General features: G+C 67.7%; 103 protein-coding genes, 2 pseudogenes and 1 riboswitch (2 of these 106 only partly in view). Of the genes and pseudogenes, 69 read left to right on the top strand and 36 right to left on the bottom strand.

The genetic code is table 11. The features are described 5' to 3' along the window. The 4 genes in view from RDCOP1_RS03915 to RDCOP1_RS03900 are tightly spaced (at most 43 nt apart) and all read left to right on the top strand, a layout consistent with a single transcriptional unit that may run on beyond the window. Positions 1 to 1,467 carry the 3' portion of an acyl-CoA dehydrogenase family protein gene (locus RDCOP1_RS03915; protein WP_072698699.1) on the top strand. It extends 723 nt beyond the left edge of the window, so 1,467 of the gene's 2,190 nt are visible here — the last part of the coding sequence; the start codon falls outside the window, past its left edge; it ends in the stop codon at positions 1,465 to 1,467. Between the two features lie 42 nt (positions 1,468 to 1,509). Beyond that, positions 1,510 to 2,379, top strand: coding sequence for a MaoC/PaaZ C-terminal domain-containing protein (locus RDCOP1_RS03910; RefSeq protein ID WP_072698698.1), 870 nt, complete (start codon positions 1,510 to 1,512; stop codon positions 2,377 to 2,379). Beyond that, positions 2,376 to 3,032, top strand: a complete 657-nt coding sequence (locus RDCOP1_RS03905; protein ID WP_072698697.1) for a PaaI family thioesterase — start codon at positions 2,376 to 2,378, stop codon at positions 3,030 to 3,032. Before RDCOP1_RS03910 ends, RDCOP1_RS03905 begins: the two co-directional genes overlap by 4 nt. Before the next feature lie 43 nt (positions 3,033 to 3,075). Continuing rightward, positions 3,076 to 3,864, top strand: a complete 789-nt coding sequence (locus tag RDCOP1_RS03900; RefSeq protein ID WP_072698899.1) for an SDR family NAD(P)-dependent oxidoreductase — start codon at positions 3,076 to 3,078, stop codon at positions 3,862 to 3,864. 10 nt (positions 3,865 to 3,874) lie between these two features. Here the strand turns inward: RDCOP1_RS03900 and fdhD are convergent, their stop codons facing one another. Next, complete coding sequence (gene fdhD / locus RDCOP1_RS03895; RefSeq protein WP_072698696.1) at positions 3,875 to 4,705, bottom strand: formate dehydrogenase accessory sulfurtransferase FdhD; 831 nt, start codon at positions 4,703 to 4,705, stop codon at positions 3,875 to 3,877. 372 nt (positions 4,706 to 5,077) lie between these two features. Between fdhD and RDCOP1_RS03890 the strand changes: the two genes are divergently transcribed. Further along, positions 5,078 to 6,415, top strand: a complete 1,338-nt coding sequence (locus RDCOP1_RS03890) for an ammonium transporter (protein ID WP_072698695.1) — start codon at positions 5,078 to 5,080, stop codon at positions 6,413 to 6,415. A gap of 63 nt (positions 6,416 to 6,478) precedes the next feature. Here the strand turns inward: RDCOP1_RS03890 and RDCOP1_RS03885 are convergent, their stop codons facing one another. The 5 genes from RDCOP1_RS03885 to glnT form a co-directional block, all read right to left on the bottom strand. Then, positions 6,479 to 7,126 carry a helix-turn-helix domain-containing protein gene (locus tag RDCOP1_RS03885; protein WP_072698694.1) on the bottom strand — a complete coding sequence of 216 codons (648 nt, stop codon included), beginning with the start codon at positions 7,124 to 7,126 and terminating at the stop codon, positions 6,479 to 6,481. 91 nt (positions 7,127 to 7,217) lie between these two features. Beyond that, positions 7,218 to 8,543 carry an FMN-binding glutamate synthase family protein gene (locus RDCOP1_RS03880; protein WP_072698693.1) on the bottom strand — a complete coding sequence of 442 codons (1,326 nt, stop codon included), beginning with the start codon at positions 8,541 to 8,543 and terminating at the stop codon, positions 7,218 to 7,220. Between the two features lie 31 nt (positions 8,544 to 8,574). Continuing rightward, positions 8,575 to 9,273 (bottom strand): GltB/FmdC/FwdC-like GXGXG domain-containing protein, encoded by a 699-nt coding sequence (locus RDCOP1_RS03875; RefSeq protein WP_072698898.1) that lies wholly within the window; start codon positions 9,271 to 9,273, stop codon positions 8,575 to 8,577. 38 nt (positions 9,274 to 9,311) lie between these two features. Next, positions 9,312 to 10,199 carry a class II glutamine amidotransferase domain-containing protein gene (locus RDCOP1_RS03870; RefSeq protein ID WP_072698692.1) on the bottom strand — a complete coding sequence of 296 codons (888 nt, stop codon included), beginning with the start codon at positions 10,197 to 10,199 and terminating at the stop codon, positions 9,312 to 9,314. A gap of 18 nt (positions 10,200 to 10,217) precedes the next feature. Next, positions 10,218 to 11,597, bottom strand: a complete 1,380-nt coding sequence (glnT, locus tag RDCOP1_RS03865; RefSeq protein ID WP_072698691.1) for a type III glutamate--ammonia ligase — start codon at positions 11,595 to 11,597, stop codon at positions 10,218 to 10,220. Between the two features lie 295 nt (positions 11,598 to 11,892). Between glnT and RDCOP1_RS03860 the strand changes: the two are divergent. From RDCOP1_RS03860 to RDCOP1_RS03845, 4 genes and pseudogenes are all read left to right on the top strand, one after another. Next, a pseudogene (locus RDCOP1_RS03860) lies at positions 11,893 to 11,970 on the top strand (cupin domain-containing protein); the annotation flags it as partial. Positions 11,971 to 11,990: 20 nt separating this feature from the next. After that, positions 11,991 to 12,494, top strand: coding sequence for a dimethylamine monooxygenase subunit DmmA family protein (locus RDCOP1_RS03855; protein WP_072698690.1), 504 nt, complete (start codon positions 11,991 to 11,993; stop codon positions 12,492 to 12,494). Further along, the gene (locus RDCOP1_RS03850; RefSeq protein WP_072698689.1) at positions 12,491 to 13,489 is read left to right on the top strand and encodes a PDR/VanB family oxidoreductase; all 999 of its coding nucleotides are present in this window, start codon (positions 12,491 to 12,493) and stop codon (positions 13,487 to 13,489) included. Before RDCOP1_RS03855 ends, RDCOP1_RS03850 begins: the two co-directional genes overlap by 4 nt. Next, complete coding sequence (locus RDCOP1_RS03845; protein WP_072698688.1) at positions 13,486 to 14,511, top strand: heme-dependent oxidative N-demethylase family protein; 1,026 nt, start codon at positions 13,486 to 13,488, stop codon at positions 14,509 to 14,511. Before RDCOP1_RS03850 ends, RDCOP1_RS03845 begins: the two co-directional genes overlap by 4 nt. 26 nt (positions 14,512 to 14,537) lie before the next feature. Here RDCOP1_RS03845 and RDCOP1_RS03840 read toward each other — a convergent pair whose 3' ends face one another. From RDCOP1_RS03840 to thiD, 7 genes are all read right to left on the bottom strand, one after another. Beyond that, the gene (locus RDCOP1_RS03840) at positions 14,538 to 15,167 is read right to left on the bottom strand and encodes a pentapeptide repeat-containing protein (RefSeq protein WP_231922964.1); all 630 of its coding nucleotides are present in this window, start codon (positions 15,165 to 15,167) and stop codon (positions 14,538 to 14,540) included. 525 nt (positions 15,168 to 15,692) lie between these two features. Next, entirely contained in the window at positions 15,693 to 16,397 is a 705-nt protein-coding gene (locus RDCOP1_RS03835) for a DUF899 domain-containing protein (RefSeq protein ID WP_072698686.1), read from the bottom strand. A gap of 646 nt (positions 16,398 to 17,043) precedes the next feature. Further along, positions 17,044 to 18,234, bottom strand: a complete 1,191-nt coding sequence (locus tag RDCOP1_RS03830) for an NAD(P)/FAD-dependent oxidoreductase (protein ID WP_072698685.1) — start codon at positions 18,232 to 18,234, stop codon at positions 17,044 to 17,046. A 178-nt stretch (positions 18,235 to 18,412) separates the two neighbouring features. Further along, positions 18,413 to 19,063: a hypothetical protein gene (locus RDCOP1_RS03825; protein WP_143152176.1), complete on the bottom strand. Its 651-nt coding sequence runs from the start codon at positions 19,061 to 19,063 to the stop codon at positions 18,413 to 18,415. A 355-nt stretch (positions 19,064 to 19,418) separates the two neighbouring features. Next, entirely contained in the window at positions 19,419 to 20,495 is a 1,077-nt protein-coding gene (locus tag RDCOP1_RS03820; RefSeq protein WP_072698683.1) for a hypothetical protein, read from the bottom strand. A 3-nt stretch (positions 20,496 to 20,498) separates the two neighbouring features. After that, a complete protein-coding gene (locus RDCOP1_RS03815; RefSeq protein ID WP_072698682.1) occupies positions 20,499 to 20,789 on the bottom strand; it encodes a hypothetical protein in 291 nt (96 codons plus the stop codon). Positions 20,790 to 21,025: 236 nt separating this feature from the next. Continuing rightward, positions 21,026 to 21,817, bottom strand: coding sequence for a bifunctional hydroxymethylpyrimidine kinase/phosphomethylpyrimidine kinase (thiD, locus tag RDCOP1_RS03810; RefSeq protein WP_072698897.1), 792 nt, complete (start codon positions 21,815 to 21,817; stop codon positions 21,026 to 21,028). Positions 21,818 to 22,006: 189 nt separating this feature from the next. Here thiD and RDCOP1_RS03805 point away from each other — a divergent pair, with 189 nt between their 5' ends. The 11 genes from RDCOP1_RS03805 to proB all read left to right on the top strand — a co-directional run bounded on the left by RDCOP1_RS03805 (position 22,007) and on the right by proB (position 36,930). After that, the gene (locus RDCOP1_RS03805) at positions 22,007 to 22,447 is read left to right on the top strand and encodes a hypothetical protein (protein WP_072698681.1); all 441 of its coding nucleotides are present in this window, start codon (positions 22,007 to 22,009) and stop codon (positions 22,445 to 22,447) included. A 38-nt stretch (positions 22,448 to 22,485) separates the two neighbouring features. Next, positions 22,486 to 24,474 carry a S9 family peptidase gene (locus tag RDCOP1_RS03800; protein ID WP_072698680.1) on the top strand — a complete coding sequence of 663 codons (1,989 nt, stop codon included), beginning with the start codon at positions 22,486 to 22,488 and terminating at the stop codon, positions 24,472 to 24,474. A gap of 92 nt (positions 24,475 to 24,566) precedes the next feature. Then, positions 24,567 to 27,230, top strand: a complete 2,664-nt coding sequence (locus RDCOP1_RS03795) for a valine--tRNA ligase (RefSeq protein ID WP_174555764.1) — start codon at positions 24,567 to 24,569, stop codon at positions 27,228 to 27,230. Beyond that, a complete protein-coding gene (folC, locus tag RDCOP1_RS03790; RefSeq protein ID WP_072698679.1) occupies positions 27,227 to 28,657 on the top strand; it encodes a bifunctional tetrahydrofolate synthase/dihydrofolate synthase in 1,431 nt (476 codons plus the stop codon). The genes RDCOP1_RS03795 and folC overlap by 4 nt, the downstream gene beginning before the upstream one ends. A gap of 71 nt (positions 28,658 to 28,728) precedes the next feature. After that, on the top strand, positions 28,729 to 29,058 hold the full coding sequence (locus RDCOP1_RS03785; RefSeq protein WP_084722397.1) for a DUF4233 domain-containing protein: 330 nt from the start codon (positions 28,729 to 28,731) through the stop codon (positions 29,056 to 29,058). Between the two features lie 16 nt (positions 29,059 to 29,074). Next, the gene (ndk, locus tag RDCOP1_RS03780) at positions 29,075 to 29,494 is read left to right on the top strand and encodes a nucleoside-diphosphate kinase (protein WP_072698895.1); all 420 of its coding nucleotides are present in this window, start codon (positions 29,075 to 29,077) and stop codon (positions 29,492 to 29,494) included. A gap of 451 nt (positions 29,495 to 29,945) precedes the next feature. Further along, a complete protein-coding gene (locus RDCOP1_RS03775; RefSeq protein WP_072698677.1) occupies positions 29,946 to 33,350 on the top strand; it encodes a translation initiation factor IF-2 N-terminal domain-containing protein in 3,405 nt (1,134 codons plus the stop codon). A gap of 219 nt (positions 33,351 to 33,569) precedes the next feature. Next, positions 33,570 to 33,881 (top strand): 50S ribosomal protein L21, encoded by a 312-nt coding sequence (rplU, locus tag RDCOP1_RS03770; protein WP_072698676.1) that lies wholly within the window; start codon positions 33,570 to 33,572, stop codon positions 33,879 to 33,881. Positions 33,882 to 33,918: 37 nt separating this feature from the next. Then, positions 33,919 to 34,182 carry a 50S ribosomal protein L27 gene (gene rpmA / locus RDCOP1_RS03765; RefSeq protein WP_072698675.1) on the top strand — a complete coding sequence of 88 codons (264 nt, stop codon included), beginning with the start codon at positions 33,919 to 33,921 and terminating at the stop codon, positions 34,180 to 34,182. Positions 34,183 to 34,351: 169 nt separating this feature from the next. Beyond that, positions 34,352 to 35,806 carry a GTPase ObgE gene (gene obgE / locus RDCOP1_RS03760; RefSeq protein ID WP_072698674.1) on the top strand — a complete coding sequence of 485 codons (1,455 nt, stop codon included), beginning with the start codon at positions 34,352 to 34,354 and terminating at the stop codon, positions 35,804 to 35,806. A gap of 23 nt (positions 35,807 to 35,829) precedes the next feature. Further along, positions 35,830 to 36,930, top strand: a complete 1,101-nt coding sequence (proB, locus tag RDCOP1_RS03755) for a glutamate 5-kinase (protein ID WP_072698673.1) — start codon at positions 35,830 to 35,832, stop codon at positions 36,928 to 36,930. Here the strand turns inward: proB and RDCOP1_RS03750 are convergent, their stop codons facing one another. Both RDCOP1_RS03750 and RDCOP1_RS03745 read right to left on the bottom strand, forming a co-directional pair. Next, positions 36,931 to 37,782, bottom strand: a complete 852-nt coding sequence (locus RDCOP1_RS03750) for a Sir2 family NAD-dependent protein deacetylase (protein ID WP_072698672.1) — start codon at positions 37,780 to 37,782, stop codon at positions 36,931 to 36,933. It lies immediately after the preceding gene. 5 nt (positions 37,783 to 37,787) lie between these two features. Further along, positions 37,788 to 39,326: an ATP-dependent DNA ligase gene (locus tag RDCOP1_RS03745; RefSeq protein ID WP_072698671.1), complete on the bottom strand. Its 1,539-nt coding sequence runs from the start codon at positions 39,324 to 39,326 to the stop codon at positions 37,788 to 37,790. A gap of 130 nt (positions 39,327 to 39,456) precedes the next feature. On the opposite strand from RDCOP1_RS03745, the gene ligD (RDCOP1_RS03740) reads away from it, so the two are divergent. Next, positions 39,457 to 40,419, top strand: a complete 963-nt coding sequence (ligD, locus tag RDCOP1_RS03740; protein WP_072698670.1) for a non-homologous end-joining DNA ligase — start codon at positions 39,457 to 39,459, stop codon at positions 40,417 to 40,419. A 4-nt stretch (positions 40,420 to 40,423) separates the two neighbouring features. Here the strand turns inward: ligD (RDCOP1_RS03740) and RDCOP1_RS03735 are convergent, their stop codons facing one another. The 5 genes from RDCOP1_RS03735 to RDCOP1_RS03715 form a co-directional block, all read right to left on the bottom strand. After that, positions 40,424 to 41,359 carry a D-isomer specific 2-hydroxyacid dehydrogenase family protein gene (locus tag RDCOP1_RS03735; RefSeq protein ID WP_072698669.1) on the bottom strand — a complete coding sequence of 312 codons (936 nt, stop codon included), beginning with the start codon at positions 41,357 to 41,359 and terminating at the stop codon, positions 40,424 to 40,426. A 72-nt stretch (positions 41,360 to 41,431) separates the two neighbouring features. Continuing rightward, positions 41,432 to 41,830 (bottom strand): ectoine synthase, encoded by a 399-nt coding sequence (locus tag RDCOP1_RS03730; protein WP_072698668.1) that lies wholly within the window; start codon positions 41,828 to 41,830, stop codon positions 41,432 to 41,434. A gap of 53 nt (positions 41,831 to 41,883) precedes the next feature. Next, positions 41,884 to 43,167 carry a diaminobutyrate--2-oxoglutarate transaminase gene (gene ectB / locus RDCOP1_RS03725; RefSeq protein WP_072698894.1) on the bottom strand — a complete coding sequence of 428 codons (1,284 nt, stop codon included), beginning with the start codon at positions 43,165 to 43,167 and terminating at the stop codon, positions 41,884 to 41,886. A 59-nt stretch (positions 43,168 to 43,226) separates the two neighbouring features. Then, on the bottom strand, positions 43,227 to 43,745 hold the full coding sequence (gene ectA / locus RDCOP1_RS03720; protein WP_072698667.1) for a diaminobutyrate acetyltransferase: 519 nt from the start codon (positions 43,743 to 43,745) through the stop codon (positions 43,227 to 43,229). A 141-nt stretch (positions 43,746 to 43,886) separates the two neighbouring features. Beyond that, a complete protein-coding gene (locus RDCOP1_RS03715; RefSeq protein ID WP_072698666.1) occupies positions 43,887 to 46,022 on the bottom strand; it encodes a RecQ family ATP-dependent DNA helicase in 2,136 nt (711 codons plus the stop codon). Positions 46,023 to 46,387: 365 nt separating this feature from the next. Between RDCOP1_RS03715 and scpC the strand changes: the two genes are divergently transcribed. Next, entirely contained in the window at positions 46,388 to 47,974 is a 1,587-nt protein-coding gene (gene scpC / locus RDCOP1_RS03705; RefSeq protein ID WP_072698893.1) for a succinyl-CoA:acetate CoA-transferase ScpC, read from the top strand. Positions 47,975 to 47,995: 21 nt separating this feature from the next. Here scpC and RDCOP1_RS03700 read toward each other — a convergent pair whose 3' ends face one another. Then, on the bottom strand, positions 47,996 to 48,619 hold the full coding sequence (locus RDCOP1_RS03700; RefSeq protein WP_072698664.1) for a DUF3515 domain-containing protein: 624 nt from the start codon (positions 48,617 to 48,619) through the stop codon (positions 47,996 to 47,998). A gap of 160 nt (positions 48,620 to 48,779) precedes the next feature. On the opposite strand from RDCOP1_RS03700, the gene RDCOP1_RS03695 reads away from it, so the two are divergent. The 3 genes from RDCOP1_RS03695 to RDCOP1_RS03685 all read left to right on the top strand — a co-directional run bounded on the left by RDCOP1_RS03695 (position 48,780) and on the right by RDCOP1_RS03685 (position 51,077). Continuing rightward, complete coding sequence (locus RDCOP1_RS03695; protein ID WP_371836801.1) at positions 48,780 to 49,700, top strand: thiamine-phosphate kinase; 921 nt, start codon at positions 48,780 to 48,782, stop codon at positions 49,698 to 49,700. A gap of 10 nt (positions 49,701 to 49,710) precedes the next feature. Continuing rightward, entirely contained in the window at positions 49,711 to 50,232 is a 522-nt protein-coding gene (locus RDCOP1_RS03690; RefSeq protein WP_072698663.1) for a gamma carbonic anhydrase family protein, read from the top strand. A 149-nt stretch (positions 50,233 to 50,381) separates the two neighbouring features. After that, on the top strand, positions 50,382 to 51,077 hold the full coding sequence (locus RDCOP1_RS03685; protein ID WP_072698662.1) for a uracil-DNA glycosylase: 696 nt from the start codon (positions 50,382 to 50,384) through the stop codon (positions 51,075 to 51,077). Positions 51,078 to 51,099: 22 nt separating this feature from the next. Here the strand turns inward: RDCOP1_RS03685 and RDCOP1_RS03680 are convergent, their stop codons facing one another. Together RDCOP1_RS03680 and rpmB are read right to left on the bottom strand one after the other, a co-directional pair. Next, on the bottom strand, positions 51,100 to 51,894 hold the full coding sequence (locus tag RDCOP1_RS03680; protein WP_072698661.1) for an enoyl-CoA hydratase/isomerase family protein: 795 nt from the start codon (positions 51,892 to 51,894) through the stop codon (positions 51,100 to 51,102). Between the two features lie 87 nt (positions 51,895 to 51,981). Further along, positions 51,982 to 52,170, bottom strand: coding sequence for a 50S ribosomal protein L28 (gene rpmB / locus RDCOP1_RS03675; RefSeq protein ID WP_072698660.1), 189 nt, complete (start codon positions 52,168 to 52,170; stop codon positions 51,982 to 51,984). A gap of 208 nt (positions 52,171 to 52,378) precedes the next feature. Between rpmB and RDCOP1_RS03670 the strand changes: the two genes are divergently transcribed. From RDCOP1_RS03670 to trmD, 23 genes are all read left to right on the top strand, one after another. Further along, positions 52,379 to 54,061 carry a DAK2 domain-containing protein gene (locus tag RDCOP1_RS03670; protein WP_072698659.1) on the top strand — a complete coding sequence of 561 codons (1,683 nt, stop codon included), beginning with the start codon at positions 52,379 to 52,381 and terminating at the stop codon, positions 54,059 to 54,061. A 46-nt stretch (positions 54,062 to 54,107) separates the two neighbouring features. Then, positions 54,108 to 56,411: an ATP-dependent DNA helicase RecG gene (gene recG / locus RDCOP1_RS03665; protein ID WP_072698658.1), complete on the top strand. Its 2,304-nt coding sequence runs from the start codon at positions 54,108 to 54,110 to the stop codon at positions 56,409 to 56,411. 211 nt (positions 56,412 to 56,622) lie between these two features. Continuing rightward, positions 56,623 to 60,024: a pyruvate carboxylase gene (locus tag RDCOP1_RS03660; RefSeq protein WP_072698657.1), complete on the top strand. Its 3,402-nt coding sequence runs from the start codon at positions 56,623 to 56,625 to the stop codon at positions 60,022 to 60,024. Then, entirely contained in the window at positions 60,021 to 60,587 is a 567-nt protein-coding gene (rsmD, locus tag RDCOP1_RS03655) for a 16S rRNA (guanine(966)-N(2))-methyltransferase RsmD (protein WP_072698656.1), read from the top strand. Before RDCOP1_RS03660 ends, rsmD begins: the two co-directional genes overlap by 4 nt. Then, positions 60,584 to 61,087 carry a pantetheine-phosphate adenylyltransferase gene (coaD, locus tag RDCOP1_RS03650; protein ID WP_072698655.1) on the top strand — a complete coding sequence of 168 codons (504 nt, stop codon included), beginning with the start codon at positions 60,584 to 60,586 and terminating at the stop codon, positions 61,085 to 61,087. The genes rsmD and coaD overlap by 4 nt, the downstream gene beginning before the upstream one ends. A 139-nt stretch (positions 61,088 to 61,226) precedes the next feature. Continuing rightward, complete coding sequence (locus tag RDCOP1_RS03645; protein ID WP_072698654.1) at positions 61,227 to 61,985, top strand: DivIVA domain-containing protein; 759 nt, start codon at positions 61,227 to 61,229, stop codon at positions 61,983 to 61,985. Positions 61,986 to 62,167: 182 nt separating this feature from the next. After that, entirely contained in the window at positions 62,168 to 62,692 is a 525-nt protein-coding gene (locus RDCOP1_RS03640) for a YceD family protein (protein WP_239537396.1), read from the top strand. Positions 62,693 to 62,694: 2 nt separating this feature from the next. Further along, the gene (gene rpmF / locus RDCOP1_RS03635) at positions 62,695 to 62,877 is read left to right on the top strand and encodes a 50S ribosomal protein L32 (RefSeq protein WP_006551208.1); all 183 of its coding nucleotides are present in this window, start codon (positions 62,695 to 62,697) and stop codon (positions 62,875 to 62,877) included. Positions 62,878 to 62,890: 13 nt separating this feature from the next. Continuing rightward, positions 62,891 to 63,664, top strand: a complete 774-nt coding sequence (gene rnc / locus RDCOP1_RS03630; protein WP_072698652.1) for a ribonuclease III — start codon at positions 62,891 to 62,893, stop codon at positions 63,662 to 63,664. 4 nt (positions 63,665 to 63,668) lie between these two features. Continuing rightward, positions 63,669 to 64,544 carry a bifunctional DNA-formamidopyrimidine glycosylase/DNA-(apurinic or apyrimidinic site) lyase gene (mutM, locus tag RDCOP1_RS03625; RefSeq protein ID WP_072698651.1) on the top strand — a complete coding sequence of 292 codons (876 nt, stop codon included), beginning with the start codon at positions 63,669 to 63,671 and terminating at the stop codon, positions 64,542 to 64,544. Positions 64,545 to 64,737: 193 nt separating this feature from the next. Further along, on the top strand, positions 64,738 to 65,175 hold the full coding sequence (locus tag RDCOP1_RS03620; protein ID WP_072698650.1) for an OsmC family protein: 438 nt from the start codon (positions 64,738 to 64,740) through the stop codon (positions 65,173 to 65,175). 7 nt (positions 65,176 to 65,182) lie between these two features. After that, positions 65,183 to 65,464 carry an acylphosphatase gene (locus RDCOP1_RS03615; protein WP_072698649.1) on the top strand — a complete coding sequence of 94 codons (282 nt, stop codon included), beginning with the start codon at positions 65,183 to 65,185 and terminating at the stop codon, positions 65,462 to 65,464. Between the two features lie 22 nt (positions 65,465 to 65,486). After that, positions 65,487 to 69,113, top strand: a complete 3,627-nt coding sequence (gene smc / locus RDCOP1_RS03610) for a chromosome segregation protein SMC (protein ID WP_072698648.1) — start codon at positions 65,487 to 65,489, stop codon at positions 69,111 to 69,113. A 12-nt stretch (positions 69,114 to 69,125) separates the two neighbouring features. Next, on the top strand, positions 69,126 to 70,670 hold the full coding sequence (gene ftsY / locus RDCOP1_RS03605) for a signal recognition particle-docking protein FtsY (protein WP_072698647.1): 1,545 nt from the start codon (positions 69,126 to 69,128) through the stop codon (positions 70,668 to 70,670). A gap of 308 nt (positions 70,671 to 70,978) precedes the next feature. Further along, positions 70,979 to 72,286, top strand: coding sequence for an ammonium transporter (locus tag RDCOP1_RS03600; protein WP_084722330.1), 1,308 nt, complete (start codon positions 70,979 to 70,981; stop codon positions 72,284 to 72,286). An 89-nt stretch (positions 72,287 to 72,375) separates the two neighbouring features. Further along, positions 72,376 to 72,714, top strand: coding sequence for a P-II family nitrogen regulator (locus RDCOP1_RS03595; protein ID WP_072698645.1), 339 nt, complete (start codon positions 72,376 to 72,378; stop codon positions 72,712 to 72,714). Further along, positions 72,704 to 75,217, top strand: a complete 2,514-nt coding sequence (locus RDCOP1_RS03590; RefSeq protein WP_072698644.1) for a [protein-PII] uridylyltransferase — start codon at positions 72,704 to 72,706, stop codon at positions 75,215 to 75,217. Before RDCOP1_RS03595 ends, RDCOP1_RS03590 begins: the two co-directional genes overlap by 11 nt. Before the next feature lie 113 nt (positions 75,218 to 75,330). Beyond that, on the top strand, positions 75,331 to 76,899 hold the full coding sequence (gene ffh / locus RDCOP1_RS03585; RefSeq protein WP_072698643.1) for a signal recognition particle protein: 1,569 nt from the start codon (positions 75,331 to 75,333) through the stop codon (positions 76,897 to 76,899). Positions 76,900 to 76,931: 32 nt separating this feature from the next. Continuing rightward, positions 76,932 to 78,026 carry an amidohydrolase family protein gene (locus tag RDCOP1_RS03580; RefSeq protein WP_072698891.1) on the top strand — a complete coding sequence of 365 codons (1,095 nt, stop codon included), beginning with the start codon at positions 76,932 to 76,934 and terminating at the stop codon, positions 78,024 to 78,026. 171 nt (positions 78,027 to 78,197) lie between these two features. Further along, positions 78,198 to 78,632 (top strand): 30S ribosomal protein S16, encoded by a 435-nt coding sequence (rpsP, locus tag RDCOP1_RS03575; protein WP_072698642.1) that lies wholly within the window; start codon positions 78,198 to 78,200, stop codon positions 78,630 to 78,632. Further along, the gene (locus tag RDCOP1_RS03570) at positions 78,632 to 78,874 is read left to right on the top strand and encodes an RNA-binding protein (RefSeq protein WP_072698641.1); all 243 of its coding nucleotides are present in this window, start codon (positions 78,632 to 78,634) and stop codon (positions 78,872 to 78,874) included. Before rpsP ends, RDCOP1_RS03570 begins: the two co-directional genes overlap by 1 nt. 9 nt (positions 78,875 to 78,883) lie before the next feature. Then, complete coding sequence (gene rimM, locus RDCOP1_RS03565; RefSeq protein WP_072698640.1) at positions 78,884 to 79,477, top strand: ribosome maturation factor RimM; 594 nt, start codon at positions 78,884 to 78,886, stop codon at positions 79,475 to 79,477. A 4-nt stretch (positions 79,478 to 79,481) separates the two neighbouring features. Beyond that, entirely contained in the window at positions 79,482 to 80,225 is a 744-nt protein-coding gene (gene trmD / locus RDCOP1_RS03560) for a tRNA (guanosine(37)-N1)-methyltransferase TrmD (protein WP_072698639.1), read from the top strand. A gap of 28 nt (positions 80,226 to 80,253) precedes the next feature. Here the strand turns inward: trmD and RDCOP1_RS03555 are convergent, their stop codons facing one another. Continuing rightward, positions 80,254 to 81,267, bottom strand: coding sequence for a serine hydrolase (locus RDCOP1_RS03555; RefSeq protein WP_072698638.1), 1,014 nt, complete (start codon positions 81,265 to 81,267; stop codon positions 80,254 to 80,256). A 121-nt stretch (positions 81,268 to 81,388) separates the two neighbouring features. On the opposite strand from RDCOP1_RS03555, the gene RDCOP1_RS03550 reads away from it, so the two are divergent. The 9 genes from RDCOP1_RS03550 (at position 81,389) to dprA (ending at position 90,335) form a co-directional block, all read left to right on the top strand. Then, positions 81,389 to 83,767, top strand: a complete 2,379-nt coding sequence (locus RDCOP1_RS03550) for a Tex family protein (protein WP_072698637.1) — start codon at positions 81,389 to 81,391, stop codon at positions 83,765 to 83,767. Positions 83,768 to 83,864: 97 nt separating this feature from the next. After that, a complete protein-coding gene (locus RDCOP1_RS03545; RefSeq protein WP_072698890.1) occupies positions 83,865 to 84,761 on the top strand; it encodes a hypothetical protein in 897 nt (298 codons plus the stop codon). Between the two features lie 96 nt (positions 84,762 to 84,857). Further along, positions 84,858 to 85,199, top strand: coding sequence for a 50S ribosomal protein L19 (gene rplS, locus RDCOP1_RS03540; RefSeq protein WP_072698636.1), 342 nt, complete (start codon positions 84,858 to 84,860; stop codon positions 85,197 to 85,199). A 103-nt stretch (positions 85,200 to 85,302) separates the two neighbouring features. Further along, entirely contained in the window at positions 85,303 to 86,166 is an 864-nt protein-coding gene (lepB, locus tag RDCOP1_RS03535) for a signal peptidase I (protein WP_072698635.1), read from the top strand. Between the two features lie 5 nt (positions 86,167 to 86,171). Further along, positions 86,172 to 86,870 carry a ribonuclease HII gene (locus RDCOP1_RS03530; RefSeq protein ID WP_072698889.1) on the top strand — a complete coding sequence of 233 codons (699 nt, stop codon included), beginning with the start codon at positions 86,172 to 86,174 and terminating at the stop codon, positions 86,868 to 86,870. A gap of 37 nt (positions 86,871 to 86,907) precedes the next feature. Further along, positions 86,908 to 87,222, top strand: a complete 315-nt coding sequence (locus RDCOP1_RS03525) for a DUF2469 domain-containing protein (protein ID WP_072698634.1) — start codon at positions 86,908 to 86,910, stop codon at positions 87,220 to 87,222. 124 nt (positions 87,223 to 87,346) lie between these two features. Next, on the top strand, positions 87,347 to 87,703 hold the full coding sequence (locus RDCOP1_RS03520) for a YraN family protein (RefSeq protein WP_072698633.1): 357 nt from the start codon (positions 87,347 to 87,349) through the stop codon (positions 87,701 to 87,703). Beyond that, complete coding sequence (locus RDCOP1_RS03515; protein ID WP_072698632.1) at positions 87,703 to 89,211, top strand: YifB family Mg chelatase-like AAA ATPase; 1,509 nt, start codon at positions 87,703 to 87,705, stop codon at positions 89,209 to 89,211. The genes RDCOP1_RS03520 and RDCOP1_RS03515 overlap by 1 nt, the downstream gene beginning before the upstream one ends. Next, a complete protein-coding gene (dprA, locus tag RDCOP1_RS03510) occupies positions 89,208 to 90,335 on the top strand; it encodes a DNA-processing protein DprA (RefSeq protein WP_072698631.1) in 1,128 nt (375 codons plus the stop codon). The genes RDCOP1_RS03515 and dprA overlap by 4 nt, the downstream gene beginning before the upstream one ends. Before the next feature lie 743 nt (positions 90,336 to 91,078). On the opposite strand, the gene RDCOP1_RS03500 is transcribed toward dprA, so the two are convergent. From RDCOP1_RS03500 to RDCOP1_RS03485, 4 genes are read right to left on the bottom strand one after another with little or no spacing between them, the layout of a single operon-like run. Beyond that, positions 91,079 to 91,654: a DUF7676 family protein gene (locus RDCOP1_RS03500; RefSeq protein WP_072698629.1), complete on the bottom strand. Its 576-nt coding sequence runs from the start codon at positions 91,652 to 91,654 to the stop codon at positions 91,079 to 91,081. Continuing rightward, positions 91,549 to 93,396, bottom strand: a complete 1,848-nt coding sequence (locus tag RDCOP1_RS03495; protein ID WP_072698628.1) for an ATP-binding cassette domain-containing protein — start codon at positions 93,394 to 93,396, stop codon at positions 91,549 to 91,551. The genes RDCOP1_RS03500 and RDCOP1_RS03495 overlap by 106 nt, the downstream gene beginning before the upstream one ends. Beyond that, entirely contained in the window at positions 93,393 to 94,517 is a 1,125-nt protein-coding gene (locus RDCOP1_RS03490) for an iron chelate uptake ABC transporter family permease subunit (protein WP_084722328.1), read from the bottom strand. The genes RDCOP1_RS03495 and RDCOP1_RS03490 overlap by 4 nt, the downstream gene beginning before the upstream one ends. Further along, entirely contained in the window at positions 94,514 to 95,713 is a 1,200-nt protein-coding gene (locus RDCOP1_RS03485) for an ABC transporter substrate-binding protein (protein WP_072698627.1), read from the bottom strand. The genes RDCOP1_RS03490 and RDCOP1_RS03485 overlap by 4 nt, the downstream gene beginning before the upstream one ends. A gap of 251 nt (positions 95,714 to 95,964) precedes the next feature. Then, positions 95,965 to 96,137: riboswitch (cobalamin riboswitch) on the bottom strand. 679 nt (positions 96,138 to 96,816) lie between these two features. Here RDCOP1_RS03485 and RDCOP1_RS21680 point away from each other — a divergent pair. After that, positions 96,817 to 97,229, top strand: a pseudogene (locus RDCOP1_RS21680) (DNA-processing protein DprA); the annotation flags it as partial. A gap of 19 nt (positions 97,230 to 97,248) precedes the next feature. Here the strand turns inward: RDCOP1_RS21680 and RDCOP1_RS03475 are convergent. After that, positions 97,249 to 98,583 (bottom strand): ClC family H(+)/Cl(-) exchange transporter, encoded by a 1,335-nt coding sequence (locus tag RDCOP1_RS03475; RefSeq protein WP_072698626.1) that lies wholly within the window; start codon positions 98,581 to 98,583, stop codon positions 97,249 to 97,251. Between the two features lie 216 nt (positions 98,584 to 98,799). Further along, positions 98,800 to 99,081, bottom strand: a complete 282-nt coding sequence (locus RDCOP1_RS03470; RefSeq protein WP_072698625.1) for a DUF6953 family protein — start codon at positions 99,079 to 99,081, stop codon at positions 98,800 to 98,802. A gap of 99 nt (positions 99,082 to 99,180) precedes the next feature. Between RDCOP1_RS03470 and RDCOP1_RS03465 the strand changes: the two genes are divergently transcribed. Next, positions 99,181 to 99,960, top strand: a complete 780-nt coding sequence (locus RDCOP1_RS03465) for a siderophore-interacting protein (protein WP_072698624.1) — start codon at positions 99,181 to 99,183, stop codon at positions 99,958 to 99,960. Positions 99,961 to 100,072: 112 nt separating this feature from the next. On the opposite strand, the gene RDCOP1_RS03460 is transcribed toward RDCOP1_RS03465, so the two are convergent. Together RDCOP1_RS03460 and RDCOP1_RS03455 are read right to left on the bottom strand one after the other, a co-directional pair. Further along, the gene (locus tag RDCOP1_RS03460) at positions 100,073 to 101,536 is read right to left on the bottom strand and encodes a carotenoid oxygenase family protein (protein WP_072698623.1); all 1,464 of its coding nucleotides are present in this window, start codon (positions 101,534 to 101,536) and stop codon (positions 100,073 to 100,075) included. A 286-nt stretch (positions 101,537 to 101,822) separates the two neighbouring features. Next, a complete protein-coding gene (locus RDCOP1_RS03455) occupies positions 101,823 to 103,010 on the bottom strand; it encodes a multidrug effflux MFS transporter (protein ID WP_072698622.1) in 1,188 nt (395 codons plus the stop codon). Positions 103,011 to 103,118: 108 nt separating this feature from the next. Here RDCOP1_RS03455 and RDCOP1_RS03450 point away from each other — a divergent pair, with 108 nt between their 5' ends. Together RDCOP1_RS03450 and RDCOP1_RS03445 are read left to right on the top strand one after the other, a co-directional pair. Then, positions 103,119 to 104,033, top strand: a complete 915-nt coding sequence (locus tag RDCOP1_RS03450; RefSeq protein ID WP_174555762.1) for a tyrosine recombinase XerC — start codon at positions 103,119 to 103,121, stop codon at positions 104,031 to 104,033. Between the two features lie 420 nt (positions 104,034 to 104,453). After that, positions 104,454 to 105,572 carry a MinD/ParA family ATP-binding protein gene (locus tag RDCOP1_RS03445; RefSeq protein WP_072698887.1) on the top strand — a complete coding sequence of 373 codons (1,119 nt, stop codon included), beginning with the start codon at positions 104,454 to 104,456 and terminating at the stop codon, positions 105,570 to 105,572. A gap of 44 nt (positions 105,573 to 105,616) precedes the next feature. On the opposite strand, the gene ligD (RDCOP1_RS03440) is transcribed toward RDCOP1_RS03445, so the two are convergent. Together ligD (RDCOP1_RS03440) and RDCOP1_RS03435 are read right to left on the bottom strand one after the other, a co-directional pair. Beyond that, a complete protein-coding gene (ligD, locus tag RDCOP1_RS03440; protein ID WP_072698620.1) occupies positions 105,617 to 106,588 on the bottom strand; it encodes a non-homologous end-joining DNA ligase in 972 nt (323 codons plus the stop codon). Between the two features lie 80 nt (positions 106,589 to 106,668). Continuing rightward, positions 106,669 to 107,202, bottom strand: coding sequence for a M23 family metallopeptidase (locus RDCOP1_RS03435; RefSeq protein ID WP_072698619.1), 534 nt, complete (start codon positions 107,200 to 107,202; stop codon positions 106,669 to 106,671). 303 nt (positions 107,203 to 107,505) lie between these two features. On the opposite strand from RDCOP1_RS03435, the gene rpsB reads away from it, so the two are divergent. The 8 genes from rpsB (at position 107,506) to RDCOP1_RS03395 (ending at position 114,266) form a co-directional block, all read left to right on the top strand. Next, positions 107,506 to 108,375, top strand: a complete 870-nt coding sequence (gene rpsB / locus RDCOP1_RS03430; protein WP_072698618.1) for a 30S ribosomal protein S2 — start codon at positions 107,506 to 107,508, stop codon at positions 108,373 to 108,375. A 132-nt stretch (positions 108,376 to 108,507) separates the two neighbouring features. Further along, on the top strand, positions 108,508 to 109,332 hold the full coding sequence (gene tsf, locus RDCOP1_RS03425; RefSeq protein WP_072698617.1) for a translation elongation factor Ts: 825 nt from the start codon (positions 108,508 to 108,510) through the stop codon (positions 109,330 to 109,332). Between the two features lie 210 nt (positions 109,333 to 109,542). After that, positions 109,543 to 110,277 carry a UMP kinase gene (pyrH, locus tag RDCOP1_RS03420; protein ID WP_072698616.1) on the top strand — a complete coding sequence of 245 codons (735 nt, stop codon included), beginning with the start codon at positions 109,543 to 109,545 and terminating at the stop codon, positions 110,275 to 110,277. A gap of 28 nt (positions 110,278 to 110,305) precedes the next feature. Continuing rightward, positions 110,306 to 110,863 (top strand): ribosome recycling factor, encoded by a 558-nt coding sequence (gene frr / locus RDCOP1_RS03415; protein ID WP_072698615.1) that lies wholly within the window; start codon positions 110,306 to 110,308, stop codon positions 110,861 to 110,863. A gap of 2 nt (positions 110,864 to 110,865) precedes the next feature. After that, on the top strand, positions 110,866 to 111,798 hold the full coding sequence (locus RDCOP1_RS03410) for a phosphatidate cytidylyltransferase (protein WP_072698614.1): 933 nt from the start codon (positions 110,866 to 110,868) through the stop codon (positions 111,796 to 111,798). Between the two features lie 32 nt (positions 111,799 to 111,830). Beyond that, positions 111,831 to 112,529 (top strand): class I SAM-dependent methyltransferase, encoded by a 699-nt coding sequence (locus RDCOP1_RS03405; protein WP_072698886.1) that lies wholly within the window; start codon positions 111,831 to 111,833, stop codon positions 112,527 to 112,529. 203 nt (positions 112,530 to 112,732) lie between these two features. Continuing rightward, entirely contained in the window at positions 112,733 to 113,842 is a 1,110-nt protein-coding gene (gene rlmN / locus RDCOP1_RS03400; RefSeq protein ID WP_072698613.1) for a dual-specificity RNA methyltransferase RlmN, read from the top strand. Between the two features lie 100 nt (positions 113,843 to 113,942). After that, entirely contained in the window at positions 113,943 to 114,266 is a 324-nt protein-coding gene (locus RDCOP1_RS03395) for a hypothetical protein (protein WP_072698885.1), read from the top strand. 6 nt (positions 114,267 to 114,272) lie between these two features. On the opposite strand, the gene RDCOP1_RS03390 is transcribed toward RDCOP1_RS03395, so the two are convergent. After that, positions 114,273 to 115,013 carry an ABC transporter ATP-binding protein gene (locus RDCOP1_RS03390; RefSeq protein WP_072698612.1) on the bottom strand — a complete coding sequence of 247 codons (741 nt, stop codon included), beginning with the start codon at positions 115,011 to 115,013 and terminating at the stop codon, positions 114,273 to 114,275. After that, positions 115,006 to 115,343: the 3' end of an ABC transporter ATP-binding protein gene (locus tag RDCOP1_RS03385; RefSeq protein ID WP_072698611.1), read on the bottom strand. 436 nt of this gene lie beyond the right edge of the window; 338 of the gene's 774 nt are visible here — the last part of the coding sequence; the start codon falls outside the window, past its right edge; it ends in the stop codon at positions 115,006 to 115,008. Before RDCOP1_RS03385 ends, RDCOP1_RS03390 begins: the two co-directional genes overlap by 8 nt.

Raw genomic sequence — 115,343 nt, 5'->3', positions numbered from 1 at the left:
TTCGGACGGGTAATCGGCCAGTTCCAGGGCGTCAAGCACAAGGCCGCACGAATGCTCGGCCTCACCGAGCAGGCCCGTGTCACGGCGTGGGATGCGGCGCGCGCACTCGGCGAAGACGTTCCGGCAGCCGAATCCTCGCTGGCCTCTGCCGTTGCGGCCGCTGTCGCACTCGAGTCCGCGTTCCAGGTCACCAAGGATTGCATCCAGATTCTCGGCGGAATCGGATACACGTGGGAACACGACGCCCACCTGTACATGCGACGCGCACAGACGCTGCGAATCCTGTCGGGTTCCACCGCATCCTGGAAGCGCCGTGTCGCGGCACTCACCCTGGACGGTGCGCGGCGTGTGCTCGGCATCGAACTGCCTCCCGAGGCGGAACAGATCCGCGCGGATGTCCGCGTCGAACTCGCGCCCGCATCGGACCTCGAGGGTGCCGAGCGCAAGGCGTACCTCGCGGAGAAGGGCTACACCTCGCCGTATCTGCCCGCGCCGTGGGGCAAGAGCGCCGACCCGGTGACCCAACTCGTCATCGCCGAGGAACTGCGCGCCGCGGAACTCGAACCGCACGACATGATCATCGGCAACTGGGTGGTGCCCACCCTGCTCGCGCACGGTAACGAGGAGCAGATCGAGCGCCTGGTGCCCGGATCGCTGCGCGGTGACATCGTGTGGTGCCAGCTGTTCTCGGAACCCGGAGCCGGATCCGACCTCGCGTCGCTCTCCACCAAGGCCACCAAGGTCGACGGCGGGTGGAAGCTGCAAGGGCAGAAGGTCTGGACCTCGATGGCGCGGGTCGCGGATTGGGGTATCTGCCTCGCGCGGACGGACGCGAGCGTGCCCAAACACAAGGGACTTTCGTACTTCTTGATCGACATCAAGAACACCGAGGGGCTCGATATTCGCCCGCTGCGAGAGATCACCGGCGAGGCTCTGTTCAACGAGGTGTTCATCGACGACGTGTTCGTCCCCGACGAATGCCTCGTAGGTGAGCCGGGCGACGGCTGGAAGCTCGCCCGCACGACTCTCGCCAACGAGCGGGTGTCGCTCTCGCACGACTCGTCGCTCGGTGCGGGCGGCGAAGCCCTGCTGTCGCTGGCCGAGTCGGTACCCGGCGGACTCGACGACGAACAACTCACCGTGCTCGGCAAGGTGCTGTGCGACGCCCAATCCGGCGGCCTCATGGGCCTGCGCTCGACTCTTCGGTCCCTGACCGGTGCGCAGCCCGGCGCCGAATCGTCGATTGCCAAGCTGCTCGGAGTCGAGCACCTCCAGCAGGTGTGGGAAGTGGCGATGGAGTGGGCCGGCCCGTCGTCGCTGATCGGCGGACAGGATCGCTGGTCTGCGACGCAGATGTTCCTCAACGCGCAGTGCATGTCCATCGCCGGTGGCACCACGAACGTCCAGCTGAACATCATCGGCGAGCGGATCCTCGGTCTGCCGCGTGATCCCGAACCCGGAAAGTGACCCACTGCCGGTCCCGCACCCTCTCGAAGGAGTCGTAACCCCATGCCGATCGATGTGACCGCCGCGCTGACAGCCGATCCCACCGTCCGCGCCGCCCGCTGGACGGAGCGGGACGTGATCCTCTATCACCTCGGCCTGGGGGCGGGTGCCGACTCCCTCGACCCTGCCGAACTGCGCTGGGTCTACGAGAAGAATCTGAGGGTCCTCCCGACTTTCGCCATGGTCGCGGGGCAGGGCATCTCAGCCGGCGCGGTGACGCATGCCGGACTGAACCTGCCGGGGATCGACATCGACCTGCGCAGAATCCTCCACGGCGGGCAGTCCGTCACGGTGCACGCTCCGATTCCGGTGTCGGGTTCCGCGACCCTCTCGTCGCGGGTGTCCGACGTGTGGGACAAGGGCAAGGCCGCGGTGATCGTCCTCGAACAGTCCGCGGTGGACTCCGACGGAAAGCCGTTGTGGACCACGGCAATGCAGATCTGGGCGCGCGGCGAGGGCGGCTTCGGTGGCGCCGCCGGGCCCGAGACTTCGAGCACGGTGCCCGAGCGGGAGGCCGACAAGGTCCTGGTATCGCCGACGTCACCGCAGCAGGCGCTGGTGTATCGGCTCAGCGCCGACATGAACCCGCTGCACGCCGATCCGGATTTCGCGAAGTCGGCGGGCTTCGACCGGCCGATCCTGCACGGGCTGGCCTCGTACGGCGTCGTGTGCAAGGCCGTGGTCGACGGTCTGCTCGACGGAGACCCCACGCGCGTCCGGTCGTTCTCGGTCCGCTTCGCAGGGTCGCTGTACCCGGGGGAGACGATCGAGACGGCAGTGTGGCGCGACGGCGACACTCTGACGATTGTCGCCACGTGCCCCGAGCGAGACGGCGGGCCGGTACTCACCCACGCCACGATGGAGATCCGATGAGAGTCGATCCGAACGTCCACCCGACCGTCGGGAACGCTCCCGACGGCACGATCCTCACCTCCGCGCCGCAGGACACCGCCGTCGACCGGGCCGCATCCGCCGCTCGGCGCGTGGTGGACGCGCTTCTGCGCACCGACCGCAACAACGCGAACCTCGAGCGGGTCGCGGAAGAACTCGACAGCATCGCCGCTCACCTCGAGGAGCACGCGCCCGAGGTGCAGGAACGTCTGATCGACATGTGGCACGGGGAGGGCGTGACCCGTCATGACCCCGTCACCGGACCCGAGAACGCGCTGGCGCCGCCGTTGGTGCTCGCCGGTCGCGAGGACGGATCGGTGGAAGGGGTTGTCACGCTGACATTCCCGTACCAGGGTCCCCCCGGGCATGTACACGGCGGCGTCGCCGCATTGCTGATCGACCACACGCTCGGTGTTGCGAACGCCTGGGCCGGACGCAGTGGCGCCACCGCGCAACTCAACGTCCGGTACCACCGGCCCACCCCTTTGTTCGAACCCCTCACCGTGACCGGACGGTTGGTCCGGCAGGACGGGCGCAAGATCGACACGGTCGGTGAGATCAAGACCGCGGACGGCACCGTGTGTGTGTCCGTGGAGGCACTGTTCATCGACAAGACGGTTCCCCGCCCGCGCTGACGGGCCGTCGGTGAACATCTCCCCAACCTGGAAGGAAGTCGGCATGGGCAAGTTGGACGGGCGGGTCGCGGTGGTCACCGGAGCCGGTATGGGAATCGGGCGCGGTGTGGCGGGTGCACTGGCCCGCGAGGGTGCGAGCGTGCTGGTCGCCGAAGTGGACGAGGACGCCGGCGCCGACACCGCGCGGTGGCTGACCGATCAATGGGGTGTCCGTGCGGAGTTCGTCCGCACCGACGTCACCGATCGTGAGCAGGTGCACGCGATGGTGGACACCGCAGCTCGCGAGTTCGGCCGCCTCGACATCCTCGTCAACAACGCCTGGCGGTCGCTGGGTTTCGCGCGGATGGAGAAGACGCCCGAGGACAGCATGCGGGACGGATTCGACATGGCCGTGATGGCCGCGTTCTGGGCGATGCAGCGCGCGTACCCCGAATTGGCGCGGCGCGGAACCGGGCGGGTGATCAACATGTGCAGCCTCAACGGCGTCAACGCGCACATGTATTCGGTCGCCTACAACGCGTCGAAGGAAGCCCTGCGCAGCATGACTCGCACTGCTGCGCGGGAGTGGGCGCCGAAGCAGGTGTGCTGCAATGTCATCTGTCCCGGTGCGCAGAGTGCCGCGTACCGACGGGTCGCGGAGGCAGATCCGGGCATGGCCGCGACCCAGGCGGCAGCGAACCCGATGGGCCGGATCGGTGACCCTCTCGACGATATCGGCACCGTCGTGGCGTTCCTGGCGAGCGACGATTCGCGTTACCTGACCGGCAACACGCTGTTCGTCGACGGCGGTAGCCACATCAACGGCGTGCAGTGGGCGCCGAACGTGGACTGACCGCGTCTGCTCAACCCACCTTGATGCGCTCGGGCGCCGTGTAGAGGTTCATGGTCTCGCCGCGGAGGAACCCCACGAGGGTCAGCCCCGACTCCGCGGCGAGATCCACGGCGAGGGACGACGGTGCCGACACCGCGGCGAGCATCGGCACCCCGGCCATCACGGCTTTCTGGACGAGTTCGAACGACGCGCGCCCGCTCACCATGAGCACACTGTCCGAGAGCGGGACCCGATCGCCGGTGAGCGCCCAGCCGAGGACCTTGTCGACCGCGTTGTGCCGGCCGACGTCCTCGCGCACAGCTAGTAGTTCGCCGTCCGGAGTGAACAGTGCTGCGGCGTGCAGGCCGCCGGTCGAGGCGAACACCTGCTGCTTCCGGCGCAGCGCGTCGGGCATCGTCGTGAGTGTCCCGGCCGCGACCATGGGCGAGTCCGCGTCGGTGAGCGGAAACCGCGTCCGCGTCCGCACCTGGTCCAGCGATTCCTTGCCGCACACGCCACACGCCGACGTGGTGGTGAACGAGCGCCTGCCGACTCCCTCGCCGATCGTGACGCCGGGGGCGAGCGCGACGTCGAGCACGTTGTAGGTGTTGGCGCCGGTCTCGTCGACTCCGTTGCAGTACCGGACCGCCGCGACATCCTCCCGGCCGCCGATCATGCCCTCACTCAACAGGAATCCGTGGACCAGATCGACATCGTGACCGGGGGTTCGCATCGTGATCGTCAGCGCGTCGCCGCCGAGCCGAATTTCGAGCGGTTCCTCGACGGCGAGGGTGTCGGGTCGCCGCGACACCCGGTCCGCCGTGATGCGCAGGACAGGTCGACGGGCGGTCACGCGTCCCATCACTCACCTCCGATGCCGGAGCGGGGAGCTCTCGGCAGTTCTGTAATCGCTGGGGTAGCAGCGGTGTTCGTGGTCGCGGTGTCTCGTTCGGCCTGGTCGCATGCGTTCCCCGGCGGGGTGCGGCTTCCGTTCCCGGCCGAGGTGTGGTCTTTCCACGATACGGAAGTCGGCGCCGGAACGCTCCCGCGGCCCGTGCGGAGCCGGGCGGCTCGCGTACCGGGCGACTCCGGGACCGTAACGAGATCTTCACGGCTCGGGAGTGTGCGGGTTTACATGCTGGGTCCACTCTCAGGGAACGGTGATGAACAAGGAAAGACAGTCGCCGATCGATGGGCCGAAAGGTCTTCCCTCAGGACTGGACAAGGTGACCCTATGGAACAGGCACTTGCTGCCGCGGATACCGCCTGGATTCTGGCGGCGTTCACGGCCGTCGCACTGATGGTCCCGGGCCTCGCGCTGTTCTACGGCGGAATGCTCGGCATCAAGAGTGCGCTCAACATGATCATGATGGTGCTCGGAGGCTTCGCTGTGGCGGGCGTGGTGTGGGTCTTCTTCGGCCCCGGCGCGGTGCTCGGCGACAGCGTCGGCGGACTCGGCCTCATCGGCAATCCGTTCACGGACGTCGGACTCGCCTCGCTGCTCGAAGAAGACCCGGCCGGCGGGATTCCGGCCGCCCTCACCGCCGCCTTCCACCTGCTCTTCGCAGGAATCACGGTGGCGATCATCGCGGGCGCGGTCGCGGACCGGATGAAGTTCTCCGCGTGGCTCGTGTTCTCAGGGATCTGGCTCGTCCTGGTGTACTTCCCGGTCGCGCACTGGGTGTTCGCGTTCGACGACGAAGATGCCGGCACCAAGGGCGGTTGGATTGCCAACGCGCTCGGCGCGCACGACTTCGCGGGCGGCACCGCCGTCCACATGAACGCCGGCGTCGCCGCGCTCGCGGTCGCACTCGCGCTCGGTGCCCGGCGTGGCTTCCCGCATGTGGCGCGTCCCCACAGCCTTCCGCTCGTCGTGCTCGGCGGCGGCATCCTCATGTTCGGCTGGTTCGGATTCAACGGTGGGTCCGCGGGCGGGGCCAACCACACCGCGGGCGTGGTCGTCCTCAACACGATGGCCGCAGCCGTGGCGGGCCTGCTGGGCTGGATCCTCGTCGAGCGCATCACGGAGAAACACGCCACCACGCTCGGCGCGGTGTCCGGCATGATCGCCGCCCTGGTCGGCATCACGCCTGCCGCGAGCCTGGTCTCGCCCCTCGGTGCCCTCGCGATCGGTGTCGTCGCGGGTGCGGTGAGCTGTTTCGCGGTGGGCTGGAAGTTCAAGATGGGCTACGACGACTCCCTCGATGTCGTCGCCATCCATCTCATGGGCGGTGTCGTCGGCACGACCCTCATCGCGTTCATCGCGACCGCCGCCGCTCCGGCCGGCGTCGACGGCCTGTTCTTCGGAGGCGGCATCGACTTCCTCGGTCGCCAGATCGTCGCGATGGCTGCGGTGTTCGCGTACTCGTTCGTGGTGACCTTCCTCATCGCGAAAGTCCTCGACAAGATCATGGGTATCCGGGTGGACGCCGAGACCGAGAAGATGGGGATCGATGTTCCGGTGCACGGCGAAACCGCGTACGTGATGGATTCCTTCACCACCGGTACGCAGTCGAAGATGCGTCCCTCCGATTTCGCGGAGGATCGCGACATCATCGTGCCCACCACGTAATGGAGATGTCCTCGACGTCGTGAGCGGACGACGCGCCCCCGCCGGCTTCCGGCGGGGGCGCCGTCATCTCTGGTGATTGTCGGGGTAGGCGGTCACGGCGAGGAACCGGATCGGCAGTGAGACGAGTTCGTTGGGGCCGTGCACGCCCTCACCGTCGAGCAGAAGCGAGTCTCCGGCGGTGAGGCGATATTCCGAATCGCCGTGGCCGTAGAGCATTTCGCCCTCGAGCATGTACAGCAGTTCGGTGCCGGGATGCTGGAAGAGCGGGAAGACGTCGCTCGCGTCGGTGAGCGTCACCAGCACCGGCTCGAGACGCTGGTGTTGTCCGCGAAGCGCGCCGAGCAGCTCGTAGTGGTGGCCGGCGCGGGTGCCGCGGCCGACGATCTCGGCGCCCTGACCACTCTTGGTGAACACGGCCTCCCGGTGTGCGTCTGCACCTCGGAACAGCGATGTGACGGGCACATCGAGACCTGCGGCCAGCCGTGCGAGTGTCGAGAGACTGCACGACGTCTGAGCGTTCTCGATCTTCGAGAGCATCGCCTTTGAGATGCCGACTTTCGCGGCCATGTCTCCGACGGAGAGTCCGCTGGCGAGGCGCAGCGCCCGGACCTGGTGTGCGATGGCCCGCTCGAGGTCGACGCCGGTGGGGGTGTCCCGGGGGACCTCCCGGCCGGAGGTGTCGTGGAGGACCGCGCGGTCCGGTCTGGTCATATCGGCAGACTACATCCTGTTTACCGACAGTGGACAACCGACAAGCACCTCCGATCCGTGACGGATCGGAGGTGCTTGTCGGCGGCTCAGGTCAGGCGGACCGGCCGGGAATCCAGTCGGTGCCCGCCAGGGGCACACGGGCCATCGCCGCGGATTCGATCGTCAGGGCCACCAGGTCCTGCGGCTCGAGATTGCGCAGATGCGACTTACCGCACGCCCGCGCGATCGTCTGGGCCTCCATGGTGAGAACCCGCAGGTAGTTCGCGAGCCGGCGCCCGCCCTCCACCGGATCGAAGTTTTTCTGCAACTCCGGATCCTGCGTCGTGATGCCCGCCGGATCCCTGCCGTCCTGGAAATCGTCGTAGAAACCGGCGGCCGAGCCGAGCTGCTCGTACTCCGCCTGGTACCTGGGGTCGTTGTCCCCGAGTGCGATCAGCGCCGCGGTCCCGATCGCGACGGCGTCGGCGCCGAGTGCCATCGCCTTCGCGACGTCGGCACCCGACCGGATGCCGCCCGAGACGATGAGTTGCACCCCACCGGGAGTGCGGTGCACGCCCATCTCCTGCAGGGCCTGTACCGCCTGCGGGATCGCGGAGAGGGTCGGGATCCCGACGTGTTCGATGAAGACATCCTGGGTCGCGGCCGTACCACCCTGCATACCGTCGACAACGACCACGTCCGCCCCGGCCTTCACTGCGAGCTTGACGTCGTAATACGTCCGGGTCGCGCCGATCTTGACGTAGATCGGCTTCTCCCAGCCGGTGATCTCTCGGAGTTCGATGATCTTGATTGCGAGATCGTCCGGTCCGGTCCAGTCCGGGTGCCGGCACGCGCTGCGCTGGTCGATGCCGACCGGGAGAGTGCGCATCCCCGCGACCCGCTCGGTGATCTTCTGTCCCAGCAACATGCCGCCGCCGCCGGGTTTCGCACCCTGCCCGAGCACGATCTCGATGGCGTCGGCTTTGCGCAGGTCGTCGGGGTTCATCCCGTAGCGCGACGGAAGGTACTGGTACACCAGCGTTTTGGACTGCCCCCGTTCTTCGGGGGTCATACCACCGTCGCCGGTGGTGGTGGACGTGCCGACCTCGCTCGCGCCTCGCCCGAGGGCTTCCTTGGCTCCTCCGGACAGTGCTCCGAAACTCATACCGGCGATCGTGACCGGGGTGTCGAGATGGAGCGGGTACTTCGCGTGACGATCGCCGAGCACGACATCGGTGTCGCACTTCTCCCGGTAGCCCTCGAGGGGATAGCGGGACATGGAGGAACCGAGGAACAGCAGGTCGTCGAAATGGGGGACCTTGCGTTTGGCGCCCCAGCCGCGGATGTCGTAGATGCCGGTGTCGGCGGCGCGCTGGATTTCGTGGATGACGTTGCGGTCGAAGGTCGCCGATTCGCGCAGTCCGGGCTGGAAGGTCATGGAGGTCTCCTCGCTCTCGTGCGGGTCGGGATCAGTACGCCGACGCGTTGTCGACGTGGAAGTGGTACAGGGTGCGAGCGGAGCCGTAGCGCGTGAACTCGGCCGGGTCGGCGTCGAATCCTGCGGCGTCGAGCAGGTCCTGTAACTCGGCGAGATGCTCGGGGCGCATCTGTTTCGCGACACAGTCGGCGCCGAGCGAGGCGACTTTGCCCCGCACGTAGATCCGTGTCTCGTACAGCGAATCGCCCAGGGCTTCCCCTGCGTCACCGAGAACCACCAGTCGTCCGGCCTGCCCCATGAACGCACTCATGTGGCCGATGTTGCCGCCGACGACGATGTCGACCCCTTTCATCGAGATCCCGCACCGTGCTGCGGCGTTGCCTTCGATCACGAGCAGTCCGCCGTGTGCTGTCGCGCCTGCGGACTGGGACGCATCGCCCGTCACCCGCACGGTGCCGGACATCATGTTCTCCCCGACGCCCACCCCGGCGTTGCCTTCGATCGTGACACGGGCATGCTGGTTCATTCCGGCGGCGTAGTACCCCACGTGTCCGTCGATGTGCACGTCGATCGGCCGGTTCAGTCCGCACGCAAGCGCATGCTGGCCTAAAGGATTGGTGACGTGTGCGGCGGCGGGTGCTTCGGTCGCCTGTAGCGCCGCGTTGAGTTCGCGGGTGGTGGTCACGTCGAGGTCGTACGTGGTGATGGTGGGAAGTGTGTCGGTGGTCATGGCTTTCTCCGGCGTCGAAGTGGAGGCGGCAGAACTGGTCAGCGGTGCCATACGTACACCCGTTCGGGTTCGGGTTCGAAGATGTGCGCGTCGGAGATCCCGGGAAGCATTGCCAGAGCGCGGAATTCGGATGCCATGGCGACGTAGCTGTCGGTTTCTGCGACGATCGCGGGTTTGCACGCGATCGGGTCGCGTACCACGGCGAACGAGTCGGCGGTGGAGACGAGCAGGGTGTAGAAGCCGTCGAACCGTTCACCCAGCAACCGCAGTGCCTTGTCGAGGTCGGCCCCTTCGGCGAGGTGCTTGGCCACGAAGCGCGCCCCGACTTCGGTGTCGTTCTCGCTGTCGAACACCACACCCTCGTTCTCCAGTTCCCGTTTGATCGAGAGATGGTTGGAGAACGACCCGTTGTGCACCAGACACTGGTCGGGTCCGACGGCGAACGGGTGCGACCCCGCTGCGGTCACCGCAGATTCGGTGGCCATGCGGGTATGGCCGACGCCCTGGTGGCCCGATGCCCGGGGAAGGCCGAAGTGCTCGGCAAGGTGCAGCGGATTGCCCATCCCTTTGAGGACGGTGACGTCGTCGCCGAATCCGATCACCGTCGAGCCGGGGTCCGTCCGGCGGACCGTATCGGCCAGCAGCGCGGCCGGAACCGGGGCGTGCAGGACGGTGGTGGGGGAGAGGTCGATCTCGGTGACAGGCACACCCAGTGCCTCACCGAGAGCGGTGGACAGGGACGGGTCGGCGCCCAGGACGGACACCGAGGAATGTCCTGCCGGGGAGAGAACCGGGTCGCCGTAGATGGCAACGCCCGCCGAGTCCGGGCCGCGGTCCACCATCCGGCCGAGCATGCCGGTCAGCAAGTGACCCAGCCGTGGTTCGAGTGAGGCGTCACGGAGGTGAAGCCCGACGATTCCGCACATGTCGTCTCCTGTCGAGTGTCAGAAAGCGGTCAGGTAGTTGTCGATCTCCCACGGCGTGACGGTGCTGTGCCACTGGAAGAACTCTTCGCGCTTGAGAGAGGTGAAGTACTCCGCGACCCCGGGGCCGGCCGCGTCGAGCGCTGCGGTCACGACGGGGTCGCCGGCGAGAGCATCCATCGCATGGAGCAGCGTCATCGGCAACGCATCGGACGCGACGCCGTCGCCGGGAGCGCCGGGATCGAGGTGACGGTCGATGCCGTCGAGTCCGGCGGCCACCGTCGCAGCGATCGCAAGATACGGATTCGCGGCGCCGTCGCCGCCTCGCAGCTCGACGCGGTGCGAGTCCGGTACCCGTAGGTAGTGGGTGCGGTCGTTGCCTCCGTAGGTCGCGTGGCGCGGCGACCAGGTGGCTCCGGAGGTGGTCGCGGTCGCACCCGTGCGCTTGTACGAGTTCACCGTCGGTGCCAGCACGCCCTGCAGGGCGCACGCGTGATCGAGGATCCCGCCGATGAAGGAGTAGGCGAGGTCGGACAGTCCCAGCCCCCGAGGGTCCCCGGCGTCGGGGAATGCGGCACGGTCGCCGTTCCACAGGGACATGTGCAAGTGCATGCCGGTACCGGTTCGGTCGGCGAAGGGCTTGGGCATGAATGTTGCTGTCATGCCGCGTTGTTCGGCGAGGACGGAGATCAGGTAGCGCAGAGTCATCACGCGGTCGGCCGTGACGAGGGCCTCGTCGTAGCGGAAGTTCTGTTCGAACTGACCGTTGCCGTCTTCGTGGTCGTTCGCGTAGTTGCCCCAGCCGAGAGTGTTCATCGCCGACGAGATGGAGGTCAGGTGCTCGTACATGCGGGTGACGTCGCGGGCGTCGTAACAAGGCTGCCGCGAGGTGTCGAGGAGATCGGCGGTGCGCAGGGCCCCCTCCTGGTCGCGCTGGACGAGGAAGTACTCGATCTCGGCGCCGACCTTGACCGTCAGCCCCTTTTCCGCCGCGGCGGCGAGTGCCTTCTCGAGGATGATTCGCGGGGCGAAGGGCCAGGGCTTGCCTTCCACGTGGGGATCGCAGTGGACGAGGGCTAGCCCGTCGCGGATGAAGGGGATCGGGGTGAACGAGGAGAGGTCGGGGAGCGCGACCAGGTCGGGATCCTTCGGCACCTGCCCTATCGCACCCGCGGCGTATCCGGCGAAGCCGACACCGTCGCTTTGGAGTTCGTCCGCCGATTCGACGGGAACCAGCTTGGCGCAGGGCTTTCCCGACAGCGTCGTGAAGACGGCGAGGATGAAGCGGGTGTCGGTCGCACGGGCGAGTTCGGTCAGGGTCGGCGGTTCGGTGGTCTCGGGAGACCGGCCGTTCGTGGACGGGAGGCGCAGCACGGACGTGTTGGTGGCTTCCAGCGTCATGGGGGCTCCTCGGATTCGGCAGGCAGTTTCATTCTAGGAATCGATGTCGAATACAAGGAAACAAGTTGTCGATGGCGATCATGTTACGGAGTAGTGAGATCGCGGTGACGGCTGTCAGCGAGCATCCCCGGTCGACCGGGCGGTGCATCGGTTACACGCGTTTACCGGGCGGAAACCACCGGAAGGTTTCTCGCCATTACCGTCTGTTTCACGTCAGCGATCGACGTTCTCGCACCGTCCGAGGTGTTCGCGCACACTGTCCAAGGGAGTGCTCATGTCCGACATCACCACCGGCAAGGGGTCCCGGATCAGGTTCACCACCCCCGAGGGCGCGCTCGCCTACTATGTCGGCCTCCGCTCTTTCGCGCCGTAGGCGACGTCATGAGTGTCTGCATGGACACCACCAGCATGCCGCGGTGGGATGAGGAGCGGCGCATCGCCGAGGGAGGCCGGACCGTCACGATTCTGTCCTTCGGCGAGGAGGCCGGCGAGCCGGCGCGGAAGTTGTTGCCGCTGTTCGCCGGCCGGCGTGTGGACTGGGTACGTCTGCCCACCGAGTGGGGTGAAATCGCGGCGCGCGTGCTCGGGCGTCAACTCGATGCGTCCCGCGTCGGATGGCGCCTGATTCTCGTCGGTCCCGAAGCGTCCGTTCTGGCGGCGTACGCGGCAGCGATCGCCGGCGGGCTTCTCGACGCCGAGATCATGCCGGTACCGGTGGGCAGCGCCGATCGCACTGTCTACTGTGCGCACTGCCACGCCACCCATCTCGCCGCCGTCGAGGTCGGCCGGAGCACCACATGTCCGCGTTGCCACACGGAACTCGTGGTTTATCACCATGTTTCGCGCACACACGGCGCCTATCTCGGTTACATGATCGACGCGGAGGAACGTTGGTGACCACGATCTCCGAAAGTCCTGTCGGGACTGTGCCTGTCGAGACCGGTGCGGTGCTGTCGGTCGGCGACATCACGGAGTTGTCACCGACCGTGCGGCACCTGCGCCTGATCGCGCCGGACGGACACGACTTGCCGTCCTTCACCCCGGGAAGCCACATCGTCGTGACCTGCGGAACCGGAACCGACGGACGGCCACGCCGGAATTCGTACTCGCTCACCGGGCCAGGATTCGAACCGGACCACTACGGGATCTCGGTACGGCGCGACGAGGCGGGCCGGGGCGGTTCCCGCTGGATCCACCACTTGAAAGTGGGCGACCCGGTCTCGGTGAGCACTCCGCGCAGCGCCTTCGCGCCGGTGCTCACCGCCAAGCATCACGTTCTTGTCGCCGGCGGGATCGGCGTCACGCCGATCCTGTCCCACGTTCGCGCCGCAGTGCAATGGGGACGCTCCTTCGAGGTGCACTACACGTTCCGCGCAGACGAAGGCCCCCACCTGGACGAGCTTCGCCTCCTGTGCGGGACGACACTCCACACCTACGCCGGTTCGGACGTGTTCTGGGAAAGCCTCGGTCCGGCACTGCTCGACCAACCCATCGGCACACACCTGTACGTGTGCGGTCCCGCAGGGCTCATCGACGAGACGACGGCACGCGCACGCAGTGCGGGCTGGCCGGATGCGCGCGTCCACTACGAGCATTTCGGCGTCGGTGACCTCGACCCCGGACACCCGTTCACCGCGCACCTGAGGCGGACCGGAACGGATGTGAAGGTCGACTCGGGAATCAGTCTGCTCGAAGCACTCGAAACGCAGGGGATCGCGGTGCCCAACCTGTGCAGGCAGGGTGTGTGCGGCGAGTGCCGACTCCCGGTGGTGGGCGGTGAGGTCGAGCATCGCGATCTCTACCTGACTGCTGCGGAGAAAGAGGCCAGAGATTGCCTCATGCCCTGCGTCTCCCGCGCGAGCGGACAACGACGATTGGAGCTGGACCTGTGAGCAGCACAGTAGATTTCGAGATCCGCGAACGCAGCCGCGAACTTCCCGGTCGGATCGCACGCTTCCCGTTTCCTTTTCCCCGCGACACGTATCGCTACAGCACCAACGTCGAACCTGCGGGCAGCGTGGTGGACACAGCAGCCGGCCGATGGGGAGCACATCCCGTCGATATCGACGGTTACTACGTCGAGGACCTGGCCGAACGAGAGCGTGTCCTCGGTGAGGATCCCACCCGATTCCAGGCTCTTCCTCACATGGAGATCGCGCAGTGGGACGCGATGATCACCCTGATGCGGATGCTCGTCGACGCGGATCCCCGGACCTTCTCGCTCGACCGGAAGGGTGGGATCCGGCGCTTCACCAACCGCGCTCTCGACGTCGAGCAGGCCTTCGTCTTCGGTGAGCGGTCCACACTTCCCGAGCCGCCGCTGCGCTTCATCGGCCGCCACATCCAGGAAGATGTCGTCCTGCTCGACCAGCGTGACGGTGCGCTCTGGGGAGACGCCGGTCTGGTGACCTTCGCTGCCGATTGGTCACTGCGATTCGACGTCGGCATGAGTTTTCTGCAGATCCACGGGCCGGTCCCGCGCGTTCACACGGAAGGAGTGATTCCGCGCGCTCAGAAATTCCTCATGGGGTTACAGGCTGGTCAGCGTTACCGGCGCACGAACTGGTCGCTCACCGTCGATCGCAGGCTCGACCAGTCCACCGAGACGTACCCGCAGTGGGGCCGGGACCGGCGACTTCTCGCCGAGGGGCCGCTGGAGGACGTCGGACGACGGCTGAACCTCCGCGTCGAAGTCCAGCACTTGGTGCGGCTCGGCGCATCCGGTGCGCTCATGTTCCTCATCCGCACCTACCTGCTGCCCTTCGAGGACATCGCCCGGGTCCCCGAATGGTCCGACCGCCTCTACCGCGTGCTCGACGAACTCCCGGAGGACATGGCCGACTACAAGGGCGTCACGCGGACCCGTGAGCCGGGTCTGCGCTGGTTGCTTACCTACGGTGGAGTGCAGCCGTGATCCCATAGGGTTTCTTCGTCGGCGGGTCAGTTGCTCCAGTGGGCCGGGGCCGAGAGGCGACGGGGGAGCGCCGTATCTGAGTTACCTCTTGCTGCGTTGATCTGGGGTTGTGTCACGAACAGCGCGGTCGACAGGTCAGCGCCCTCGATCCGGGCATCTCTGAGGTCGGCGCCGAGTAGATCCACCCCGGCCGCGGTGTTTTCGCGCAGATCCGCCGCTATCAGGCACGAACTGCGGAGATCCGCACCGCACAGGTTGTCCGAGCGCAGATCCCGGCCCGCCAGATCGGCGCCCGCATGTGCTTCGGGGAAGGGGTCGCGCCCGTCTGCCCGATACGCGGCCCGCACTTCTTCGCTGATCTCCCGCAGCGTGAGAGCGATGCGCGAATGCAGCGAGTCCATGTCCGTCGACCGCAAGTCGTCGAGGTGCGCGCGGGATGTGGTCGCGACGAGCGTTGCGAGATCCTGTGCTGCCCGCGCGGCGTCCGGGTCGAAGGTGCGCATCTGTGCCTCCTCGAGATGCCAGAGCATCTCGTGGAGTTGTCGCATGATCGTGAATGCGTCGAACATCTTTCGGCGATCTTCGGGTCGGTCGGGCTCGGTGCCGTCGAAGAGACGCTGGGAGACAGCCTGTCCGGCGCCGAAGCAGTCGAACACCGTGCAGCCCCGGAATCCTCTGGTACGCAACGACCGGTGGATCCGGCACGAATGACCCGGCCCGAGGTTCGGGCACGGTGCCCCGGCGGGCTTGTCGACGGGGAAGTCCGACGAGCGGGAGAATCCGAAAGCGTTACAGCACAGCGCGAAACAGTGTGCGCAGTCGGCCTTCAGTGGCGAGGAAAGGGGGACGTCTACGGGCATGGGTGCTCCAGAAGGTGATGCGGATGCGGATCGGCGAGTGGGGAACCAGCGTCTGGTTCCCTCCCGAAGCGCACGGAATCACCACACCGCAGAGAGGCGACGAGATGTCGACGCGGCGGGTTCGGCTCACAAAGACAGCATGCGTATCACTTCCGACACCGTAGCAAGCGCGGAGACCAGCCGTCGGCAAGCGGGCGCTACACGAGATCGGCCGTCGCCGACAGGACCACCAGACGCGCGGAGGCGGGCGTGGTTCCGCGAAGGCGGACACCCACGACAACATCGAATCGTTTCCCATGAACGCGATCCGCTACTGCTTACTCATTCGGCGCCCGTCCCCGGTCCGTACAGCCGGGCGATGTCGGGGGAGTCGAGCCACCCGGAGTAGGTGGGTGACTGCGGCCAGCCTCCGGGCGAATCCTGCCACTCCTCCTGACGGCCCCACGGCAGGATGTCGACCAACGGGAAGGTGTAGGTGAGTTGTTCGGTGCCCCGCCCGGTGGTGTGCCAGGTGCGGTAGACCTTGTCGCCGTCACGGAGGAACACGTTGACCGCGAAACCCCCACCCGGTGCCGCGTCGACATCGGCACCGAACGAGCTCTCCGACGACGAATACCACTCCATCTTGTTGCCGACCCTGGCCTTGTAGGCAAGTGCTTCTTCGATGGGGCCGTTGGTGACGACGACGAAACGAGCGTCGTAGTTGTCGAGGATGCCGAGTCGCGTGTATTGCGACGTGAGGCCGGTGCAGCCGGGGCACTGCCACTCCTCGCCGTCGGCCCACATGTGGTTGTAGACGATGAGCTGGGACCGACCCTGGAACACGTCGGCGAGCCTGACCGGGCCGTCCGGTCCGATGAGCGTGTAGTCGGGTAGTTCGACCATCGGCAGCCTGCGGCGCTGAGCGGCAATAGCGTCGAGTTCGCGGGTGGCGGCCTTCTCCCGAATGCGCAGGTCCTCGAGCGCACCCTGCCAGGTCTCGCGGTCGACGATCGGGGGAAGGGCACGGGTGGTCTGCTGAGTCATGGTGTCTCCCTGAGTCGGAGTTCTGTTCCCCGGTGTCGACCTGATACGGACCCGAAAGTCATCGCGGTCGTGCCGGCCGGAAGGTCCACGAGATGGGTGCCCACCCGACTCCATCGACGCGCGCTGCAAATGCCGATGAGATCGGAGCGCTCGTCCGGTCCATCCGTAAGAAGATCGACCCTTATCCCGACCTGGAGAGGTGACCGACAGATGACAGCCGTCGACATCGGCGAGATCGACCTGGGCATCGAGTCCTTCGGTGACGAGAAGGCACCTCTCGTTCTCCTTGCGGGCGCGCCGACGATGCTTTCCTGGCCGGACCAGTTGTGCGAACAGCTCGCAGCCGGAGGTTGCCGGGTTGTGCGGTACGACCTGCGCGACAGCGGCGAGTCGACGACGGAAGACCCGGCCGCACCCTCCTATACCCTGCGAGACTTGGCCGGCGATGCGGCAGCTCTCGTCGATGTGCTCGGCGGTGTGCCTGCGCACCTTGCGGGAATCGGGGTCGGCGGGTTGCGCCCGGACCGTGCGACCCCGACCTCCTCGATCACGACAGGGAGCCGATGGAGGGCCTCTTTGGGCTGCGGATTCCCGATTGGAACGACCGCCAGGCGGTGGCGGAGTTCGGCGCCGCTCGGGCGGAACGCTATCGCATCTCGCCGGCGCCGACATAGGGGTGGAGGCTCACCAGAGGTTTGCCCTCGTCGAAGCGGGAGAACCGGAAGTCGTCACCGTCGACCGCCGGGTCGCTCGAGATGCCGTCCAGTAACAGGTCGGCGGCGAGGCGCCCGACGGCGGGAGAGATCTTGTAACCGTGACCGCTGAAACCGACAAGCAGGAACAGACCCGGAACGGGAGACGGCCCGATGACGGGGTTGTAATCGGGTGTCACGTCGTAACATCCGGCGTAGGACGAGGACAGTCGAGGGTCGGGCATGTGGGGAAGCAGGCGGTCGAGTTTCCCGATCGCGGTGGCGACGACGTCGTCGTCAGCGCGGTTGGAATAGGCGTCCGGGTCGGCCCATTCGGGCTGGGAATGGTCGCTGTTGCCGACGAGGAGGTCGCCGTTCGGTTCGCGTCGGATGTACTGCAGATTCACCAGGTCGGAGAAGGTGGGCACATCCGGAGTGCGCATCCCCTGATCGACGAGCAGGATCGACTCCCGTTGCACCCGCACGGGTATGTCGATGCCCGCCGTGGCACCGAGAGTGGGGGACCACGCCCCGGTAGCGAGAACAACTGTGTCCGCGTGGATTTCGGATCCGTCGGCCAGGAGAACGCCGTAGACCTCGCCGTTCTCGCGTTGCAGTAGAGAGGCGACCTCTGTGGACTGCCGGATTCGGACGCCGAGGCGTCGCGCCTTCGAGGCATAGGCCATGCCCGTCATGTAAGCGTCGCCGTGCCCGCCGAGCGGTTCGTACGCGAACGCCGCGAAATCGTCGAGAGCGATGCCGGGCCACAAGCGCGTGACCTCGTCGGCGTCGATGGCCTCCACGGGTACGTCGAGTTCGCGGTGCATCTCGGTGTTGGCGTCCAGGGGAGCGACGTTGTTCGCTCCCACTCCGACGATGTACCCGGTCTGACGGAAGCCGATGTCGGTGCCGAAGATCTCGTCGGCGGAGGAGAAAACCTGCACGCCGTGCCAGGCCATGGCCGCGAGCGATCGCACCCCGTAGTGACAGCGGACGATCCCGCTCGATTTTGCGGTCATGCCGGAACACAGGGTGTTTCGCTCGAGCACGAGGACGTCGGTCTCGCCGCGCTCGGCCAGCGACCAGGCTGTCGCCAGTCCTTCCAGCCCTCCTCCGACGATCACTACGCGGGCACTGTCTGTCATCGGTGGTCCTCGCAATCGCTCCGGTGTTTCTTGCTAGCAAACAGTGTTGCATATTGAGAAACAGAAGAGAGCCCGCGCATGTGACAGGGAAGTAAAGATTCGGGCGCGTACGGTCGCGACGAGTGAGGGTGGCCGTGCGTGCGGCCGGTCGACGGAGGCACGATCACAGCATCACAAGTTAGATCCGAGGTACCTCACCGTGACTCGCGCCGAGCCGAGGGAGGGGGACCGGACGTCGCTGGGAGCGCCACCACACCGTCGTGGCGTTCGACCGCAGGACTTCGACGGTGCGAGCAATGGCTTCGGGATCGCGCAATTCACGACGCGCCTCAGGGTTTTCCATGTAGTGCTCGACGGCCGCGTCGATGATCTCGGGTGCGATCCTGAAGGGCCGGCGGTCGACGAACACAACCACTGCCTCTCCGTTGGTGGGCGAGCGGAGTTGGGTGACAGTGTTGTCGACGCGCCTCCACAGGCGGGGAACCCGCGAGGAAAGAACTGCACGGTGGCCGGGCCTGAGCCAGACGATAAGGGATTTCCAGTGGGTATCGGCCTGGGTGATCGAGAGGCTGTCCCAGGGTATCCACGCGTCGAGAGCGTAACCCCGGAGGTGGATTCCATCGTGGCGGACCGCGATGTAGCCGGGGCGGATGCGTCCGAGCAGGATCAGCACACCGACCCCTGCTTGGTAGCCGCAGGTGACGAGCAGAACGAGTGCCCAGGTGCCCAGATCGAAATCTTTGTCGGCGGTGTATCGAGAGGGGCCCGACTCGGCAGCCTTTACCAGGAACACCACCATGGCGGTGACAGCCGGGAGTGCTACGAACATGGAAAGGTTGAACAGCAACCTGGATCTCCGGAGCAGGAGAGCTGGTATGCCTCCGTCTGTTCCGACGAGGATGTCGGAACGGCGGGTTCGGGGGCTGTGCATGAGCACTAAGCTGATCGGGAAGAGGCCGGTAAGGATCCCGAACGCAATTGCAGCGCCGAGCGAATCGGCAATGAAGGACGGACCGGGTCCGAACCTGTACCGATCGGGATTCGCCGATTCCTGCCAGAGGACGGAAACCAAAGCGGCGCTGGTGAAAATCATGAGGGCGTTGCCGACCAGAAAGAGGCCGTAGATCCTGAGAGTTCCGTACACCCTCTGCCGGCCAGAGCCGTCAGCGTCCAGCGGTGCCTCTTCAATTGCCATCGGTAAGCCCACCTCGCACGGCTCTTCCGAGATCCACCAACGCATCTATTGCTTCGACCGCTTCGCGGCGTCCCGCATCGAGCGTGCTGAGAATTGTCGCGGAGGAATCCTCGTAGACGTGGTCGACGCTGCCGGCAGTCACGATGCCGACCGCTGTTCCAGCGAGTGCACCGACGAGCGTTCCCGCTCCGGGCAAGGCCGACCCCAGAATGGCTCCCGCGGTAATGGATGCTGCGAGCCCGGCCGAATTCGACACCACAGCCTGCTCGAGAGGCTCACCGGCAAAGTAGTCGATTCCCACACCCGCAACAAGCCCCAAGGCGCCTGTCCCCACGGCCAGCCTGGTCGGGACGTGCGCCAGATTCGTATGCTTCGCGAGCGTGCCAGCGAGATCGTCGGTGGATGCTTTGGCCTGTCCGAACAGACGTCGCACTTCGTCGTACGGGGTACCCGGTGCAAGGTCGAGCACCGCCTGCATCGACCGCCCCGAATGCTCGAGACACATGCTCGCTCTCTGCGCGAGTCGATCGACACGTTGGGCCAGTTCGCCGGTGAGATAATCGAATCCGGTTGTGGTGGTGAACAGTGCGGCCCACGCGGGGTTCGTCCACCGATGGGTGACTCCCGCGATCTCGCGTGCCCACCGGCGGTGTACATCTGTCGCGGCACCCGCCAACTCGTCGTAGATTCGGAGCAGAGACTCGTCCGAATTCGGGCCGGGATCGGCGATGGTGTCGCACACGACCGGCAGTCCGGCACTCGCGGCGCGGTCGCGAATATCCGACATATCCGCGAGAGCCGAAGCGAGCGCAACCGACAGTGTGTCGAAATCGTCCGCAGCGGAGAGCGTCCTCGCGTGAAGTTCGTCGATGACCTGCACGATCCGCGAGGCCTCGCGCAGATACCGGTCGGACGCCTCGCCCTCCCACGCATCGTCGGCGATGCGGCGGGCTTCTTCGGCGTCGTCCCCGGTCGCTGCGACGGCGGCCGCGAGGTGTCGGCGGATCGAGTGCCCGACGCGCGAGATGTCGGCGGGGTCGCCGTCGATGAAAGTATCGATCGGCACGGCTCACTCACCCCGGTCGGGCCAGGCGGTAACGATCCGCGCGGCGGTGCCGGCGTCGCTGTCGCGGTACGCCTCGGCGCAGGAATTGAGCATGCCCGCAGTGATACCGAGCGTCTGCACGAGACCGGCGACATCAGCAGCGGCTCGACCGAGTATTCCGGCGAGCGTGCCGGTGGCCGCACCCCCTCGCACCGTCTCGGGAAGCGGGTCGAGTGCCTTCGCCACCACCCGGGCGGAGTCTTCGTATCGTGCTGCGGCACGCAGGAGTTCGCTCGGATCGACGCCCAAGCTCAACGCGTCGCCTGCCGGCGCATCGCGTCCGCGGTGCCCGTGTGAGGGTCTTCGCGGTCGTACGGCACTCGGGCACAAGGACTTTGCAGACGTGGTGCTGGTTCATGCGACGGTAAGGTCACAACGATCCCCCCTGATCGGCCGGCGACGCCGACCCCCCGTCCGGCGACATCGGCGACAGGGTATCAAGATCGAATCGATTGTGCGCGCTGTGGGCCACACGCCCGCGCGCACGGCGCTCAGGCGCCCTGCCACACCGTGTCGAAGGGGGTGTGGCCCGAAACCCGGCCCTCGATGCCCTTGGTGACGAAGTCCTTTGCGATCTGCACCGCGGCAGTCACTTCGGTGCCCTTCGCCAGTTCCGCGGTGATCGCTGCGGCGAGAGTGCAACCGGCGCCGGAAACCCGCTCGCTACCGATCTTGGGTGTCGAGAGCAATGTGACCTCTCGGCCGTCGAAGAGTACGTCCACGGCATCGTCGCCGGTGAGTTCGACGCCGCCCTTCGCGACGACGTACTGAGGGCCGAGGTCGTGGATGCGCTTTGCCGCCTCGACGAGATCGTCGACCGAATCGATGCTGTCCATGCCGGACAACGTGCGGGCCTCGAACAGGTTCGGTGTGACCACGGTGGCGTGGGGGAGGATCTGGGTGCGCAGGGCGTTGTCGGTATCGAGCGCCGCCCCGGGTTCCTGCCCCTTGCAGATCAGTACCGGGTCGAGCACGACGTGCCGCCACGTCCGGCTGCTCAGAGCGTCCGCGACCACGTTGATGGTCGCCGGAGTGCCCAGCATGCCGATCTTCACGACATCGAGATCGTGTGCTGCCGTCGCAGCCTCGATCTGGTCCGCGATGACCTGCGGTTCGATCGGCACGAAACGGTGTCCCCAATTGTTGTTCGGGTCGAACGACACGATGCAGGTGATGGTGCCGACGCCGTACACGCCGAGTTGCTGGAACGTCTTGAGATCCACCTGCAACCCGGCACCTCCGGTGGCTTCCGATCCGGCGATGACGAAGGCGAGATCGACCACGATGAGTTCTCCGTTCGGCAGGGGTGATCGCGGACGGATCACGCGATCGGCAGCAGGCGTCCCAGCCTAACAACAGTCCCGTGACGGCCCACACCGGTCATCGGCGAAACGCCCGGTGTGCGCGGTCTGTGTCCGGCAACATGGGCACATGTGACGGCTGAGACACGTGACGGCTGAGGCGAGGGGACGATGACACGCTTCTTCGGTGTGGTGCTGGTGCTCGTGGCGGTCGTCGCTGCCGGTTTCTACTTCGCCTTGCGGGGCGTGTCCGACTCCGACTCGACACGGACCGTCGAGGACACCCGGGTAGTTCTCGACGGCACGCCCACCACGTGCGGTGAGTTGTTCGGCGCTCCGTGCAGCTTGTCCTTGCAGACCACGTACAACCGGATCGCCCCGCGACTGGACGAATTCGTGCGCGGCACCGACCTCGGTCCGTGGGCCGCGACGATCGGCTTCGACGAGTCGGCCGCCCTCCTCGTCGAAGCGTGCAGCCTGATCGGGCAGCCGGGGCAAACGCAGCTCGAATTCGTCGATCTCGGCCGCGTGTGGCACCCGGAAGCGGGAAGCCCGGAGCTGTTCCCCTTCTGGAATCGCGCGCGAGAGGGTCTGTGCCCGCCTTCGTCGTGACCGGTCCGCGAGGTGCGCTCTGACGCTAGGGTTCCGGCATGACCGCCTTCGACGACCTCGACGAGTACCTCGCGTTGCCGCGTGCCACAGCGCTGGTGATGTCGCCCGACGGGACTCGGCTGGTCCTCGCCCAATCGGTGCTCGACGAGAAGGCCACCGCCTTCACCGGAGCCCTGTGGGAAATCGACCCGGCCGGTCACGCGACTGCCCGTCGACTGACCCACCGCGTGACCGGGGAATCGAACCCGGCGTTCACGGTCGAGGGCGACCTGCTGTTCACGGCGTCCCGGGTCGACGGAGAACCGGCCTCGCTGTGGCGGCTTCCCGCGGCCGGAGGCGAAGCGGCCCCGGTCGCCGGTCGCAAGGGTGGCATCGCGACGGTGCATGCCGCGACCGGTGCAGACCGTATCGTCGCCACCGCGAGCGTGCTCGGTCACCAGGAGAGCGACGACGAACGCCTTCGGGAAGCGCGCGACGACGCGAAGGTCACGGCGATGCTGCACACCGGCTTCCCGGTGCGGTACTGGGATCACGACCTCGGGCCGGACCGCCCGCATCTGCTCAGCGTCGGGGGCAACGGCGAACTCGTCGACCTGACGCCGGGTATCCGGGGTGCTCTGCGCGACGCGCAACTCGACCTTGCCGCCACCGGGTCGTTCGCCGTGTCCACCTGGGTCGTATCCGGCCCGCGTGCCTCCCGGCGGACCACCCTCGTGCGGATCGACCTCGCTACCGGGCTGCGCACGCCGCTCGTCGACGATCCCACCGGGGACGCGCTCCATCCTGTTGTCTCGCCCGACGAGACCAGGCTCGCCTACCTGCACGACGCGGCAAGCGATCCCGACACGCCCCCGAAGGCGACCTTGCGCGTGCTCGACTTCGCGACCGGCACCACCACTGTCGCGGCACCGGGCTGGGATCGTCTGCCCACCTCGATCGCGTGGCTTCCCGACGGGTCCGGGCTCGTTCTCACCGCGGACGACCACGGACGCGCCCCCATCTTCGTACTTCGCTCGGGAGCGGACCGTCCCGACGCTCTCACCGGCGGGGACGAGGCCTACACGGACGTGCGGGTCGCGCCCGACGGCACTTCGCTCTACGCACTGCGAGCCTCGTACCGCATGCCGCCTCACCCCGTCCGCATCTCCCTGACAGGACCCGACGCCGGCACCGTGACTCCGTTGCAGGCACCCACCGAGCTACCGGAACTGCCGGGCCGGCACACCGAGATCACCACGACCGGAGCCGACGGAACCCCGCTGCGCGGCTGGCTGGTGCTGCCCCACGACGCGAGCGACCGGTCGCCCGTCCCGCTCCTGCTGTGGATTCACGGAGGGCCGATGGGCAGTTGGAACACCTGGTCGTGGCGATGGAATCCGTGGCTGCTGGTGGCGCGGGGTTACGCAGTGTTGCTGCCGGACCCCGCACTGTCCACCGGGTACGGCGAAGAGTTCGTCCGGCGCGGTTGGGGCCGGTGGGGAGCCGAACCGTACACCGACCTCATGGCGATCACCGACGAGGCCGTCGCCCGTACCGACGTCGACGCCGATCGCACCGCGGTGATGGGCGGATCGTTCGGCGGTTACATGGCGAACTGGGTGGCCGGGCACACCGACCGCTTCCGCGCCGTCGTCACCCATGCGGGTCTGTGGGCGCTCGACCAGTTCACGCCGACCACCGATGTCGCCTGGTACTGGCAGCGGGAGATGACCCCCGAGATGGCCGTCGAGAACTCTCCGCACCTTTTCGTTGCCGACATCGTCACTCCGATGCTGGTCATCCATGGTGACAAGGACTATCGCGTGCCTATCGGCGAAGCCCTGCGGCTGTGGTACGAGTTGCTCGACGAATCCGGGTTGCCCGCCGAGGACGACGGCACGACCGTTCACCGATTCCTGTACTTCCCGTCCGAGGGCCACTGGGTACTCAGCCCGCAGCACACCAAGCTCTGGTACCGGGTGGTCGAAGCGTTCCTGTCCGAGCATGTCCTGGGCCGGCCGCTCGAACTGCCGGAGATCCTGGGCTGAGGGCTCGCGGACCGGTCCCGTACCAGGTCCCGGACGCGGACGGCGGCGGACGGGCCGTGTCCAGCCGGTTTGTGCTCGACGCTTACGATTGGCTGGTGACCAGTGCGCCAGAGAACCCCCAGAATCCCGCAGATGCCCTCCCCAAGAGCTGGGACCCCAGCGCTGTCGAGGCCGAGCTCTATCAGGGGTGGGTGGACGCCGGTTACTTCGAGGCGGATCCGGCAAGCGACAAGCCGGGCTACTCCATCGTGCTGCCGCCGCCCAACGTCACGGGCAGCCTGCACATGGGGCACGCACTCGATCACACGCTGATGGATGCGCTGACCCGCCGCAAGCGCATGCAGGGCTCGGAGGTGCTCTGGCTCCCCGGAATGGACCACGCGGGCATCGCGACCCAGACCGTGGTGGAAAAGCAACTCGCCGCCGACGGCAAGACGAAGGAAGACTTCGGCCGCGAGCGGTTCGTCGAGAAGGTGTGGGACTGGAAACGTGAGTCCGGCGGAACCATCCAGGGCCAGATGCGTCGGATCGGTGACGGCGTCGACTGGTCGCGCGACCGCTTCACGATGGACGAGGGCCTCTCCCGCGCCGTGCAGACGATCTTCAAGCGCATGTACGACGACGGCTTGATCTACCGCGCCGAGCGGTTGGTCAACTGGTCGCCGGTGCTCCAGACCGCGATCTCCGACATCGAGGTCAAGTTCGAGGAGGTCGAAGGCGAGCTCGTGTCGCTGCGCTACGGCTCCCTCGACGACTCCGAGCCGCACGTCATCGTCGCGACCACCCGTGTCGAGACGATGCTCGGTGACACCGCTGTCGCAGTGCACCCCGAGGACGAGCGCTACAAGCACCTCGTGGGAACGACGATCTACCACCCCATCACCGGACGGCAGATCCCTGTGATCGCCGACGACTACGTCGATCCGGAGTTCGGAACCGGAGCGGTGAAGATCACCCCCGCGCACGACCCCAACGACTTCGAGATGGGTCTGCGGCATAACCTTCCGATGCCCACGATCATGGACAAGACGGGCAAGATCGCGGACAGCGGAACGCGTTTCGACGGCATGGACCGGTTCGAGGCGCGCGTCAAGATTCGTGAGGAACTCGCCGAGCAGGGCCGCGTCGTCGCCGAGAAGCGTCCGTACGTCCACAGCGTCGGCCACTCGGAGCGGTCCGGCGAGACGATCGAGCCTCGTCTGTCGATGCAGTGGTGGGTCAAGGTCGACAAGCTCGCCGAAGCGGCCGGTGACGCAGTGCGCAACGGCGACATGGTCATTCACCCCAAGAGCCAGGAACCGCGCTGGTTCGCGTGGGTCGACAACATGCACGACTGGTGCATCTCGCGGCAGTTGTGGTGGGGTCACCGCATCCCGATCTGGTACGGCCCCGAGGGGCAGGTGCAGTGCTTCGGCCCCGACGAGACCGCGCCCGAAGGCTGGGAGCAGGACCCCGATGTGCTCGACACATGGTTCTCCTCCGGCCTGTGGCCGTTCTCGACGATGGGCTGGCCCGACAAGACCCCGGAACTCGAAAAGTTCTATCCCACCAGTGTTCTCGTCACCGGTTACGACATCCTGTTCTTCTGGGTCGCCCGCATGATGATGTTCGGCACGTACGTCGCCGGCGACGAGGCGATCGGCGGGGGCAAGGTGCCGTTCAAGGATCTGTTCCTGCACGGGCTCGTCCGCGACCAGCACGGCAAGAAGATGTCCAAGTCGCGCGGCAACGGCATCGATCCGCTCGACTGGGTCGACCGTTTCGGTGCGGATGCGCTTCGCTTCACACTCGCGCGCGGCGCGAACCCCGGTGCCGACCTGTCCGTCGGCGAGGACCACGCGCAGTCGTCCCGGAACTTCGCGAACAAGCTGTTCAACGCCACCAAGTTCGCGCTGATGAACGGCGCTGTGGTGAGCGAGATCCCGGCGCGCGGCGACCTCACCGACGCCGACCGGTGGATCCTCGACCGGCTCGACCAGGTACGCGCCGAGGTCGACGAGGCCTTCGAGAAGTTCGAATTCTCCAAGGCGTGCGAGGCGCTGTACCACTTCGCGTGGGACGAGGTGTGCGACTGGTACCTCGAACTCGCCAAGGTGCAGTTCGCGGAAGGTGACGTCCGGGCCGCGAACACCAAGGCCGTGCTCGGCACCGTGCTCGACCAGTTGCTCCGGATGCTGCACCCGGTCATCCCGTTCGTCACCGAAACGCTCTGGAAGGTGCTCACCGGTGGCGAGTCGCTGGTGGTCGCGTCCTGGCCGGTTGCAAGCGGTGTGCCCGCCGACGACGACGCCCTGCGCCGGGTCGAGGACATGCAGAAGCTCGTCACCGAGATCCGCAGGTTCCGCAGCGACCAGGGCCTCAAGCCGTCGCAGAAGGTCGCGGCGCGGCTCGCGGGCATCGAGGACGCAGATCTCGTCGCCCAGGTTCCGGCGGTGCGTTCGCTCGCGCGTCTCACCGACCCGGAGGACGGCTTCTCGGCGACCGCGTCCATCGAGGTGCGCCTGACCCGTGCCACCGTCATCGTCGAGCTCGACACCTCGGGCACCATCGACATCGGAGCCGAGATCGCACGCCTGCGCAAGGATCTCGCGGCGGCCGAGAAGGATCTCGCGGCCACGTCCGGCAAGCTGTCCAACGATGCGTTCCTCGCGAAGGCACCCGAGCCGGTGGTGGCGAAGATCCGAACGCGCAAGCAGGTCGCCGAAGAAGAGATCGCCCGCATCGACGCGCGTCTGAAGGAGTTGGGCCAGGCGTGACCACCGACAATCCCGGTAATCCCGGGGGATCGTCCCCGGTCGATGTCGCCGAACTGGCGCTGGTCGAGGCGGAACTCGACCAACGCTGGCCGGAGACCAAGATCGAACCGTCGCTCGCGCGTATCGCGGCACTGATGGACATCCTGGGCTCGCCGCAGAACAACTACCCGGCGATCCACGTGGCGGGCACCAACGGCAAGACCTCCGTGACCCGGATGATCGACGCGCTCCTGACCCGGATGCACCACCGCGTGGGCCGCACCACCAGCCCGCATCTGCAGCTCGCGACCGAGCGCATCAGCATCGACGGCGCACCGGTGTCGCCGCGAACCTACGTCGACACCTACCGCGACATCGAGCCCTACGTGCGCATGGTCGACGAGCAGTCCGAGGCCGCGGGCGGGCCGAAGATGAGCAAGTTCGAGGTGACCACCGCGATGGCGTTCGCGGCGTTCGCGGACGCGCCTGTCGACGTCGCGGTCGTCGAAGTGGGCCTCGGGGGGCGCTGGGACGCCACCAACGTGGTCACCGGCCAGGTCGCTGTGATCACCCCGATCGGGATCGACCACACCGGCTATCTCGGTGAGACGCTCACCGAGATAGCGGGGGAGAAGGCCGGGATCATCAAGAAGGCCCGGGGCGACGATCTCGTCCCACGCGACACGGTGGCCGTGATCGCGCAGCAGGAGCCTGAGGCCATGGAGGTCCTGCTACGGCAGTCCGTCGAAGCCGACGCCGCCGTCGCGCGCGAAGGGTCGGAATTCTCGGTCGTGCGCCGTGCCGTGGCGGTGGGAGGGCAGCAACTCGACCTCCAAGGACTCGGTGGCGTGTACACCGACATCTTCCTGCCGCTCCACGGTGAGCATCAGGCTCACAACGCCGTGGTGGCGCTGGCAGCCGTGGAAGCGTTCTTCGGCGCCGGCCCGCAGAAGCAACTCGACGTGGACGCCGTACGCGAAGCATTCGCCTCGGTGGTCAATCCCGGTCGCCTCGAGCGCGTCCGGAACGCGCCGACCGTCTTCCTCGATGCGGCACACAATCCGCACGGCGCGAAGGCGCTCGCCGCCGCGCTCGCCGACGAGTTCGACTTCCGCAAGCTCGTCGGCGTCGTCAGCGTGATGGCGGACAAGGATGTGGCAGGGCTCATCGAGGCGCTCGAGCCGGTCTTCGACGAGATCGTCGTTACCCACAACGGGTCGCCCCGCGCCATGGACGTCGAACGACTCGCCGATATCGCCGTCGCGCGGTTCGGCGACGAACGTGTCGTGACCGCGGAGACGCTCCCGGACGCCATCGAGACCGCGATCGCGATCGCCGAGGAAGTCGGCGAGCCCGGTGAGGCAGTATCGGGTGCGGGCGTCGTGGTGACCGGCTCGGTGGTGACCGCGGGCGCCGCCCGTAGTTTGTTCGGAAAGGAACCCGCGTGACCAACCAGAACCCTGCGGAACCGGAGTTCGGACCGCCGACCAGGGATCCATGGAAGGGTTTCCGCGGCGTGATGGCCGGGACCCTCGTCCTCGAAGCGATCGTGGTGTTGCTGGTGCTCCCGGTGATCGCGACGCTCGGTGGCGGCCTGACCGTATGGTCCGGCGGGTACGTCGTCGGTCTCGCCGTAGCGATGATCCTCGGGGCGGGGGTACAGGGACGCTCGTGGGCGATCCCGTTCAACCTCACACTGCAGGCCCTCGTTCTCCTCGGCTTCATAATCGACCTCGCGCTGGGTGCGGTCGGCGTGCTTTTCGCGGTCGTCTGGGCCTACCTGCTCTACCTGCGGAAAGACATCAAGGATCGCGAATCGAGGGGTCTGCTTCCGGGCCAGCGTGGCTGACCTCTACGCTTGTTGCGTGACTGAGCGCACCCTGGTACTGATCAAGCCCGACGGCGTTGCCCGCCGTCACGTCGGAGAAATCCTGTCGCGCATCGAGCGCAAGGGACTGGACATCGTGGCTCTCGAGCTGCGTGTCGCCCCTGTCGAGGTCGCGGGGGCCCACTATGCGGAGCACGAGGGCAAGCCCTTCTACGACTCGCTGATCGAGTTCATCACCGGCGGACCCCTCGTGGCCGCGGTGCTCGAGGGCCCGCGCGCAATCGCGGCGTTCCGTCAGCTCGCCGGCGGAACCGATCCGGTGGAGAAGGCGGTGCCCGGCTCGATCCGCGGCGACCTCGGTCTCGATCCGGGCGAGAACCTCGTTCACGGCTCCGACTCGGTGGAGTCGGCAGAGCGTGAGATCGCACTCTGGTTCCCGGCCCTGGCAGGCAAGTAGCCCATGAACGGGCGGTGGTCGTTCGGCCGCCGCCGGTGCGTTGCGGCAATCGCCCGCGACCACACGAATCGAGCTTCGGAGATCGACCGACGGCGCCCCGCGGGGCGCCGTTGGCGTATCCGCGCACACCTGTGTGGGATACTGGGGAAGGTTGCACCGTACGAAACCCGTCCGGGGCGACCGAACGACATCACGGATCGATGCCCGACATCGCTGTGGCAGAGGACGAAGGAACCACCTCGCTCCGCGACATGCTGGATGTTCCGGCGCTCGAACCGCGATCAAGCCAGGCATCGCTCGGCCGTGCAGTGAAAACGGGCACCGGACGACCGCGTGATGCGAGACCGGATGAACTCGCGCCCCAGGCGCGGGCATACAAGCAGCGCCCTCGCGTGGCCGCTCACATCGCACGAGTCGGTGATGGACGCGCCCGGGGGCTTAGGAGACTTACGTGGCCGATCAAGAGCCGCCGGAGAACAATTCCATCGAGTCCGCGGACGTCGTCGCCGACGACGCCGAGGCACCGAGCCTGCCCGCGAAAATTCGCGTGCACGCGCTCGCCAAGATGCTGGGACTGACCAGCAAGCAGGTGATCGCGAAAGCCACCGAGCTGGGAACGCAGCTGAGCAGCGCGCACGCCACGCTGCACAGAGACGTCGCCCAAGAGGTGTATGCCGCACTGAGCACAGCGCCGGACGCTGCTGCCACGCCGGTGGCACCGGAGGCACGCACGGACAGCCCGGCCGAGGCACCCGAGGCCGAACCGGCCGAAGAGCACGCTCTCACCACCGAGCGCGAGGCCGTCCAGGAGACTTCGGTCGGTGGACCCACCGGTCTGTTCACCTCGCCGGAGCAGCACACTCCGTTGTTCACGTCCCCGGAACCGGTCGCGGCCGATGCCGTCGCGGCCCCGCTGTTCCTGCAGCCGGTCGTTCCCACGCCCGACGATGACGCGGACGAGGAGCCGGTGCGTCCGCGCCGGCGCCGGGCACGTCGCGGAGCCGCCGCCAAGGACGCCGACGAGCAGACCGTCGAAAAGACAGCCGAGAAGACCGCCGACAAGCCGACCGAGAAGACCGTCGACAAGTCCTCCGAGAAGTCGGGGGACGCCGACGTTCAGGCCGAGCAGGCCGACGAAACGCCGAGCCGCGAAGCGGGCACCGAAGGCACCTCCGGCCAGGGGTCGGACGACGACCAGGACGAGCATCCTCGCCGTCGCCGTCGCGGCCGTCGCGGTAGGGGCCGAGGGCGCGGCGACAGCGGCGACACCGACCAGCACGATGAGTCGGCGGAGCACGACGAGAAGACTGCCAAGGACGACAAGAGCGACGCCGTCCCCGCCGCCGATTCCGGCGACGAGCGCAGCGACAAGGCGGCGCCCCCGGCCGACGAGGAGTCGCCGGATCGGACCAAGGCCGAGCAGGCCGGCTCCGACGACGAGAATGCGGACGACGACGAGCAGAGCGACGGCACCTCGCGCCGCCGCCGCCGGCGGCGTCGTCGCCGTGGATCGGCCGACTCCGACACCGACACCTCCAGCGACGACGATGCTGTACCCACCGTCGTGCACGAGCGCGAGCCGCGACCGAAGGCCCGCGTCAAGGACGAGGTGCAGGGCATCAGTGGCTCGACGCGACTCGAGGCCAAGAGGCAGCGTCGCCGGGACGGTCGCGAGGCCGGCCGTCGCCGCCCCCCGATCCTCACCGAATCGGAGTTCCTGGCACGCCGGGAATCCGTCGACCGGGTGATGGTCGTCCGCGAGCGCACCTCGGGTGCGCACGCGGGGATGACACAGGTCGCCGTGCTCGAAGACGGCATTCTCGTCGAGCACTTCGTCACGACCTCCGGGTCCGCGTCGATGGTCGGCAACATCTATCTCGGCCGCGTGCAGAACGTGCTGCCGTCGATGGAAGCCGCGTTCATCGATATCGGCCGAGGCCGCAACGGTGTGCTGTACGCAGGTGAGGTCAACTGGGAGGCCGCGGGTCTGGGAGGAAACTCCCGCAAGATCGAGCAGGCACTCAAGCCCGGTGACATGGTGGTCGTCCAGGTCAGCAAGGACCCCGTCGGTCACAAGGGCGCGCGACTGACCACGCAGATCAGCCTGGCGGGCCGCTTCCTGGTGTACGTCCCGGGTGGCTCGTCGACCGGCATCAGCCGGAAACTGCCGGACACCGAGCGCAAGCGGCTCAAGGACATCCTCCGGGAGATCGTTCCGTCCGAGGCCGGGGTGATCATCCGGACCGCCGCGGAAGGTGTCAGCGAGGACGAACTGGCCCACGACGTCACCCGTCTGCAGACGCAGTGGGAGACGATCAGCGCGCAGGCCGACAAGGTGCAGGCGGAGGCCTCCGGGCATCCCAAGGCGCTGTACGAGGAGCCCGATCTTCTCGTGAAGGTCGTCCGCGACCTGTTCAACGAGGATTTCTCGAAGCTGGTCATCGAAGGCGACAACGCGTGGGACACCGTCGAGTCCTACATCCGGACCGTTGCACCTGATCTTCTGCCTCGTGTGGAGCGATACCGCTCCAACAATTCGGTGGACGTGTTCGGCGCGTACCGGATCGACGAGCAGTTGGCAAAGGCACTCGATCGCAAGGTGTGGTTGCCCTCGGGCGGAACGCTCGTGATCGACCGGACCGAGGCGATGACGGTCGTCGACGTCAACACCGGCAAGTTCACCGGGTCGGGCGGCAACCTCGAGGAGACCGTCACCCGTAACAACATCGAGGCGGCGGAGGAAATCGTTCGCCAGATGCGGTTGCGCGACATCGGCGGCATGATCGTGGTCGACTTCATCGACATGGTGCTCGAGTCGAACCGCGACCTCGTGCTGCGCCGGCTCACCGAAGCCCTGGGCCGGGACCGTACCCGCCACCAGGTGTCGGAAGTCACCTCGCTGGGTTTGGTGCAGATGACGCGCAAGCGACTGGGCACCGGTCTCGTCGAGGCGTTCTCCACCACGTGTGAGCATTGCAACGGCCGCGGCATCATCGTGCATTCGGAACCGATCGAATCGAAGCCGCAGGAAGAGTCCTCGCGTTCGCAGAGCGGTGGATCGCGGCGCAAGCGGGGTCGTGACAAGAGTGCTCCGGAGCCGGCTCCCGAGGTCGTGGAAGAGCCCGCGGCAGCGGCGCCCTCCCACGAGGAACTGGCCCGGCGGGCCGCGCATCCGGTCGCGTTGGCCATGGCTTCGCACCATCCGGAGCACGACGAGCCTGAGTCCGCGGACTCGGTTTCCGGGTCGGACGAGACTCCGGTCACCGGGGCCGCCGACGGTGTTGTCGTGGACGGTGCCGCAACATCTGTTGCGGAGTCCGTGACGACTGCGGACGAAGACGCAGCCGAGGCGAAGACCCCGGCCGTCGAGCAAGCCGATCCGGTCAAGATCTCCGAACCGTTGCGCGCGGCCGACCCCGAGCGGATCGCCGAAAGTGCCCGGACGGATTCGGGCACCGGCGAGGACGCGACCACGGTCACCACCGCTGCCGACGAGGCGGAGGAGGTCGCCGAGGAGGTTGCAGCCGCCGAGGCTGCCGTGGCGGCCGAAGCTCCGAAGAGTGTTGAGCCGGAGAAGGTTTCCGCAGCGGAACCCGAGGCGGAGCCCGCTCCCCGTCGTCGGCGCGCACGCCGGGTGGCTCGGGCGGCAGCTCCTGCCGGCGACCCGGAGGCAGCAGCAACGGTCTTCGTGCTGCCGGCTCCGACCGCCGACCCGGCGCCGGAGTCCGCCTCGGTCTCCGCGCCCGACGAGGCACCCACGAGCACCGACGAGCCGCCCGTCAAGGTGGTCCGTCGAACGCGCTCACGGCGGGCTGCGGGTCGCCCCGCGGGTCCGCCCGTGGACGCAGAAGCATGACCGGGTTCCCCGGGCCGGATGGTGCCGGTCCGGGGACCTCGACCCGGTTTGACCCTGGCCGCCACTTTCCCGTAATCTTGTTCAGTCGCTACTCGGCGATACTGCCCAGCCGCGCCTGGATACGGGATGGCGGCGGGACCGAGTAAGCACCATACAGACCAGTCGCGACCGCAAGACTGTGGCGCGAGCACGTTCGAAGAAGCAAGGGGTAGCCGTCCGATGGCAACGTACGCGATCGTCAAGACCGGCGGTAAGCAGTACAAGGTCGCTGAAGGCGACCTCGTCAAGGTCGAGAAGATCGAGGGTGAGCCCGGCGCTGCTGTCTCGCTTGCTCCGGTCCTCGTCGTCGACGGATCCGAGCTGACCACCGACGCCGACAAGCTGGCGAAGGTTTCGGTCACCGCCGAGATCGTCGAGCAAACCAAGGGCCCGAAGATCCATATCCACAAGTTCAAGAACAAGACCGGGTACCACAAGCGCCAGGGCCACCGTCAGAAGCTGACGGTCGTCAAGGTCACCGGCATCAAGTAACTCGAGCTTCGAGCTTCAACCCCCAGGAGGGTTCGTCATGGCACACAAGAAGGGTGCATCAAGCTCCCGTAACGGTCGCGATTCGAACGCCCAGCGCCTCGGCGTCAAGCGTTTCGGCGGCCAGTCCGTCAGCGCCGGTGAGATCCTGGTGCGTCAGCGTGGCACCCACTTCCACCCCGGCGTGAACGTCGGACGCGGTGGCGACGACACGCTGTTCGCCCTCGAGGCGGGTGCTGTCACGTTCGGCACCAAGCGTGGACGCAAGACGGTCAACATCGTCCCGGTCGCGGCAGACGCCTGATCTGCCGTCCGAACAGGACACTGCGAGGTTGATTCCTCGCGCTAGACACCCATCTGGGGCGGGCCAGGGTCGCACACACCCTGTCCCGCCCTTGTTGGTTTTCACACAGCAAGTTCGCCAGTAGATATCGGGAAGCTTCGAAAGTTCTCGGACGGAAAGAGGTACATCCATGTCCCGCTTCATCGACCGGGTCGTGCTGCACGTCAGCGCCGGCAAGGGTGGCAACGGTTGCGCCTCCGTCCATCGTGAGAAGTTCAAGCCCCTCGGCGGACCGGACGGCGGCAACGGAGGTAACGGCGGCGACGTCATCCTCGAGGTGGGCGGCAACGTTCACACGCTGCTCGACTTCCACTTCCACCAGCACGCGAAGGCCACCAACGGCACCCAGGGTGCCGGTGGCAACCGCAGTGGCGCCAACGGCAACGACCTGGTGCTCGAGGTCCCGGACGGCACCGTCGTCCTCGACACCGAAGGCAACGTGCTCGCCGACCTCGTCGGCATCGGCACCAGGTTCGTCGCTGCGCAGGGCGGACGTGGTGGGCTCGGCAACGCCTCCCTCGCGTCCAAGGCCCGCAAGGCCCCCGGTTTCGCGTTGCTCGGCGAGGAAGGCGAGGAACGCGAACTTGTCCTGGAACTGAAGTCCGTCGCGGACGTCGGCCTGGTCGGTTTCCCGTCCGCAGGCAAATCGTCGCTCGTCTCGGTGCTGTCCGCGGCCAAGCCCAAGATCGCCGATTACCCGTTCACCACGCTTGTCCCGAACCTCGGCGTGGTCCAGTCCGGCGACACCACATTCACCGTCGCCGACGTGCCCGGCCTGATTCCCGGCGCGAGCCAGGGCCGCGGACTCGGCCTCGACTTCCTCCGGCACATCGAGCGCTGCGCCGTGCTCGCACACGTCGTCGACTGCGCGACCCTCGATCCGGGCCGTGACCCGATCTCCGACGTCGACGCGCTCGAAGCCGAGCTCGCCGCGTATCAGCCTGCGCTGTCGGGTGACAACAGTCTCGGGGACCTCGCGGACCGGCCCCGCATCGTCGTTCTGAACAAGGCGGACGTCCCCGACGCTGCCGAACTCGCCGAGTTCGTGTTACCCGAATTCGAGAAGCGCGGTTGGCCGGTGTTCACCGTCTCCGCGGTGACCCACGAGGGTCTGCGTCCGCTGACGTTCGCGCTCGCGAAGATGGTCGAGGAGTACCGGGCGGCTCACCCGCCTGCCGAGCCCACCCGTCCGGTGATCCGCCCGGTCGCGCGGAACGAGAGCGGTTTCTCGGTCGTCGCCGATCCGGACGTGCCCGGTGGGTTCATCGTGCGGGGCGAGCGCCCTGAACGCTGGGTACGCCAGACGGCCTTCGACAACGACGAAGCTGTCGGCTACCTCGCCGACCGGCTGGCACGCCTCGGTGTCGAGGACAAGCTCGTCAAGATGGGTGCCGAGCCCGGAGCCTCCGTCACCATCGGCGACGTCAGCTTCGACTGGGAGCCGCAGACCGCCGCCGGTGTCGACGTCGTTCGTACCGGCCGTGGTACCGATGCCCGACTGGATCAGGTCGATCGCGTCGGTGCCGAAGAGCGCCGGCATGCCAAGAAGGTCCGTCGCGGTCTCGCATCCGACGACGACTTCTGATTCCTAGCCTTCCGAGGAGTGTTGTGAGCGACACGCGAGAGGTCATCTCCGACGCGCGCAGCGTAGTGGTCAAGATCGGGTCGTCCGCGATCACCAGTCTGGTGGGCGGACTCGACCGTGGCCGGCTCGACCGCCTGGCCGACGCGATCGAATCGCGGATGCAGGCGGGATCGAGCGTGGTCGTGGTGTCGTCGGGCGCCGTCGGTGCGGGTCTCGCACCGCTGGGGCTCACCACACGGCCCCGCGACCTCGCCACCAAGCAGGCGGCTGCCAGCGTCGGGCAACTCGCACTCGCCCACGCGTGGGGCACCTCCTTCGCCCGGTACGACCGGGCCGTCGGCCAGGTGCTGCTCACCGCCGACGACATCGCTCGGCGCATCCAGCACCGCAACGCACAGCGCACCCTCGACCGCCTGCGGTCGCTCGGCGCCGTGCCGGTCGTCAACGAGAACGACACCGTCGCGACGGCGGAACTGCGGTTCGGTGACAACGACCGGCTCGCAGCCCTCGTCGCGCATCTCGTGGGCGCGGAGGCCTTGATCCTGCTGTCGGACGTCGACGGCCTGTACGACGGCGACCCGCGCAAGGGTGCGGCCCATTTCATTCCGGAGGTCACCAGCCCCGAGGATCTCGACGGTGTGGTCGCCGGGTCGGGCGGTGCCCTCGGCACCGGGGGAATGGCATCGAAGCTTTCGGCGGCACGACTCGCCGCGGACTCGGGGGTCCCGGTGCTTCTCGCCGCAGCATCGGATGCCGCCAGAGCGCTGACCACAGCCGACGTCGGGACGGCCTTCTCGCCGCGACCCGACCGGTTGTCGGCGCGACTGTTCTGGGTCCGGCACGCCGCCGACACCCACGGGGCACTGCATCTCGACGAGGGAGCCGTCCGCGCGGTCGTCGACCGCCGCAGGTCGCTGCTTCCCGCCGGCATCACCGGAACCAGCGGCAACTTCCACGCCGGCGACGTGGTGGCACTCGTGGCCCCGGACGGCCGGACCGTTGCCCGTGGGGTGGTGGCCTACGACGTCACCGAACTCGACTTCATGATCGGCTTCTCGACCCGGAGCCTGCCCGCAGATCTGCACCGGCCCGTGGTGCACGCGGACGATCTGGTGCGAATCTAGCTACACGCTCGGCGTCGGCTCGGCAGTGCGGGATGTCAACGCCGCCAGCGATTCCGACGTTCCTGCCTCGATCTTGAGGGTCGCGAGGGTGTCGCCGCGCGTCGGTCCCCGGTTGATGATCACCACCGGAATGCTGCGCGCGACCGCGCGTCGCACGAACCTCAGGCCCGACTGCACGGTGAGAGAACTTCCGGCGACGACGAGCACTTGTGCGTCGTCGATCACTTCGAATCCGTCGTCCACACGTGGCCGGGGCACGATCTCGCCGAAGTACACGATGTCCGGTTTGAGCATCCCGCCACAGCGATCGCAGTCCACCACCACGAAATCGTCGGTGTTCGCGACCACCGCGTCGGCGTCGGGCGCCACTTCCAGACCGGTGGCGACCCGCGCGCGTTCGTCGAAGCCCGGGTTGGCGAGGGTGAGACGTTCGTGGAGGGTGAAACGGGAGATGCGGTGCTCGCATCCCAGGCAGCGAACCTGCGCGTAGGTGCCGTGGAGGTCGATGACGCGGCGACTACCGGCCTTGGTGTGGAGCAGATCCACATTCTGCGTGATGACCCCGGAGACGTTTCCCGCGCGTTCGAGTGCCGCGAGAGCGCGGTGACCGAGGTTCGGCCGCGCGGAGTCCATGTGCCTCCAGCCGACGTGGTTGCGTGCCCAGTAGCGTCGCCGGAACACGGGGTCGCCGGCGAACTGCTGGAACGTCATCGGAGTCCGTGGCGGAGAATCCGGCCCCCGGTAGTCCGGAATGCCGGAGTCGGTGGAGACACCGGCACCGGTGAGCACGGCGACCCGCTTGCCGTCCACCAGGGACCGCAGCGTGTCGAGGGAACGTCGAACGTCGATCACCCCTTCTACGGTAGGCCGTCGCTGCGGACGTGGGAGCCGGGGAGCAGCGCGCGCACCGCGTCGATCGTGTCGGCGTCCGCCGCAGATTTGTCGGGGCGGTAGCGCAGAACCCGCGCGAACCGCAGTGCCACGCCGCCGGGGTACCGGGTACTGACCTGGGCGCCGTCGAGTTCGATCTCCACCACCAGTCTCGGCTCGAGATAGACGGTGTGCGCGTCGCGGTGCGACTCGTGGAGAGGGAATTCGCCTGTCTGCCAGCGCAACAACTCGTCGGTGAGACCCTTGAACGTCTTTCCCACCATGATGGGCGGCCCGCCGTCGGGATCGCGCGCCCCCAGGTGCAGGTTCGACAGATACCCGGTCCGCCGTCCGTAACCCCATTCGGCGCCGAGCACCACCAGATCGAGCGTGTGCTCCGGCTTGACCTTCTGCCACGCCCGTCCGCGCCGCCCTGCGCTGTAGAGGGACGTGAGGGACTTCACCATGACGCCTTCGTGCCCGTGGTCGAGCGACGCCGCGAGGTGCTCCTGGGCGAGGTCCGGCAGCGGAGATGCCACGGCCGGTATCCGGTGTGCGGAGGCGACACGGTCGAGCGCGGTGAGCCGATCGGAGAGGGGAACGTCGAGGAGATCCGCTCCGTCGAGATGCAGACAGTCGAAGAAGTACGGATGCAGCAGCAGTTCGCGCTCGCTGCGTGCGCCGAAGCGGCTCATGGTCTCCTGGAACGGCCGTGGACGCCCGGAATCGGTCAGGGCGAGCGTTTCCCCGTCGAGCACCACACTGGTGCACGGCAGGCCGGCGACGAGGTCCACCAGTTCCGGGACGGATCCGGTGATGTCGCGCAGCGTGCGAGTGAACACCCACACCTGATCTCCGGCACGGTGCACCTGGATGCGCGCACCGTCGAGTTTGTATTCCACGCTCACCCCACCGTCGAGCTCGGTGAGTGCCGAGGCGAGGGATTCCGCGGGGGAGGCCAGCATGGGCCGGACCGGCCGGCCCACCTCGAGGCGGAACGCCGCAAGCGCGTCGAGACCGCCCTCGAACGCAGCCACCGCAGTCGCGCTGAGCCGGCCGGAGAGCATGAACGCTCGCCGCACCGGTTCGATCGGCAGTCCCGCCGCAGCGGCCACGGCGTCGGTCATCACGCCTTCGAGGGCGCCCTGCCGCAGATCCCCGCCGAGCAGGCGCACGAGAAACCGCTGTTCTCCCGCGGTCGCGCGTGAGAACAACGCCTCGAGCCGAGCGCGTCGTGCCGCGGCCGAACCCCGGCCCGTGGTGTTCGCGAGGGCGTCGAGGATCGCGGAAACCTCGGAAACCTCGAGTGACGCCGACGGCGCGGGGGCCGGGTCGAGCCCCGCAAGCGTGCGGAACCCGACGCCGATGCGCCCCTGCGACAGCTCTCCCGACAGCCACGACACCACCGACTCGACTTCGGTGGGGTCGGCGCGGACGAGCAAGCCGCGGAGGGCTTCGGTCTTCGCGCGCCGAGAGCGCGTCCCGGCGACCGCCTCCGATGTCTCAACCACGCTCTCGAGCAGCACACGACGACGGTAACGCGGCGGCGCTGCGGCGGCGCCGGAAAACGATGCGGGGTGGTGCACGACGCGCGAGGATGGTTGCACCTCGGCGGGGCGCACGCGGCGGCCCGCGGGTGTGCGAGGAGGGAGTCTCATGGGGAAGGACTCGTCGGAGGCCGTCGAGCTCGACGTGGACGGCTACACGGTGCGGCTCTCACATCCCGAGCGCGTGTACTTCCCTCAGGCCGGGCTGACGAAGCTCGATGTCGCGCGCTACTACCATTCCGTCGGCGAGGGGATCGTGCGAGCGCTGCGGGACCGGCCGTGCATGCTGCACCGGTTCCCTTCCGGGGTGGAGGGGGAGAAGGTGCACCAGAAGCGGCTCCCGCATGGAGCGCCGGACTGGGTCGAGACCGTCCGGGTGCATTTCCCCCGCTACAACCGCGACGCGGACGAGTTGTGCGTGACCCGGGTGGCCGATGTCGTGTGGGCGGTCCAGATGTCCACGGTGGAGTTCCATCCGTGGAACTCCCGGCGCGCCGACGTCGAGCGTCCCGACGAATGGCGTATCGACCTGGACCCGATGCCCGACTGCGGGTTCGACCGGGTGGTGCGCGTTGCCGGGGTGGCGCGGGAAGTGCTCGGCGAACTGGGCGCCGTCGGCTGGCCCAAGACGTCGGGTGGTCGCGGGCTGCACGTCTACGTGCGCATCGAGCCCCGCTGGGGATTCGACGACGTACGCCGGGCAGCGTATGCCTTTGCCAGGGAGGTCGAACGTCGCGCACCCCGCGACGTCACGACGACCTGGTGGCGTAAGGACCGCGATCAGTCGGCGGTGTTCGTCGACTACAACCAGAACGCCCGGGATCACACGCTGGCGAGCGCGTATTCGATTCGTGGCGTGGCCGACGCGCGCGTCTCCACCCCCATCACGTGGGACGAAGTGCTTGACGTCGACCCCCGGGACTTCACCGTCGCGACCGTTCCGGACCGGTTCGCGAGGCTCGGGGATCTGCACGCCGGTATCGACGACGCCGTGTTCTCGCTCGATACTCTGCTCGAGTGGGCCGAGCGAGACGAGGCGTCGGGCGGCGACGCCGAGCGTGCCGAACGCTGACCGGTCAGTACCCGGCGCTCGGGTCGATCGCTGCGACGAGATCGAGCCCGGACGCGAACCGTGTGACGTTCTCGACCACGTGGTCGACGTAGGCGGGGAGGCGCACCGCCGGCGGGTTGGAATCGTGAGGAGTGATCATCGCGTTCGGCAACGACCAGAGGGGGTGGCCGTCGGGGAGCGGCTCGGGGTCGGTGACATCGAGCCCCGCCCCTGCAATGGACCCCTGGCTCAGCGCGTCGACCAGCGCGTCGGTGTCGACGAGACGGCCCCGGGCGACATTGATCACCCACGCGGTGGGCTTCATGGCGGCGAGTTCCGCAGCGCCGACGAGCTGTTCCGTTTCCGTGGTCGACGGGGCTGCGACGACGAAATGGTCTGCGAGCGGCCAGATCTCGTCGATCCGTTCGACGGGATAGGTTTCGACGGCACCGGGGACAGGGCGGCCGCTACGCGTCACGGCAAGGGCGTGAGCGCCCAAGGCCGCGAGCATGGGGATCAGCGCGCGTCCGATTCCACCGGCGCCGATGATGCCGACGGTCGAGCCCCGCAGCGTTCCGAGTGTGGGGTAGAAGGCTTCGGGGGTCCACGAGGTCGCCGCCAGGTGCGCCGGCAGCGACCGCACCCCGGCGAGGAGCAGCATGAGTGCGTGCTCGGCGACGGCGGCGGAATACGCGCCCGCCGCCGAGGTCCAGGTGACCTGCGGGTTGGCGCGGATGATGCCCTCGGAGAGCCAGCGCTCCACCCCGGCGGCCGGTAGCTGGACCCAGCGCACCGATAGGGGGAGAGAGTCGGGGAACGAGTCGGGGCCGTCGGTCCAGATGAGGGCGTCGGGAGCATCGCCGAGATCGCACGGCACTCCGCCGCCGTTGGTGACGGCTCTGACGAGACGCTCGTCCGGTGCCGGACCGACAGCAATGCGGGGCGAACGCTCGAAAGTCATGGTTCGACTCTAAGCGTCCGCCCCGCAGTTGGTCACGCGGTCGCGTCGTGCGCGACGGTTCCCCGGAGGGTGTCAGGCAGGTTCTTCGATGAGGGGATAGACACCGTTCTCGTCGTGCACCTCGCGGCCCGTCACCGGAGGATTGAACACGCACAGCATCCGCATCTTCGTGCGCGGCAGCACGCGGTGGCGTTCGTGGCCGTTGAGCAGGTACATCGAGCCCGGCCCGAGTTCGTACTCCACGTCGTTGTCGAGGTCCTGGAGGGTGCCCTCACCCTCGACCAGCCACACAGCCTCGATGTGGTTCGCGTAGTGGAACTCGTTGACGGTTCCCGCCTGAATAGTCGTCTCGTGGAAGGAGAAACCGACCTTGTCTCCGGCGAGCACGATCCGCTTGCTGGTCCAGTTACCGTCCTCGGACGTGACGTCGCGGTCGGTACCGGTGATCTCTTCTGTCGTACGAACGATCATGTGTGTCGAAAATCCTTAGGGTTGGAACGACTCGGAACGAAAGCGGGGTGCGCTCAGGCCTGCACCTTGGCGGTCGCTTCGGCGAGGATGTTGAGTCCGAATTCCAGCTCGTCGTCGGAGATGGTCAGCGGCGGGAGGAGCTTGACCACCTCGTCGGAGGGGCCCGACGTCTCGGCGAGAAGCCCTTCCTCGAACGCGAGGGCGCACACCTTCTGTGCGTTCTCGTGGGTTTCGAACACGAGGCCCTGAACCAGACCGCGACCGCGGGTGGAGACCCCGTCGAACATGTCGGACAGGTTCATGAAGGTCTGCCGGATGCGCTCGCCCTTGCGCAGCGTTTCGCGCTGGAGCTTGTCGTCGGCCCAGTAGTGCTTGAGGGCGGCGGTTGCCGTGACGAACGCCGGGTTGTTGCCGCGGAAGGTGCCGTTGTGCTCGCCGGGGCCCCACACGTCGAGTTCGCGCTTGAACAGCGTGAGTGCGAGCGGCAGGCCGTAACCGCCGATCGACTTCGACAGCGTGACGATGTCGGGGGTGATACCGGCGACCTCGAAGGAGAAGAACGGGCCGGTACGGCCGCAGCCCATCTGCACGTCGTCGACGATCAGCAGGATGTCGCGTTCCTTGCACAGATCGGCAAGGGCGCGAAGCCATTCGGGACGGGCGATGTTGACGCCGCCTTCGCCCTGAACCGTCTCCACGATCACTGCAGCCGGGCGATTGAGGCCGCTGCCGGCGTCGTCGAGCACGCGGGAGAACCACTGGAAGTCCTCGGTGACACCGTTGAAGTAGTTGTCGAACGGCATCGGCGTGGCGTGCACGAGGGGAACGCCCGCGCCTGCGCGCTTCATGGAGTTACCCGTCACCGACAGCGCGCCGAGCGTCATGCCGTGGAACGCATTGGTGAAGTTGATGATCGACTCGCGTCCGGTGACCTTGCGAGCGAGCTTGAGCGCAGCCTCGACCGAGTTGGTGCCGGTGGGGCCGGGGAACTGCACCTTGTAGTCGAGACCACGGGGAGCGAGGACGTACTCCTCGAAGGTCTCGAGCAACTCGCGCTTCGCGACCGTGTTCATGTCGAGGCCGTGGGTGATGCCGTCGCTCATGATGTAGTCGACGAGCGCCGATTTGAGGATCGGATTGTTGTGCCCGTAGTTGAGGGCACCCGCGCCGGCGAAGAAGTCGAGGTAATCCTTGCCGCTTTCGCTGCGGAGCCAGGATCCGGAGGCTTTCTCGAATACCGTGGGCCAGGTGCGGCTGTAGCTGCGCACCTCCGATTCGAGATGCGCGAAGATATCTGTCTCGCCCGCGGTGCTCGGCTTGTGTTCCAGGATGGTCATGTGGTGGTCCTCCTGCGATATATGAAATTCGAAGTGATCGATTCCCGGTTCCCGGGTGATCACTCTCCGATCGTGTAGAGATCCTCGGCCAGGTGAGAATCCGGAAAATCGTCGGGCGCGAACAAATCGCTCCGGGTGATATGGGTTCCACGGCGACGCGCCAACGCCGTGAACATTGCGATCGATGCGGCGTTGTCGGGACTCACAGTGGTCTCGAGGCGGGTCACGCCGAACGGGGCGAGCCGGTCGAGCAGGGTGTCCAGCATGCGGCCGGCAACGCCACGCCCACGCTGATCGGCGTCGACGGCGACCTGCCACACGAACAACGTCTGGGGTGAATCGGGTCGGAGGTATCCGGTCACGAAACCCACAGGGCGATCGTGCTCGTCGGTGGCGACCACAGACGACTCGGCGAAATCACGGCACCACAACACATACGCATAACCGGAATTGACATCGAGCACCTCGGAGTCGCGGGCGATCTGCCACAGCCGTTTTCCATCGGCGATACGCGGGCTCCGGAAACTCAATTCAGCCGGTTCTACAGACGGGGTACTACTTTCCGTAACAGGCTTCATAAGTCCTCGTAACTTAACAAGATTTGATGTCGAATTCACCCTTTTCGCCCAGCCTGACTGCTAAAGTCCGCGCTTCGCGCAGGTAGAACATGTGGTGTGATACCGGTCACGAACATGTAGCGTCTGGTCTCCTCGTAGCGATTACTTGGGGCTCGCGAGCGCGAACGGCAACACCGCGTCCGCTCCGGCGGCGACGAGAGTCCTCGCCGCCATCGTGAGCGTCCAACCGGTGTCGGTCACCGCATCGACGAGAAGGATCGGACCGTTCACTCCGCTGAGGTCGGGCGTCTCCCACGCATCGACGAGCGCGGCGATCCGATATGCCGAATTCGCGGCCGTCGCCTGGGGATGCCCCGTTCGGCGCCGTAATACACCTAGATCCTGCAATCGGCCCAGTTGTGACAGACGCGACGCGAGCGAGGCGGTAAGGATCGGATGCGTCGGCGACTCGACCGCCATGACCGCGGTGGGGCGTTGCGCCCAGTCCCACGATGCGAGCACCGCCACCGCGGCCTGTACTACGGCGTCGGGGACCGGTCCGTCCGGCGCGTCGAGGAGCGCACGAAGGCGGGGACCCCAGCCCAGGTCGGACAACCGGCCCAGCACACGGCCCGGTTCGGGACCGTCGGTGATGCGGCCCGACAGCTTCACCCCGAGTGTCGCCATGCCGGTCGGCCACTGCCGTCGAGGCGGAAGGTCGACACCGGGTCGTTCGAGGCGCGCCTTCGTCCGGGCGACCTCTTGCTCGTCCACGGCGTCGGACCACCGCGACCCCGTGCAGTTGTCACATCGTCCGCACCCCGGAGTGTCCCCGGTGAGTTCCGGATCGTCGAGCTGGCGGCGAAGGAACAGCATGCGGCACTCGGCGGTGCGTTCGTACTCGATCATCGCGTTCTGCTCGGCGGTGCGCGCCTGCTCGAGCCGGCCGTACCGCTCGGCGTCGTACACCCACGGTTGCCCCGTCCCGATCCACCCGCCCTTCACCCGGCGGACGGCTCCGTCCACGTCGAGCACCTTGAGGACCATCTCGAGGCGCGACCGGTTGAGGTCGACGCGCGGCTCGAGCGCCTGGGTGGACAGTGGCTTCTCGTGGTCGAGCGCGTCGATGACCCGCCGCACCAGCGACTCCTCGGGGAACGCCACGGACGCGAACCACTGCCAGATCTGCCGGTCCTCGGGGCCGGGGAGAAGCACGACCTCCGCACGATCGGTGGAACGCCCGGCGCGGCCGACCTGCTGGTAATAGGAGATCGGCGAGGACGGTGCCCCGAGATGGACGACGAAACCCAGATCGGGCTTGTCGAACCCCATGCCCAGCGCCGACGTGGCGACGAGCGCCTTCACGCGGTTGGCGAGCAGGTCCGCCTCGAGTTGCTCGCGTTCGGCCGGGTCGGTCTGGCCCGTGTATGCGGCGACGGCGTATCCGTGGTCGGAGAGCAGTGCGGCGAGGTCGCGGGCGGCCGACACGGTCAGCGTGTACACGATTCCCGAGCCCGGCAGTTCGTTCAGATGCTGAGCGAGCCATGCGGCGCGCCGAGCGGGCTCATCGATGCGCACGACCGCCAGGTGCAGTGACGGCCGATCCAGTCCGCCGCGTAACACCAGAGTCCCGCTCGACGACGACGCTTCCCCGGCGCCGTCGGGCTGCACCGGTCCGCCGACTCCCAACTGCGCGGCGACATCGGCGACGACCCGGTCGTTGGCGGTCGCGGTGGTGGCCAGGACCGGCACGCCGTCGCCGAGGTCTGCGACGAGCGTGCGGATGCGGCGGTAGTCGGGGCGGAAGTCGTGGCCCCAGTCGGACACGCAGTGCGCCTCGTCCACCACGACGAGACCGGCGTCGCGAGCGAGGGCGGGCAGCACCTGGTCGCGGAAGTCGGGATTGTTGAGCCGCTCGGGACTGACGAGGAGGACGTCGACGTCACCGGACCGGATTCGTTCGTGGATTTCGTCCCACTCGGTCATGTTGCCGGAATTGATGGTCGCGGCCCGCACGCCCGCCTTCTCCGCGGCGGCGACCTGATTGCGCATCAACGCCAGCAGGGGAGAGACGATCACGGTCGGGCCGTGTCCGTGCGCACGCAGCAGCTTCGCGGAAATGAAGTACACCGCGGATTTCCCCCAGCCCGTGCGCTGGACCACCAGTGCGCGGCGGCGATGGACGACGAGCGCCTCGATCGCGGTCCACTGGTCGTCGCGCAGGCGTGCCTGTGGCCCGGCGAGTTCGCGGAGAAGATGTTCGGCGTCGTCGCGCAGGCCGGCGGTGGGGATGCTCATCGCCCCATCGTGCCCGACGACACCGACGCGAACGGTGGCATCGCGTCCCGGTCGCTTGTCGTGGTGCCGCAACTGGTCTGCGGATATGCGCGACGAGCGGCCGATCCGGTCGGTGAGTGGTCGCGAGTGCGCGACGAACGTCCCTCCGGGCGGTCACGGGCCGACGCGCCCGGGGTCTGTCCAGGGTGGCACTGCGTGCCCTGCGTCGGTTCGGGGCGCACCCGAAAGGCTTTGCAGGACAGGACTTCCCTCGGTTCGGACCGCACGGATCACGCTCTACCGGGCCACCTCGGGAACGTGATCGTGCTCGCGCCGGCTCCGCGAGTGTGATCGGCGATCCTCTTCCTCCCTCTATTCTCATCGCCATGCACGCACCCACCCTCTCCTCTGCGCCGTCGAAGGCGGAGACAGTCGCCGGAGTCGCCTCCGCAGGCCGCATCCGCAACGAAAACTTCAGGCGCAAGATCGTTTCCGCCGAGGAGGCGGTGCGGTACATCCGGTCGGGTGACACCGTCGCGATCAGCGGGTTCGCGAGCGCGGGCACCCCGAAGCGCGTCACCCCGGCGCTGGCCGACCACATCCGGCGCGCACGTGCGTCCGGGGACGACTTCACGATCAATCTCCTCACCGGGGCATCGGTCTCGGCAGAAACCGAGCGGCTGCTCGCCGAGGCGGACGGCATCGCGCTGCGCATGCCCTACCAGGCCGAGCCGACGGCGCGCGGCCGTATCAACGACGGACGCATGGATTACGTCGACATCCACCTGTCGCACGTGGCGCAGCAGGTGTGGGAGGGCTACTACGGTCACGTCGACGTCGCGGTCGTCGAAGTCTCCGGCATCACCGAGTCCGGCGAACTGATCCCGGCCACCTCCGTCGGAAACAACAAGACGTGGCTCGACGTCGCCGAGAAGATCGTGCTCGAGGTCAATTCCTGGATCCCCGACGCCATGTCCGGTGTCCACGACATCTACTACGGCACCGCCCTCCCGCCGCACCGCACCCCGATCCAGCTCACCGACGTCGAGGACCGGATCGGGCAGGAAACCTTCCGCGTCGACCCCGCACGCGTGGTCGCCGTGGTGGAGACGGAGGTGTCCGACAGCGCCAATCCGCTGACGGCGCCCGACGCGACGAGCCAGGCCATCGCCGGACACGTCCTCGACTTCTTCGCGCACGAGGTCGCCGCCGGCCGACTCCCCGCCGACACCCTGCTACCACTGCAGTCCGGCATCGGGAACGTCGCGAATGCGGTGCTGGCCGGGCTCTCCGACGGCCCCTACCGAGGTCTGACCTGCTACTCGGAGGTCATTCAGGACGGCATGCTGGAACTCATCGCGAACGGGACGGTGCGCTACGCGTCGTCCACCGCGCTGGCGTTGTCCGAAGCAGGCCTGGACGAATTCGTGCGCAATATCGACTTCTACCGCAACCACATCGTCCTGCGCCCCCAGGAGATCAGCAACCACCCCGAGATCGTGCGCAGGCTCGGCATCATCGCCATGAACGGGATGCTCGAGGCCGACATCTACGGCAACGTCAACTCCACCCATGTCATGGGTACGCGCATCATGAACGGCATCGGCGGCTCGGGTGACTTCACCCGCAACGGGTATCTCTCGATGTTCCTCAGCCCGTCGACCGCGCGGAACGGCGCGATCTCCTCGATCGTGCCGATGGTGCCGCACGTCGACCACACCGAGCACGACGTCCAGGTGATCGTCACCGAACAGGGCCTCGCCGACGTGCGCGGCCTGTCGCCGCGCCGGCGGTCCCGGGTGGTCATCGAGCGTTGTGCCCACCCCGATTTCCGTGCCGAACTACACGACTACGTCGATCGTGCCGAGGCGGCACCCGGGGCCGGACAGACCCCGCACCTGCTCGGGGAGGCGTTCTCGTTCCACGAGAGGTTCACGCGCACCGGCACGATGCGCGCGAACCCGGAGCAGTAGCTCGGTACCGGCAGGAGTGGCTCAGGGGCCGCCGAGCGGAGCGGGATCGATGCCCTGCTGCGGAAGTGCTTCGGCGATCGCGGCCGAAATATCTTGCAGCGGTGTCGGTCCCGATCCGTTGGGAACGGTCAGCGCGACGTAGACGGGCCGGTCGACGGCGAACCATGTGCTCGCGTCGATGCCCTGCGCCGCACCCGAGATCTCGAACCACTGGACCTGGTCGACGATCTGCAGCGCGGCGGCCTGATCGAATTCGTCGGGTCGCTCGAGCCCGCACCGCAACACGACCTCCTCGCCGTCCGCGGATTGCCACGCAGCGGCACCGATCGGTGCAGGGTCGGCGAGTTCGGCACGCTTGAAGTCGCCCAGATCCTCGGGCAGCGCCTCGAGCAGCGACGAGCAGGATTCGGATTCGGCCTCCGGCGCGGGCACCGGGCCGAGGCCCACCGGAGAATTCACCGGCGTCCGCGCGACGAACACGGCGGCGACCACCACACCCACGAGCAGTGCCACCGGCAGCGCGATCGCCGCCGCGATCAACGCGGGATGCCGACGCTCGGGGGGTGTCGCGGCCGGATCGGACACTGCGGTGTCGGCAATTTCCGGCTCGTCGGGATCCTGGTCGGAAGAAGTTGTGTTGTTCATGGTGTCCAGCGTCGGAGGGATGGTGTCGGCAAACGGTAGCGTGAACGAACGTAGCAGGGGGCGTACCGGCCCGTTTGCGCTGCCGACCGAGAAAGAGGCGCCCGTCACCGTGGCAGATCAGACCGGACCGACCGTCGCCGACGTCGGCGAGTTTCCCGCCATCGCCCGTGCGGTCTCGGGGCGCCGGCAACCACGGACCACGCTGGTGGGGCCGGGCCACGACTCCGCGGTCGTCGCCGCGTCCGACGGCAGGATCGCCGTCTCTACCGACATGCTGGTGGAGGGCCGTCACTTCCGTTTCGACTGGTCGAGTCCGCACGACGTGGGACGCAAAGCCGTCGCGCAGAACGGTGCCGACGTCGCCGCGATCGGTGCCCGCCCGGTCGCCTTCGTGGTGGGGCTCGGCTGCCCTCCGGAGACACCCGCCTCCGTGCTCGACGAAATCTCGGCCGGCCTCGGGGAAGCCGCCGAAGCGCTCGGCGCAGGTGTCGTCGGCGGTGACCTCGTCCAGGCGCGCGAGGTGATCGTCTCGGTCACCGTGCTGGGCGACCTCGGTGGACGTGCTCCGTTGCTCCGGTCCGGTGCGCGTGCCGGTGACACGGTCGCGCTCGCCGGCTCCCTCGGCCGGTCGGCGGGCGGTCTCGCGTTGCTCCTCGCCGGCCACGACGCTCATCCCGATCTCGTCGGCGCACACCGCGTCCCCACGCCTCCCTACGAGGCGGGCCCCGCCGCGGCCGATGCCGGTGCCCACGCCGGGACCGACATCTCCGACGGTCTCGTCGCCGACCTCGGCCACATCGCCACCGCATCGGGCGTTGCGATCGACGTCGATCGCACCGCGATCAGCCCCGACGAGCAACTCGTCGCCGCCGGGGCGGACCTCGGCGTGGACCCCTGGGAATGGGTGCTCGCCGGTGGCGAGGACCACGCACTCGCAGCGTGCTTCCCGCCGGGCGTGACACTGCCCAGTGGCTGGCGGCGCATCGGGACGGTGCGGGAGGGACACGGTGTGACGGTGGGCGGACAGCGCCCGGCCGGGCCGGGCGGGTGGCACAGCTTTTCGCCTACCGCCTCGAGATAAGTTGGGCTACATGGCTGTCTATGCACTCGACGATCGTGTCCCGGATATCCACCCCGACGCCTGGATTCATCCCGATGCGGTGGTGATCGGGAACGTCACGCTCGGCGCCCGTGCCTCGGTCTGGCCCACCGCGGTGCTGCGTGCGGATTACGGCACCATCACCGTCGGTGAGGAAACCAACATCCAGGACGGCACGATCATCCACTGCACGGCAATCGAGGCCACCGTCATCGGCGCACGATGCGTGGTGGGGCACAACGTGCACATCGAAGGCGCAACCATCGGTGACGGTGCGCTCATCGGATCCGGGTCGCTCGTGCTCAACGGCTCGGTGATCGGCGCGGGTGCCCAGGTCGCGGCCGGCGCACTGATCCCACCGCGATTCGAGTTGCCCGCCCGCCGGATGGCCATGGGCGTGCCCGCGAAGGTCCGCGACGGAGTCGAGATCCCGGAGGGCAACTTCGACGCGAACGCGAAGATGTACGCAGCCAACGCCGAGTACTACCGCACGGCGCTCCGCCGCATCGACTGAACTGCGCATCGCCGCGCCGACCGGACCGCGCCGTGCCGTCGCGGTCGAGCGACCCGCACCCCGTCCTCGCATCCGCGACGGCGCCTCGCCGAATACCGCGGCGACGACGGCACCGACACCCATGTCCGCCATGACCAGGAGCGCAAGACGTGACCGAGCAGACCGCCCGACCGACCAAGCCGTTGTCGGAGATCGTCGACCCCGGGTGGGCGCAGGCGCTCGCTCCGGTCGCCGACGACATCGCGGCGATGGGCCGGTTCCTGCGGGCCGAACTCGCTGCCGGCCGCCGCTACCTGCCGGCCGGGCCCGACGTCCTGCGGGCGTTCACGCAGCCCTTCGACGACGTGCGGGTTCTCATCGTCGGGCAGGATCCGTATCCGACGCCGGGACATGCTGTGGGGCTGAGTTTTTCGGTGGACCCGGACACCCGTCCCATTCCACGGAGCCTGGCCAACATCTACCGCGAGTACACCGACGACCTCGGGCTGCCCCAGCCTCCGAACGGCGATCTCTCGCCCTGGACGCGGCGCGGCGTGCTGCTGCTCAACAGGGTCCTCACCGTGTCTCCGGGGGAAGCCGCCTCACACCGCCGTAAGGGCTGGGAGACGGTCACCGAACAGGCGATTCGCGCACTCGTGGGGCGGGGAACTCCGCTCGTCGCCATCCTGTGGGGTCGCGATGCCGCGACCCTGAAGCCCATGCTCGGTGACGTGCCCACCGTGGAATCGGCGCACCCGTCGCCGCTGTCGGCGTCGCGCGGGTTCTTCGGCTCCCGCCCGTTCAGCCGGGCGAATGCCCTGCTCGTCGAGCAGGGCGCGGAACCGGTGGACTGGCGACTGGCCTGACCACCGGTTCCGGCGCGATCGGTCAGGAGCGGGCGCGCGCGGCGGCCCAGTCGGGGCGGCGCTTCTCGACGAACGAGTCGACGCCCTCGATGCCCGTGGGTGTGGTGGCGGCTGCGGAGATCGCCGCGGCTTCCGCGTCGAGGTGGTCGGAGAGCGATCGGGAATCCGACTCGGCGACGAGCCTGCGGATCGCCGCGTACGACTGCGTCGGGCCGTGCGCGAGGGTCCGGGCGACGCGCAGCGCCTCGCTCCCGATCTCGTCGTCGGCCACCAACCTGCTGAGGAGCCCGAGCCGGACGCCTTCGTCGGCGTTGATCACCGCGTCGGTCATGATGATCTCCCGGGCACGCGCGGGACCCACGATCCGGGGCAGCGTCCACGACATACCGCCGTCGGGCGAGAATCCGATCGACGGGTAGGCCGCACGCATCTTGGTTCCGGGCCCGGCGAGGGCGACGTCGGCATGCAGGACGATGCTCATGCCGGCCCCGGCGGCCCAGCCGTGCACGGCGGCGACGACCGGTACGCCGATCGCGTCGATCTCCCGGATGAAATCGTGGAACAGGTTCGCGATGTCGAGAAGGTGTGCGCCCCGGTCTTCGGCACCTGCGAAGCCGCGAACGTTGCCGCCCGCGCAGAAGTTGCTGCCCTCACCGACGAGGAGGACCGCGCCGATCTCGGGGCCGGCGGCCCGAAGCGCTGCGGTGCCCTGCTCCATCCCGGCGGGCGACAGGGAAGTGCCGTGTTCGGCGGTGGCCACGGCGATCCGGAGCACTCCGTCCTCGATGTGTACGAGGGACTGTTGATTTTCACTCATCCCGGCACAATATCCGGCACCGATGCGAACGACGAAGGCCCCCTGCGCTTTACGCGCGGGGGGCCTTCGTCTGCAGCTCGACCGAGATCAGCGGGTGACCTTACCTGCCTTGAGGCAGGAGGTGCACACGTTGATCTTGCGGGTGTTGCCCGGGGCAACCTGAGCGCGGACGCTCTGGATGTTCGGGTTCCAGCGACGATTGGTACGCCGGTGCGAGTGCGAGACCGACTTCCCGAAGCCGGGGCCCTTGGCGCATACGTCGCAGACGGCAGCCATGTCGCGAACTCCTTGTGTGTCTAGTGGATAATGCATCTTCTCGGGTCTTGCTCTGCGTCCTGCAAACACGGGGAACACGAGTCACCCGTGCGAGGCAACCCGATCAGCTTAGCGAACTCAGCCGCCGATGACCAAACCGGACGTATGCACGACCCCCGGCTACTCTTTCCGGCAGAGGACGAACAGCGACGTAGAGGGGTGTGAGCTGGTGCTCGAGGTCGGGGACACGGTCGGCGGGCGCGCGCTGCGGCGATGGGCCGAGATCGCGCTCCAAGCCCTCGAAGAGCGGCGCCACGAGATCAACACCCTCAATGTCTTCCCCGTTCCGGACGGGGATACCGGAACCAATCTGGTGCTCACCCTCCAATCCGCCGTCGAGAACATCGGGGGTCCGGTGGACGGTGCGCTCACCGCGTCGGACGTGTCGGAGCGTCTCGCCCGGGGCGCATTCCTCGGCGCGCGCGGAAACTCCGGCGTCATCGTCGCCCAGGCCCTGCGGGGTGTCGCCGACGCGGTGGCCGGGCATACGACCATCGACGGCCGCGGACTCGCAGATGCTCTGCGCCGGGCGTCGAAACTGGTGATGAAGGCGCTGAGCACACCCGAAGAGGGCACCATCGTCAGTGTCCTCGAGGCTGCGGCGGAAGGCGCCGAGAAGGCGGCCCGCAGCACCGACACCACCGTGTGCGACGTCACGGTCGCGGCGGCCGACGCAGCAGCGGACGCCCTCCAGCAGACACCGGCACAACTCGACGTTCTGGCCGAGGCGGGAGTGGTCGATGCCGGTGGACTCGGACTGGTGATCCTGCTCGACTGCCTCGTCGAGATCACCACCGGGCAACGGCCCCAGCGCCGCCTCCAGATCACCCGGACCCCGGCGCCGCCCGTCGCGGCGTCCTCCGGCGACCGTCTCTCCGCCCCGCGCACAGAGACACAACAGGACTACGAAGTCATGTACGTCGTCGAACGTGCGGAGCCCGAGGACATCGACGTACTCCGGGTTCGCCTCGACGCCCTCGGCGACTCGGTGGCCGTCGTCGGGGACGGTGCCGGATCCTGGTCGGTGCACGTCCACTGCTGCGATCCCGGCGCCGCCGTGGAAGCGGGGCTCGCCGCAGGCTCCCTCATCCGTATCGACATCACGTGTTTCGCGCTCGGGGCCACGAACGACGGGGACTGCGCGGTGCCGTCCCACACGCCCGCCGCGGTTGTCCCGCGCCGGACACCGGCCACCGGTGAACGCGCGGTGCTCGCCGTCGTGGCCGGTCACGGCGCGCGGGAACTGTTCGAGAGCGAGGGCGCCTCGGTGCTGCACGTCGATACCGACTTCGGTCCGGGACGGCTGCTCGACGCGGTGCGGGCGCTGCCGAGCGGAGACGTGCTCGTGCTGCCCAACGGTTCCCTGCCGGCACAGGACGTCGTCGCCGTGGGCGCGCAGGCCCGGTCCGAGAACCGGAACGTGATGTTCCTGCCGAGTTCGTCGATGGTGCAGGGCCTGGCCGCGCTCGCCGTCCACGACCCCGGGCGAGCAACCGTCGACGACGCGTTCGCGATGTCCGAAGCGGCGGCAGCCGTCCGATGGGGATCATTGCGAGTTGCCCGGGAACGTGCCCTGACCTGGGTGGGACAATGCGAGCCGGGCGACAGCCTCGGCTTGTCGGGCCATGATGTCGTGGTCATCGAGCATGATCTGGTGGCAGCGGGAGTGGCGCTGCTCGACAAGATCCTCGCCGCGGGTGGAGAGCTCGTGACGATGCTGGTCGGCGCCGACGCTCCCGCCGGACTCGCCGAGCAACTGACCGAGCACCTCGATCACCGCCATCCCGCACTGGAGGTCGTGGTGTACCGGGGTGGCCAGCGCAGCGACCTGCTGCAGCTCGGCGTCGAGTAGTCGGTGCGCCACGCGGGCCACCACACGGAAAGCGGAAGGGACGGCAGTGGCGACACTCGCGGACCGGCTCGATCATCTTCTCGGCCGCAAGACGGCGGACGCCTTGTCCGAGGCCTTCGGGATGAGCACGGTCGAGGACCTGTTGCGGCACTACCCGCACCGCTACGCCACGCAAGGCGCGGAACTGGGAGAGAGCAGTCCCGTCGAGGGCCAGCACATCACGATCATCGCGCGCGTCGAATCGGCGCAGGAAGTACCGATGAAGTCGCGCGCGGGCAAACGGCTCGCGGTCCGGCTGCGCTCCGACCGGCACACCATCGACGTCACCTTCTTCAATCCTCACCGCGTGAAGCACAACATCAAGCCGGGCGTGCGCGCGATGTTCTCCGGCACCGTCAAGTACTTCCGCGACAAGTGGAGCCTCACACACCCCAGCTACGTGGTGCTGCCCGAGCCGCGCAACGCCGAAGATCTGGTCTCGGCGGCACCCGCCCGCGTGCGCGGCGCCGGCGCACTCGCCGGTCTCGCACGAACCGCCCAGGACGCCGACGGCGTGGACATGTCGGTGTTCGACCGCGCACTGATCCCGATGTACCCGGCGACTCGCGACGTCGAGTCGTGGACGGTCATGCGTTGCGTACGCCAAGTCCTCGACCAACTCGATCCGGTCGACGATCCGTTGCCGGACTGGGTGCTGGGCGAGCAAGGGTTCATCGGGCTCGACGAGGCTCTGCGCTCGATCCACCTGCCGGATACCAAAGAAGAAGTGGACCGTGCCCGCGACCGGCTCAAGTTCGACGAAGCAGCCGCGGTGCAACTGGCGCTGGCGCAACGCCGGCACGACGTGGAGTTACGTTCGGCACCTGTCTGCTCGCGTCGCGGCGGGGGACTGGCAGACGAGTTCGACGGCCGCCTGCCGTTCGAACTCACCGCGGGCCAGATCGAGGTCGCCGACGAGATCGCGGCCGACCTGTCGCGGCCCCATCCCATGAACAGACTGCTGCAAGGCGAGGTGGGCTCGGGCAAGACCATCGTGGCGTTGCGCGCGATGCTCCAAGTGATCGACTCGGGTCACCAGTGCGCGTTGCTCGCGCCCACCGAGGTGCTCGCCGCGCAGCACGCACGGTCGCTCACCGCGATGCTCGGCGACCTGGCGTCGGCGGGCGAACTCGGCGCCCACGAACTCGCGACGCGCGTCACGCTTCTCACCGGGTCGATGAACACCGCCCGCAAACGGAAGGCACTCAACGAAGCGCTCACGGGAGACGCGGGAATCGTCATCGGCACACACGCGCTCATCCAGGAGGGCGTCGAATTCTTCGATCTCGGCCTCGTCGTGGTCGACGAACAGCATCGGTTCGGTGTCGAACAGCGCGACTCCCTCCGCTCGCGTGGTCGCGACGGTACGTCGCCGCACGTGCTGGTGATGACCGCGACCCCCATCCCGCGCACCATCGCGATGACGGTGCTCGGCGACCTCGAAGTCTCCACACTTCGGGAACTGCCGCGCGGGCGTTCCCCGATCGTGAGCAGAGTGGTGCCGGCGAAGGTGCACCCGAGCTGGGTCACCAGGGCGTGGGAGCGCATCCGCGAAGAGGTGGCGGACGGCAGGCAGGCCTATGTGGTGTGCTCGAGGATCGGTGACGGAGACGCCGACGACCTCGAGCTCGACCCGGACGGGGCACCCGAACCGCCGCCGAAGGGACGCAAGGGCAAGTCCGGTGCGCAGGAACCACCCGAGACCACGTCCGTGCTCGAACTTCACGAGATGCTCGCGTCGGGTCCGCTGCGCGACCTGAACGTGGGGTTGTTGCACGGCCGCCTGCCCGCCGAGGAGAAGGACGCCGCGATGCGTGCGTTCAACGACGGTGCCCTCGACGTGCTCGTGTGCACCACGGTGGTCGAGGTCGGTGTCGACGTACCGAACGCGACCGTGATGGTGATCGTGGACGCCGACCGGTTCGGCGTCAGTCAGCTCCATCAGCTCCGCGGACGCGTCGGCCGAGGTGGTCATCAGGGGTTGTGCCTGCTGGTGACGGACACGAAGCCGGGATCGCCCACGATGACGCGCCTCGAGGCGGTCGCGGGCACGACCGACGGTTTCGAGCTCGCTCAACTGGACCTGCAGTTGCGCCGAGAGGGCGACGTGCTGGGCAAGGCCCAGTCGGGCACGGTGACCACTCTGCGCCTGCTCTCGCTCGTCGACGACGTGGACGTCATCGAAGCGGCCCGGGCGTTCGCGCGCGCCGTCACCGAGCAGGATCCCGGGCTACGTGAGCATCCGGGTCTGGCGAGCATGGTGACCTCCGCCCTCGACCACGAGCGCCTCGAATACCTGGACAAAGCCTGAAGCCGCGGACCCCGTGCGCCGGTGTGCGTGTTTCGGTTTGCGCACCGGCGCCGGCAGCGGCGTGAGAGGTTACTCCGGGGGCACCCGCCCGATTGCCGCGGTGTTAAGTCTGAGGCGACTGAATTGTTCCAGTCGTCACAGGTAGCCGCACTTTCCCAGCATGTGGAACCGGCGACCCGATTCGATTGTTACGTCGCGGTACCGTCGTCCAATGTTCTCCAAAGTGCTTGTCGCCAACCGTGGCGAGATCGCAATCCGGGCGTTTCGTGCCGCCTACGAACTGGGCGCCGGAACTGTCGCGGTATTTCCGTACGAAGACCGCAACTCGCTCCACCGGCTGAAGGCCGACGAGGCCTACCAGATCGGGGAGGAAGGGCATCCCGTCCGGACCTACCTGTCGGTGGACCGGATCGTCGAGACCGCAGTAGCCGCGGGTGCCGACGCGATCTACCCCGGTTACGGATTCCTCTCGGAGAACCCTGATCTTGCAGCGGCGTGCGCAAAGGCCGGAATCACCTTCGTCGGCCCGTCCGCCGAGATCCTCGAGCTGACCGGCAACAAGGCCCGCGCGATCGCCGCGGCGAAGGCGGCCGGCCTGCCGGTGCTCGCGTCGTCCGAGCCGTCGGCCGACGTCGACGCGCTGGTGGCCGCGTCGGAGAGCATGCACTTCCCGATCTTCGTCAAGGCAGTGGCCGGTGGTGGCGGCCGCGGAATGCGTCGCGTCGCCGAGCCGGAACAGCTGCGGGAGGCGATCGAAGCGGCGTCGCGGGAAGCCGATGCCGCGTTCGGTGACCCCACCGTGTTCCTGGAGCAGGCCGTGATCAACCCGCGGCACATCGAGGTGCAGATCCTCGCCGACACGTACGGCAACGTCATCCATCTCTACGAGCGCGACTGCTCGTTGCAGCGGCGGCACCAGAAGGTGATCGAGCTGGCGCCCGCACCGAACCTCGACCCGGCCCTGCGTGAGCGCATCTGCTCCGACGCGGTCGCGTTCGCCCGCGAGATCGGCTACCAGTGCGCCGGCACCGTCGAATTCCTCGTCGACGAGCGCGGCCATCACGTGTTCATCGAAATGAACCCCCGCATCCAGGTCGAGCACACGGTCACCGAGGAGATCACCGACGTCGACCTGGTGCAGGCGCAGCTGCGCGTCGCGGCCGGCGAATCGCTGGACGACCTGGGGCTGAGCCAGGACAAGATCACCATCCGCGGTGCCGCGCTCCAATGTCGCATCACCACCGAGGACCCGGCCAACGGCTTCCGGCCCGACACCGGCCGCATCACCGGCTACCGGACCCCCGGCGGCGCGGGCATCCGCCTCGACGGTGGCACGTCGGTCGGCGCGGAGATCTCGGCCCATTTCGATTCGATGCTGGTCAAGCTCACGTGCCGTGGCCGCGACTTCGAGGCCGCGGTCGCGCGCGCCCGCCGTGCCGTCGCGGAATTCCGCATCCGCGGCGTGTCCACCAACATCCCGTTCCTGCAGGCCGTCCTCGTCGACGAGGACTTCCGGGCGGGACGGATCAACACCTCCTTCATCGAGCAGCGCCCGGAGCTACTGACGCTGCGCTCGTCGGCAGACCGTGGAACGAAGATCCTCACCTACCTTGCCGACGTCACCGTCAACAAACCGCACGGTGAGCGGCCGACGACGGTCTATCCGCACGACAAGCTCCCCGAGATCGACCTGAGCACCCCGCCGCCCGCGGGTTCGCGACAGCGGCTCCTCGAGCTCGGTCCCGAGGGTTTCGCCCGCGCACTGCGCGAGCAGAAGGCCCTCGGCGTCACCGACACCACCTTCCGTGACGCGCACCAGTCGCTGCTCGCCACCCGCGTGCGCAGCAAGGACCTGCTCACCGTCGCCGGGCATGTCGCCCGGATGACGCCCGAGCTTCTCTCCATCGAGGCGTGGGGCGGCGCGACGTACGACGTGGCGCTGCGGTTCCTGCACGAAGATCCGTGGGAGCGGCTGGCGGCGCTGCGCGAAGCGATCCCCAACATCAACCTGCAGATGCTGCTGCGCGGCCGCAACACCGTCGGCTACACCCCGTATCCCGAAGCGGTGACCCGCGCCTTCGTCCAGGAAGCCGCGGCGACCGGCATCGACATCTTCCGGATCTTCGACGCGCTCAACAACGTCGATCAGATGCGTCCGGCGATCGACGCCGTCCGCGAGACCGGTACGACGCTCGCCGAGGTAGCGATGTCGTACACCGGCGACCTGTCGAATCCGAACGAGAACATCTACACCCTCGACTACTACCTGAAGCTGGCCGAGCAGATCGTCGACGCGGGCGCGCATGTGCTCGCGATCAAGGACATGGCCGGACTGCTGCGCGCACCGGCCGCGGCGACGCTGGTGTCGGCGCTACGTAAGAACTTCGACCTGCCGGTCCATGTGCACACCCACGACACTCCGGGCGGTCAGCTCGCGACCTACCTCGCGGCGTGGCACGCGGGCGCCGACGCGGTCGACGGTGCGTCGGCGGCGCTGGCCGGAACCACGAGCCAGCCGGCGTTGTCGGCCATCGTGGCGGCTGCGGCGAACAGCGAGTTCGACACGGGTCTGGACCTGCAAGCGGTGTGCGATCTCGAGCCGTACTGGGAGGCGCTCCGCAAGGTCTACAAGCCGTTCGAGTCGGGTCTGCCTGCGCCGACGGGCCGCGTCTACACCCACGAGATTCCGGGCGGTCAGCTGTCGAACCTGCGTCAGCAGGCCATCGCGCTGGGGCTCGGCGACCGATTCGAGGACGTCGAAGCGGCCTACGCCGGCGCCGACCGGCTGCTCGGGCGGCTCATCAAGGTGACCCCGTCGTCGAAGGTCGTCGGCGACCTCGCCTTGCACCTCGTCGGTGCGGGCGTCTCGGTCGAGGAGTTCGCGGCGGACCCGGGCAAGTTCGACATCCCGGATTCGGTGATCGGATTCCTCCGCGGCGATCTCGGCACCCCGGCAGGCGGATGGCCGGAGCCGTTCCGCAGCAAGGCGCTGGCCGGCCGAGCCGACGCGAAGCCCGAGACCCCGCTCACCGCGGACGAGGAGAAGGGTCTGTCCGGATCCTCGCTCGAGCGGCGTCGCACCCTCAACCGGCTGTTGTTCCCCGGCCCCGCCAAGGAGTTCGAGAACCACCGCGAGCAGTACGGCGACACCACCGAGTTGTCGGCGAACCAGTTCTTCTACGGCCTGCGGCAGGGTGACGAGCATCGGGTGCGCCTGGACAAGGGTGTCGAACTGCTCATCGGTCTCGAAGCGATCTCGGACCCCGACGAGCGTGGCTTCCGGACGGTGATGTGCATCCTCAACGGTCAGTTGCGTCCGGTGGCGGTCCGCGACCGTTCCATCGCCTCCGCGGTGCCCGCTGCGGAGAAGGCCGATCGGAACCATCCGGGTCACGTCGCGGCGCCGTTCGCGGGCATGGTGACTCTGGTGGTGGCCGAGGGCGCCACTGTTGCCGCCGGCGACACGGTCGCGACCATCGAGGCGATGAAGATGGAGGCGGCCATCACCGCGCCGCGCGGTGGTCGGGTGACCCGCGTCGCGATCGGTGCCGTCCAGCAGGTCGAGGGCGGTGACCTGCTCGTGGAGGTGTCGACGGGGGACAGCGCCGAGTGACGCGCATCGTAGCCGGGAGTGCCGGGGGGCGGCGCCTGAAAGTGCCGCCCCGCGGAACCCGGCCCACATCGGAACGGGTGCGCGAAGCACTCTTCAGTTCCCTCGACGCGCGAATGGATCTCGACGGTGCCGCGGTCCTCGACCTGTTCGCCGGGTCGGGCGCCCTCGGCCTCGAGGCGCTGTCGCGGGGTGCCGCGCACGCCGTCCTTGTCGAATCCGATGCCAAGGCGGCTGCGGTGATCCGCGAGAACATCGCGACCGTCCGGATGCCGGGCGCGGTGCTGCGGACCGCGCCGGTCGCGACGGTGCTCGCGACTCCGGCCGACCGGGTCTACGACCTGGTCCTCGCCGACCCGCCGTACGCGGTGGACGAGAAGCAGATTGCCGGGATCCTCGACGCGCTCCTCGCCGGTGGATGGGTGGGGGAGGGCTCGGTCGTGGTGCTCGAGCGGTCGTCACGATCGCCGGAAACGGTGTGGCCGGAGGCATTCGAGCCGGCGCGCACCCGCCGATACGGGGAGAGCCGCATCGAAATCGCCACCTGCTACGGTGCTGGGTCATGAGCCGCGCGGTCTGCCCAGGATCCTTCGACCCGATCACCAACGGGCACCTCGACGTCATCGGACGGACCTCCCTCCAGTTCGACGAAGTCGTGGTCACCGTGGTGATCAACCCGAACAAGCAGGGAATGTTCACGGTGCCGGAGCGGCTCGAGATGCTGTCGGAAGCCACCTCCCACCTCGGCAACGTGACGGTCGATTCGTGGCAAGGGCTGCTTGTCGACTACGCGCAGGCGAACGGCATCTCCGCGATCGTCAAGGGTCTGCGCGGCGCCAACGACTTCGACTACGAACTGCAGATGGCCCAGATGAACCACAAGCTCACCGGGGTCGACACCTTGTTCGTGGCGACCAACCCCGCGTTCAGCTATCTCTCGAGTTCCCTCGTCAAAGAGGTCGCGACCTACGGAGGGGATGTCGGCGACATGCTGCCGGCGTCCGTTCACGAGCGGTTGCTTGCCCGCATCGCGGAACGCGCCGCCGCGCGTAACGGCGGCCGCTAGCGGCCTTTCTCACTCTCTTCTCGGTTTCTCGCGGTTTCTCGACACACCGGCGCGGGGAACACAGCCCGGGGCCGCGCTGCGGCAGACTGGACGAGGCGCGGTCGCAGCGACCGGGTGAAGCGAGTGATTGGGGTAGAACGTGTACCGGGTATTCGAGGCACTCGACGAACTGGTCGCGATCGTCGAAGAGGCGCGCAGCGTCCCGATGACCGCGAGTTGTGTGGTTCCGCGCGGCGACGTACTCGAGCTTCTCGACGACGTCCGCGACGCGCTGCCGCCTGAACTCGACGACGCGCAGGACGTCCTGGATCATCGCGACAAGCTGATCGACGACGCGCGTGCGCAAGCAGACAAGACCGTCGGCGACGCCGACGAAGAGGCCCGGATCCTGCTCGAGAACGCGCGTGCGGATGCCGACCGGATGCTCGCCGATGCGAAGGCGCAGGCCGATCGCATGGTCGGGGAGGCCCGTGCGCACGCCGACGAACTGGTCCGGGACGCGCAGGTCGAGGTGGACGATCTCATCGCCGACGGCAAGCAGCAGTACGAGGTCCTCACGGGCCGGGCGCACGCCGATGCCGAGCGCATGGTCGAAGCCGGACAGGCATCGTACGAGCGGTCGGTGGCCGACGGTGAGGCCGAGAAGGCACGCCTGGTGTCGCAGACCGAAGTGGTGCAGGCTGCTCACGCAGAATCTGCTCGGGTCATCGACTCGGCACACGCCGAATCGGACCGGCTGCGCACCGAATGCGACGAGTACATCGACAGCAAGCTCGCCGAATTCGAAGAACTGCTCGGCGGCACCCTGCGGTCGGTCGGGCGCGGGCGTCAGCAGTTGCGCACCTCCGGCGTCCCCGACTACGCCGAAGCCGACCACCGCGCGGCCCGGCGTCGCTGAGCGAGGCACCGGACGGTTTCCTGCCGGCAGCGGGATCGCGTATTATAGAGCGGTTGCCCAATCACTTGGCAGCGCCGTCTATCCGAAAGTGAGTTCTCGTGTCCTCCCGCCATACCAACGCGCCTCGACCAGAGGGCGGTCTGGTTCTGGATACGCTCTCCCTGGGCAGGCGCCCCGGCTCCATGCGTACGGTAGAGCGCGTCGTTCCGTCCCCATCTCGGATCGGGCTCGACCTGATCGCCATCGAGCCGGGCACCGACATCGCACTCGATCTCCGGATGGAGGCGGTGTCAGAAGGTGTTCTGGTGACGGGTACAGTTCGGTCCGAGGCTGTCGGTGAGTGCTCGCGTTGCCTCGAGCAGTTCACCGAACCTGTGGATCTGTTTCTCACCGAGCTGTTCGCCTACCCGAACAGCGTCACGGATCAGACCTCCGAAGAAGATGAGGTCTACCGGGTCGAAGACGACCTGATCGACCTCGAACCCGTCCTCGTCGATGCGGTGGGCCTGGAGCTTCCGCTCCAGCCGCTGTGCAGCGACGACTGTGCGGGCTTGTGCCCCGAATGCGGTATTCGCCTGGCGATTGCGGAATCCGGGCACGGGCATGACACAATGGATCCTCGCTGGGCTGGGTTGGCAGCCAAGTTCGGTGCAGGCTCCGAAGAACCCAGCAGTGAAATCGACAGCATGAACAACGAGGAGAAGTAGACGTGGCCGTCCCCAAGCGCAGAATGTCGCGTTCCAACACCCGGTCGCGGCGCAGCCAGTGGAACACCACTGCGCCGACGCTCGTCACCTGCCCGAACCGCGGTTGCGGCGAGAAGAAGCTGCCCCACGTGGCGTGCCCGTCGTGCGGTACGTACAACGGCCGTCAGGTGACCGCGCCCGTCTAGTATCGGTACTCACGTGACGAGCAAGTCGACCAATACACCACCCGTGGGCGACGAGGAGAAATACACACCTCTCCTCGTCGCCCTCGGCGTGACTTTGGAACCCGAATTATTGATCCTGGCGCTGACGCACCGCTCGTACGCCTACGAGAACGGTGGTCTGCCCACCAACGAACGTCTCGAGTTTCTCGGCGACGCGGTCCTCGGACTCGCCGTCACGGAAAAGCTGTATCTGACCCACCCGGAAAAGTCCGAGGGTGAACTCGCAAAGATCCGCGCGAGCGTCGTGAACATGCATGCTCTCGCGGAGGTCGCCCGCAATCTCGGCCCCGGCGGACTCGGAGCGCATCTCCTCCTCGGCAAGGGTGAAGAACTCACCGGGGGCAAGGACAAAGCCAGCATTCTCGCCGACGGCATGGAATCCCTGCTCGGCGCCGTGCATCTGCAGCACGGCATCGACGTCGCCCGCGAGGTCGTGCTGCGCTTGTTCAGCGATCTCCTCGAACGCGGCCCCCGCCTCGGTGCCGGTCTCGACTGGAAGACGAGCCTCCAGGAACTCACCGCGGAACGCGGCCTGGGTGTGCCCGTGTACGAGATCACGGCGACCGGCCCCGATCACGACAAGGAATTCACCGCCACCGCCATCATCGGCGGCACCCCCCTCGGTGTCGGCATCGGCCGGACCAAGAAGGAAGCCGAGCAGAAGGCAGCCTCCACGGCGTGGCAGGCCCTGTCCGACCGGCCCGCCGACGACGCCACAGAGACGGACCCTTCTTCCGAGGACGCCTGACCACGTGCCCGAACTTCCCGAGGTGGAGGTGGTACGCCGTGGCCTCGAAGCACACGTCCTGGGCGCGACCATCGAATCCGTCGAGGTGCTGCACCCGCGTGCGGTCCGCCGGCACGAGCCGGGACCGCGCGATCTCGCACTGCAACTGACCGGCCGGAGCATCACCGCGGCGGAGCGACGCGGCAAGTACCTGTGGCTCGTGCTCGATCCCGGTGACCTCGCGGTCGTCGTGCATCTCGGGATGAGCGGGCAGATGCTCGTGCAACCCCCGGCGGTCCCTCAGGAGAAGCACCTGCGCATCCGGGCGGTCCTCGACAATGGTGCAGACCTGCGTTTCATCGACCAGCGGACGTTCGGGGGGTGGGCGCTCGCGCCCCTGCTCGAAGTCGAGGGGGAGCTGCTCCCGCTGCCCGTCGCGCACATCGCACGCGACCCCATGGACCCGCGGTTCGACCCGTCGGCTGTCGTAAAAGTGTTGCGCGGCAAGCACACCGAGATCAAACGCGCGCTACTCGACCAGACCGTGGTCTCCGGAATCGGGAACATCTACGCCGACGAAGCGCTGTGGCGCGCGAAGATCCACGGCAGGCGCCTGACCGACAGCCTGTCCGGGCCGAAGCTCAGATCGGTCCTCGACGCGGCACACGAGGTGATGGGGGAGGCGCTCGACCACGGCGGAACGTCTTTCGACGCCCTGTACGTGAATGTGAACGGTGAGTCCGGTTACTTCGAGCGGTCGCTCGACGTCTACGGCCGGGAAGGGCTGGCGTGCCGCCGTTGTGGCAGCCCCATCGAACGGGAATCGTTCATGAACCGTTCGAGCCATTTCTGCCCCTCCTGCCAGCGTAAACCGCTTGTTCGGCAGTACGGGAAACGCTGACCGCGCTCGACCGCTGAGCCGATATGCCCGCCTCGTAACGACCGGCAAGTATGTCGTAGAAGCGATCTGTCGGTGGATCGTCCGGCAATGCGCCCCGAAAACCCCGCCGCCGTAGCCGGCTCTCGTAGAGCGAGGAACGGGTAAGCGGTCCTGCGTGCCGTCCCTGTCGGCCGCACATGGAAAGATTCGGTCTATGGCTGATTCGACTCCTGATACTCCGCCCACCGAATTGTGGGTGGAGCGCACCGGCACCCGTCGCTACACCGGCCGCAGCTCGCGCGGCGCGGAGGTGGCCATCGGCTCTGAAGGCGTCGACGGTGTATTCACCCCCGGCGAGCTGCTGAAGATCGCTCTCGCCGCGTGCTCGGGCATGAGCTCGGACTTCCCGCTCTCCCGCCGGCTCGGCGACGACTACGACGCCACGATCCGCGTCTCGGGTGCCGCCGACCGCGAGAACGAGGTGTACCCGCACCTGGCCGAGAAGATCGAACTGGACCTGTCGGAGCTCGACGCCGACGCGCAGCAACGCCTGATCGCCCTCGTCGAACGTTCCATCGCCAAGGTATGCACCGTCGGACGCACCCTCGAACAAGGCACGAAGGTGACGCTGACCGTGACACCGGACGCGTAGGCACGTCGTGACCGAGACACCGCAGCGGCTGACCGCGTGGGTTCACGGACGCGTCCAGGGCGTCGGATTCCGTTGGTGGACACGAGCACGCGCGCTCGAACTAGGTTTGGTCGGTCACGCGACCAATCACGTCGACGGACGGGTCCTCGTCATCGCCGAGGGCGAGCGCGCCGCACTCGAGCGGCTCCTCGAGTTGCTCCGCTCTCCTGGCACTCCGGGCGAGGTCAACCTCGTCGTCGACAGCTGGGAACCTGCGCGGGGCGGGCTCAACGGATTCGTCGAGCGCTGATTCGCCGGTAAGGTTCTTTCCCATGCATTTGAAGAGTCTGACGCTGAAGGGCTTCAAGTCCTTCGCGTCGTCGACGACTCTGCGTTTCGAGCCAGGTATCACCTGCGTCGTCGGACCCAACGGGTCCGGAAAATCGAATGTGGTCGACGCTCTGACCTGGGTAATGGGCGAGCAGGGTGCCAAGGCGCTCCGCGGCGGCAAGATGCAGGACGTGATCTTCGCGGGCACCGCGGGCAGACCCCCGCTGGGCCGCGCCGAGGTGACCCTCACGATCGACAACAGCGACGGCGCGCTGCCCATCGAATACTCCGAGGTCTCCATCACCCGGCGCATGTTCCGTGACGGAGCCGGCGAATATGAGATCAACGGCAGTTCCTGCCGGCTCATGGACGTGCAGGAACTGCTCTCGGACTCCGGTATCGGGCGCGAGATGCACGTCATCGTGGGGCAGGGACGACTCGCCGCCATCCTCGAGTCGCGGCCCGAGGACCGCCGGGCCTTCATCGAAGAAGCGGCTGGTGTGCTCAAACACCGCCGCCGCAAGGAGAAAGCGGTCCGCAAGCTCGACTCGATGCAGGCGAACCTCGCCCGGCTCACCGACCTCACGGCAGAACTGCGTCGCCAGCTCAAACCGCTGGGGAGGCAGGCCGAGGTCGCCCGGCGTGCCCAGACGATCCAGGCCGACCTGCGCGACGCGCGGCTACGGCTCGCGGCCGACGACCTCGTCACCCGGCGCGCCGAACTCGCCGGTCAGGACGAGCAGGAACGCACCATCCGGGAGCGCCTCGACCACATTCTGTCCGCGCTCGACGACGCCAACATCGAACTCGCCCACCACGAGCAGTCGCTCGCCCAGCTCACCCCCGGCGCGGAAGCGGCGTCGCAGGCGTGGTTCCGGCTGTCCGCGCTTGCCGAGCGTGTGTCCGCGACCGTGCGGGTCGCGCAGGAGCGGGCCCGCCACCTGCACAGCGAACCGGAGGACCGCTCGGGGCAGGATCCGGACGAGATGGAAGCGCGCGCCGACCGCATCGCGGCCGAGGAGGCGGAACTCGTCGAAGCCGTGGAGATCGCGCACGGAACCCTCGAGGCCGCGCGGGAACAACTCGCCGCGCAGGAAGAACTCGCCGTCGCCGCCGAACGCGCCCACATGGCGGCGGTGCGTGCCATCGCCGACCGGCGCGAGGGCCTCGCTCGCCTCGCCGGGCAGGTCGACACGTTCCGCACACGCGCCGACTCCATCGATTCGGAGATCGCGCGGTTGACCGTCGCAATCGAGGAAGCACGACTGCGCGGCGTCGAAGCGCAGGCGGAGTTCGAAACCGCGCAGGGTCGCATCGACGACCTCGACGCAGGGGAGATCGACGCCGACGCGCAACACGAGCGGGCGGTCGCGGCGCAGCGACTTGCCGACGAGCGCGTCACCGAACTGCAGCAAGCCGAACGTGCGGCAGGCAAGGAAGTCGCCTCGCTCGAGGCCCGTATCGACGCACTGTCGATGGGGCTCGAACGCAAGGACGGTGCGGCCTGGTTGCTGGACAACGATCCTGCGGGCGCCCTGCTCGGGCCGCTCGCCGAGAGACTTCAGGTATCGCCCGGTTACGAGGCCACGGTCGCGGCCGCGCTCGGGCCGGCGGCCGATGCGCTCGCGGTGGCGTCGGTGCGGTCCGCGAACGCCGCGGTCGCCGCGCTCGCGTCAGCCGACCAGGGGAGGGTCGCGTTCGTCGCCGAGAACGCTTCCGGACCTGGTGACGTGGGCGAACCCCCCGCCGGCGCGCGCTGGGTGCGAGACGTCGTCGATTGCCCTTCCGACCTGCGTGGTGCGATCGATGCATTGCTCGCCCGCACCGTCGTCGTCGCCGATCTGAATGCCGCGGCGGAGGTGTGTGCCCAGCGTCCCGACCTGCGAGCGGTGACCCGTGGCGGAGATCTCGCGGGTTCCGGGTGGGTGATCGGCGGTTCGGATCGTGCCCCGAGCACCCTCGAGATCCAGGCGGCCGTCGACACCTCCCGCGCGGCGCTCGACCGGGCGGTGCGCCGGTCCGAAGAACTCTCCGCAGCGCTCGCCGGGGCGCTCACCGAGCAGAAGGATCGCGCCGAGCACGTCGAACAGACGCTCGCCGCCCTCAACGAATCCGATGCCGCCATGACTGCGGTGTACGAGCAGCTCGGACGGCTCGGACAGGTTGCGCGCACCGCGCACGCCGAATCGGAGCGGCTCGCCGCGCAGCGGTCCGCGGCGGAGAAGGAACGCGACACCGCGCGCGAGAAGCTGGTCGAACTCGAAGAACGCTTGCGGCTCGCCGAGGACGAACAGTCCGGCTCGGGTGACGGCAGCGGCACGGACTCGACGGCGGCCGAGCGGGAGATGACCGCTGCGGCCCTGGCCGAGGTGCGCGCGGTGGAGGTCGAGGCCCGGCTCGCCGCCCGCACCGCCGAGGAACGCGCGGAATCGCTTCGGGGCAAGGCGGATTCCCTGCGCCGCGCGGCACAAGCCGAGCGCGAGGCGCGCGCCCGGGCCGAGCGTGCCCGCCGGAGTCGGCGCCAGGCCGCGGCGGTCGCGGCGGCGGTCGCGGACGCCGGTAGCCGCGTCTCGGCACACCTCGAAACGGTCGTCGCGGAGGCCCTCGCTCACAGGGAAGAGCTCACCCGCATGCGCACCGAGTGCACCGAGAAGCTAGAGCATGCGCGCTCGCTCGTCCGGGAACTCACCACGCAGCGCGACCAGCTCACCGACTCCGTGCACCGGGACGAGGTCGCCCGCGCCCAGGCGGCGCTGCGCATCGAGCAGCTCGAGCAGACGATCCTCGAGCAGTACGGCATCGCGCTCGACGACCTCGTCGAGGAGTACGGGCCCGACGTGCCCCTGCCCCCGACCGACGTCGAGATCGCAGAGTACGAGCAGGCTCGCGAACGAGGTGAGCAGGTGGTCGCGCCGCAGCCCATGCCGTACGACCGGACCACCCAGGAACGTCGCGCCAAACGCGCCGAAAAAGACCTCAACACTCTGGGCAAGGTCAATCCCCTCGCACTCGAAGAGTTCGCCGCACTCGAAGAGCGGTACAACTTCCTCGCTACGCAGCTCGAGGACGTGAAGAACGCGCGCAAGGATCTGCTGGCCGTCGTCGAAGACGTGGACGCGAGAATCCTGCAGATCTTCACCGAGGCGTACGTGGACGTCGAGCGTGAATTCGAGCAGGTGTTCGCGAAACTGTTCCCTGGCGGTGAAGGCCGGCTGGTGCTCACCGAGCCCGGCAACATGCTCACCACAGGCATCGAGGTCGAAGCCCGGCCCCCGGGCAAGAAGGTCAAGCGCCTGTCGTTGCTGTCCGGTGGCGAGAAGTCGCTGACCGCCGTGGCGATGCTCGTCGCGATCTTCCGCGCTCGGCCGTCGCCGTTCTACGTCATGGACGAGGTCGAGGCGGCGCTGGACGACACCAATCTCCGTCGGCTCATCGGTCTCTTCGAACAGTTGCGGGAGAAATCCCAGTTGATCGTGATCACCCACCAGAAGCCGACGATGGAAGTCGCCGACGCTCTCTACGGCGTCAGCATGCGCGGCGACGGCATCACCCGTGTCATCTCGCAGCGGATGCGCGGTCAGAACGTCCCGACATCCGTCCCCGAACCGGAGGAAGAGGCGCAAGCCTGACAGTATGGGGGCGTGAGTACCGGAGCTTGGATAATTATCGCGGCCGCACTGGCGGTTGTACTCGTTGCGCTCGTCGTCGGCTTGACGCTGTACCGGCGTCGGCAGGTGTCGCTGCAGGTGAAGGACACGCCTCAGCTCGACACCGCCGAAGCCAAGGACCGCTCCGGCGGTTACAAGGCGCAGACCGGGTTCAGTTTCACCCAGGGGCCGTCGGCCACCGCGCCGCCGCAACCAGTCGAGCGGCCCGCGCCGGAGAAGAAGGCACCCGCACCGCGCACCGTGCCCTTGCCGGAGGAGGTGACGGAGGCTCCGGCCGCGCCGCCGAAGCCCGCTCCCGCGCCCGAGGCCGCGCCCGCAGCTGAGCCTGCTACCGAGACCCCAGCGGTACCCGAGACCGCGCCCGCGGCTGAGCCTGTTGCCGAGACCGCTCCCGCACCCGAGGTCGCTCCCGCCCCCGAAACAGAGCCGGAAACCGCAGCACCCGAGACGGCAGCGCCCGAGACGGCGGCGCCTGAGACGGCGGCGCCTGAGACAGCGGAGCCCGTCGAGCCTGTCGTGGTGACGCAGCCGTCGACCGACACGATCGCCGAACCCGCGGCCGCACCGGCAGCGGCAGAGCCCGCACTCGACGAGATCGAACCCACCGCCGGCCGGCTCGTCCGGCTCCGCGGCCGCCTCGCCCGCTCGCAGTCCGCTGTCGGTAAGAGCCTGCTCGGCCTGCTCGGCGGCGGCGACCTCGACGAGGACTCCTGGGAAGAGATCGAGGACACGCTGCTCGTCGCCGACCTCGGTGCCGCGACCACGACCAAGATCGTCGACCGGTTGCGTGAGGAGATCGCGCTGAACACGGTGCGCACCGAGGCTGAGGCCCGCGCTCTGTTGCGCAGTGTCCTCGTCGACGAACTGCGCCCCGAACTCGATCGTTCGATCCGTGCGCTGCCGCACGAGGACCATCCCGCCGTGCTGCTCGTCGTGGGTGTCAACGGCACGGGTAAGACGACCACCACCGGCAAGCTCGCTCGCGTGCTGGTCGCCGACGGCCGCCGGGTGCTCCTCGGTGCCGCCGACACCTTCCGTGCGGCTGCGGCAGACCAGTTGCAGACCTGGGCCGAGCGCGTCGGTGCCGAAGTCGTGCGCGGCAAGGATTCCGCGGACCCCGCCGCCGTAGCGTTCGATGCGGTCGCGAAAGGCATCGAAAACGGTGTCGACGCGGTCCTGATCGACACGGCCGGGCGTTTGCACACCAAGATCGGTCTGATGGACGAACTCGGCAAGGTCAAGCGGGTCGTGGAGAAGAAGGCGGCAGTCGACGAGGTGCTTCTCGTTCTCGACGCCACCATCGGCCAGAACGGCCTGATGCAGGCCCGGGTGTTCGCCGACGTCGTCGACATCACCGGAGTCGTTCTCACCAAGCTCGACGGCACCGCCAAGGGCGGCATCGTGTTCCAGGTGCAACACGAACTCGGTGTGCCGGTCAAGCTCGTCGGTCTGGGAGAGGGCGCCGACGACCTCGCCCCCTTCGAGCCCGAGGCGTTCGTCGACGCGCTGCTCGGCTGACCGTCCCGTCGCGTTCCTTCTGTGGCCGCTCCCCTCGACAGGGGAGCGGCCACAGCTTTCGTTGTGCTCTCGACACGCGACTCCGGCACGCGGGTCCGGTGGCTCCGAATACGCCCGAATTCCGGCTCCGGCCGGGTTTGTCCGGTTGGGATCGGCGGTCCCGGCCGTCCTCGAAACACAGATGAAACACGCACCGGATCGTCGTTCACACCCTCGAAACAGTGCGGCGCTTCCGATGAAACATGGCACAACCAAGCTTTCTCTCGATGACGACGCGCCGTTCGGCGCGACCAACAGGGAGGTTGCAAGTGGAGGAAGTGGTGAACACCGGGGACGCAGCATGGATGCTGATGGCAGCGTCACTCGTGCTGTTGATGACACCGGGTCTGGCGTTCTTCTACGGCGGAATGTCCCGGGCGAAATCTGTCCTGAACATGATGATGATGTCGTTCGGGGCGATGGCCGTGATCGGCGTCGTCTACGTGCTGTGGGGCTGGTCGATGTCCTACGGCTCCGAGGACATCGGCGGCATCTTCGCCAACCCGTTCCAGCACTTCGGTCTGCAGGGGGCGATCTACGACGAGAACGGTGAATTCCTCGCCGGCCTCGGCAATTACCCGCAGATCATCGATATCGGCTTCCAGGTGACCTTCGCGATCATCACCACCGCGCTGATCAGCGGTGCGCTGGCCGAGCGCGTCAAGTTCGGTACCTGGATGGTGTTCGCAGCGATCTGGGTGACCTGCGCGTACTTCCCCCTCGCCCACATGGTGTGGGGTGGCGGCCTGCTCTCGGGTTCGGAAGACAGCCTCGCAGCCAAGCTCTTCGGCACCTCCGACGACGGAGAAGGCGGCCTCGTCGCCACGGTCTCCCCGATCGACTTCGCCGGCGGCACCGTGGTCCACATCAACGCCGGTATCGCAGCGCTCGTCCTCGCACTGGTCGTCGGCAAGCGCACCGGCTTCGGCCGCACCGCCTTCCGCCCGCACAACCTCCCGTTCGTCATGCTCGGCGCAGCCCTGCTGTGGTTCGGCTGGTTCGGCTTCAACGCCGGTTCGGCCTTCGCCGCGGACGGAACCGCAGGCCTCGCCTGGGTCAACACCACCACCGCCACCGCCGCAGCAATCCTCGGCTGGCTCCTCACAGAACGACTGCGTGACGGTAAGGCCACCAGCCTCGGTGCCGCGTCGGGTGCGGTCGCAGGCCTCGTGGCCATCACCCCTGCTGCCGGTTCGCTGAGCCCCGTCGGCTCGATCGCCCTCGGCGTCGTCGCAGGTGTGCTGTCCGCCCTGGCCGTCGGCCTGAAGTACAAGTTCGGCTACGACGACTCGCTCGACGTCGTCGGTGTGCACCTCGTGTCCGGCCTCTGGGGCACGGTGGCCATCGGATTCCTCGGAACCGAGACCGGCCTGTTCTACGGTGGCGACTACAAGCAGCTCGTCATCCAGATCGTCATTGCGGTCGTCGCCCTCGTGTTCACCGCAGTGGTCACCCTCATCATCGCGTTCGCCCTCAAGCCTCTCGGCTGGCGAGTGACGGAAGAGGAAGAAGCCCGTGGAATCGACGAAGGAGAGCACGCGGAATCCGCGTACGACTTCGCCACCGCGTTGAAGTGACCGACTTCTCCAACGCACCGAAGTGATAAGAAGACCAAGACAGCGGGCAGTGATCGCAGTAGCCAGTGGGCACTGGGAAGGATGAGGATATGAAGCTGATCACGGCAATCATCAAGCCGTTCACGCTCGAGGACGTCAAAGCAGGTCTCGAACAGGCGGGTGTGCTCGGCATGACCGTCAGCGAGGTGCAGGGCTACGGACGTCAGAAGGGCCACACCGAGGTCTACCGCGGCGCCGAGTACTCCGTGGATTTCGTACCCAAGGTGCGCGTCGAGGTTGTCGTGGACGACTCTGCGGTCGACAAGGTCGTCGAGACCATCGTCGAGGCATCCCGTACAGGCAAGATCGGCGACGGCAAGGTGTGGATCACCCCCGTCGAGTCGGTGGTGCGGGTGCGCACGGGAGAACGAGGAACGGATGCACTCTGACCCCCACGGGTCCGGAACTCGAGGCCCTGGCCCCGCCGCTTCGGCGGCGGGACCGGGGCCCTCGGTGTCTCCGGGCCACGACACCGCCCATGCCGGAGCCGCGGACCTCACCGCGGCCCGCGATGCCCTTCTGGCCGGCACCTCACGGAACCGGCGGCTCGACACGCCTGCTCTGCGTCACGCACTCGTCGACCTGCACGAATTCTGGCTCACCACCAAGGGTGCGGAGCTCGGCATCAAGAACGACTGCGGCTTCGCGATCGTCGCGGTCGGGGGTCTCGGCCGACGCGAGATGCTGCCCTATTCGGATCTCGACCTGATCCTGCTGCACGACGACATGGACAGCGCTGTGGTCTCGCGCGTCGCCGACAAGCTCTGGTACCCGCTGTGGGACGCCCACATCAAACTCGACCACAGTGTCCGCACGGTCCCGCAGGCACTGCAGGTGTTCTCGTCGGATCTGACAGCTGCGCTCGGGATGCTCGAGGCGCGGCACATCGCCGGCGACGTGGAGTTGAGCAACCTGCTGATCGGCGGGGTGCGGCGCCAGTGGCGTACCGGGATCCGCTCGCGGTTCGACGAGCTGTTCGAGATGACCGAGACGCGATGGCGGCGCAGCGGGCAGATCGCGCACCGCGCCGAACCCGACCTCAAGAGCGGTCGCGGAGGGCTGCGGGACGTACAGCTGCTCAATGCTCTGTCCGTCGCGCAGCTCACCGATGGCATGCCGGGTCTCGGTCCGGATGTACCCGGTGGCGGTCTCGCCGTCGCGCACCGCCGGCTGCTCGATGTGCGCACCGAACTGCATCGTGTCGCAGGACGCGGCCGCGACCAGCTTCGCGCCCAGGACGCCGACGAAATCGGTGCCGCGCTCCGCATCGGAGACCGGTTCGACCTCGCCCGTGTGCTCACCGAATCTGCACGGACGGTGAGCTATTCGGTGGACGTCGGGCTCCGGACCGCGGCGAACTCGCTGCCCCGGAAGGGATTGTCTCGGCTGCGCCGCGGACCGGTACGCAGACCACTCGACGAAGGGGTCGTCGAACACGGGGGAGAGGTGGCGCTCGCCCGCGACGCTCATCCACGGCGCGACCCGGGGCTGATCACCCGCGTCGCGGCCGCCGCCGCCCAGTCGGGTCTGCCGATTTCCGCGGCCACACTGACCCGGCTCGCCGACAACGCACCCGAACTGCGTGAACCGTGGCCACGCGAGGCGCTCAACGATCTGCTCGTCCTGCTCGGTTCGGGACGGCGCGCGGTGGATGTGATCGAGTCTCTCGACCGGACGGGTCTGTGGGGCCGGTTGCTGCCCGAATGGGGTGCGGTGCGCGACCTGCCCCCGCGCGACGCCATCCACACGTGGACCGTCGACCGGCATCTCGTCGAAACCGCGGTGTACGCGAGCGAACTGACCACGCGCGTCGCGCGTCCCGACCTGCTCGTCCTCGGTGCGCTGCTGCACGACATCGGAAAGGGGCGGGGCGGGGATCACAGCGTCGTCGGTGCCGAACTGGCTCAGCAGATCGGGCGGCGGATGGGATTGTGGCCGTACGACCTCGGGATGCTCACCGCGATGGTGCGTCACCACCTGCTGCTGCCGCACACCGCGACCCGTCGCGACCTCGACGACCCCGAGACCGTGGCGTCGGTCGTCGAGGCGCTGGACGGTGATCCGGTCCTCCTCGACCTGCTGCACGCACTGGCCGAGGCGGATTCGCAGGCGACCGGGCCCGGCGTGTGGGGCGACTGGAAGGCGTCGCTGCTCCGGGAACTGGTACGACGGTGCCGCATGATGATGGCCGGTGAGGAACTGCCCGTGCCGGATCCGATCGATCCGGAGCTGGCGACGCTGGCCGCCGAGGGGGCAACGCACGTCGCACTCGATCCCCGCGAGGACGGCCGGAGCTACGAAGCCACCTTCATCGCTCCCGACGAACGCGGGGTGCTGTCGGACGAGGCGGGCGTCCTGGCCCTGCACGGGCTCCGGGTGCTGTCCGCGTCGATCGGAAGCCACGCCGGCAGCACCGTCAACACCTTCGTGGTGATGCCGCGATTCGGTGCACCCCCGGAGGCGAGCCTGCTCCGGCAGGAACTCGGCCGTGCCCGTTCCGGAGACCTCGATCTCCTCTCCGAACTGGACGCGAAGGACCGTGCCGCGCGGGAAGGACGTACTCCGGAGCGACCCGAGCAGGCGGTACCCGGTACCTACGCCCAGGCGCCGCCGCGCTTGATCTGGTTCGACGCGTCCGAGCCCGGCCAGGTGGTGCTCGAGTTGCGCGCCGAGGACCGTCTGGGCCTGTTGTGCCGGCTGGCCGACGTCTTCGAACGGGTGGGTGCCGACGTCCGCTGGGCGAGGGTGACGACCCTCGGCACGACCGTCGTCGATGCCTTCGGGGTGGATCTGACCGGGCTCGATACGCGTGCGTCACGCGAGCACCTCGAGCGGGAACTCCTCGCGGTGCTGCCCACCCCCGAGCCGAAGTCGGCCGAGGCGGCGTCCTGAACGACCGGTGATCCCACCGGCTGGGTAGCCGCACTCGATGCTCGCGCATCGGGAGCGGTTACCCTGGTTCGCAGCATTGTCCGCATCTTCGTCATAGCCCAGGAGCGCATTCGGTGTTCGAATCCCTTTCCGACAGGTTGACAGGGGTCCTGAAGGACCTGCGGGGCAAGGGACGCCTGTCCGACGCAGACATCGACGCGACGTGCCGCGAGATCCGCCTCGCGCTCCTCGAAGCCGACGTCGCGCTGCCCGTCGTGCGCGAGTTCATCAAGAAGATCAAGGAACGCGCCAAGGGTGCCGAGGTACACGGTGCCCTCAACCCCGCTCAGCAGGTCGTCAAGATCGTCAACGAGGAACTCGTCAAGATCCTCGGCGGCGAGACTCGCCGGCTGCGGTTCGCGAAGACCCCCCCGACGGTCATCATGCTCGCCGGTCTGCAGGGCGCGGGTAAGACCACCCTGGCCGGCAAGCTCGCCAAGTGGCTCAAGGATCAGGGCCACACCCCGCTGCTCGTCGCATGCGACCTGCAGCGCCCGGGCGCCGTCACCCAGCTGCAGGTGGTCGGTGAGCGCGCAGGGGTCTCGGTGTTCGCGCCTCACCCCGGCACCTCCATCGGCGGTGGCGAGAACGCCCTCGGTATCACGGCGGCGGACCCCGTCGCGGTGGCTGAGCAGGGCATCGCCGAGGCGAAGACCAAGCAGTACGACGTGGTCATCGTCGACACCGCCGGCCGCCTCGGTATCGACGAGGAACTGATGGCCCAGGCGGCCGGGATCCGCGACGCGGTTCATCCCGACGAGACGCTGTTCGTCCTCGACGCGATGATCGGTCAGGACGCGGTCAGCACCGCAGAGGCCTTCCGCGAAGGGGTCGGATTCAGCGGCGTGGTGCTCACCAAGCTCGACGGCGACGCGCGCGGCGGTGCCGCACTCAGCGTCCGTGAGCTGACCGGCCAGCCGATCATGTTCGCATCCACCGGCGAGAAGCTCGAAGACTTCGACGTCTTCCACCCCGAGCGCATGGCGAGCCGCATCCTCGGCATGGGCGACGTTCTGACGCTCATCGAGCAGGCCGAGCAGGTTTTCGACGCCGAGCAGGCCGAAGCAACCGCCAACAGGATCGGTTCGGGCGAGCTCACCCTCGAAGACTTCCTCGACCAGATGATGGCCGTGCGGAAGATGGGGCCCATCGCGAATCTCCTGGGCATGCTTCCCGGCGCGGGACAGATGAAGGACGCGCTGGCCAACGTCGACGAGAAGCAACTCGACCGTATCCAGGCGATCATCCGCGGTATGACCCCCGCCGAGCGGGCCAACCCGAAGATCATCAACGGCTCGCGCCGCCTCCGCATCGCCAACGGCTCCGGCGTGAAGGTCTCCGACGTCAACCAGCTCGTCGATCGTTTCTTCGAAGCCCGCAAGATGATGACGGCGATGGCCGGCCAGATGGGCATAGGTGGCCGCAAGAACCAGCGGTCGAAGAAGGGCAAGAAGGGCAAGAAGGGCGGGCGCGGCCCCACCCCGCCGAAGGTGCGGGGCGGCTTGCCCGGTGGATTCCCGGGCTTGCCCGGCGGATTGCCGGGTGGCATGCCCGATCTGTCGAAGATGCCGAAGGGACTCGACGAGCTGCCTCCGGGCCTCGAAGGATTCGACTTCTCGCAGTTCAAGATGCCGAAGAAGTAACTCCCGTGACAGCGGGGAGCGGGGCGCCGGAGATCGGCGAGCCTTTCGTGGTCCGGGGCAAGACGCTCGACGGCGAGCCCGTCGAACTATGGGTCGGCTCGGACGGAATGTTCTCGTCCGAGCCGATTCCCGGCGCGGAGACGATTTCGGTCGGCGGCTGGGTCCTGCCCGGGCTCGTCGATGCGCATTGCCATGTCGGTATCCGCTACGGCGGGGGAATCGAAGACGTAGCGGGCGCCCGCGCGCAGGCCGTCGTCGAACGGGACGCGGGGGTTCTGCTGCTCCGGGATGCCGGATCGCCCGCCGACACCCGCAGCTTCGACGACGACCCGGAAATGCCGCGCATCGTGCGGGCAGGCCGGCACATCGCGCTCCCGAAGCGCTACATCCGGGGCCTGCCGGTGGAACTCGACGACGAAACCCGACTCCCCGCCGAGGTCGCGCGACAAGCCCGGGCCGGCGACGGCTGGGTCAAACTCGTCGGCGACTGGATCGATCGGGGAACCGGCGACCTTGCGCCGCTGTGGAGCGACGCGATTCTCGTCGACGCGATCGCTGCGGCACACCGCGAAGGTGCCCGTGTCACAGCGCACGTGTTCGGCGAAGACGCGTTGCCGGGTCTGCTCGCAGCAGGAATCGACTGCATCGAGCACGGCACGGGCCTGACCGACGATACGATCGCGACCATGGCCGCCGGTGGCATCGCGCTGGTCCCGACCCTCGTCAACATCGAGAACTTTCCTGAGATCGCAGACTCCGCAACGCGTTTCCCCGTCTATGCGGCACACATGCGCGACCTGCACGCGCGAGTCGCCGACACGATCGGCGCCGCCCACGAGGCCGGCGTCCCCATCTATGCCGGGACCGACGCCGGGGGACACGTCCGGCACGGCCGGATCGCGGACGAGATCGTTGCCCTCGGCCGGGTGGGTCTCGACCCGACCGAAGCATTCGCTGCCGCGAGCTGGGCTGCCCGCACGTGGCTCGGTCACCCCAGTCTCGAACCGGGAACTCCCGCCGACTTCGTCGTCTACACCGACGACCCGCGCCGGGACCCCGCGGCGGCGTCCCCGGACCTCGTCGTCCTCCGGGGAGCGGTCGTCGGACGGAGTCCGGCACTCGCGTGACCACCGGTTTCGTCCTGGCTCGGCGATCTGGCAGAATGGACCGCTGTCGTCGCATCCGGTTACGTACCGCGCGGCGGTCACAGGTTAGAGGCAAAACCGGGCGTGCCAAAAGGGCACGTCGTCCGAATTGCACGTGACATGCGCCTTGCGCGCTTCGAAGGAGAAACAGCCATGGCTGTGAAGATCAAGCTCACCCGTCTCGGCAAGATCCGCAACCCGCAGTACCGCGTGGTCGTCGCCGACTCGCGTACCCGCCGTAACGGCCGGGCGATCGAGACGATCGGCAAGTACCAGCCCAAGGAAGAGCCCTCGCTGATCGAGATCGATTCGGAGCGCGCACAGTACTGGCTGGGTGTCGGCGCACAGCCGACCGAGCCCGTCCTCAATCTTCTGAAGATCACCGGTGACTGGCAGAAGTTCAAGGGCCTGCCGGGCGCCGAGGGCACGCTGAAGAAGGCAGAGCCCAAGCCGTCCAAGCTCGAGCTGTTCCAGGCCGCTCTCGCCCAGGCCGAGAACGAGCCGGCCGCCGCCGCGACCACCCCGAAGAAGAAGAAGGCTGCCAAGGAAGAGGCCACCGAGGCCGAGTCCACCGAGGCCGCCGAGTAATGAGCACCGTGGTCGCCGACGCCGTCGAGCATCTCGTTCGTGGAATCGTCGCCAACCCCGACGACGTTCGCGTCGACCTGATCACGGGTCGACGGGGACGCACCGTCGAGGTCCACGTCAATCCCGACGATCTCGGCAAGGTGATCGGCCGGGGCGGGCGTACCGCTACCGCACTGCGGACCCTCGTCACCGGCATCGGTGGCCGGGGCATTCGCGTCGACGTCGTCGACACCGACCGATAGGCGTCGCAGGTGGAGCTCGTAGTGGGTCGTGTGGCCAAGTCGCACGGCATCAAAGGTGAGGTGGTCGTCGAGGTTCGTACCGACGAACCCGAAGAGCGCTTCGCCGTGGGTGCGGTCCTGCGAGGACGCAAACCCCGCGAGAAGAACCTGCAGAACTACACGGTGGAAGCCGCCCGGGAGCATTCCGGGCGGCTTCTGCTGCGCCTGAGCGGGGTGGTCGACCGCACCACGGCCGATGCCCTGCGCGGAACCCTGTTCGTCGTCGACAGCGACGACCTGCCACCGTCCGGCGATCCCGACGAGTTCTACGATCACGAACTCGAAGGATTGACCGTGCGCATCGTCGAGGGCAGGCCCGACGGGGGCACAGTGGTGGGCACCGTCCGCGAAGTACTGCACACCGCGGCCGGGGAACTGCTCTCGCTCAACCCCGCCGACGACGACCGCTCGGAACTGCTGATCCCGTTCGTCACCGAAATCGTGCCGACCGTGTCGATCGCGGACGGCGTCATCGAGATCGATCCGCCCGAGGGGCTGCTCGACCCCGACTTCGGGGAACCCCCGTCGAAGGCATCACAGCGGGACGGCAAGGGAGACAGGTAGTTCCGTGCGACTCGATGTCGTCACCATCTTTCCCGAATATCTCGCGCCGATGCGCGCCGCCCTCCTCGGCAAGGCCATCGACAAAGGCCTGATCTCCGTGGGCATCCACAACCTCCGGGACTGGACGCACGACGTCCACAAGGCCGTCGACGACGCACCGTACGGCGGCGGTCCGGGCATGGTCATGAAACCGACCGTCTGGGGCCCGGCGCTCGACGACGTGCTGGCCGCCCGTGACGGTGAAGCCGGAGCCGAATGTGAGGCCGGACCGGACCGTGAAACGGACCCCGACGTCCTGCTCGTCGTGCCGACTCCCGCGGGACGCCGGTTCGACCAGGCGACCGCCCAGCGCTGGTCGCAGGAAAAACGCATCGTCTTCGCGTGCGGACGGTACGAAGGCATCGATCAGCGAGTCTTCGACGACGCCGCACGCCGGGTGCGCGTCGAAGAAGTGAGCATCGGGGACTACGTGCTCATCGGTGGGGAGGTAGCAGTCCTCGTCATGGTCGAGGCTGTGGTCAGGCTCCTTCCCGGCGTTCTCGGCAATCAGCAGTCGCACCAAGAAGATTCGTTCTCCGACGGGCTCCTCGAAGGACCGAGCTACACGCGGCCGGCCAGTTGGCGCGGGCTCGACGTACCGCCGGTTCTGCTCTCGGGCGACCACGCGAAGGTCGCCGCCTGGCGCCGGGAACAATCGCTCGCCCGCACCCGCGAACGACGGCCCGATCTGCTCCCCGACGCGAATTGATCACCGGGCGGCGATGCCGCCCGGACTGTCATCGGTCGGTCGAGGTTCCCAACGCCGTCTCCACGGCGAGGGAGACCGTCTCTCGCGCATGACGGGCACTGCCGTCGGATGTCACGTCGTAGAGCGCCAGGTCCGGAAGAATCCCCATGCCGAACATCGGGTCGTCCTCCTCGTAGGTGACCTCTTCCCGCGACGTCACAGCAACGACGAATCGATGGTCGTCGCCGAAGAAACCGGTGGACAAGTGCACCCACTCACCGCTGACGCAGCACATCCATCCCTGCTTCACGCCGAGACCGGTCACCCCGGGCAACCCCTCGGGCAACCCGAAGGTCTGGTCGTACCCGTCGGAACCGTTGGAAGTGAAGTCTGTCAGATATCCGATGATCCGCGCGCTCGCCTCGGCGTCGAGACCGCCGCGTCCGCCGAGTACGTCGTCGTACCAGGTGAGCAGATCCGACGCCGTGGTCGTCGTGTTCCACCACCACGACGAGTAGGGAGGGGTCGTCCCGGTCAGGTTGTGACGCTCGGCTACTCGTTCGACGATCTCCGAACCGCCGTGCTGCTCCCACAACAGATTCGCGGCAGTGTCGTCCGACGACCTCAGCATGTCCTCGATGAGGTCGTAGTCGTCCTCGCTGAGCGTCACCTCACCGGTCGACTCACGGAAGAGGAGATCGTCGGCGACGAACAGTTTCACCACCGACGCCGTCTCGATCGGCTGGTCCACGCCACCGACCGTGCGCGCGCCGGTGCTGCGATCCAGCACGGCGATGGTCATCTGCGCGCCTCGGCGCTCCGCGAGAGCAGCGGCCGCGTCGATCCGCATCCTCAGCGACTCCGCGTCGAGCGACGCCGAACCCAGCATTGCGGCATCGGCGGCCGCATCGGCGCCGAGACCGGTCACACCCGGCCCGAGTGCCGTCAGGACAGGCATGATCTCCGTCGACCCGCCGGATTGCGATCCACACGCCACTACCGTTGCTGCTGCGAGCAGCACCGTTGCGTACGACCTCGCACCGGTCCGGCGACCCCGATTCATCGATACTCCTGTATGCCATTGTGCGGCGCGCGGAACCAGCGCGTCCGATATCGATGCTCCCTCATCCGGCCCGATGTGGCGCCGGGGGAGCGTCGCAAGGATAAATGTAGGGTCGATCGTCGTGACAACCGAACCCGACACCGTCATCCGGCGAATCGCCGACGAACTCGACGTCCGCGAACACCAGGTGTCCGCGGCAGTGGCCTTGCTCGACGGCGGCGCCACCGTGCCCTTCGTCGCGCGCTACCGCAAGGAGGCAACCGGCGGACTCGACGACGCTCAGCTCCGCACCCTCGAAGAGCGGCTGCGGTACCTGCGCGAACTCGACGAGCGCCGAGCCGCGATCCTCGAATCCATCGATGCCCAGGGCAAACTCGACGACGACCTGCGCGCCCAGATCCGCCTCGCGGACACCAAGGCCAGGCTCGAGGACATCTACCTGCCCTACAAGCCCAAGCGGCGCACGAAAGCGCAGATCGCGCGGGAAGCCGGCCACGAACCCGTCGCCGACGCCCTCTACTCGGACCCGAGCACCGATCCCGCCGGGTTCTCCGCAGAGCAACTCGACGGTGCACGTGCCATCCTCGTCGAGCGTTTCGCGGAGGACCCCGACCTCGTCGGTGAACTTCGCGAGGCGATGTGGAGCCGCGGTTGCATGAAAGCGGCCGTCCGCCCGGGCAAGGAGACCGACGGCGCGAAGTTCGCGGACTACTTCGAATTCTCCGAGCCGTTCACCCAGCTTCCGTCCCACCGCATCCTCGCGATGCTGCGTGGCGAAAAGGAAGAGGTGCTCTCCCTGACGCTCGTTCCCGATGCCGACGAGCCCGAGCCGGGGGAGCCGTCGTACTTCGAGGGCCGCATCGCCGCACGTTTCGGTATCGCCGACCGCGGCCGGGCCGCCGACCGCTGGTTGCTCGACACCGTGCGCTGGGCGTGGCGGACCCGCCTGCAGGTCTCGCTCGGTGTCGATCTCCGGATGCGGCTCAAGCAGTCCGCGGAGAAGGATGCCGTCGACGTCTTCGCGGCAAACCTCAAGGATCTTCTGCTCGCCGCACCCGCCGGGTCCCGTCCCACCATGGGCCTGGACCCCGGCTTCCGCACCGGCACCAAGGTCGCAGTGGTCGACGCCACCGGCAAGGTCGTCGACCATGCCACGATCTACCCGCACCAGCCCCACAACAAACGGGACCAGTCGCTGGCGACCCTCGCCCAACTCGTCGCGAGGCACGGCGTCGAACTGATCGCCATCGGTAACGGCACGGCGTCGCGGGAGACCGACGCGCTCGCCACCGAACTGATCGCGAAGCTCGGCACGCCCGGTCTCACGAAGATCGTGGTGTCCGAGGCCGGGGCCTCGGTGTACTCGGCCTCGGCGTACGCCTCACAGGAACTGCCCGACCTCGACGTGTCGATCCGCGGCGCGGTATCGATCGCCCGGCGCCTGCAGGATCCGCTCGCCGAACTGGTCAAGATCGATCCCAAGTCCATCGGCGTGGGGCAGTACCAGCACGACGTCTCGGAGACGATGCTCGCCCGGTCCCTCGGAGCGGTCGTCGAAGATGCGGTGAACGCGGTGGGGGTCGATGTCAACACTGCGTCGGTGCCGCTGCTCTCGCGCGTCTCGGGTGTCACGTCGTCGCTCGCCGAGAGCATCGTGGCGCACCGCGACCAGAACGGTCCCTTCCCCAGCCGCCGGGCGCTCAAGGACGTCGCGCGGCTCGGTCCCAAGGCGTTCGAGCAGTGCGCCGGATTCCTCCGCATTCCCAACGGTGAGGACCCGCTCGACGCGTCCGCCGTGCACCCCGAGGCCTACCCCGTGGTGCGACGGATCGCCGAACGCAGCGGGACGGCCGTGCGCGAACTGCTGGGCAACACCGCAACGCTCCGTACGGTGCGTCCGGACGACTTCGTCGACGACAAGTTCGGGCTGCCGACGGTCACCGACATCATCGGGGAACTCGAAAAGCCCGGACGCGACCCCCGCCCGGAGTTCAAGACCGCTACCTTCGCGGTGGGCGTCGAGAAGGTGGGCGACCTGAAGCCCGGGATGGTGCTCGAAGGTGTCGTCACCAACGTCGCCGCATTCGGTGCGTTCGTCGACGTCGGAGTGCACCAGGACGGTCTGGTGCATGTGTCGGCGATGTCGCGCAGCTTCGTCAAGGATCCGCACGACGTCGTCAAGTCCGGCGAAGTGGTCAAGGTGAAGGTCCTCGAGGTCGACGTGCCGAGACAGCGCATCGCTCTGACCCTCCGCCTCGACGACGAACTGCCCTCGACCACGCCCGATGCGTCCGACGGGCGTCCGCCCCGGGGCGGCGCACGCCGCGGGGGACCGGCCGGCGGCCAGAGCCGGGGCAACACTCAGGGCCGGGGCGACAGCCAGACGCGGGGCAACGGACAGGGCGGCCGGAACCGCGACGGGCAGTCGGGCCGGCGCAGCGAAGCTCCGGCCGCCGGGTCCATGGCCGAGGCGCTGCGACGAGCCGGATTCGGGAAGTAGTTCGTATCCCGGTGCGGGGTCGCGTTGTTCCGCGGCGTGGCCCCGCACCTGCGATGCTGAGTTGTATGGAGTGGCTGCCGGTCGTGCGGTGACCGGGATGATCGACTGGTTCCGCAGGGAAATCGTCGAGCAGGGACGATTTCCGCTGCTGTGCTTCCTCATCGGTTTCGTGGTGGCCTTCTTGTTCATCCGGGTGAGCGTGCGAATGATCCGCGCGAACGTGCGGTGGTGGCCCGGCAACATCAGTCCCGGCGGACACCACGTGCATCACGTGGTGTTCGGCGTGGTGACCATGGTGATCGCCGGAGGTGGCCTGATCGGCTTCTACGAGGACGGGAGCCGGGCGGCCGGCGTCGTCTTCGCGACGCTGTTCGGGGTAGGCGCCGCGTTGACCCTGGACGAGTTCGCGCTGATCTTCTACCTCAACGACGTGTATTGGGACGAAGAAGGCCGCGTCTCGGTCGATGCGGTATTCGTCGCGGTCGCCGTGACGGGCATGTTGCTCGTCGGGCTCCGGCCGCTCGACCTCGGGGACGCCGCCAATTTCGAGGACACCGGAGACCTGATCAGCCGCGGGCTGCTGGTGGTGGGTGCGGTGATCGACCTGCTGCTGGCGATGGTCGTCCTGTCCAAAGGAAAGATCTGGACAGGGCTGGTGGGCTTGTTCTTCGCTCCGCTGCTGTGGGTCGGTGCGCTCCGGTTGTCGCGTCCGGCGGCACCGTGGGCACGGGCGCGGTACGGACCCGACTCGCGCAAGATGGCTCGGTCGCTCGCGCGGGAACGGAAAGTACGTCGCCCCGTCGTTCGGGCGAAGGTCGTCGTGCAGAATCTTGTGGCGGGGGCTCCGACACTCGAGACGGTGCGCGGAAGTGTGGAGAATTCGAAGGTCATGGCCGAGGAGGTCCTCGACCGGGAGGTCCATCCCGCGCTGCCACCGCCGTCGATTTCGCCTCCGGCGGCGTCGTCTGGCACAATTGACGGGTTGCCCCGTTAGGGCACGCCTACCTGACCTGGGTATGAACCGGTCGAGCCCGCCTCACGGTGGTCGCCGCCAGGTTCCTCTGCTCGAGCAAAAAAGAGGATGTAACCGATGAACACCCTGGACTTTCTGGACGCAAAGTCGCTGCGCGACGACATCCCGGACTTCCGTCCCGGCGACACGCTCGACGTGCACGTCAAGGTTATCGAGGGCTCCAAGGAGCGCGTGCAGGTCTTCAAGGGCGTCGTGATCCGGCGTCAGGGCGGCGGCGTCCGCGAGACCTTCACCGTGCGCAAGGTGTCGTTCGGCGTCGGTGTCGAGCGCACCTTCCCGGTCCACAGCCCCAACATTGCGAAGATCGACGTCCTCACCCGCGGTGACGTGCGTCGCGCCAAGCTGTACTACCTGCGCGACCTGCGCGGCAAGGCTGCGAAGATCAAGGAAAAGCGCTGATCTCCACGCGCTGAACCACGCGTTCGACAACCCGGTACGGACATTCGTCCGTGCCGGGTTGTCGCCGTTCGGAGAGCGTGTGGACAGACGCTAGGCTGTCGTCGTGGCAGATTCCCCGCACGATCCGGCCGGTCCGGGTGCGCACCGTTACAGCGACGACGCCGTCGCCCGCAACCACCGAACCTCCGGTGCACACCACCGGCGCGACGACGCCGATCCGGGCGGTGGATTCTCCCGCAAGGACGACAACAAGGACACAAAGAAGGAAAAGTCCTTCTGGCGCGAACTCCCGATTCTCATCGTGGTGGCGCTGGCACTGAGTTTCCTGCTCCAGACCTTCGTCGCCCGCGTCTACCTCATCCCGTCCGAGTCGATGGAGCCCACGCTCCACGGATGCCCGGGGTGTACCGGCGACCGGATCGTCGTCGAGAAGATCAGCTACCGCTTCACCGATCCCCGGCCCGGCGACGTCATCGTGTTCAAGGGACCCGACTCGTGGTCGGCGGGATACACCTCGACTCGCTCCGACAATGTCGTTCTGCGCGGCCTGCAGGAGGTCGGCTCGCTGATCGGTGTCGTGCCGCCCGACGAGAACGACCTCGTCAAGCGCGTCATCGCAGTCGGGGGTCAAACGGTCGAGTGCTGCGACGACCAGGGCCGCGTCCTCGTCGACGGAAAACCGCTCGACGAGCCCTATGTGCAGATGGACTACCCGTTCACGCCCGGTGTGGTCGACTGCGACACCGACGTACCGTCCGGCCGGTGCTTCGGACCGATCACCGTCCCCGAGGACGCGGTATGGGTCATGGGCGACAACCGCAGCAACTCCGCGGACTCGCGGTATCACGTCGGCGACGAATACCAGGGTGCCGTTCCCCTGGACAACGTGATCGGCAAGGCCCAGTTCATCGTGCTGCCCCCCGGACGGTGGGGTCTGATCGATTCTCCGGAGATAATCCCCTCGTGACCGTTCTGGACAATTGGCCCCCTCGTCCGGTGATCCGCAGGTCCGCAGGCCTGCGGACGATGGAATCCGCCCTCGTGCGGTGCGGACTCGGTCCCGTGGCCGGAGTCGACGAGGCCGGGCGAGGTCCGTGCGCCGGCCCGCTGGTCATCGCGGCCTGCATTCTCGGCCCGAAGCCGCACCCGTCGCTCGACCGGCTCGACGACTCGAAGAAGCTCACCGAGAAGACTCGCGAAGAGTTGTACGCGGTCATCACGCGTAGGGCACTCGCGTGGAATGTGATCGAGGTACCGGCCGCGGAGATCGACGCGATCGGTATCCACGTGGCCAACATCGAAGGCATGCGACGCGCCGTCGCGGGCTTGTCCCTCGCACCCGGTTATGTGCTCACCGACGGATTCCGGGTGCCCGGTCTGCCGGTTCCGTCGCTTCCGGTCATCGGCGGAGATGGCGCCGCCGCCTGTATCGCGGCCGCCAGTATTCTCGCCAAGGTCACGCGAGATCGGATCATGGTGGACCTCGATCGCGAGATACCGGGGTACGGTTTCGCGGTACACAAGGGCTACAACACACCCGCCCACATCGCGGCGCTGCAAGAACGCGGCCCGTGCCACGAGCACCGACGGTCGTGGGCAAACGTCGCGGCGGTGTCCGGCGACACCCCGTTCCGGCGGCGATTGTTCATCGACGAGGCAGATGCGGGATGATGACAGGACACACCGGACTGGGAGGACACCGAAAGCGATGAGTGCCGAGGATCTCGAAAAGTACGAAACCGAGATGGAGCTCTCGCTGTACCGGGAGTACCGGGACATCGTCGGTCAGTTCGCGTACGTCGTGGAGACCGAGCGACGGTTCTATCTCGCCAACGCGGTCGAGTTGCTCCCGCACAACGCGAGCGGAGAGGTGTACTTCGAGGTACGCATGTCCGATGCCTGGGTCTGGGACATGTACCGCCCCGCGCGGTTCGTCAAGCACGTCCGGGTGATCACCTTCAAGGACGTCAACATCGAAGAACTCGACAAGCCCGAGTTGAGGTTGCCCGACAAGCTGGGATAGCAGGCCCGAGGGCGTTGTCCACAACGCCCGTCCTCATCCACAGATCACGCCTCGGGGCCCTTGTTTCCGTTGCCTCGCGACCCCCTCGCTGCACAGTAGGTGCACGCAGGGGGAGGAGCCGGGCATGGGACGTAATCGGGATCTGGGGAAACGCGGGGAAGACCTCGCCGCAGAATTCCTCGAGTCCGCCGGAATGGTGGTGCTCGAACGCAATTGGCGCACGCGGTACGGGGAACTCGATCTGATCGCGCAGGACGGCGCGGTCCTCGTATTCGTGGAGGTCAAGACCCGGTCGGGTCTCGGGTACGGCACGCCCGCCGAAGCCGTCACCCGAGGTAAGACCGAACGGATCCGGCGTCTCGCGGGCATGTGGCTCGCCGCGCAGAGCAGGCGGTGGACGCACATCCGGGTGGATGTCGTGACAGTGCTGCTCCAGCGCGGCTACGCGCCCGTCATCACCCACCTGCGGCAGGTGCTGTGATGGCGCTGGGTAGAGCCTGGTCGGTGGCGGTCTCGGGTGTCGACGGGCAGGTCGTCGAGATCGAAGCGGATATCGGGCGGGGGTTACCCGGCGTGACCATGGTCGGTCTGCCCGACACCGCACTCCAGGAGTCGCGCGATCGGGTGCGGGCCGCGGTGTCCAATTCTGGTGCCGCATGGCCGGATTCGAAAGTCGTGCTGGCGTTGTCGCCGGCGACGCTGCCCAAAGTCGGCAGCGTCTACGACGTGGGTCTTGCGTGCGCGGTGCTCAACGCCGCCGACGTCGTCCCTCTCGATCTCCTCGAGAAGACCGTTCTGCTCGGTGAACTCGCACTGGACGGCAGGCTGCGGCCGATCCGGGGAGTGCTGCCCGCGGTCGTGACTGCGATGAATCACGGGTGGCGGAGGGTGGTGGTGCCCACCGCGACGATGATCGAGGCTGCGCTGGTGGGGGGGATCGAGATCTACGGCGCCGATACCCTCGCGGACCTCGTGCGCTGGTTGCAGGGTGACGGTGCTCTCGAGCGTCCCGGCGAGCGTCGCGCCCCTCCGCGTGCGGTCCGCGGGGACCTGAGCGAAGTCGTCGGGCAGTACGAGGCGCGCCGCGCCCTCGAAGTGGCCGCTGCGGGGGCGCATCATCTCATGCTCACCGGTCCGCCGGGGATCGGCAAAACGATGCTCGCACAGCGTCTCCCGGGAATTCTTCCCGTGCTCACCGAGAAGCACGCCCTCGAAGTGACCGCGATCCACTCGGTGGCCGGCACGCTCACCGCCGACCGTCCTCTGGTGACGGAACCCCCCTTCATCGCACCGCACCACACCGCCTCCGTGAGCTCGCTGATCGGTGGTGGGACCGGGATGGCGAAGCCGGGTGCGGTAAGCCGAGCACACCGCGGAATCCTCTTCCTCGACGAAGTTGCCGAGATGGGCACGAAAACACTCGAAGCGCTGCGGACACCCCTCGAGGACGGCGAAGTCCGGATTGCGCGGCGTGACGGCGTGGCACGATACCCGGCACGATTCCAACTGGTCCTCGCCGCGAATCCGTGTCCGTGTGCCCCAGCGCGCGACGCCGACTGCGTGTGCACACCCACGGCGCGGCGCCGATACCTCGGGCGACTGTCGGGCCCGTTGCTCGACCGCGTCGATCTGCGCATCCGCATGGAATCCGTCGCGACGAGCGCGTTGATGGACGAGACGGGAGAAAGCACCGACGACGTCCGCGCGCGGGTCGCGAATGCGCGCGATGCTGCACGTCAACGATGGGCGGAGTTCGGCTGGTCGACCAACGCCGAGGTCCCCGGACCTGCTCTGCGGCAGAAGTTCCGGCTCCCACCGGCGGCGTTGCGGCCCGTCGAACGAGCGCTGCGGAAGGGTGCGATCACCGCGAGAGGCGCCGACCGGGCGTTGCGCGTCGCGTGGTCGCTGGCCGATCTCGCGGGTGCGGCCTCTCCGTCGGAGGTGCACGTCGCGACAGCACTGCAGTTCCGCGACAGGGGCCTGGTGTGAGCGCGGCCGACGAGAGACGTCTCGCCTGGGCGTATCTGTCCACGGTGGGGCAGGGCGCGTCCCGGTCGTTGTCCGCGGCGATCGGGGAACATGGTGTGGTCGAGGTGGCCGAGGCGGTTCGTCAGGGCGGCGCGGGCGGACGGTTGTCGTCCCGGCTTGCCGCGCGGGCGCACCTCGACACGGCGGCGGAGGATCTCGGCAGGCTCGCACGATCGGGAGGGCGCCTGGTCACGCCTGACGACGAGGAGTGGCCGGCCTGGCACCTACTCGGATTCGAGTTGCTGACCACCACCGTCGACGCCGACGCGCCGCCTCTCGCGCTGTGGGTGTGGGGGGAGCGAAGAATCGACGAACTGACCGACCGGTCCGTGGGCATCGTGGGCACCCGCGCGGCGAGCGGATACGGCGAACACGTGACCGCGCAGGTCGCCGGGGATCTTGCCGTCGACGGGTGGACAGTGGTGTCCGGTGCGGCGTTCGGGGTCGATGCTGCCGCGCACCGAGCGGCGCTGGGGGTCGGGGGAACGACGCTGGCCGTCCTTGCCTGCGGCGTCGACCGCGCCTATCCCGCAGCGCACTCCGCGTTGCTCCGCTCGGTGTCGGAGGCGGGTCTCGTCGTCAGCGAATACCCGCCGGGGACCACGCCTGCCCGGTACCGGTTCCTGGCGCGCAATCGGCTGATCGCGGCGCTCTCTGCGGGCACGGTCGTGGTCGAAGCAGGATGGCGCAGCGGCGCCCGCAACACCGCGACGTGGGCTCGGCGGCTCGGCAAGCCCGTGATGGCGGTGCCGGGTCCGGTGACCTCCGCATCGTCGCAGGGTTGCCACCGGATGATCCGGGAAGGTGAAGCGCGTCTGGTGGGCAGTGCGCACGAGGTCGTGGAGGAATGCGGTCCGGTGCTCGGGCGTGACGACGGACGTGACGCGTTGTTCCGCCGCGATCTCGATGGCTTGTCGAGGGAGAGTTCTCTTGTGTACGAGGCTTTTCCGGCCACGGGCAGTTGCACTCCGTCGGTCTTGGCGGAGTCGGCGGGTGTGCCGGTCGAGCAGGTGCGGGCTGCCTTGTCCCTGCTCGAGCTGGACGGGCTCGTGGTTCTGGTGGACGGCGGGTGGCGGCGGGCGTGAACCTCACCAGGGCCCTTCATTATTCGCTGATGAATCCGCAGGACGTGATGGCGAAGTATCACGATCTGTGGAATCTCGCGCAGTCATTTTTCGAATCTCAAACACCGAACTGCGCGCCAACTCGATCTTCAGTCGTGCCCAGGTGACTGCGCTGGGAGGAGGGCGTGCCTACGACGTCTACCGGCACCGCTTCACCGGCGGCGTACGAAACTTGGGCATCTGGTCATGCACGGGGACCGTGTCGCCGGGGACCCGCAGAAAAGGGAGGCAGATCGTTTCGCCGCAGAGCTGCTCACGCCTTCCGCCCAGATCACCCCACTCTTGCCGGGCCGACTCGACCTCAACGCGCTCGCACAACTCGGCGAGCAAGGGGGTGTACTCGGTCGACCCCCTGATCTACCGGTGCCGCGAGGTCGGTGCGGTGAGTGGTGCAACCTACCGGCGCGCCTACCAGAGGCTCCGGCAGCTACGAACCTGGAACTGGCCGGCCCGAACCCGTCGCCGACTATCCCGGAGAGGTCCCTGTTCTCCTCGAGCGGGCCCTCGAACTCGCCGAGGCGAACGGTATCCATCAAGGAATTTGCTGGCGAACTGTCCTTCAAGCTGCCCAGGCTCCGCACGCTCATCGGGGACCCGAGCACTCGCCCCGAACTACGTCTGGTCGACGATCCGGCGCGGACCGACTGAGCAGGCCACCCACCCCGGTCGCGGGTGCTCGATGCAAGGTAGTGCGCGAGCTATCGCTAGCTCTGATGGCGGTAGCCCCTGCCTTGGCGGTCCAACTCATCCGGACCGAGCCCGAGGTACTGCTCGCGCAGGCGGTCCCAGAGTTGGAGCTGCGAGAAGTCGAGTTCGTCGCGGATCTGCTGTGTCTTGGTCAGGAATGGGTTGGGCAGCATGGCTGTCATCATCTGTTCGTCGCGGCCGTTGAACATGCGGACGCCCCACGAGTGTGGGGTGCCGTCGGCGCCGAGGCTGCGGTACAGCTCGGCGCGCGAGCAGCGGCGGATCCGGCCGAGTTCCGGTCCGCTGTCGTTGTGTTCGCCGATGCAGAGATGGAAGTGCCAGCGGCCGAAGTCGATCGTCGCGTAACCGTCGAACATCGAGATGCGTTTGGAAGCGTTCGGTGCCGCGACCTCCCATGCGGCGCCCTCCATCATGATGCCGAACCAGATGTCGTCCCAGTACTCGTCGAACAGGATGTGTATCAGCTTCAGCAGCGATTCCTCGTCCGCCGGGATAGGCCAGCGCTGTTCGCGCCCTCCGCTTTCGGTGACGATAATCGGGGTCTGGACCCCTTCGGGTTGAGTGGTGGACATGCCGATTCCTCCTTCTTTTCGAGTGCATTCGGACGGGTGAGCACGCAGTCCTCGCAGTAGCCGGAGGCGGGCGTGCGATAGAAAAGGCAGCAGCTGCGGCGCCGGAACCCGGGTCCCTCCCGGTCGACTGTGTCAACCAGTCGCTGGTCGAGGAGGATCGTCTCCGCGAGTTTCACGGCGACTGTTCCGGCCTCTCCGTCGAGTACTCGGGCTGCGCCGATCAGCGCCGACGCGGTGTTGCCTCGCAGCAGGCGCGCCGACATGGGCTCGGCGGCGCGGATCGCCGCGATCATCGGTTCCATGTGGCGGCCCAGGACCATCTCGCGCGCGACCTCGACCAGCTCGTCCAGATCGTCGTCCACCCAGCCGACGGCATCGGGCAGGTGCAGGTCGATGCGACCGTCCACGTCACGCCACAGCAGGCGGTCGACGTCGGGCAGGATTCCGGTGCGGACGATGCCGCCGAGCGCGAGCGACCACAGGCGGGCCGCGTAGCCGAGATACAGCGTCGATGCCGCCACCCGGTATTCGGTGGTGCCGATCCGGGCGCCTACGTGTCCGACTACGCCGGCGAGCGCGTCGGCGTAGTCGTAGAGGTCGTGCACCGGGCGCCATCTGCTCGGGCCGCGATCGCCCGTCGTGGCGGTGAAGCACGGGCTGATGCTGGCCAAGGTTTCGAGTGTCGAGGTGACCGCGTTGCCTGGGGCGAGGCGTAGATCGGTGCGCGGCAGGTCACGTAGGACACGTGGGAGCGCATCCAGGCCTTCGACGGGACGCACCTTCCCGGCGTGGAAAACCGAGAGACCCTCGCCTGTGTCGACGAGCAGATCGGCGGGCTGGTCGTCGTCGACCACCACTGCGCCCTCGCGACCGAGTAGCCGCCCGATCGCCGACGCTGCCGGCTGCGGCGCGCGGACCCGCGCCCGGATCGGCGACTTGTGTGCGGGCGTGAGAGTGAAGACCCCGGAGCCGACGTCGAATCGCAGTGACCGCGAATCGAAGACGTCGCCGATCCGGCCGTCGAGCGCGAGGCGCTCCGGCGTGCCGGTGGACAATCGGCCGGTGCGGTCGACGAGCCAGACATGGTCGGCGACACGCAGCGCCAACTCGAGGTCGTGCGTCGACATCACCACCGCCAGATGGTGTTCCCGGGCTGCTGCGCGAAGCAGTTCCACGAGCGCGACCCGTGACGGGACGTCGAGGAACGCGGTGGGCTCGTCGAGGACCAACAGGGTGGGCTCCTGGGCAAGCGCCCGCGCCGTGAGCACGCGCTGGCGCTCGCCGTCGGACAGTTCGCTCGCCGGCCTGTCGGCCAGATGGGTGGCGCCGACCGCGTCGAGCGCCCACGCGACCACGGCGTGGTCGCGGGCGCTCATTCGGCCGCCGAGTCCGAGGTGCGGGGTGCGGCCCAGTCCGGCCAGTTCGCGCGCCGACAGCATGCCAGGATCGACGCGGTCGGTGAGCACGACGGCGATCGTGCGGGCAAGCTCGGCGGCGGGCATTGCATGCAGGTCGTTGCCGGACAATGTGATCGAGCCGCGGAGGGCGGGTTGGAGGCCGCACAGGGTGCGCAGCAGCGTGGACTTGCCGCTGCCGTTGGGGCCGAGCAGCACGGTGAGCTCGCCGCGGCGTGCGACGGCGTCGATGTTCGACGCGACGATCCGCGTGGTGGTCGGGCGCAGCGCGCGGCGGGCGTGATAGCCGACGGCGACGTCGGTGAGGTCCAGGACGATGTCGGTCACAGTGCACCTCCGACGCCGCGGCCGCTGCGGACGAGGATCGTCACGACGATCGGTGCACCGATCAGAGCGGTGACGGCGTTGAGCGGAAGAACTGCGTCACTGCCGGGGACCTGGCTGACGATGCCGCACGCGAGCGCCACGGCGGACCCCATGAGGATGACGGTCGGCATCAGCGACCGGTGGTCCGATGTACCGACGGCGAGGCGGGACAGGTGCGGAACGGCGAGACCAAGGAAACCGATCGGGCCGCAGAACGCTGTGGTCACTCCCGCCAGCAACGAGGCCGCGAGCAGGGTGAGCAGGCGGGCCCGTCGGACGTTGATGCCCATCGTTCGGGCGTAACCCTCCCCGAGCAGGAGTGCGTTGAGGGGTCGGACCGTGGCGAGCGCGAAGCAGATGCACACCAGCACGATCGGGGCCATGAGCACGAGATCGGCCCACGTGGTGGCGGCGAAGCTGCCCAGGCCCCACAGCAGGAAGTGTTGCGCACGTTGTGGATCGGCATAGACCAGCAGGACGCTCACGATCGCGGTGGTGGCGGAGCCGACCATCACGCCGATCAGGAGCAGAGTCACGGCGTTCTTCACCCAGTGCGAGAACAGCAGCACCAGCAGCAGGACGACAGCGGCTCCGGTCGCGGCCGCCGCCACGACACCCGCGCGTCCCGCTCCCGCGAAACCGGACGTGAACGACGCCGCGCCCGCGCCTCCCGCGGCGACGACGACCAGCGCGACACCGAGACTCGCCCCGGAACTCGCTCCGAGAACGAACGGGTCGGCGAGCGCATTCCGGAACAGGGTCTGCATCTGCAGGCCGGCGACACCGAGCGCCGCGCCGACGAGGACGGCGGTGATCGTACGAGGCAAGCGCAGTTCGTGCACCACCACCTGCCAGCGCGGGTCGGAGGGGGCAGCGCCGATCAGCACCCGCGCGGTGTCCGCCAGCGGCACCCGCACCGGGCCGAGGGCCAGCGCGAGCACGAACAGCACGACCGTGAAGGCGGCCAGCAGCGCCAGCGTGATCGCGGTCCGCCGCGAGAACGCACGCGGTGCCGGCGTCGGCCCGCTCCCGTCCGCCGGCCCGGTGACCGGGGCCGGCGGAGGGGACAGGAGCGTCGTCATGCCCGCGGCACCTGCCGGTAGAACACGAACTCGTGGTTCGGCATCAGTTCCGGATGCAGGATCGCGACAATATCGGCGAGCACCAGGTCGGGGCGGGTGACGCCGCGCTCGTGGAAGTCGTTACCGCCCGTCGGGCCGATCGCCTTCGTCGCCGACCACACCGCGCCGTCGCGGGCCGCGGCGAGCCGACCGTAGCGGGGATCCTCGGCGACGGCGTCGGCGGTCGTCTCCCACGAATTGGTGACGAACCACGTCGGCGCGCTGCCGGCCTGCGCGTACACCGATTCGAAGTTCAGTTGCAGGCTGCCGGTCGCCGGATTGGTCAGCCACGGGTAGCTGCCGCCCGCGTCGCGGACCAGTCCGCCGATGTAGCTGCCACCGGCGGGCATGTACCACGTGCCCTGGGTCATCGTGCCGGGTAGTACCGGGCTGGCCGCGGCGCCCTGCGCCTTCGCCGAGACGTCCTCGTAGTCGCTGCGGATCTGCGAGTAGACGTCCGCTGCCTGTGCTTCGGTGCCGGTGAGCGCTGCCATCGCCTTGATCCACTCGGAGCGCCCGAGGGCGGTCGACTCGAGGTATTCGGCGTTCGCGACAACCGGAATCCCGGCGGCGCGGAGCTTGGCGTACGACGGATCGTCGGTGCCGCCGGTCATCAGCACATCCGGGTCCGCGGCGACAACCGTCTCAGTGTTCACCGTCTGTCCGGGCGCATACTCGACGATCTCTCCGGCGTCGATCCGCTCACGCACCGCGGGATCGGACACGAACCCGGCGTTCGAGACACCGGTCAGGACGTCGAGTTGGCCGAGCTCGGTGATCAGCGGCAGGTGCGTGGTCGAGGCCGAGTACAGGCTGGTGATCGGCGTCGAGATCTTCGGAGCCGCCGTGAGGTCGCCGGACAGTTCCGGAGCTGGGGCGCCGCACTTGACCAGAACATATGATTCCGGTGCTCCGCCTGGGTGCGGCTGGTTCACGGTGAGTACCTGGTAGCTGTCGTGGTACTCGAGGGTGAAGTTCTTCGCGTCCGACAGTGTCGACTTGTCGGGGAAGTAATCGGTGTTCGCGTCGAAATCGGTGATGCAGCCGCGTGCGTCGATGGCGGTGTCTGCGCCCGAAGTGTCGGACGAGCACGCACTCAGGACGAGACCTGCAGTGACGAGCACGGAAAGCGCGGCGGTCATGGGCCGTTGGGACATGTTTCTCCACAGGTGAGCGGTAATGGTCGACTGAAGATCTAGTTCGTGCCGGCAGATGCTCGAGTAGCCGAGGAATCGAGACAAGCCTAGCCAAGGTCGCCAGCGTTCCGAGCCGAATTAGGGCAGACGGCAGGCGTGAACAGTGAAAGAGTCGTCGGGCCCGGATACGCCGGAGGTTGCTATGGGGCATAGCGACGGCGCGGTGAAGCGCATGGTGGACGGCCCACCTCTCTCGGGGAAATCCGCCCCGAATAGGAGGTCGCGATGACGGGAGTGTCCTGGCTCTCGGATCGTCGCTCCCCTCCTGCTTTTCGGCTCATGGGCCGTGGCAGAGTGGAGGGTCGCTTCCCGATTACAGTGGCGGGACCGCGCCGGTTTCGCACCGGCTTCCTCTTTCGTCATCACCTGACCGGGGCGTTCTGGGGCGGGGAACTGAAGTGCAAGCAGACGTTTTACTAGACCTGACACGTTTATTGAAGCGGCGACATCCTGGTCATTGTCACCAACCGTGATTCGACGGCTCACGTCAATCACGCATCTGGCCACGTAACCCTGAAAGCTAGTCAGGTGTTCAAGGATCCGAGACGCACACTCAAGGGGCTCCCGATTGGGTAGTCTCGTGTAGGAACATATCGCCGAAAGCCAGTTTCCCTTTACGCCATCGCCCAGGAGCGATTTTGCCTGCGATCGCGGTGACAGTCCGTGGCGAGCTTGTCCAATCCTTAGCCATACGAGATCCCCACCAGTAAGACACAGACGAATGATCTAGCATGCGCGCCACCTCTGCGTTCGGACCTTCCCCTAAGTCAACCAATTGATCAACTAATTCGTCCCGTCGCTTATTCAGAGTAATGGCCATCTTGAAGGTGTCTTCGGTCGCCGACCTCGGTATATCTAATCCGCGCGGGGGGCTCCCAAGAAAATCAGGCATGCGGCGGACGACACGAAATACATTTAATTTTTCGCTATTGTTCTGCCCTGCAATGAGGTTCAACTTTTCGGAGAGGGGAAACCAATTTGAAGTTCTCCATGAAAACTACGAAAGCCGCGGATGCCGACGCCGTTCAGTAGCTCTCCCATGCACTCATCCCACCAGGTCCGCGGCAGCGGGCATCGTCGTGGTCGAAGCAGGATGACGTAGCGGCGCCCGCAACACGGCGACGTGGGCTCGACGGCTCGGTCGGGGCCGGTGACCTCCGCATCGTCGCAGGGGTGCCACCGGATGATCCGGGAAGGTGAAGCGCGTCTGGTGGGCAGTGCGCACGAGGTCGTGGAGGAATGCGGTCCGCTGCTCGGGCGTGACGACGGACGTGATGCGTTGTTCCGCCGCGATCTCGATGGCTTGTCGAGGGAGAGTTCTCTTGTGTACGAGGCTTTTCCGGCCACGGGCAGTTGCACTCCGTCGGTCTTGGCGGAGTCGGCGGGTGTGCCGGTCGAGCAGGTGCGTGCGGCGTTGACATTGCTCGAGCTGGACGGGCTCGTGGTTCTGGTGGACGGTGGCTGGCGGCGTGCGTGAACCTCACCAGGGCCGGATGTCAGTCTCCACGTGGGGGGTGGTGCAGTTGCGCGAGCATGCGTTCTCTCAGGCTGTCGTAGATCGGCGAGGATCCCATCAACTGTGCTACGGCGAATGCCCCGGCGACGGCTGCGAGCATCGGGACGGTGACGCTGGTCGTCGCGGTCATCTCCATGACGAGGACCGCGCCGGTGACGGGTGCGCGCACCGTCGCACTGAACATCGAGGCCATTCCCACGATTGCCATCGGCACCGCAACAGAGGAATCGATTCCGGGAACTATTGCGTGGCAGATCCCCGCGTAGAGCACGCCCCACAGCGCACCGAGTGCGAGTAGCGGAGCGAACAGACCTCCCGGAGTGCCCGCGGCATACGAGACGGGCCCCGTGGCGAAGCGCAATGCGACGTACAACGCGACGAGCGGGATCGCGAGCGCGCCGCCCGACAGCACGTGCTGCACCAGGGAGTCGCCGCCGCCGGTAGCAGGAGGTGAGGCTGCGGAGAGCAAGCCGATGGCACCTCCGATCGCAGTGGCCTTCACCACCGAGGGGACCGAGCGGAGAGCGTCCACAACGGACAGTGAACCCATCACCGCACGGTTGTAGGCAGCGCCGAGAACTCCGGTGAGGAGACCGAACACGACGAACACCGGGAGAAGGGTGATCGAGGGGGGATCGACCGGGCCGACCGAGAAGTCAGGCGAATCTCCGACGACAAGACGGGAGCACGCGACCCCGACGGCGACAGACACCAGAACCGGCACCACAGTCCGGAGCCGGAACGAGTGCATGACTTCCTCGAAGACGAACAGCGCGCCACCGATGGGCGCATTGAACGCGACCGCCAGTCCCGCGCCGGATACCGACGTCTGCAGGAGTCGCTGGTGATCGGCGTTCATCCCCGCGCGGCGAGCTGTCTCGGCCCCTGCGACTGCGCCCATGTGCACGATGGGGCCTTCACGTCCGAGCACGAGACCCGACCCGATGCTGAGGACGCCGCCCACCAACGTCGCAGGCAATATCCGGAATTGCGGTGGGTCGACCTCGCCGCGGGAGACGGCCTCGACATGCTGAATACCGCTACCGGATGCGAACGGCACCCAGCGCACTATCAACGCCGCGATCGCGGCACAGACGGCCGTGACCCCCATCGGGATCAACCATCCCGGTCCGGGCAACTCGTGCGCCCAGCCCAGAAGATCGATCCGTGCTGCGTCAGCCCTCAGCAGACACCATCGGAACGCTCCTCCGACGAAGCCGATCAGCGCGCCGGCAACAGCAGCGACCAGGCAGACGATTGCGAGTTCGCGCGCGACTACGGGAGCTTCGTCCGATTTGTCGCGTGAATCCGCCATGCGCTCTCCAGTACCGGGGGATGTCGGCTACGGGCGCAGGCCGCGCCGTGCCGGCGCGGCCGTGAAGGGATCGAACGCAGGCGATCGAGAACTATCCACACTCGGAAGTATGGCCACCGGAGTCTGTCCTGCGTGGTCGTTCGGACGTTTCGGCCGGTCCGGGAATCGGAGTATCGCGGAATCGTCCCGGAGGGTCGGCGTCGCCGGGGTGTCGTGTCAGTTCCCGGTGGTCTCCGAGTCGGTGCCCTCGGCGGCGGCGGTGTCGTCCACGTACCAGGCGCGATCCTCCCGGTCCCACTTCACGCCACCGCGGTGGGCCTTGCGGAACTCCCGGAGAACGGCCCGGTCGATCGACACGTGATCGTTGTCGTTGACGTAGGTCCACTCGGGTCCGAACTTGGCCTCGATCGCGTCGACCATGTCGGTCTGGGTGACCTTGTGTTCCGTGGTGATGATGTCGGTCATCCAGGTGGCGATCTCGGTCGCGGTGGTGCTCATGGGTATCGAGCCTAGAGCGTCCCGAGGGGTGACGTCCCCGCTGGACCCCGCCTCGGAGTACGGTTGCGCCGATATAGGTAACCCTTACCAGGAGGCGCAGTGGCCCGGAAATCTCCGTCATCGACGACCCTGACCGTGTTGCGCACGGAGACGATCGCCGAACACTTCGTCCGGGTCGTCCTCGGCGGGGACGGCTTCGGCGACTTCGCCGCGCGAGCCGACACCGACAGCTACGTCAAGATCGAACTTCCCGCGGGGGAGGACACAGCGGTACGCACCTACACGGTGCGCCGGGTCGACGAGGCTGCCCGCGAGATCTGGATCGACTTCGTCGTGCACGGTGACCAGGGTGTCGCCGGACCGTGGGCGCGCAGTGTGCAGCCCGGGACCGACGTCGTAGTGCGCGGACCGGGCGGTGGATACCGGCCCGATCCGGCCGCGCATTTCCACCTGCTTGCGGGCGACGAGACGGCGCTCCCGGCGATCGCTGCTGCGCTCGAGTCGCTGCCCGGCGACGCTCGGGGGGCGGTATTCGTCGAGGTGGCGGGCGTATCGGACGAATTGCCCTTGGCCGCTCCGGCGGGTGTCGAGGTGCACTGGGTGCATCGTGGGGTGGCCGCCGGTGACGCACCGCAGGGCCTGATCGACGGTAACGCGCCGCTCGTCGCCGCGGTGAAGTCGCTTCCGTGGCCGGCCGGGGACGTCCACGTCTTCGTGCACGGTGAAGCGGAGACGGTGATGAAGCATCTTCGTCCGTACCTGCGAAAGGACCGGGGCGTGAGTCCTGCACGCGCCTCCATCTCCGGGTACTGGCGTCGCGGTCGTACCGAAGAAGGATTCCGGACCTGGAAGCAGGAATTGGCGACCGCCGAAGGGTAAAGGACGCATGGATCGACGGGATCGAGGCCCGGTTTCCGGAGGCGAGGGGAGCCGGGCCGTGCTCGCGGCGATGCGGGAGCCTAGGACGGCCGGTGCGTGCGCGGTGTTGTCGTCACGGCACGTGCGTCGGCACCGGCGCCTCGGGTGAGGCGACCCGGCGGTTGAAGGTGCCGTGGAAGCCCCAGGGGATGTGGTGATCGAGCCAGGCAGTGGCCAGGGGCCCGTGGTCCAGATCCCGCGCGTCGAAGACGACCAGTTGGGACCGGTCTTCGTCCAACTGGTGGTTCAGTGCCAGCAACCAGCCGTCGTCTTCGGCGGCGTCGTGGCTTCGGGGGATGAACAGCGGTTCCCCGACGGAGCTGGGGCCGAGGTCGCAGCTGGTGGTCTCGCCTGTCTCTGTGTCGACCTTGACCACAGCGTTGAACAGTCGCGCCGGTCCGCCGTTGCCCGCGAAGTAGGTGTAGCGGTGTTTGCGGGTACCGCGGCGCCAGTCGAACTGCGGAAACTCACCGGATCTGTCGGTCAGCTGATTTTCGATGATCCGGCCCGACTCGGTGATCCGGTACTGCATGAGCGTGGAATCCGGGTACTCGGGAATCCCTCGGTCCGTTCGGTTGACCGTCCCGGTCATGTTGCGCAGCTTCTCCCAATCGGTTTCCAGGCGAGGGAACTCGATTACCACGTCGTCTCCGTCGTCGTAGGCGTTGGTGACGTGGACGTGCAGGAGCGCGGCGTGCTCCACGATGCGGACGGATCCGCCGTTCCTGGGGACCAGCACGAACCGAGTCCCCTTGTCTCGCTTGAATTTCAGGGAGTCGACGAACGATGTCGTCGACCGTGCGATCTTCGCGATGTCGGGCAGGATCGGATCGAGGACGAACACCATGTACTTCTGGGTCAATGCGAAGTCGTGGTTCCACGGCAGATCGAGCATCGGGATGCTCGCGAGTTTGGTCAGCCGCCCGCAGCGATCGACACGGAACGTGCGGATCCGCGGTGTCGGAAGCAGATCGAGACCGAAGTTGTACATGTCGCCGGTGGCAGGATCCCACTTCGGGTGGGCCGAGAAGGCGCCGAGATATCCGAGCCGACCACCGAAGTCGGTACTCCCGAGCGTGGCGAGAGTGTCGGGATCGATCCGGTGAGGATTGCCGAGTTCCCACAGCGCCAGCAGTTCGCCGGCGAAGTTGACGACGTTCGTATTCGCCACGTTCTCCGGCAAACGCCCGACGTTCGCCCGGAAACCGCCCGGAATCTGATCCCCGACTCCACGAAACCGGATGGTGCTCGACTTCTGGCCGTGACGGAAGTGCCGGGTACGCACGTAGCGGTTGCGGAAACGCACCGAGCTGCCGTCGAGGATGAACTGTGAAATCATGCCGTCACCATCGAAGATGTTGTGCAGCAGCGTGCGTCCGACCTGAAATCTGCCAGGGCCGATGCGGTAGAGCGTTCCGGTCAGCTCGCGCGGGAGAGCGCCGTCGATCTGGGTGATGCGATAGTCGTGCTCGCCCAGGAGCGGGGCGGTGACCTGCTGATATGGCGTCAAGCCTTCGCCGGGTCGCGCCGCGGTCATTGTGCTCCCCTCGGTCGAACTCAGGCACCGATCGAAATCTGACTACGTGTGTTATCAGACGATAGGGATGCGGATTTACTGCTGTCAATGCTCGGGGACCCATCTTGGAGGCGGCGTCGGCGCCCACCGAACGTCGCGCGAGCCAACGCGTTCGGCTGCTCCCGCAGGCATCTACAGGACTGCCGGACGCACGGTGTCGCGTGCGTCCGGCAGTGCAGACAGGGGAGCAGACCGACTTGTCGCTGCCGTGAACAGCCCGAACTGATGATGCTGGTCGGCGGTGCAGTCAGTGCACAGGCTCGGAGGCGGGCTCGGTGCGCGACTCCCGGGTGAGCACGGTGAACGCGGTCAACGCGAGGGTCCCGCACACGAGGATCGAGATCGCCATCGGTACCGCGGTGCCCTCACCGCCGAGTCCCACGAGGGGCGAGACGAGTGCCGCGAGCCCGAATTGGGACGCGCCGATCACCGCCGAACCGGTGCCGGCCGCCTTGGGGACCTGCGACTGGGCGAGCGCGGTGGCGTTGCCGAGGATGAAGCTGAGGCTGCTGACGCACACGAACATCAGCGGGAGGATCAGCCACGGTGTGTACCCGACGACCAGGATCGAGAGCAGCAGGAGTGCTCCACCACAGAAAAGGGTGGTGACGCCGGCGCGCAGCAGCGACCGCGTCGGGAAACGTCCGATCAGACGGCTGTTGACGATGTTACCGCCGACGAGACCGACGGAATTCACGGCGAAGACGAGAGAGAACTGTCCCGGGCTGAGTCCGAGGATCTCCTGCGTCACGAACGGGGACGCCGAGATGTAGGAGAACATCGCCCCGAAACTGAGAGCGAAGGTCGCGGCGTAGCCGACGAACCGCCGCTGCGACAGCACGTACCCGAAGTTGCCTGCCATGGCGGAGAAGCCGCCCCCGTGCCGCTTCTCCGGCGGCAGGGTTTCCGGGACGAAGAGCAGCACCGCAACGGTCATCGCGACGGCCAGCGCCGTGAGAACCCAGAAGATGCCACGCCACCCGATGGGACCGAGAAGCGCGCCGCCGAGCAGGGGCGCGGCTACCGGCGCGATACCGCCGATGATCATCATGATGCTGAAAAGCTTGGCGGCCTGATCGCCCCGCGCGCGGTCGGCGATGACCGCACGCGCCAGGACGATTCCGATTCCGCCGCTGAATCCTTGGACAAGACGCGCGGCGATCAGCACCTCCACCGTCGGCGCCAGCGCGCAGAGGGCGCTGCTCGCCACCAGGACGAGCGTGCCGATGATGAGCAGTCGGCGTCGCCCCCAGCCGTCGGAGAGCGGCCCGATCATCAGCTGTCCCAGGCCGAGACCGGCCATGAACGTCGTCAGGGTGAGCTGGACACCGACCGTCGTCGTGCCGAGGCTTTCGGACATGACGGGGAGCCCGGGAAGGTACATATCGGTGGAAAGTGGTGCGATCGCCGACAGCAGCGCGAGCGCGCAGAGCATCGACAACGGGATTGTTTTACTCACTAACGAACTGTAACGGCGTGGCTCGTTGCGTCGTGCGGTGACTCCGCGCACGGTAGACCCATGCGAACCGACGGTCCGAGAGAACTGCCGCCCCCGCTCGCCGTGCACCTCGACGATTTCGCCGACCACCTCGCCCTCGAGAACAACCGCTCCGCCCACACCGTGCGCGCCTACTCCACCGATGTCCGGTCCCTGCTCGCCCACCTGGCTGCAACGAACCCGGACGCTCGCATCGCGGACCTCGACCTCGCGACGCTGCGATCGTGGCTCGCAGGGCAGGTCGAGGCCGGCGCGGCACGGACCACGATTGCGAGACGCACGTCGACGGCGCGGGCGTTCACGGCCTGGCTGGTTCGGACCGGGCGGCTCGACCAGGATCCGGCAGTGCGACTCGCGTCGGCGCGGGCACATCGGACACTGCCCACCGTGCTGCACGACGAGCAGGCCATCGAGGTCATGGAGGCCGCGAAATCGGGTGCGCAGGAACTCGACCCGTCGGCACTCCGCGACCGGGTCATCCTCGAGGTCCTGTACGCGACGGGCATCCGTGTCGGCGAACTGTGCGGGATGGACCTCGGCGACGTCGACAGCGAGCGGCGCGTGCTACGTGTGCTCGGCAAGGGTGACAAGGAGCGGGTGGTGCCCTACGGCGTTCCGGCGGCCGACGCGCTCGATGCCTGGCTCCGTCACGGCCGCCCGCATCTGGGGCGGCCGTCGTCCGGCGAGGCGCTGCTACTCGGGAAGCGCGGCGGACGCATCGACCAGCGCCAGGTCCGCACGGTCGTGCACGACGCGGTGTCGGCAATTCCCGGAGCCCCCGATCTCGCGCCGCACGGACTCCGGCACAGTGCCGCGACCCATCTCCTCGAGGGCGGCGCGGATCTGAGAGTGGTCCAGGAGGTGCTCGGGCATTCGAGCCTCGCAACCACCCAGCTCTATACGCACGTGTCCGTCGCGCGGCTGCGTGCCGTGCACGAGCAAGCACATCCACGGGCCTGACGACCGGAACGTCGGCCCTCGTCGCCCGCGCGAACTGTCCTCCGCGCAGGGGTTCGCCCGGTGCGGACGTGCGCAGTCCCGCCCGGATTGATAGCGTGCGCGCCGCACCATCGAATTCGGGGGGATCAGATGAGACGCGACGAACCGGGCCATGCTCTGCCCGCGTGGCTGCGGGACCAGCCGCCTGCCGCAAGTGAGCCACCACCGGCACGGAAGTCTTTCCGCCGGGTGGTCCGGCCGGAGGGGGCAGGCTCCGAACCGAAGAGTGAGACGCCCGAGACAGCTGCCACCGCTGTGCAGGCGGCCGAGCGCCCCGTCGCGTCGGTCCCGTTCGGAACGCCACTCCTGCCCCCGGCCGGTGCGGCGGACGACGCGGGAGAGACACCGAGCCCGGAGCCCGGAGCGCCGCGATCCGAAGACATGCCGCGCTCCGAAGAGACCGAGCCGTCCGTCACGGCTTCCGAACCATCCCCGGTGAACGCCTCCGGGGAGGACTGTCCCGATCCGGTGGTCGAGGCCGAGGAACCCTGGGCGCCGCACCAGGCCGGTGAACACGATCCGTCGGCGTTGCTCCCTCACGCGTTCGAGCACCAGCCGTCCACTGTCGATCTCGCGTCGGACGTGCTGGTCCGACGATCCCGTCGTTCTTCGCCGGCCGGGTGGCGCCGTGGTGTGCAACGGTTCGCGAAGGGACTCCTCGAGCCCGGCGACTCCACGGGGAGCGCTCGCCACGAACATCTCGTGGAACGAATCCGGCAACCGATCTCGGGGGATTACCGCATCGCGGTGCTGTCCCTCAAAGGTGGGGTGGGCAAGACGACCACGACGATCGGGCTCGGTTCCACGTTCGCCTCGTTACGTGGCGACTGTGTGGTGGCGGTCGACGCGAATCCTGATTTCGGCACGCTCGCGCAGCGCATCCCGCAGCAGACCGACGCCACGGTCCGGGACCTGCTCGCGGCAGCGCCCACGATCCGGCGCTATTCCGATGTCCGGGCGCACACCTCCCAGGCACCGAGCCGGCTCGAGGTGCTGGCGAGCGAACGCGACCCGGCGGTGTCGGAGGCGTTCAGCGAGGACGACTACCGCGCTGTCGTCGACATTCTCCAGGTCTTCTACAACATCATCCTCACCGACTGCGGTACCGGGATCATGCACTCCGCGATGCGGGGAGTACTCGATCTGGCGAATGCCCTCGTGCTGGTGGGGTCGCCCGCGCTCGACGGCGCGCGGAGCGCTGCCGCGACCCTCGACTGGTTGCAGGCCCACGGGTACGACGATCTGGTCGACCGCACGGTCGTGGTGATCAGCGCGCCGCGTCCGGGCACGTCGACGATCGACATGGATGCGCTGACTGCGCATTTCCTCGCGCGGTGCCGCGCACTGCATGTCGTCCCGTTCGACGAACACTTGGCAGAGGGAGCCGAGATCGACCTCGAGCGGTTGCGGCCTGCGACCCGGCGTGCCTTCGTCGAGCTTGCCGCGATCGTGGCGGACGACTTTCCGCCGTTGTCCGGCCGGCATGCCGGCCGCGGCTGACGATGCAGGTGTCGCCGGTCCGGCCGAGGGTCGCGGCGCGCTCCTCAGTGCTTGCCCGGTAGCTCGACCTCGGCCGGTGACTTGTCGGTCCGTAGTCCTTTCCAGCTCGGATGGCGCAGGCTTCCGCCCGCGTATTCGCGGAACTCCACGTCGCCGACGAGGACAGGCTCGACCCAGTGCGCATCGCGGGTGTCGCGAGCCGGTGCCGGGACTGCCAGCGGGCTCGTCGTCCGCTCGAGCGAATCGAGTTGTGCGCGCAGCGTCCGCCGGGTCGCGGCGGTGAAACCCGTGCCGACCTTCCCGATGTACACCAGTTGCCCTTCGTCGTCGTGCGCGCCGAGAATCAGGGAACCGATACCTCCGGTGGCCGACCCCGACCCGGGCAGCCAGCCGACGACCACGACCTCGGTGTTGTTCCGCAGCGGTGACTTGATCCAGCTCGGCGCCCGCGCCCCGGGCAGATACGTCGAGTCGAGGCGTTTGGCCACCACGCCTTCGAGCCCGTGCAGGCGGGCGAGGTCGAGCATCTGCGCGCCGTCGACATCGGTCCAGTACGGCGGGATCTGCACCTGCGGACTCGGCCGCACCAGATCGTCGAGCACGGCCCGGCGCTCGGCGTACGGCAACGCAGTGGTCGACCGGCCGTCGACGGCGAGAACATCGAACAGGTACAGCACCACGGGGATCTCGCGTCGCAGCGCGGGCGTGGGCCGCTGCACGTGCATCCGGCGCTGGAGCCGGTGGAAGGACGGTCTTCCCTTCGCATCGAGCGCGACGATCTCGCCGTCGAGTACCGCCTCGCGGCCGCCCAGGGCGAGCGACACCGGGCCGGGCAGTTCAGGATAGGAGACGGTGATGTCGTTGCCGTTGCGGCTCGAGAATCGGCAGTCGTCGGCTCCGGCCCGCGCGATCGCCCTGACACCGTCCCATTTCATCTCGAATGCCCAGCCGTCCCCGGCCGGCAGCACGCCGAGGGTCGCCAGCATCGGGGACGGCTCCGTCGACGCGGAAGGCATAGACCGAGTCTGCGGCATCCACCCTGGCGGTGATCGGCGAATCGGCAGCGTGGTCCCCGGCTACTCGTCCTCGACGCCGGTCACACGGGATGGAGACGGATCACCGGCCGCTCCACGAGGGGGAGGGGATCGAGATACTCGTCCCGGTCCCGGCGCAGTCCCCAATGCAGGCACGCCGCGACCGGGCACCCCTCGTGACCGCTCTCGACCGTGCCGATCGGATCGCCGCGCCCGATGCGCCGCCCGGACACGACCGCGGCGACGACGGGTTCGTACGTCGTGCGCAGCCCACCGGGATGGTCGACGGACACGACAGGCTTCCCCGCGACGGTGCCTGCGAACACCACCACACCGTCACCCGCAGACCGGACGTGCTGTCCGGGCGACGCGGCCAGGTCGACGCCGCGGTGACCGGGCAGCCAATTCCGGTCGGGCGGGTCGAAGGCGCGAGTGACGGCGGGCCGGGGTTCGAGCGGCCATCCGAACAGCGGACCGGCGGGCGGCCCGTCGGTCCGGAGGGGGCCGCCCAGGGCCGGGACGGTCCCCACGGTGAACACCAGCACCGCGAGGCAGGCGCTGCGGGACACGATCCGGCGGACGGCCGCGATACTCATGCAGGAAGGGTGCCGTCCGCAGCCGCCCGAGCGACAGACCCGGTCCGGGGTCTGTGGACAAAGCGGGAGTGCTCCACAGGGGCGACGTGCCGGTTTAGCGATCCGGCACCTGGGCACGTACACTTGTCGGGCGGTCTGTGTTCGCAGATCGACTTCGCGCGTCCGCGCACGGTGTCACCCGTTCGTACGGTGTACACCCGATGGCCGTCGATCGGTCCCGCAAGGGTTCGACGGGCATGTGGACGCCAGGGCGGGGATCGCAAGATCGCCCGCATCAACCGACACGAAAGAGAGACAACAGCCATGGCTGTCGTAACCATGAGGCAGCTGCTCGACAGCGGCGCCCACTTCGGTCACCAGACTCGACGCTGGAACCCGAAGATGAAGCGGTTCATCTTCACCGACCGCAACGGCATCTACATCATCGACTTGCAGCAGACGCTGACGTACATCGACAAGGCGTACGAATTCGTCAAGGAGACCGTCGCCCACGGTGGCACGATCCTGTTCGTCGGCACCAAGAAGCAGGCGCAGGAATCCATCGCCGAAGAGGCCACTCGCGTCGGAATGCCGTACGTGAACCAGCGCTGGCTCGGCGGCATGCTCACCAACTTCTCCACCGTCCACAAGCGCCTGCAGCGCCTGAAGGAGCTGGAGGCCATGGAGCAGACCGGTGGCTTCGAGGGTCGCACCAAGAAGGAAATCCTCATGCTCACGCGTGAGATGAACAAGCTGGATCGCACCCTCGGTGGTATCCGCGATATGGCCAAGGTTCCGTCGGCCGTGTGGATCGTCGACACCAACAAGGAGCACATCGCCGTCGGTGAGGCTCGCAAGCTCAACATCCCGGTCATCGCGATCCTGGACACGAACTGCGATCCGGACCTCGTCGACTACCCGATCCCGGGTAACGACGACGCGATTCGTTCGGCTGCGCTTCTGACCAAGGTTGTCGCTTCCGCCGTCGCCGAGGGCCTCCAGGCCCGCGCCGGCAAGAGCACGGACGCCGACGCCAAGCCCGAGGCCGGCGCCGAGCCGCTCGCCGAGTGGGAGCAGGAACTGCTCTCGCAGGCCACCCCGGCCGCCGAGGCCGAGGCCCCTGCTGCAGAGGCTCCCGCGGCGGAAGCTCCCGCTGCCGAGGCACCTGCCGCGGACGCAACGCCCGAGGCCTGATCCCGATGGACGGCCCCGACCGGTAGATCGCAAGATCCATGGTCGGGGCCGTCTGTTCGCGAGCGGCCCGGACATTCGCTGCGCCGCCCGCACTCCGAGACTTTCCATCACAGACACAGGAGGCTCGCTTCCATGGCGAACTACACCGCCGCCGACGTCAAGCGTCTCCGTGAGCTCACCGGCTCCGGAATGCTGGACTGCAAGAACGCTCTCGCCGACAACGACGGCGACTTCGACAAGGCCGTCGAGCAGCTGCGCATCAAGGGTGCCAAGGACGTGGGCAAGCGCGCCGAGCGCTCCACCGCCGAAGGCCTGGTCGTGTCCAAGGACGGCGTCCTCGTAGAGCTGAACTCCGAGACCGACTTCGTCGCCAAGAACGACGAGTTCAAGGCTCTCGCCGACACGATCGTCACTGCGGCCGCGCAGGCGCGTCCCGCCGATGTCGACGCCCTCAAGGCCGTCGAGATCGACGGCAAGACGGTCGACGCGCTGGTCCAGGAGATGTCCGCGAAGATCGGCGAGAAGCTCGAGCTTCGCCGCGTCGCGTCGTTCGACGGCCAGACGTCCGTCTACCTGCACAAGCGTGCGTCGGACCTGCCGCCGTCGGTCGGCGTGCTCGTCGAGTACACCGGTGAAGGCGACGCTGCCGCCGAGGCCGCGCGTGCCGCCGCGATGCAGATCGCTGCGCTTAAGGCCAAGTACGTCACCCGTGACGAGGTCCCCGAGGACATCGTCGCCAACGAGCGTCGTATCGCCGAGGAGACCGCAAAGGCCGAGGGCAAGCCCGAGGCTGCGCTCCCGAAGATCGTCGAAGGCCGCGTCAACGGCTACTTCAAGGATGTCGTGCTCACCGAGCAGGCCTCCGTCACGGACTCGAAGAAGACCGTCAAGGCGATCCTCGACGAGGCCGGTGCCACGGTCGTCCGCTTCGTGCGGTTCGAGGTCGGCGCCAGCTAGAATGTCTGCTTCTCGACCCCGCCGGCTCTCTGCCGGCGGGGTCGAGGTGTGTCAGGGCACGCCCACCGGCACGCGCACGGCCGCCGCACGGGCGGTCCGCCGCCGTGCGAACGGTCATGACACAGCGTGTCGTCTCGCGCCCGGTCTCGGTTCCACCGGGTCGATGAGGCAGGATGAAAGGGCCGATTCATGCGCAACCAGAGGAGAGTCATGTCCGAACACGCCCACGAACGGCCCGGTTTCCGCCGGGTGCTCCTCAAGCTCGGCGGCGAGATGTTCGGCGGCGGCACCGGCAAGGTGGGGCTGGATCCCGACGTCGTGACCACGGTGGCAGAGCAGATCGCCGAGGTCGTGCGCAGCGGTGTGGAAGTTGCCGTGGTGATCGGCGGCGGAAACTTCTTCCGCGGCGCGGAACTGCAACAGCGCGGCCTCGAACGCGCTCGCTCCGACTACATGGGCATGCTCGGCACGGTCATGAATTCCCTTGCGCTGCAGGATTTCCTGGAGAAGCAGGGTATCGACACCCGCGTGCAGACCGCCATCACGATGGGGCAGGTCGCCGAGCCGTATCTCCCGCTTCGCGCCCGCCGGCACCTCGAGAAGGGCCGCGTCGTCATCTTCGGTGCGGGCATGGGCATGCCGTACTTCTCCACCGACACCACCGCCGCGCAGCGCGCGCTCGAGATCGGGGCGGACGTCGTGCTGATGGCGAAAGCCGTCGACGGCGTCTATTCCGCCGACCCGCGGGTGGTTCCCGATGCGGTGATGTTCGAGGAGATCACCCACCGCGAGGTCATCGAGAAGGACCTCAAGGTCGCGGACGCGACCGCTTTCAGCCTGTGCATGGACAACTCCATGCCGATCATGGTCTTCAACCTGCTGACCAAGGGCAATATCGCCCGGGCCGTCAACGGTGAGAAGATCGGAACGCTCGTACGGTCATGAACGGACAACGGAACATGGAGGAACTGCCGTGATCGATGAAGCCCTCTTCGAAGCCGAGGAGAAGATGGACAAGGCCGTCACGGTGGCCAAGGACGAGCTCGGGGGCATCCGCACCGGACGCGCGAATCCCGGCATGTTCAACCGCATCGTGGTGGACTACTACGGCTCGCCGACGCCCGTCACGCAGATTGCCAGCATCAGTGTGCCCGAGGCACGCATGGTCATCGTCAAGCCGTACGAGCAGTCACAGCTCGGCGCGATCGAAACCGCGATCCGCAACTCCGATCTCGGCGTGAACCCGAGCAACGACGGGCACATCATCCGTATCTCGGTGCCGCAGCTCACCGAGGAACGTCGCCGCGAACTCGTCAAGCAGTCCAAGTCGAAAGGCGAGGACGCGAAGGTTGCCGTGCGCAACGTCCGGCGCAAGGCGATGGAAGAACTCGGCCGCATCCAGAAGGACGGCGAAGCCGGCGAGGACGAAGTCAACCGCGCGGAGAAGGAACTCGACAAGACCACGGCCAAGTACGTGGCGCAGATCGACGAACTGATCAAGCACAAGGAAGCCGAGTTGATGGAGGTCTGACGGTGGGCAGAGCCGACGGGTCTTCAACCCCGCAGCTTCCACTCGGTGCCGAAGGCGACTCCGGCACCACCCCCGCAGTCTCGGACTCGACATCCGGTACCGCACCCGCGAAGCCGGCCTCCCGTGCCGGCCGAGACCTCCCTGCCGCGATCGCGGTGGGGTCCGGGCTCGGCGGACTTGTCATCGTAATTCTGCTGTTCGCCCCGACTGCCTGGCTTGCCGTGGTCGCGGCGGCGATCGCCATAGCAACGTGGGAGGTCACCAAGCGCCTCCGCGAAGCCGACGTGTCGGTTCCGCGCGTGCCTCTCCTGCTCGGTGGGCAGGCGATCATCTGGCTGGGATGGCCGTACGGCACCACCGGCGTCCTCGGTGCCTTCGCGGGCACCGTGGTGGTCACCATGTTGTGGCGACTGTTCGACCGCGGCTTGGCGGCGCAGCCACACAACTATCTCCGGGACACCGCGGTAGCGGTGTTCACCGCGGCGTGGTTGCCGCTGCTCGCCTCGTTCGCGACATTGATGGTCCTCGAAGATCAGGGTGCCGCCCGCGTCTTCTGCCTGATGCTGGTGTGCGTGGCGTCCGATATCGGTGGTTACGCAGCGGGCGTGCTGTTCGGTAAGCACACGATGGCCCCGGCGATCAGCCCGAAGAAGTCCTGGGAAGGATTCGGAGGTTCGCTGGTCGCCTGTGTGGCCGTAGGAATCCTCACCGTCACCTTCCTGCTCGACGGCCCGTGGTGGGTCGGTGCCGTCCTCGGCGTGGTCCTGGTCTTCACGGCCACGGCCGGTGACCTGATCGAATCCCAGGTCAAGCGGGAACTCGGCATCAAGGACATGGGCACACTCCTGCCGGGCCACGGCGGCATCATGGATCGGCTGGATTCGATCCTGCCGTCCGCATTCGTCACCTGGCTGATCCTCACCGCTTTCATCTAGTGGCTGTCGGCAACAGCGGCCGCGACCGGGGCGTGATAGCGAGCCCCAACATCTGGCACTGGCCCGCGGTCTACGAAGAGGAGAACCGGGCCCAGGACACCCGCGGCGCCGTTTATGCGGCGCTGCGGGAGTCGGTCGACTGGACCGGCCGTGATGTCGTCGACGTGGGATGCGGCAGCGGCTACCATCTGCCGATGTTCGCCCGTGCGGCGCGCACGGTGACCGGTGTGGAACCCCACCCGCCGCTCGTGGCGGCGGCACGGCGCCGGGTCGAGGATCTGTCGACCGTCCGGGTTCTGCGAGGATCCGCCGCGTCTCTGCCGTTGCCGGACGGCTCCACCGACCTCGTTCACGCCCGCACCGCCTACTTCTTCGGCCCCGGATGCGGGGCCGGAATCCTCGAGGCCATGCGGGTGCTGCGGCCCGGGGGAGCGCTCGCCGTCGTCGATCTCGACGCGACCGCCCATCCGTACGGAGAGTGGATGCGCGCCGACCTCCCGCACTACGACCCTCCGGCCGTCGAAGCGTTCTTCCGCGCCCAGGGATTCGACCTGCGACGCGTCGACACGGAATGGGCGTTTCCGGACCGTGCGGCCCTCGAACGCGTGCTGGGTATCGAATTCGGCCCGGAGGTGGCATCCCGGGCGATCAGGGAAACACCCGGCACGACACTGACCGTGCGCTATCGCCTCCACGTCCGCCGCAAACCGGTAGGCGTCGAAATACGCTGAGCCGGACCGCGTCGTGCTCGTCAGTGCGACACGCCGACGTGGAACGCCCTCGCGAGTTCGGTGATCACCCCGGCGTGCCCATCCGGCGTCCTCGTCGCTGGACTCGACGCCGCGTCGACATACGGCCGTCCCCCCGCCGGTAGGCGAGCATCACAGCAACGGCGAGTCCGGCCCGCTCCGGTTTCATGGGAGAATGGATCATTATGGCTTCATCTCTGCCCCTGGTATTCGACGCACCCAAGCGCGGCATGCCGCCGCGACACCTCGCCGACCTCGATTCCGAGCAGCGACGTGAGGCGGTGCGTGAGCTGGGTCTGCCGGCGTTTCGCGCCGACCAACTCGCTCGCCAGTACTACGGGCGACTCGAAGCGGACCCGGCCAAGATGACCGACCTGCCCGCCACGGTGCGGGACACGGTGGGCACGGCCCTGTTCCCGCCTCTGCTCACTGCGGTCAAGCACATCGCCTGCGACAAGGGCGAGACCCGCAAGACGCTGTGGCGCGCCCACGACGGCACACTCCTCGAAAGTGTGCTGATGCGCTACCCCGACCGCGCGACACTCTGCATCTCGAGCCAGGCCGGATGCGGGATGGCGTGCCCCTTCTGCGCGACCGGCCAGGGCGGTCTCGACCGTAACCTGACGACCGCGGAGATCGTCGACCAGGTGCGTGCGGCCGCGGCCGCGCTTCGCGACGGTGACGTGGCCGGCGGGCCGGGGCGACTGTCCAACGTCGTGTTCATGGGTATGGGCGAACCGCTCGCGAACTACAAGCGGGTCGTCGCTGCGGTCCGTCGTATCACCTCGCCGGCACCCGACGGTCTCGGTTTGTCCCAGCGCTCGGTCACTGTCTCGACGGTCGGGTTGGCGCCCGCGATCCGCAAGCTCGCCGACGAGGGGCTGAGCGTGACGCTCGCCGTGTCGCTGCACACCCCGGACGACGAACTGCGCGACACCCTCGTACCCGTGAACAACCGCTGGTCGGTGAAGGAGGTGCTCGACGCCGCGCGTTACTACGCCGACAAGACCGGGCGCCGGGTCTCCATCGAGTACGCGTTGATCCGCGATGTGAACGACCAGCCGTGGCGTGCGGACCTGCTGGGCAAGAAGCTGCACAAGGCGCTCGGCGCGCTGGTGCACGTCAACCTGATTCCGCTCAACCCGACGCCGGGTAGCGAGTGGGACGCGAGCCCCAAGCACGTCGAACGCGAGTTCGTGCGGCGCGTACAGGCCCAGGGCGTCTCCTGCACGGTGCGTGACACCCGCGGCCAGGAAATTGCCGCGGCGTGTGGCCAGCTCGCCGCCGAAGGCTGAGAACGGGGCTGCGGCCGGCCGGTACCGGGATCGTGTCGCGGGTGCGAATCCGCCGCTTCCGTACGATCGGCCGCATGCACAGGTCACCGGGGGGTTCCGGATGGTAGATGTCCGTGGTGTGGCCGGCACGCTCGCGTGCGTGGCGGCCGGAGCGTTTCTGATCAACGCCGTTCCGCATTCGGTTCGCGGTGTCACCGGCGAACGATTCCCCACACCGTTCGCGGATCCGCCGGGCGTAGGACTCTCGTCTCCGACCGAGAACATCGTCTGGGGTGCCGTCAATGTCGCGATCGGTGGGGCGCTGCTGCGCGGATTCACCGGGACGGCACGCGAGTACGGCGCGCTGGCTGTCGGCGCGACGTCCACGGCGCTGTTCCTCGCCCGCTACTTCGGTGACGTGGCGACCCGGCCGACACCGGACTGAGCCGGATCAGACTGCTCGGTCCTGCTTCGCCTCGCTGTCCGCGGCGCCGAAGTACGCTGCCTCGAGACGATCCCGGTCGGCCAGCAGTTCCGCCGCGCTGCCCTCGAGGACGACGCGGCCGTGCCCGAGCACGAGCGCGCGGTCCGACACGGCGAGAGCGAGTTCGACGTGCTGCTCGACCAGCACGACGGCGATGTTCTCGTCGCGAGCGAGATCCCGGATGGCGGGCAGCATCTGTTCCACGACGAGCGGGGCCAGCCCGAGGCTCATCTCGTCGACCATGAGGATCCGCGGTTCCGCGAGTAGTGCCACCGCGATCGCGAGCATCTGCTGTTCACCGCCGGACAGGAGACCGACTGTGCGCGATTGTAATCGGGCAAGAGCCGGAAACCTGTCGAGAACGAGTTCTTCCCGGGCACGGTCGGCTGTACTGCGGGCGAGCCGGAAGTGGTCGCGCACCGTCATGGTGGAGAAGAGTCCGCGGTCGTCGGGAACGAGCCGGATACCGCGCCGCGCCATCCGGTAGGGCCTGCGGTGGTCGACCGGGGCACCGAGGGCGGTGACCTGCCCGCCCATCGCCGGAAGCAGTCCCGCGAGTGTCAGCAGAGTCGTCGTTTTGCCCGCGCCGTTGGATCCGAGGATCGAGACGACCTCACCGGCGGAGACGGTCAGGTTCACGTCGGAGACCGCGGCGACGCCGTTGTAACCGGACGTCATGGATTCGGCGGTGAGCACCACGTCAGCCATGAGTGGTCTCCATCGGTGTGCCGAGATACGCAGCGATCACAGCAGGATCCTTTCTCGCCTCTTCCGGTGTGCCCGAGAAGATCACCTTCCCGAACTCCATGACGTAGATGCGGTCGCACACACCGAGAATCAGCGACATGTCGTGGTCGATGAGCAGCACTCCCGGACCGCCGCGCGCCACGGCGCGGATGCGCTCGGCGAAGTCGAGGCTCTCCTGGCTGTCGAGGCCCGCGGCAGGCTCGTCGAGCAGCAACAGGCGGCAGTTCCCGACGAGTGCACGTGCGACGCCGACGAGTTTCTGTTGTCCGAGGGTGAGATCGCGCGCCGTCG

Origin of the sequence: Rhodococcus coprophilus NBRC 100603, assembly GCF_001895045.1 — a bacterium.
In the GTDB taxonomy this organism is placed as follows: Bacteria; Actinomycetota; Actinomycetes; order Mycobacteriales; family Mycobacteriaceae; genus Rhodococcus; species Rhodococcus coprophilus.
Note: the sequence above shows the minus strand (reverse complement) of the source record. Positions and strands in the feature narration are given on the sequence as shown.

What these genes read in the sequence shown, in the direction of transcription:
- RDCOP1_RS03910 (WP_072698698.1), top strand. Translation starts at nt 1,510, where the DNA reads ATGCCGATCGATGTGACCGCCGCGCTGACAGCCGATCCCACCGTCCGC.
- RDCOP1_RS03905 (WP_072698697.1), top strand. Translation starts at nt 2,376, where the DNA reads ATGAGAGTCGATCCGAACGTCCACCCGACCGTCGGGAACGCTCCCGAC.
- RDCOP1_RS03900 (WP_072698899.1), top strand. Translation starts at nt 3,076, where the DNA reads ATGGGCAAGTTGGACGGGCGGGTCGCGGTGGTCACCGGAGCCGGTATG.
- fdhD (WP_072698696.1), bottom strand. Translation starts at nt 4,705, where the DNA reads ATGGGACGCGTGACCGCCCGTCGACCTGTCCTGCGCATCACGGCGGAC.
- RDCOP1_RS03890 (WP_072698695.1), top strand. Translation starts at nt 5,078, where the DNA reads ATGGAACAGGCACTTGCTGCCGCGGATACCGCCTGGATTCTGGCGGCG.
- RDCOP1_RS03885 (WP_072698694.1), bottom strand. Translation starts at nt 7,126, where the DNA reads ATGACCAGACCGGACCGCGCGGTCCTCCACGACACCTCCGGCCGGGAG.
- RDCOP1_RS03880 (WP_072698693.1), bottom strand. Translation starts at nt 8,543, where the DNA reads ATGACCTTCCAGCCCGGACTGCGCGAATCGGCGACCTTCGACCGCAAC.
- RDCOP1_RS03875 (WP_072698898.1), bottom strand. Translation starts at nt 9,273, where the DNA reads ATGACCACCGACACACTTCCCACCATCACCACGTACGACCTCGACGTG.
- RDCOP1_RS03870 (WP_072698692.1), bottom strand. Translation starts at nt 10,199, where the DNA reads ATGTGCGGAATCGTCGGGCTTCACCTCCGTGACGCCTCACTCGAACCA.
- glnT (WP_072698691.1), bottom strand. Translation starts at nt 11,597, where the DNA reads ATGACGCTGGAAGCCACCAACACGTCCGTGCTGCGCCTCCCGTCCACG.
- RDCOP1_RS03855 (WP_072698690.1), top strand. Translation starts at nt 11,991, where the DNA reads ATGGACACCACCAGCATGCCGCGGTGGGATGAGGAGCGGCGCATCGCC.
- RDCOP1_RS03835 (WP_072698686.1), bottom strand. Translation starts at nt 16,397, where the DNA reads ATGACTCAGCAGACCACCCGTGCCCTTCCCCCGATCGTCGACCGCGAG.
- RDCOP1_RS03830 (WP_072698685.1), bottom strand. Translation starts at nt 18,234, where the DNA reads ATGACAGACAGTGCCCGCGTAGTGATCGTCGGAGGAGGGCTGGAAGGA.
- RDCOP1_RS03825 (WP_143152176.1), bottom strand. Translation starts at nt 19,063, where the DNA reads ATGTTCGTAGCACTCCCGGCTGTCACCGCCATGGTGGTGTTCCTGGTA.
- RDCOP1_RS03805 (WP_072698681.1), top strand. Translation starts at nt 22,007, where the DNA reads ATGACACGCTTCTTCGGTGTGGTGCTGGTGCTCGTGGCGGTCGTCGCT.
- RDCOP1_RS03800 (WP_072698680.1), top strand. Translation starts at nt 22,486, where the DNA reads ATGACCGCCTTCGACGACCTCGACGAGTACCTCGCGTTGCCGCGTGCC.
- RDCOP1_RS03785 (WP_084722397.1), top strand. Translation starts at nt 28,729, where the DNA reads ATGGCCGGGACCCTCGTCCTCGAAGCGATCGTGGTGTTGCTGGTGCTC.
- rplU (WP_072698676.1), top strand. Translation starts at nt 33,570, where the DNA reads ATGGCAACGTACGCGATCGTCAAGACCGGCGGTAAGCAGTACAAGGTC.
- rpmA (WP_072698675.1), top strand. Translation starts at nt 33,919, where the DNA reads ATGGCACACAAGAAGGGTGCATCAAGCTCCCGTAACGGTCGCGATTCG.
- obgE (WP_072698674.1), top strand. Translation starts at nt 34,352, where the DNA reads ATGTCCCGCTTCATCGACCGGGTCGTGCTGCACGTCAGCGCCGGCAAG.
- ligD (WP_072698670.1), top strand. Translation starts at nt 39,457, where the DNA reads ATGGGGAAGGACTCGTCGGAGGCCGTCGAGCTCGACGTGGACGGCTAC.
- RDCOP1_RS03735 (WP_072698669.1), bottom strand. Translation starts at nt 41,359, where the DNA reads ATGACTTTCGAGCGTTCGCCCCGCATTGCTGTCGGTCCGGCACCGGAC.
- RDCOP1_RS03730 (WP_072698668.1), bottom strand. Translation starts at nt 41,830, where the DNA reads ATGATCGTTCGTACGACAGAAGAGATCACCGGTACCGACCGCGACGTC.
- ectB (WP_072698894.1), bottom strand. Translation starts at nt 43,167, where the DNA reads ATGACCATCCTGGAACACAAGCCGAGCACCGCGGGCGAGACAGATATC.
- ectA (WP_072698667.1), bottom strand. Translation starts at nt 43,745, where the DNA reads ATGAAGCCTGTTACGGAAAGTAGTACCCCGTCTGTAGAACCGGCTGAA.
- RDCOP1_RS03715 (WP_072698666.1), bottom strand. Translation starts at nt 46,022, where the DNA reads ATGAGCATCCCCACCGCCGGCCTGCGCGACGACGCCGAACATCTTCTC.
- scpC (WP_072698893.1), top strand. Translation starts at nt 46,388, where the DNA reads ATGCACGCACCCACCCTCTCCTCTGCGCCGTCGAAGGCGGAGACAGTC.
- RDCOP1_RS03700 (WP_072698664.1), bottom strand. Translation starts at nt 48,619, where the DNA reads ATGAACAACACAACTTCTTCCGACCAGGATCCCGACGAGCCGGAAATT.
- RDCOP1_RS03690 (WP_072698663.1), top strand. Translation starts at nt 49,711, where the DNA reads ATGGCTGTCTATGCACTCGACGATCGTGTCCCGGATATCCACCCCGAC.
- RDCOP1_RS03680 (WP_072698661.1), bottom strand. Translation starts at nt 51,894, where the DNA reads ATGAGTGAAAATCAACAGTCCCTCGTACACATCGAGGACGGAGTGCTC.
- rpmB (WP_072698660.1), bottom strand. Translation starts at nt 52,170, where the DNA reads ATGGCTGCCGTCTGCGACGTATGCGCCAAGGGCCCCGGCTTCGGGAAG.
- RDCOP1_RS03660 (WP_072698657.1), top strand. Translation starts at nt 56,623, where the DNA reads ATGTTCTCCAAAGTGCTTGTCGCCAACCGTGGCGAGATCGCAATCCGG.
- coaD (WP_072698655.1), top strand. Translation starts at nt 60,584, where the DNA reads ATGAGCCGCGCGGTCTGCCCAGGATCCTTCGACCCGATCACCAACGGG.
- RDCOP1_RS03640 (WP_239537396.1), top strand. Translation starts at nt 62,168, where the DNA reads ATGCGTACGGTAGAGCGCGTCGTTCCGTCCCCATCTCGGATCGGGCTC.
- RDCOP1_RS03620 (WP_072698650.1), top strand. Translation starts at nt 64,738, where the DNA reads ATGGCTGATTCGACTCCTGATACTCCGCCCACCGAATTGTGGGTGGAG.
- smc (WP_072698648.1), top strand. Translation starts at nt 65,487, where the DNA reads ATGCATTTGAAGAGTCTGACGCTGAAGGGCTTCAAGTCCTTCGCGTCG.
- RDCOP1_RS03595 (WP_072698645.1), top strand. Translation starts at nt 72,376, where the DNA reads ATGAAGCTGATCACGGCAATCATCAAGCCGTTCACGCTCGAGGACGTC.
- RDCOP1_RS03590 (WP_072698644.1), top strand. Translation starts at nt 72,704, where the DNA reads ATGCACTCTGACCCCCACGGGTCCGGAACTCGAGGCCCTGGCCCCGCC.
- rpsP (WP_072698642.1), top strand. Translation starts at nt 78,198, where the DNA reads ATGGCTGTGAAGATCAAGCTCACCCGTCTCGGCAAGATCCGCAACCCG.
- RDCOP1_RS03570 (WP_072698641.1), top strand. Translation starts at nt 78,632, where the DNA reads ATGAGCACCGTGGTCGCCGACGCCGTCGAGCATCTCGTTCGTGGAATC.
- RDCOP1_RS03555 (WP_072698638.1), bottom strand. Translation starts at nt 81,267, where the DNA reads ATGAATCGGGGTCGCCGGACCGGTGCGAGGTCGTACGCAACGGTGCTG.
- RDCOP1_RS03545 (WP_072698890.1), top strand. Translation starts at nt 83,865, where the DNA reads ATGATCGACTGGTTCCGCAGGGAAATCGTCGAGCAGGGACGATTTCCG.
- rplS (WP_072698636.1), top strand. Translation starts at nt 84,858, where the DNA reads ATGAACACCCTGGACTTTCTGGACGCAAAGTCGCTGCGCGACGACATC.
- RDCOP1_RS03525 (WP_072698634.1), top strand. Translation starts at nt 86,908, where the DNA reads ATGAGTGCCGAGGATCTCGAAAAGTACGAAACCGAGATGGAGCTCTCG.
- RDCOP1_RS03520 (WP_072698633.1), top strand. Translation starts at nt 87,347, where the DNA reads ATGGGACGTAATCGGGATCTGGGGAAACGCGGGGAAGACCTCGCCGCA.
- RDCOP1_RS03515 (WP_072698632.1), top strand. Translation starts at nt 87,703, where the DNA reads ATGGCGCTGGGTAGAGCCTGGTCGGTGGCGGTCTCGGGTGTCGACGGG.
- RDCOP1_RS03500 (WP_072698629.1), bottom strand. Translation starts at nt 91,654, where the DNA reads ATGTCCACCACTCAACCCGAAGGGGTCCAGACCCCGATTATCGTCACC.
- RDCOP1_RS03490 (WP_084722328.1), bottom strand. Translation starts at nt 94,517, where the DNA reads ATGACGACGCTCCTGTCCCCTCCGCCGGCCCCGGTCACCGGGCCGGCG.
- RDCOP1_RS03485 (WP_072698627.1), bottom strand. Translation starts at nt 95,713, where the DNA reads ATGTCCCAACGGCCCATGACCGCCGCGCTTTCCGTGCTCGTCACTGCA.
- RDCOP1_RS03475 (WP_072698626.1), bottom strand. Translation starts at nt 98,583, where the DNA reads ATGGCGGATTCACGCGACAAATCGGACGAAGCTCCCGTAGTCGCGCGC.
- RDCOP1_RS03470 (WP_072698625.1), bottom strand. Translation starts at nt 99,081, where the DNA reads ATGAGCACCACCGCGACCGAGATCGCCACCTGGATGACCGACATCATC.
- RDCOP1_RS03460 (WP_072698623.1), bottom strand. Translation starts at nt 101,536, where the DNA reads ATGACCGCGGCGCGACCCGGCGAAGGCTTGACGCCATATCAGCAGGTC.
- RDCOP1_RS03455 (WP_072698622.1), bottom strand. Translation starts at nt 103,010, where the DNA reads ATGCTCTGCGCGCTCGCGCTGCTGTCGGCGATCGCACCACTTTCCACC.
- RDCOP1_RS03445 (WP_072698887.1), top strand. Translation starts at nt 104,454, where the DNA reads ATGCCGCGCTCCGAAGAGACCGAGCCGTCCGTCACGGCTTCCGAACCA.
- ligD (WP_072698620.1), bottom strand. Translation starts at nt 106,588, where the DNA reads ATGCCTTCCGCGTCGACGGAGCCGTCCCCGATGCTGGCGACCCTCGGC.
- RDCOP1_RS03435 (WP_072698619.1), bottom strand. Translation starts at nt 107,202, where the DNA reads ATGAGTATCGCGGCCGTCCGCCGGATCGTGTCCCGCAGCGCCTGCCTC.
- rpsB (WP_072698618.1), top strand. Translation starts at nt 107,506, where the DNA reads ATGGCTGTCGTAACCATGAGGCAGCTGCTCGACAGCGGCGCCCACTTC.
- tsf (WP_072698617.1), top strand. Translation starts at nt 108,508, where the DNA reads ATGGCGAACTACACCGCCGCCGACGTCAAGCGTCTCCGTGAGCTCACC.
- pyrH (WP_072698616.1), top strand. Translation starts at nt 109,543, where the DNA reads ATGTCCGAACACGCCCACGAACGGCCCGGTTTCCGCCGGGTGCTCCTC.
- rlmN (WP_072698613.1), top strand. Translation starts at nt 112,733, where the DNA reads ATGGCTTCATCTCTGCCCCTGGTATTCGACGCACCCAAGCGCGGCATG.
- RDCOP1_RS03395 (WP_072698885.1), top strand. Translation starts at nt 113,943, where the DNA reads ATGGTAGATGTCCGTGGTGTGGCCGGCACGCTCGCGTGCGTGGCGGCC.
- RDCOP1_RS03390 (WP_072698612.1), bottom strand. Translation starts at nt 115,013, where the DNA reads ATGGCTGACGTGGTGCTCACCGCCGAATCCATGACGTCCGGTTACAAC.